General features: G+C 68.2%; 106 protein-coding genes and 1 tRNA gene (2 of these 107 running past the window's edge). 45 read left to right on the forward strand and 62 right to left on the reverse strand.

Features of this window, described 5'->3' with window-relative positions; genetic code table 11:
- Positions 1 to 2250 carry the 5' portion of a TonB-dependent receptor domain-containing protein gene (locus ACW18C_RS14700; RefSeq protein WP_492071688.1) on the reverse strand. Its footprint begins 60 nt before the window's first position, so only the first 2250 of its 2310 coding nucleotides appear in the window; its start codon is at positions 2248 to 2250; its stop codon lies beyond the left edge, outside the window.
- A 162-nt stretch (positions 2251 to 2412) separates the two neighbouring features.
- Positions 2413 to 3057: a LysE family translocator gene (locus ACW18C_RS14705; protein ID WP_492071689.1), complete on the reverse strand. Its 645-nt coding sequence runs from the start codon at positions 3055 to 3057 to the stop codon at positions 2413 to 2415.
- A gap of 138 nt (positions 3058 to 3195) precedes the next feature.
- Here ACW18C_RS14705 and ACW18C_RS14710 point away from each other — a divergent pair, with 138 nt between their 5' ends.
- Both ACW18C_RS14710 and ACW18C_RS14715 read left to right on the forward strand, forming a co-directional pair.
- Positions 3196 to 5088, forward strand: a complete 1893-nt coding sequence (locus ACW18C_RS14710) for a BCCT family transporter (protein ID WP_492071691.1) — start codon at positions 3196 to 3198, stop codon at positions 5086 to 5088.
- Between the two features lie 50 nt (positions 5089 to 5138).
- Entirely contained in the window at positions 5139 to 6785 is a 1647-nt protein-coding gene (locus ACW18C_RS14715) for a serine hydrolase (RefSeq protein ID WP_492071692.1), read from the forward strand.
- A 4-nt stretch (positions 6786 to 6789) separates the two neighbouring features.
- Here ACW18C_RS14715 and ACW18C_RS14720 read toward each other — a convergent pair whose 3' ends face one another.
- The 3 genes from ACW18C_RS14720 to ACW18C_RS14730 all read right to left on the reverse strand — a co-directional run bounded on the left by ACW18C_RS14720 (position 6790) and on the right by ACW18C_RS14730 (position 9454).
- Positions 6790 to 7533: a DUF4893 domain-containing protein gene (locus ACW18C_RS14720; protein ID WP_492071693.1), complete on the reverse strand. Its 744-nt coding sequence runs from the start codon at positions 7531 to 7533 to the stop codon at positions 6790 to 6792.
- Between the two features lie 56 nt (positions 7534 to 7589).
- Positions 7590 to 8279, reverse strand: a complete 690-nt coding sequence (locus ACW18C_RS14725; protein ID WP_492071695.1) for a DUF4893 domain-containing protein — start codon at positions 8277 to 8279, stop codon at positions 7590 to 7592.
- A 128-nt stretch (positions 8280 to 8407) separates the two neighbouring features.
- A complete protein-coding gene (locus ACW18C_RS14730; RefSeq protein ID WP_492071696.1) occupies positions 8408 to 9454 on the reverse strand; it encodes a DUF4167 domain-containing protein in 1047 nt (348 codons plus the stop codon).
- 355 nt (positions 9455 to 9809) lie between these two features.
- Between ACW18C_RS14730 and ACW18C_RS14735 the strand changes: the two genes are divergently transcribed.
- Entirely contained in the window at positions 9810 to 11033 is a 1224-nt protein-coding gene (locus ACW18C_RS14735) for an NAD-dependent epimerase/dehydratase family protein (protein ID WP_492071698.1), read from the forward strand.
- Positions 11034 to 11041: 8 nt separating this feature from the next.
- Positions 11042 to 11953: an SDR family oxidoreductase gene (locus ACW18C_RS14740; protein ID WP_492071699.1), complete on the forward strand. Its 912-nt coding sequence runs from the start codon at positions 11042 to 11044 to the stop codon at positions 11951 to 11953.
- Positions 11954 to 12046: 93 nt separating this feature from the next.
- Here the strand turns inward: ACW18C_RS14740 and ACW18C_RS14745 are convergent, their stop codons facing one another.
- The 5 genes from ACW18C_RS14745 to ACW18C_RS14765 all read right to left on the reverse strand — a co-directional run bounded on the left by ACW18C_RS14745 (position 12047) and on the right by ACW18C_RS14765 (position 18172).
- A complete protein-coding gene (locus tag ACW18C_RS14745) occupies positions 12047 to 12655 on the reverse strand; it encodes a DUF1134 domain-containing protein (protein WP_492071701.1) in 609 nt (202 codons plus the stop codon).
- Between the two features lie 558 nt (positions 12656 to 13213).
- The gene (pheT, locus tag ACW18C_RS14750) at positions 13214 to 15658 is read right to left on the reverse strand and encodes a phenylalanine--tRNA ligase subunit beta (protein WP_492071703.1); all 2445 of its coding nucleotides are present in this window, start codon (positions 15656 to 15658) and stop codon (positions 13214 to 13216) included.
- On the reverse strand, positions 15655 to 16044 hold the full coding sequence (locus ACW18C_RS14755) for a hypothetical protein (protein ID WP_154726387.1): 390 nt from the start codon (positions 16042 to 16044) through the stop codon (positions 15655 to 15657). The genes pheT and ACW18C_RS14755 overlap by 4 nt, the downstream gene beginning before the upstream one ends.
- Before the next feature lie 4 nt (positions 16045 to 16048).
- Positions 16049 to 17125, reverse strand: coding sequence for a phenylalanine--tRNA ligase subunit alpha (gene pheS / locus ACW18C_RS14760; protein ID WP_291752837.1), 1077 nt, complete (start codon positions 17123 to 17125; stop codon positions 16049 to 16051).
- 63 nt (positions 17126 to 17188) lie between these two features.
- Positions 17189 to 18172 carry a polysaccharide deacetylase family protein gene (locus ACW18C_RS14765; protein ID WP_492071705.1) on the reverse strand — a complete coding sequence of 328 codons (984 nt, stop codon included), beginning with the start codon at positions 18170 to 18172 and terminating at the stop codon, positions 17189 to 17191.
- A 163-nt stretch (positions 18173 to 18335) separates the two neighbouring features.
- Between ACW18C_RS14765 and ACW18C_RS14770 the strand changes: the two genes are divergently transcribed.
- The 3 genes from ACW18C_RS14770 to ACW18C_RS14780 all read left to right on the forward strand — a co-directional run bounded on the left by ACW18C_RS14770 (position 18336) and on the right by ACW18C_RS14780 (position 22327).
- Positions 18336 to 19085, forward strand: coding sequence for a hypothetical protein (locus ACW18C_RS14770; RefSeq protein ID WP_492071707.1), 750 nt, complete (start codon positions 18336 to 18338; stop codon positions 19083 to 19085).
- Positions 19086 to 19222: 137 nt separating this feature from the next.
- Complete coding sequence (locus ACW18C_RS14775; RefSeq protein WP_492071708.1) at positions 19223 to 20563, forward strand: M1 family aminopeptidase; 1341 nt, start codon at positions 19223 to 19225, stop codon at positions 20561 to 20563.
- Positions 20564 to 20716: 153 nt separating this feature from the next.
- Complete coding sequence (locus ACW18C_RS14780) at positions 20717 to 22327, forward strand: response regulator (protein ID WP_372705576.1); 1611 nt, start codon at positions 20717 to 20719, stop codon at positions 22325 to 22327.
- A 119-nt stretch (positions 22328 to 22446) separates the two neighbouring features.
- On the opposite strand, the gene rplT is transcribed toward ACW18C_RS14780, so the two are convergent.
- The 6 genes from rplT to ACW18C_RS14810 all read right to left on the reverse strand — a co-directional run bounded on the left by rplT (position 22447) and on the right by ACW18C_RS14810 (position 28297).
- The gene (gene rplT, locus ACW18C_RS14785; RefSeq protein WP_008258832.1) at positions 22447 to 22800 is read right to left on the reverse strand and encodes a 50S ribosomal protein L20; all 354 of its coding nucleotides are present in this window, start codon (positions 22798 to 22800) and stop codon (positions 22447 to 22449) included.
- Between the two features lie 54 nt (positions 22801 to 22854).
- Positions 22855 to 23052 (reverse strand): 50S ribosomal protein L35, encoded by a 198-nt coding sequence (gene rpmI, locus ACW18C_RS14790; protein WP_003166435.1) that lies wholly within the window; start codon positions 23050 to 23052, stop codon positions 22855 to 22857.
- A 160-nt stretch (positions 23053 to 23212) separates the two neighbouring features.
- Positions 23213 to 24514, reverse strand: coding sequence for an MFS transporter (locus ACW18C_RS14795; protein ID WP_492071710.1), 1302 nt, complete (start codon positions 24512 to 24514; stop codon positions 23213 to 23215).
- Positions 24515 to 24542: 28 nt separating this feature from the next.
- The gene (locus ACW18C_RS14800) at positions 24543 to 26438 is read right to left on the reverse strand and encodes an alpha/beta hydrolase family protein (protein WP_492071711.1); all 1896 of its coding nucleotides are present in this window, start codon (positions 26436 to 26438) and stop codon (positions 24543 to 24545) included.
- Between the two features lie 250 nt (positions 26439 to 26688).
- Positions 26689 to 27210, reverse strand: coding sequence for a translation initiation factor IF-3 (gene infC / locus ACW18C_RS14805; RefSeq protein ID WP_035309352.1), 522 nt, complete (start codon positions 27208 to 27210; stop codon positions 26689 to 26691).
- 124 nt (positions 27211 to 27334) lie between these two features.
- A complete protein-coding gene (locus ACW18C_RS14810; RefSeq protein WP_492071713.1) occupies positions 27335 to 28297 on the reverse strand; it encodes a glycosyltransferase family 9 protein in 963 nt (320 codons plus the stop codon).
- Between the two features lie 71 nt (positions 28298 to 28368).
- Between ACW18C_RS14810 and ACW18C_RS14815 the strand changes: the two genes are divergently transcribed.
- A complete protein-coding gene (locus ACW18C_RS14815; protein ID WP_492071715.1) occupies positions 28369 to 29109 on the forward strand; it encodes an alpha/beta fold hydrolase in 741 nt (246 codons plus the stop codon).
- Here the strand turns inward: ACW18C_RS14815 and aguB are convergent.
- From aguB to ACW18C_RS14845, 6 genes are all read right to left on the reverse strand, one after another.
- Complete coding sequence (gene aguB, locus ACW18C_RS14820) at positions 29106 to 30011, reverse strand: N-carbamoylputrescine amidase (protein WP_492071717.1); 906 nt, start codon at positions 30009 to 30011, stop codon at positions 29106 to 29108. The genes ACW18C_RS14815 and aguB overlap by 4 nt on opposite strands.
- Entirely contained in the window at positions 30008 to 30403 is a 396-nt protein-coding gene (locus ACW18C_RS14825) for a four helix bundle protein (protein ID WP_492071718.1), read from the reverse strand. Before ACW18C_RS14825 ends, aguB begins: the two co-directional genes overlap by 4 nt.
- Positions 30400 to 31419, reverse strand: coding sequence for an agmatine deiminase family protein (locus ACW18C_RS14830; protein ID WP_492071719.1), 1020 nt, complete (start codon positions 31417 to 31419; stop codon positions 30400 to 30402). The genes ACW18C_RS14825 and ACW18C_RS14830 overlap by 4 nt, the downstream gene beginning before the upstream one ends.
- Positions 31420 to 31581: 162 nt before the next feature.
- Complete coding sequence (locus ACW18C_RS14835; protein ID WP_492071721.1) at positions 31582 to 34866, reverse strand: TonB-dependent receptor; 3285 nt, start codon at positions 34864 to 34866, stop codon at positions 31582 to 31584.
- Positions 34867 to 35044: 178 nt separating this feature from the next.
- Positions 35045 to 36406 carry a capsular polysaccharide export protein, LipB/KpsS family gene (locus ACW18C_RS14840; RefSeq protein ID WP_492071722.1) on the reverse strand — a complete coding sequence of 454 codons (1362 nt, stop codon included), beginning with the start codon at positions 36404 to 36406 and terminating at the stop codon, positions 35045 to 35047.
- A gap of 290 nt (positions 36407 to 36696) precedes the next feature.
- On the reverse strand, positions 36697 to 37851 hold the full coding sequence (locus ACW18C_RS14845) for an outer membrane beta-barrel protein (protein WP_492071723.1): 1155 nt from the start codon (positions 37849 to 37851) through the stop codon (positions 36697 to 36699).
- A gap of 287 nt (positions 37852 to 38138) precedes the next feature.
- Here ACW18C_RS14845 and ACW18C_RS14850 point away from each other — a divergent pair, with 287 nt between their 5' ends.
- Entirely contained in the window at positions 38139 to 39341 is a 1203-nt protein-coding gene (locus ACW18C_RS14850) for an acetyl-CoA C-acyltransferase (protein ID WP_492071724.1), read from the forward strand.
- Positions 39342 to 39385: 44 nt separating this feature from the next.
- Here ACW18C_RS14850 and ACW18C_RS14855 read toward each other — a convergent pair whose 3' ends face one another.
- Genes ACW18C_RS14855 through ACW18C_RS14865 form a run of 3 tightly spaced genes read right to left on the reverse strand, consistent with a single transcriptional unit; the run spans position 39386 to position 41135 of the window.
- Positions 39386 to 39973: a demethoxyubiquinone hydroxylase family protein gene (locus ACW18C_RS14855; protein WP_492071725.1), complete on the reverse strand. Its 588-nt coding sequence runs from the start codon at positions 39971 to 39973 to the stop codon at positions 39386 to 39388.
- Between the two features lie 4 nt (positions 39974 to 39977).
- Positions 39978 to 40520 carry a disulfide bond formation protein B gene (locus ACW18C_RS14860; RefSeq protein WP_492071726.1) on the reverse strand — a complete coding sequence of 181 codons (543 nt, stop codon included), beginning with the start codon at positions 40518 to 40520 and terminating at the stop codon, positions 39978 to 39980.
- Between the two features lie 39 nt (positions 40521 to 40559).
- On the reverse strand, positions 40560 to 41135 hold the full coding sequence (locus tag ACW18C_RS14865; protein ID WP_008258849.1) for a YqaA family protein: 576 nt from the start codon (positions 41133 to 41135) through the stop codon (positions 40560 to 40562).
- A gap of 108 nt (positions 41136 to 41243) precedes the next feature.
- Here ACW18C_RS14865 and ACW18C_RS14870 point away from each other — a divergent pair, with 108 nt between their 5' ends.
- The 4 genes from ACW18C_RS14870 to ACW18C_RS14885 all read left to right on the forward strand — a co-directional run bounded on the left by ACW18C_RS14870 (position 41244) and on the right by ACW18C_RS14885 (position 45011).
- A complete protein-coding gene (locus ACW18C_RS14870) occupies positions 41244 to 41879 on the forward strand; it encodes an exopolysaccharide biosynthesis protein (RefSeq protein WP_492071728.1) in 636 nt (211 codons plus the stop codon).
- Between the two features lie 96 nt (positions 41880 to 41975).
- Entirely contained in the window at positions 41976 to 43568 is a 1593-nt protein-coding gene (locus ACW18C_RS14875; protein ID WP_492071729.1) for a hypothetical protein, read from the forward strand.
- A 147-nt stretch (positions 43569 to 43715) separates the two neighbouring features.
- Entirely contained in the window at positions 43716 to 44828 is a 1113-nt protein-coding gene (hppD, locus tag ACW18C_RS14880) for a 4-hydroxyphenylpyruvate dioxygenase (protein WP_492074037.1), read from the forward strand.
- Positions 44829 to 45011 carry a hypothetical protein gene (locus tag ACW18C_RS14885; RefSeq protein ID WP_372705587.1) on the forward strand — a complete coding sequence of 61 codons (183 nt, stop codon included), beginning with the start codon at positions 44829 to 44831 and terminating at the stop codon, positions 45009 to 45011. It abuts the gene before it with no gap.
- Between the two features lie 41 nt (positions 45012 to 45052).
- On the opposite strand, the gene ACW18C_RS14890 is transcribed toward ACW18C_RS14885, so the two are convergent.
- A complete protein-coding gene (locus tag ACW18C_RS14890; protein ID WP_492071731.1) occupies positions 45053 to 45598 on the reverse strand; it encodes a GNAT family N-acetyltransferase in 546 nt (181 codons plus the stop codon).
- Positions 45599 to 45826: 228 nt separating this feature from the next.
- On the opposite strand from ACW18C_RS14890, the gene ACW18C_RS14895 reads away from it, so the two are divergent.
- The 6 genes from ACW18C_RS14895 to ACW18C_RS14920 all read left to right on the forward strand — a co-directional run bounded on the left by ACW18C_RS14895 (position 45827) and on the right by ACW18C_RS14920 (position 49803).
- Positions 45827 to 46828: an isoaspartyl peptidase/L-asparaginase family protein gene (locus tag ACW18C_RS14895; RefSeq protein ID WP_492071732.1), complete on the forward strand. Its 1002-nt coding sequence runs from the start codon at positions 45827 to 45829 to the stop codon at positions 46826 to 46828.
- Positions 46829 to 46874: 46 nt separating this feature from the next.
- Positions 46875 to 47141, forward strand: coding sequence for a hypothetical protein (locus ACW18C_RS14900; RefSeq protein ID WP_492071733.1), 267 nt, complete (start codon positions 46875 to 46877; stop codon positions 47139 to 47141).
- A gap of 57 nt (positions 47142 to 47198) precedes the next feature.
- A complete protein-coding gene (locus ACW18C_RS14905; protein WP_492071735.1) occupies positions 47199 to 47918 on the forward strand; it encodes a hypothetical protein in 720 nt (239 codons plus the stop codon).
- A 46-nt stretch (positions 47919 to 47964) separates the two neighbouring features.
- Positions 47965 to 48984, forward strand: a complete 1020-nt coding sequence (locus ACW18C_RS14910) for a fumarylacetoacetate hydrolase family protein (protein ID WP_492071736.1) — start codon at positions 47965 to 47967, stop codon at positions 48982 to 48984.
- A gap of 49 nt (positions 48985 to 49033) precedes the next feature.
- On the forward strand, positions 49034 to 49570 hold the full coding sequence (locus ACW18C_RS14915) for a CcdC protein domain-containing protein (RefSeq protein ID WP_492071738.1): 537 nt from the start codon (positions 49034 to 49036) through the stop codon (positions 49568 to 49570).
- Between the two features lie 148 nt (positions 49571 to 49718).
- Positions 49719 to 49803: transfer RNA gene (locus ACW18C_RS14920), tRNA-Leu, on the forward strand.
- Positions 49804 to 50005: 202 nt separating this feature from the next.
- Here ACW18C_RS14920 and ACW18C_RS14925 read toward each other — a convergent pair.
- Both ACW18C_RS14925 and ACW18C_RS14930 read right to left on the reverse strand, forming a co-directional pair.
- Entirely contained in the window at positions 50006 to 50857 is an 852-nt protein-coding gene (locus ACW18C_RS14925; RefSeq protein ID WP_492071740.1) for an alpha/beta hydrolase, read from the reverse strand.
- A 63-nt stretch (positions 50858 to 50920) separates the two neighbouring features.
- Entirely contained in the window at positions 50921 to 52957 is a 2037-nt protein-coding gene (locus ACW18C_RS14930; protein ID WP_492074039.1) for an AsmA family protein, read from the reverse strand.
- A gap of 198 nt (positions 52958 to 53155) precedes the next feature.
- Here ACW18C_RS14930 and ACW18C_RS14935 point away from each other — a divergent pair, with 198 nt between their 5' ends.
- Entirely contained in the window at positions 53156 to 53464 is a 309-nt protein-coding gene (locus ACW18C_RS14935; protein WP_492071742.1) for a hypothetical protein, read from the forward strand.
- A 77-nt stretch (positions 53465 to 53541) separates the two neighbouring features.
- Here ACW18C_RS14935 and ACW18C_RS14940 read toward each other — a convergent pair whose 3' ends face one another.
- On the reverse strand, positions 53542 to 55605 hold the full coding sequence (locus ACW18C_RS14940; protein WP_492071744.1) for a S9 family peptidase: 2064 nt from the start codon (positions 55603 to 55605) through the stop codon (positions 53542 to 53544).
- A gap of 171 nt (positions 55606 to 55776) precedes the next feature.
- Between ACW18C_RS14940 and ACW18C_RS14945 the strand changes: the two genes are divergently transcribed.
- The 10 genes from ACW18C_RS14945 (at position 55777) to ACW18C_RS14990 (ending at position 66757) form a co-directional block, all read left to right on the forward strand.
- A complete protein-coding gene (locus ACW18C_RS14945; RefSeq protein WP_183198625.1) occupies positions 55777 to 56022 on the forward strand; it encodes a type II toxin-antitoxin system Phd/YefM family antitoxin in 246 nt (81 codons plus the stop codon).
- Positions 56019 to 56405 (forward strand): type II toxin-antitoxin system VapC family toxin, encoded by a 387-nt coding sequence (locus ACW18C_RS14950; protein ID WP_183198624.1) that lies wholly within the window; start codon positions 56019 to 56021, stop codon positions 56403 to 56405. Before ACW18C_RS14945 ends, ACW18C_RS14950 begins: the two co-directional genes overlap by 4 nt.
- 40 nt (positions 56406 to 56445) lie before the next feature.
- A complete protein-coding gene (locus ACW18C_RS14955; protein ID WP_492071746.1) occupies positions 56446 to 57300 on the forward strand; it encodes a GNAT family N-acetyltransferase in 855 nt (284 codons plus the stop codon).
- On the forward strand, positions 57297 to 57755 hold the full coding sequence (gene tsaE, locus ACW18C_RS14960; protein WP_492071748.1) for a tRNA (adenosine(37)-N6)-threonylcarbamoyltransferase complex ATPase subunit type 1 TsaE: 459 nt from the start codon (positions 57297 to 57299) through the stop codon (positions 57753 to 57755). The genes ACW18C_RS14955 and tsaE overlap by 4 nt, the downstream gene beginning before the upstream one ends.
- A complete protein-coding gene (amgK, locus tag ACW18C_RS14965) occupies positions 57742 to 58839 on the forward strand; it encodes an N-acetylmuramate/N-acetylglucosamine kinase AmgK (protein WP_492071750.1) in 1098 nt (365 codons plus the stop codon). The genes tsaE and amgK overlap by 14 nt, the downstream gene beginning before the upstream one ends.
- Positions 58836 to 59552: an N-acetylmuramate alpha-1-phosphate uridylyltransferase MurU gene (gene murU, locus ACW18C_RS14970; RefSeq protein WP_492071752.1), complete on the forward strand. Its 717-nt coding sequence runs from the start codon at positions 58836 to 58838 to the stop codon at positions 59550 to 59552. Before amgK ends, murU begins: the two co-directional genes overlap by 4 nt.
- Entirely contained in the window at positions 59549 to 62614 is a 3066-nt protein-coding gene (addB, locus tag ACW18C_RS14975; protein WP_492071753.1) for a double-strand break repair protein AddB, read from the forward strand. The genes murU and addB overlap by 4 nt, the downstream gene beginning before the upstream one ends.
- Positions 62611 to 66045 carry a double-strand break repair helicase AddA gene (addA, locus tag ACW18C_RS14980; RefSeq protein WP_492071755.1) on the forward strand — a complete coding sequence of 1145 codons (3435 nt, stop codon included), beginning with the start codon at positions 62611 to 62613 and terminating at the stop codon, positions 66043 to 66045. The genes addB and addA overlap by 4 nt, the downstream gene beginning before the upstream one ends.
- A gap of 117 nt (positions 66046 to 66162) precedes the next feature.
- Positions 66163 to 66498: a thioredoxin gene (gene trxA / locus ACW18C_RS14985; protein ID WP_008259544.1), complete on the forward strand. Its 336-nt coding sequence runs from the start codon at positions 66163 to 66165 to the stop codon at positions 66496 to 66498.
- Positions 66499 to 66571: 73 nt separating this feature from the next.
- Positions 66572 to 66757: a hypothetical protein gene (locus tag ACW18C_RS14990; protein ID WP_008258864.1), complete on the forward strand. Its 186-nt coding sequence runs from the start codon at positions 66572 to 66574 to the stop codon at positions 66755 to 66757.
- Positions 66758 to 66935: 178 nt separating this feature from the next.
- Here ACW18C_RS14990 and ACW18C_RS14995 read toward each other — a convergent pair whose 3' ends face one another.
- The 12 genes from ACW18C_RS14995 to ACW18C_RS15050 all read right to left on the reverse strand — a co-directional run bounded on the left by ACW18C_RS14995 (position 66936) and on the right by ACW18C_RS15050 (position 76775).
- Complete coding sequence (locus tag ACW18C_RS14995; RefSeq protein WP_492071758.1) at positions 66936 to 68222, reverse strand: bifunctional folylpolyglutamate synthase/dihydrofolate synthase; 1287 nt, start codon at positions 68220 to 68222, stop codon at positions 66936 to 66938.
- A 5-nt stretch (positions 68223 to 68227) separates the two neighbouring features.
- On the reverse strand, positions 68228 to 69118 hold the full coding sequence (locus ACW18C_RS15000) for an acetyl-CoA carboxylase carboxyltransferase subunit beta (protein WP_008263130.1): 891 nt from the start codon (positions 69116 to 69118) through the stop codon (positions 68228 to 68230).
- 10 nt (positions 69119 to 69128) lie between these two features.
- Complete coding sequence (gene trpA / locus ACW18C_RS15005) at positions 69129 to 69971, reverse strand: tryptophan synthase subunit alpha (protein WP_492071759.1); 843 nt, start codon at positions 69969 to 69971, stop codon at positions 69129 to 69131.
- Complete coding sequence (locus tag ACW18C_RS15010) at positions 69968 to 70420, reverse strand: hypothetical protein (RefSeq protein ID WP_492071760.1); 453 nt, start codon at positions 70418 to 70420, stop codon at positions 69968 to 69970. Before ACW18C_RS15010 ends, trpA begins: the two co-directional genes overlap by 4 nt.
- Complete coding sequence (gene trpB / locus ACW18C_RS15015) at positions 70417 to 71619, reverse strand: tryptophan synthase subunit beta (RefSeq protein ID WP_492074040.1); 1203 nt, start codon at positions 71617 to 71619, stop codon at positions 70417 to 70419. Before trpB ends, ACW18C_RS15010 begins: the two co-directional genes overlap by 4 nt.
- A gap of 77 nt (positions 71620 to 71696) precedes the next feature.
- Positions 71697 to 72338 (reverse strand): phosphoribosylanthranilate isomerase, encoded by a 642-nt coding sequence (locus ACW18C_RS15020; protein ID WP_492071761.1) that lies wholly within the window; start codon positions 72336 to 72338, stop codon positions 71697 to 71699.
- Positions 72335 to 72748 carry a type II toxin-antitoxin system VapC family toxin gene (locus ACW18C_RS15025; protein ID WP_040349200.1) on the reverse strand — a complete coding sequence of 138 codons (414 nt, stop codon included), beginning with the start codon at positions 72746 to 72748 and terminating at the stop codon, positions 72335 to 72337. The genes ACW18C_RS15020 and ACW18C_RS15025 overlap by 4 nt, the downstream gene beginning before the upstream one ends.
- A complete protein-coding gene (locus ACW18C_RS15030; protein ID WP_050771588.1) occupies positions 72745 to 73008 on the reverse strand; it encodes a type II toxin-antitoxin system Phd/YefM family antitoxin in 264 nt (87 codons plus the stop codon). Before ACW18C_RS15030 ends, ACW18C_RS15025 begins: the two co-directional genes overlap by 4 nt.
- A gap of 6 nt (positions 73009 to 73014) precedes the next feature.
- A complete protein-coding gene (locus ACW18C_RS15035; protein WP_492071762.1) occupies positions 73015 to 73770 on the reverse strand; it encodes a pseudouridine synthase in 756 nt (251 codons plus the stop codon).
- A gap of 34 nt (positions 73771 to 73804) precedes the next feature.
- Complete coding sequence (locus ACW18C_RS15040; RefSeq protein ID WP_492071764.1) at positions 73805 to 74716, reverse strand: class I SAM-dependent methyltransferase; 912 nt, start codon at positions 74714 to 74716, stop codon at positions 73805 to 73807.
- 47 nt (positions 74717 to 74763) lie between these two features.
- On the reverse strand, positions 74764 to 75564 hold the full coding sequence (locus ACW18C_RS15045; RefSeq protein WP_492071765.1) for an undecaprenyl-diphosphate phosphatase: 801 nt from the start codon (positions 75562 to 75564) through the stop codon (positions 74764 to 74766).
- A 38-nt stretch (positions 75565 to 75602) separates the two neighbouring features.
- On the reverse strand, positions 75603 to 76775 hold the full coding sequence (locus tag ACW18C_RS15050; RefSeq protein ID WP_040349889.1) for a citrate synthase family protein: 1173 nt from the start codon (positions 76773 to 76775) through the stop codon (positions 75603 to 75605).
- 154 nt (positions 76776 to 76929) lie between these two features.
- Between ACW18C_RS15050 and ACW18C_RS15055 the strand changes: the two genes are divergently transcribed.
- Positions 76930 to 77955: a cation diffusion facilitator family transporter gene (locus ACW18C_RS15055; RefSeq protein ID WP_492071766.1), complete on the forward strand. Its 1026-nt coding sequence runs from the start codon at positions 76930 to 76932 to the stop codon at positions 77953 to 77955.
- Positions 77956 to 78015: 60 nt separating this feature from the next.
- On the forward strand, positions 78016 to 78702 hold the full coding sequence (gene fzlA, locus ACW18C_RS15060; protein ID WP_008263197.1) for an FtsZ-binding protein FzlA: 687 nt from the start codon (positions 78016 to 78018) through the stop codon (positions 78700 to 78702).
- A 14-nt stretch (positions 78703 to 78716) separates the two neighbouring features.
- On the opposite strand, the gene ACW18C_RS15065 is transcribed toward fzlA, so the two are convergent.
- Complete coding sequence (locus ACW18C_RS15065; protein WP_492071768.1) at positions 78717 to 79052, reverse strand: GIY-YIG nuclease family protein; 336 nt, start codon at positions 79050 to 79052, stop codon at positions 78717 to 78719.
- Positions 79053 to 79110: 58 nt separating this feature from the next.
- On the opposite strand from ACW18C_RS15065, the gene ACW18C_RS15070 reads away from it, so the two are divergent.
- Positions 79111 to 79644, forward strand: coding sequence for a DUF2239 family protein (locus ACW18C_RS15070; RefSeq protein ID WP_492071769.1), 534 nt, complete (start codon positions 79111 to 79113; stop codon positions 79642 to 79644).
- Positions 79645 to 79863: 219 nt separating this feature from the next.
- Positions 79864 to 80985 (forward strand): tRNA epoxyqueuosine(34) reductase QueG, encoded by a 1122-nt coding sequence (queG, locus tag ACW18C_RS15075; protein ID WP_492071771.1) that lies wholly within the window; start codon positions 79864 to 79866, stop codon positions 80983 to 80985.
- A 421-nt stretch (positions 80986 to 81406) separates the two neighbouring features.
- On the opposite strand, the gene ACW18C_RS15080 is transcribed toward queG, so the two are convergent.
- Together ACW18C_RS15080 and ACW18C_RS15085 are read right to left on the reverse strand one after the other, a co-directional pair.
- A complete protein-coding gene (locus tag ACW18C_RS15080; protein WP_492071773.1) occupies positions 81407 to 81940 on the reverse strand; it encodes an FKBP-type peptidyl-prolyl cis-trans isomerase in 534 nt (177 codons plus the stop codon).
- The gene (locus ACW18C_RS15085; RefSeq protein ID WP_492071774.1) at positions 81921 to 83123 is read right to left on the reverse strand and encodes a threonine ammonia-lyase; all 1203 of its coding nucleotides are present in this window, start codon (positions 83121 to 83123) and stop codon (positions 81921 to 81923) included. Before ACW18C_RS15085 ends, ACW18C_RS15080 begins: the two co-directional genes overlap by 20 nt.
- Before the next feature lie 214 nt (positions 83124 to 83337).
- On the opposite strand from ACW18C_RS15085, the gene ACW18C_RS15090 reads away from it, so the two are divergent.
- The 3 genes from ACW18C_RS15090 (at position 83338) to ACW18C_RS15100 (ending at position 84797) form a co-directional block, all read left to right on the forward strand.
- The gene (locus tag ACW18C_RS15090) at positions 83338 to 83859 is read left to right on the forward strand and encodes a hypothetical protein (protein WP_492071776.1); all 522 of its coding nucleotides are present in this window, start codon (positions 83338 to 83340) and stop codon (positions 83857 to 83859) included.
- Between the two features lie 101 nt (positions 83860 to 83960).
- Complete coding sequence (locus ACW18C_RS15095; RefSeq protein ID WP_492071777.1) at positions 83961 to 84473, forward strand: BA14K family protein; 513 nt, start codon at positions 83961 to 83963, stop codon at positions 84471 to 84473.
- 129 nt (positions 84474 to 84602) lie between these two features.
- On the forward strand, positions 84603 to 84797 hold the full coding sequence (locus tag ACW18C_RS15100; protein WP_164952623.1) for a hypothetical protein: 195 nt from the start codon (positions 84603 to 84605) through the stop codon (positions 84795 to 84797).
- A 17-nt stretch (positions 84798 to 84814) separates the two neighbouring features.
- On the opposite strand, the gene ACW18C_RS15105 is transcribed toward ACW18C_RS15100, so the two are convergent.
- The 5 genes from ACW18C_RS15105 to ACW18C_RS15125 form a co-directional block, all read right to left on the reverse strand.
- Positions 84815 to 85348 carry a GNAT family N-acetyltransferase gene (locus tag ACW18C_RS15105; protein WP_492071778.1) on the reverse strand — a complete coding sequence of 178 codons (534 nt, stop codon included), beginning with the start codon at positions 85346 to 85348 and terminating at the stop codon, positions 84815 to 84817.
- A 167-nt stretch (positions 85349 to 85515) separates the two neighbouring features.
- The gene (gene rpmA / locus ACW18C_RS15110) at positions 85516 to 85803 is read right to left on the reverse strand and encodes a 50S ribosomal protein L27 (protein WP_035309791.1); all 288 of its coding nucleotides are present in this window, start codon (positions 85801 to 85803) and stop codon (positions 85516 to 85518) included.
- 98 nt (positions 85804 to 85901) lie between these two features.
- Positions 85902 to 86456: a 50S ribosomal protein L21 gene (gene rplU, locus ACW18C_RS15115; protein ID WP_292150744.1), complete on the reverse strand. Its 555-nt coding sequence runs from the start codon at positions 86454 to 86456 to the stop codon at positions 85902 to 85904.
- A gap of 121 nt (positions 86457 to 86577) precedes the next feature.
- The gene (locus ACW18C_RS15120) at positions 86578 to 87111 is read right to left on the reverse strand and encodes a phosphoribosyltransferase (protein WP_492071779.1); all 534 of its coding nucleotides are present in this window, start codon (positions 87109 to 87111) and stop codon (positions 86578 to 86580) included.
- Positions 87104 to 88126: an MJ0042-type zinc finger domain-containing protein gene (locus ACW18C_RS15125; RefSeq protein WP_008260560.1), complete on the reverse strand. Its 1023-nt coding sequence runs from the start codon at positions 88124 to 88126 to the stop codon at positions 87104 to 87106. Before ACW18C_RS15125 ends, ACW18C_RS15120 begins: the two co-directional genes overlap by 8 nt.
- Positions 88127 to 88198: 72 nt before the next feature.
- On the opposite strand from ACW18C_RS15125, the gene ACW18C_RS15130 reads away from it, so the two are divergent.
- Genes ACW18C_RS15130 through ACW18C_RS15150 form a run of 5 tightly spaced genes read left to right on the forward strand, consistent with a single transcriptional unit; the run spans position 88199 to position 91983 of the window.
- Positions 88199 to 88918 carry a cell division ATP-binding protein FtsE gene (locus tag ACW18C_RS15130; protein WP_492071781.1) on the forward strand — a complete coding sequence of 240 codons (720 nt, stop codon included), beginning with the start codon at positions 88199 to 88201 and terminating at the stop codon, positions 88916 to 88918.
- Positions 88915 to 89811 carry a cell division protein FtsX gene (locus ACW18C_RS15135; RefSeq protein ID WP_008258898.1) on the forward strand — a complete coding sequence of 299 codons (897 nt, stop codon included), beginning with the start codon at positions 88915 to 88917 and terminating at the stop codon, positions 89809 to 89811. Before ACW18C_RS15130 ends, ACW18C_RS15135 begins: the two co-directional genes overlap by 4 nt.
- 2 nt (positions 89812 to 89813) lie before the next feature.
- Positions 89814 to 90440 carry a YdcF family protein gene (locus ACW18C_RS15140; RefSeq protein WP_291753167.1) on the forward strand — a complete coding sequence of 209 codons (627 nt, stop codon included), beginning with the start codon at positions 89814 to 89816 and terminating at the stop codon, positions 90438 to 90440.
- A complete protein-coding gene (locus tag ACW18C_RS15145; protein ID WP_154726826.1) occupies positions 90441 to 91172 on the forward strand; it encodes a lysophospholipid acyltransferase family protein in 732 nt (243 codons plus the stop codon).
- A gap of 25 nt (positions 91173 to 91197) precedes the next feature.
- Positions 91198 to 91983 carry a MipA/OmpV family protein gene (locus tag ACW18C_RS15150; protein WP_492071783.1) on the forward strand — a complete coding sequence of 262 codons (786 nt, stop codon included), beginning with the start codon at positions 91198 to 91200 and terminating at the stop codon, positions 91981 to 91983.
- A 44-nt stretch (positions 91984 to 92027) separates the two neighbouring features.
- Here ACW18C_RS15150 and hisC read toward each other — a convergent pair whose 3' ends face one another.
- From hisC to ACW18C_RS15175, 5 genes are read right to left on the reverse strand one after another with little or no spacing between them, the layout of a single operon-like run.
- Positions 92028 to 93125: a histidinol-phosphate transaminase gene (hisC, locus tag ACW18C_RS15155; protein ID WP_492071784.1), complete on the reverse strand. Its 1098-nt coding sequence runs from the start codon at positions 93123 to 93125 to the stop codon at positions 92028 to 92030.
- Positions 93126 to 93157: 32 nt separating this feature from the next.
- Entirely contained in the window at positions 93158 to 93844 is a 687-nt protein-coding gene (locus tag ACW18C_RS15160) for a hypothetical protein (RefSeq protein ID WP_492071785.1), read from the reverse strand.
- Positions 93844 to 94896, reverse strand: coding sequence for a DUF2125 domain-containing protein (locus tag ACW18C_RS15165; protein ID WP_492071786.1), 1053 nt, complete (start codon positions 94894 to 94896; stop codon positions 93844 to 93846). Before ACW18C_RS15165 ends, ACW18C_RS15160 begins: the two co-directional genes overlap by 1 nt.
- Before the next feature lie 56 nt (positions 94897 to 94952).
- The gene (gene ybaK, locus ACW18C_RS15170; RefSeq protein ID WP_492071787.1) at positions 94953 to 95426 is read right to left on the reverse strand and encodes a Cys-tRNA(Pro) deacylase; all 474 of its coding nucleotides are present in this window, start codon (positions 95424 to 95426) and stop codon (positions 94953 to 94955) included.
- A gap of 1 nt (position 95427) precedes the next feature.
- Complete coding sequence (locus ACW18C_RS15175; protein ID WP_492071788.1) at positions 95428 to 98298, reverse strand: ATP-dependent DNA helicase; 2871 nt, start codon at positions 98296 to 98298, stop codon at positions 95428 to 95430.
- A gap of 151 nt (positions 98299 to 98449) precedes the next feature.
- Between ACW18C_RS15175 and ACW18C_RS15180 the strand changes: the two genes are divergently transcribed.
- The 3 genes from ACW18C_RS15180 to ACW18C_RS15190 all read left to right on the forward strand — a co-directional run bounded on the left by ACW18C_RS15180 (position 98450) and on the right by ACW18C_RS15190 (position 103491).
- Positions 98450 to 100852 carry a ligase-associated DNA damage response DEXH box helicase gene (locus ACW18C_RS15180; RefSeq protein WP_492074042.1) on the forward strand — a complete coding sequence of 801 codons (2403 nt, stop codon included), beginning with the start codon at positions 98450 to 98452 and terminating at the stop codon, positions 100850 to 100852.
- Entirely contained in the window at positions 100849 to 101601 is a 753-nt protein-coding gene (gene pdeM, locus ACW18C_RS15185; RefSeq protein WP_492071789.1) for a ligase-associated DNA damage response endonuclease PdeM, read from the forward strand. The genes ACW18C_RS15180 and pdeM overlap by 4 nt, the downstream gene beginning before the upstream one ends.
- 96 nt (positions 101602 to 101697) lie before the next feature.
- Positions 101698 to 103491, forward strand: coding sequence for a hypothetical protein (locus ACW18C_RS15190; RefSeq protein ID WP_426026361.1), 1794 nt, complete (start codon positions 101698 to 101700; stop codon positions 103489 to 103491).
- Positions 103492 to 103588: 97 nt separating this feature from the next.
- Here the strand turns inward: ACW18C_RS15190 and ACW18C_RS15195 are convergent, their stop codons facing one another.
- The 8 genes in view from ACW18C_RS15195 to ACW18C_RS15230 are tightly spaced (at most 34 nt apart) and all read right to left on the reverse strand, a layout consistent with a single transcriptional unit that may run on beyond the window.
- Positions 103589 to 104665, reverse strand: a complete 1077-nt coding sequence (locus ACW18C_RS15195; RefSeq protein WP_008262249.1) for a protein-glutamate methylesterase/protein-glutamine glutaminase — start codon at positions 104663 to 104665, stop codon at positions 103589 to 103591.
- A 4-nt stretch (positions 104666 to 104669) separates the two neighbouring features.
- Positions 104670 to 105524, reverse strand: coding sequence for a CheR family methyltransferase (locus tag ACW18C_RS15200; protein ID WP_008261775.1), 855 nt, complete (start codon positions 105522 to 105524; stop codon positions 104670 to 104672).
- A 34-nt stretch (positions 105525 to 105558) separates the two neighbouring features.
- Positions 105559 to 106068: a chemotaxis protein CheW gene (locus ACW18C_RS15205; RefSeq protein WP_154726675.1), complete on the reverse strand. Its 510-nt coding sequence runs from the start codon at positions 106066 to 106068 to the stop codon at positions 105559 to 105561.
- Positions 106068 to 108125, reverse strand: coding sequence for a methyl-accepting chemotaxis protein (locus ACW18C_RS15210; RefSeq protein WP_492071791.1), 2058 nt, complete (start codon positions 108123 to 108125; stop codon positions 106068 to 106070). Before ACW18C_RS15210 ends, ACW18C_RS15205 begins: the two co-directional genes overlap by 1 nt.
- Positions 108126 to 108158: 33 nt before the next feature.
- Positions 108159 to 108668, reverse strand: coding sequence for a chemotaxis protein CheW (locus ACW18C_RS15215; protein ID WP_154726675.1), 510 nt, complete (start codon positions 108666 to 108668; stop codon positions 108159 to 108161).
- Positions 108668 to 110491, reverse strand: a complete 1824-nt coding sequence (locus ACW18C_RS15220; RefSeq protein ID WP_492071792.1) for a methyl-accepting chemotaxis protein — start codon at positions 110489 to 110491, stop codon at positions 108668 to 108670. Before ACW18C_RS15220 ends, ACW18C_RS15215 begins: the two co-directional genes overlap by 1 nt.
- A 23-nt stretch (positions 110492 to 110514) precedes the next feature.
- A complete protein-coding gene (locus ACW18C_RS15225; protein ID WP_426025891.1) occupies positions 110515 to 111036 on the reverse strand; it encodes a chemotaxis protein CheW in 522 nt (173 codons plus the stop codon).
- Positions 111033 to 111501: the end of a chemotaxis protein CheA gene (locus ACW18C_RS15230; RefSeq protein WP_287928157.1), read on the reverse strand. The gene runs 1556 nt beyond the window's last position; 469 of the gene's 2025 nt are visible here — the last part of the coding sequence; its start codon lies off the right edge, out of view; the stop codon is at positions 111033 to 111035. Before ACW18C_RS15230 ends, ACW18C_RS15225 begins: the two co-directional genes overlap by 4 nt.

The raw sequence follows: 111501 nt of genomic DNA on the forward strand, positions 1-111501 counted from the left end.
GAAGTTCCAGGTCAGGCCGATGTAGAAGGCCCGCAGCTTGATGTCCTGGTCGGCCTGTTCGCGGAACTGCGGCGTCTCGAAGACCGTCGTGGTGTTGAAGGTGTTGAACAGGTCGCGGGCGGTGAAGTTGAAGGACAACTGCTCGCTCAGCTTGCGGCGATAGCCCAGGTTGACCATGCCGCCGGCCTCGCGACGGCCCTGGGCCAGCAGGCTGTCGCCCTGCCAGAAGCTGGACACCTGGAGAAAGTCCTTGGCCGTCGGCTGCCAGTTCAGGCTGATCCGGCCGCTGGCCAGGGTGTCCTCCCGGTCGTCGCCGCCGACCACGGCGCCGGCCTCGATCTGCTGACGGAAGACATTGACCCCGGCGCTGTAGCGCAGGGTCGACAGCAGGCGGCCGTTGGCCGTGGCCTCGACCCCCAGGTCCTGACGCGAGCCCAGGTTCTCGGGCCGGGTCAGGAAGACCCCGCCGCCGATGTCGGTCGTCACATCGGTGAAGGCCTTGTCCGTGTTCCGCAGATAGGCCGTCGCCTGATAGAAGCTCTGGCCCTTGCGCAGCTGCCACATGGCCTCGAACGAGTCCGTCTCCTGCGGCTCGAGATCCGGATTGCCCGACCGCACGTTCAACGGATCCTGATAGGTCGCCAGGGGGTTCAGCTGGGCGGGCTGGGGCCGCTGGATGCGGCGCGAATAGCTGGCGCGCAGGGTCTGGGTGTCCGACAGCTGATATTGCAGGTGAGCGGTCGGATAGGCGCGGAAATAATCCTGAGAGGCCGAGGCGCCGCCGGTCAGATCCTTGATCTCGACCTCGGCCTGCTCCAGCCTCAGACCCAGCTGGGCCGACAGCTTCTCGCCCAGGGGCCGTTCGTAGGTGGTGTAGAGGGCGTGCACCGTCTGCTCGGCTTCGAACCGGTTGTTCAGCCCCGGCGCGGGAGTGAGGGCGGAGGCCGACGGGCCGCGCAGGAACTCGGCCTCCTGCTCGGGCCGCTGGATGTTCAGCTCATAGCCCAGGCGCAGCTTGCCGCCGTCGGACATCGGGCGGGTGTAGGCGCTGGTGAAGCCCCAGGTGACCAGATCGACCGCATTCCGGGTGCGCTCATACAGATCAGCCCCGGCCGGCGTCAGGAAGGTGGAGCGCGCCTGGCCGTCGCTTTCATTGCCGTTGGAATCGTAGCGCAGTTCGTTCGACCATTCGTGGCCGTCGCCGGTGAAGCGGCGCAGCACTCGCGCCGTGGCGCCCCAGTTGGTGAAGTCGAAATCCGACGCCCCCTCGCGGCGATAGGCGCTGGTCACGGCGCCGGCCGCATTGCGCGTCTCGTACAGGCTGGAGGTCGATCCGGTCCCGTCGAAGGCGACGCCGCGCAGTTCGCCCGTCACCTGGGTCTTGTCGTCCAGCTTGTATTCGGCGGTGAAGCGGCCGACGAGCCCGTTCTGCTCGGACTCGATCGGCTGATCGATGGTGGTGGTCGCGACCAAAGCGCCCGTCGTCGGATCGAACCGCTGGCGCACCCGGTTGAAGCTCAGCTCGGTCGGATCGGACCGATAGCTGGCGTCGCCCGACAGGGTCAGGCGGTCCTTCTGCCACGACCCGCTGAGGCCGGCGTTCCAGCGTCCGTTATCGCCGATGTTCGCCCGCACGGAGCCGGTGGACTGGGTTCCCGGCTTGGGCGCCGTCGGCTTGGTGATCAGGTTGATGACCCCGCCCGATCCCTCGGGGCTATAGGCGGCGGAGGGGTTGGTCATGACCTCGATCCGCGCATACTGGCTGGCGGGGAGTTGGATGAGCGCCTGAGCGCGACCGGCGCCGGTCAGGATTCCGGACGGCCGCCCGTCGACCAGGATGGTGACGTTCGAATCGCCGCGCAGCGAGACATTGCCTTCCGGGTCCACATCGACCGAGGGCACATTGCGAAGGGCGTCGGCCAGGCTGCCGGTCGTCGCCTGCAGATCATTGGCCAGGCTGTAGCTGACGGAATCGATCGAGGTGCGGACGTCATTGGCGCGCGCCGTCACCGTCACATCGCCGACCGAGGCGGGCGCTTCCTGAGCCGGGGCGGGCTGGGCTGCGGGCTGCTGGGTTGCGGACGGCTGGGTCGCCGGCTGGCCGGAAGACGCCTGGGCGCCGGTCTGGGCCGGACTCGAAGGCCCAGTCGTGGCCGGCGCCGGCGGAGCGCCCGCAGACTGGGCCAATGCTCCACCCGCAACCCCCGAAACGGCGACGCTGAGCATCAGCGCGAACTTGAAGGATTTCATAGCCTTGCGACCCCAATACGACACCGGCGCCAAGCCGTCCCCGTCGTGACTCCCCTGGAAATACCGAGGGCGCTTTGAAATGCAAAGTTACTTCTTGTCCATATGATTACGGCTTCGTCATGATGATGGCTGCACAGCCTGGGCTTGTCGGACGCCGGCGCGCTATAGCCGCGTCTCCCAAGCGGTCCAGGCGGCGATCAGAACCATGGCCCCCGCCATCAAGGCCCGAACGCCGGAGCCTTGACTACGCGCGATCAGGCCGCCGACGCGGGCGGCCAGAACGACGATGAAACTGTGTACGGCCAGGCTGATCACCACATGGATTCCGCCCAAGGCGAGCGCCTGGGGCAGGGTCGGGCCGTGGTCGGGGCGGATGAAGCCGGGCAGCAGGGCGATGTAGAACAAGGCCGCCTTGGGGTTCAGCAGATTGGCCGTCAGTCCACGCAGGAACAGGGCGCGGCGCCGATGTTCGGTCTCTTGCGTCGGCTGGGCCGGATCGCCCTCGCCTCGCCAAGCCTCCCAGGCGAGCCAGAGCAGGAAACCGACCCCGGCCCAGCGCACGGCCTGATACAGGGCCGGCCATTTCAGCACGATCTCGGTCAGGCCGAAGGCGGCGGCCAGCATCCACAGCGTCAACCCGAGGGTGATCCCCGCCACCGCCGACAGCCCCGCCGTCCGCCCCTGAGACACGGACAACAGCGCCAGCCAGCCCATATTCGGGCCGGGCGTGAATTCGATCAGAAGGACCGCGGCCAGGAACGGCAGGATCACGCCTGGATCGACCGGCCCGTTCGTCAGAAATTCCATCCACGCCTCCGGCCCGAGGTCTAGGCCGTGTCGGGGGGCGGGTCCAATCGCGGGGCGTTCGCCGCCGGTCGCCTTCCGCGCGGCGGGGCTGGAACCTCCAGCTTCGCCATACGCTTTCAGCCGATGCTGAGATCGAAGATGAACCCGCGCGTCTTCTGGGGCGCGAGCGCCATAGCCGGGGCCCTGCTGCTGGTGGCCCTGGTCGCGCCCGGCGCCTCGGACCTGTTCTTCGGCCGCGCCCAGGCCTGGGTGATCGACACCTTCGGCTGGTTCTATGTCGCCTCGGTCGCCGGCTTCCTGGCGGTGGCGGCCTATCTGGCCCTGGGGCCGACGGGCCGGCTGAAGCTGGGGCCCGACGACGCCGAGCCCGACTTCCCCTATGTCTCCTGGCTGGCCATGCTGTTCGCCGCCGGCATGGGCATCGGCCTGATGTATTTCGCCGTCGCCGAGCCGATCCAGCATTACGCCGCCCCGCCCGAGGCCGCGCCCGGCACCCTGGACGCCGCGCGCGAGGCCATGGTGATCACCTTCACCCACTGGGGCGTCCACGCCTGGGCCGTCTATGCCATGGTCGGGCTCAGCCTGGCCTATTTCGCGCACCGCAAGGGGCTGCCGCTGACGCTGCGGTCCGGGCTTTCGCCCCTGCTGGGCAAGCGGATCAACGGGCCGATCGGCGACGCCGTCGACATCTTCGCCATCTGCGGCACCCTGTTCGGCATCGCCACCTCGCTGGGCCTGGGCGTGTCCCAGATCAACAGCGGCCTGAACTATCTGACCGGCCTGCCCAATACGCCCTGGATGCAGGTGGGGCTGATCGCCCTGGTCATGGCGGCGGCGACCGCCTCGGTCCTGACCGGGCTGGACAAGGGGGTGCGGCGCCTGTCGGAGCTGAACCTGGTCCTGGCCGTGCTGCTGATGCTGTTCGTGCTGGTGGTCGGGCCGACGGGCTTTCTGCTGAAGGCCCTGGTGCAGAATTTCGGCCTGTACCTGGACCATTTCTTCGTCCGCACCTTCAACCTCTACGCCTATGAGCCGCGCGGCTGGATGGCCAACTGGACCCTGTTCTACTGGGCCTGGTGGATCGCCTGGTCGCCGTTCGTCGGCATGTTCATCGCCCGAATCTCGCGCGGCCGGACGGTGCGGCAGTTCATCATCGGCGTGCTGCTGGTCCCGACCGGCTTCACCTTCCTGTGGATGACGGTGTTCGGAAACACGGCCATCAGCCTGGACATGGGCCAGGCGGCGGGCGCGATTTCGCAGGCGGTGCAGACCGATCTGTCGACCGCCATCTTCCACTTCCTGGAGAACCTGCCGGGGGCGGCGATCACCTCGACCCTGGCGGTGCTGCTGGTGGCGGTCTTCTTCGTCACCTCGGCCGACAGCGGGTCGCTGGTGATCGACACCATCGCCTCGGGCGGGGCGGACGACACGCCGCGCTGGCAGCGGGTCTACTGGTGCACGCTGGAGGGGCTGACGGCGGCGGCCCTGCTGCTGGCGGGCGGGCTGAGCGCGCTCCAGGCCGCCACCCTGATGGCCGCCCTGCCCTTCACCGTCATCATCATCCTGCTGTGTCTGGCCCTGATCCGGCAGATGAACGCCGACCTGAAGGGCGAGACGGTGGAGACCGAGACCCCGCCGCTGGGCGAGCGGTTGAAGCGGATCTTCGCCCCGGCCAGCCGCCGCGACATCGCCCGCCAGATGCAGCGTCACGGCGTCCCCGCCCTGACCGAGGTGCGCGAGGCCCTGGTCGCCGAAGGCCTGGACCAGAGCCGGGTCGAGGCGGACGAACAGGCGGTCTGGCTGGTCGTGCCCCACGCCGAGGGCCGCGACTTCCTTTACCGACTGGGCGCCCGGTCGCGCCCCCTGCCCGCCATCACCCCGTTGGACGCGCCGGAGGGGCGCCGCGCCATCGAATGGCGCATGACGGCCCAGACCGGAGAGGGGACCCGGCCGCGCGACGTGACCGGCTTCACCCGCCAGCAGATCGTCGCCGACGTGCTGGACCATCTGCAGGCCTGGCGGCTGGTCTAGAGGGGAAAGGCGCGTTAGCGTCACGGCAGTCTTCGCCGGAGCCTTTCCTGATGTCCCTTCGCCTGTCGCGCCGTTCCCTGTTCGCTTCCGGAGGCGCGGCGGCGCTGGCGGCCCAAGCCGCCGGCGGTCCCGTCTGGGCGCAGGCGGCCAATGACGATGCGGGTCTGGCCGAGGCGGTGGACACCTATGTGACCCAGGCCATGGCGGCCTGGCCCGACCAGCCGGCGTTGGGGATCGCCGTGGTCAAGGACGGAACGCCCGTCCTGACGCGCGGTTACGGCGTGAAGCTTCAGGGCAAGCCCGCCCGGGCGGACGAACACACCCTGTTCGCCATCGCGTCGAACACCAAGAACGTCACCGCCGCCGCCCTGGCCATCCTGGTCGACGAGGGCAAGGTGGCGTGGGACGCGCCCATTCGCACCTATCTGCCCGGCTTCACCCTGTCGGACCCCTATATCGGCGAACACATCACGGTGCGCGACACCCTGAGCCACCGCGCCGGGTTCGGCCTGGGCGCCGGCGACCTGCTGTTCTGGCCCAACAGCGACCGGACCCGCGCCGAGGTCCTGGCCCAGGCCGCCTTCGTGCCCATCGAGGACGGGTTCCGGGCGCGCTATCACTATTGCAACCTGATGTTCGTGGTCGCCGGGGCGGTGATCGAGGCGGTGTCGGGCCTGACCTGGGAAGACTTCATCCAGACCCGCATCCTGGACCGCGTCGGCATGAGCGAGACCGTGCCCCTGGCGCGGCTGGCCGATCCGGCCAGGTCCGCCCTGCCCCATGGCCGGGTCGGACCGCCGTTGCGCTATCAGGGGGCGATGACGCCGATCGCGGCCTCCATCGTCGAGGTGTGGAACTGGGATTCGGCGGCGGCGGCGGGCGGAATCTGCACCACGCCCACGGACTGGGCCAAGTGGATCGCGGTGCGGCTGAACGACGGCCTGCTGCCCGACGGAACCCGGCTGTTCTCGGAAGCGGCGGCGCGCGAGATGTTCAAGCCGAACATCATCGTCGGCAGCTCGCCCGGACCGACGGCGGAACTGCCGAACCGGGCCATCGCCTCGACCTACGCGATGGGGCTGCAGGTTCAGGACTATCGCGGCGAGCGGTTGATCAGCCACGGCGGCGGCTCGCCCGGCGGGATTTCGGCGACCGTGCTGATCCCCGGCCGCAAGACCGGTTTCAGCATCTTCTCGAACGCCGAGGAAAGCTTCCTGCTGCGCGCCCTGCGCGCGGGCATCGCCGACCTGTGCATGGGCAAGATCGATGTGGACTGGATCGCGGACTCCAAACGGCTGGAGGCCGAGGGCAATGCGAAATCCATCGCCGCCGCCGCCGAGATCGACGCCAAACAGGCGGCGGGCGCGGCGCCGTCCATGCCGCTGGACGCCTATGTCGGAACCTGGCGCGACCCCTGGTACGGCGACATCACCATTGAACGGAAGACCGAGGGGCGGGGCCGAAATCGCAAGACCGGCCTGTGGCTGAGCTTCACCCACACCCCGGCGCTGAAGGGCTGGCTTGAACCCTATGACGGCGAGACCTTCCGCACCCGGTTCCCGGACAAGCGCGAGGAGGACGCCTTCGTCACCTTCAGCATCCAGACCGCCAAGCCGGCCACGGCGACGATGAAGGGCGTGTCGCCCGACATCGACTTCTCATACGATTATCAGGATCTGAAGCTGACGCGGATCTAGCCGATCAGCGCGTGATCTCGACCAGCTCCAGCTTGGCGTCCTGCCTGGGCCAGGGCAGGACCAGTCGCCAGCGGTTCTGGCCGATCCGTTCCAGCACCCCGACCTGGTCGCGTGCGGTGTCCTGCCCATAGGCGGGGACGGTCTTCTGCGCCTCGCCCACGGCCTGGGCTCCGACATAGACCAGGCGACGATCCGTATCCGGATAAAGCAGGCCGCGCATCCGCTGCGGCCCGGCGGTCTTGGCCAGGATCAGGTCCCCGCCGGGGGTCATCTCCACCGAACAGGCGGCCCAGGGCTGTTCGACAAAGGCGGCGCCCTGGCCCTCGGCGTGGCGTCCCAGCCTGATCGTGCGACAGCGGTAGTCGCCGGGCGCGGGCTGAAGCTGGCCGGCCTGGGCGGAGTTGGGATCGACCAGAGGCCCCAGGGCCTCGACCTGACGGGCGAAGCCGGCCGTTTCCGCCTCGGCGCGGCTCATGCGCCAGGCCTGATCGAGCCGCCCCAGCAGGCTGGCGTCCCCGGGCGTGGCGACGCTGCGCCAGTTGTCGGTCCCGCCCTGGACCCCGCCGGTCGGGGTCGCTGCCTGCTGTTCGGGCGTCGCCCGGGCGGGCGGCGCGGCGCGGGCCGGCACGCCTGCGGCGGGTTCGGACACGGCGGGGGAAATCTCAGCCGCGCTGTTCGGGCTGTTTTCACCACAGGCTGCAAGGGCGGCGGTGGCGGCGAGGGCGAAGACGAGCGGAGTGCGGCGCATGATCGAGCTTCCGTGGGATACGCCCCCCCTAACGGCCGAGCCGCCGCAAGGTTCAGTCAGCCGCCGCTGGCCGGGACCAGTTCGATCAGATCCAGATTGGACTCATACTGCGGCCAGGGCAGGACCAGCCGCCAGCGCGCCTCGCCGATCCGTTCCAGCACGGCGACCATGTCGCGGTCGGGATTGCGGCCGTAGGAGTTGGCGGCCGGTTCCTGGGCCAGGGCCATGGAGCCGAGCAGCAGCATGTGGCGGTCGTTCTCGGGGAACAACAGGCCCGACGGACGCTGCGACCCTGTCAATTTGGTGAACTTCAGGCCGCGCGAGGTCTGTTCGATCCGGCAGGCGAACCAGCCGTAGATCACATAGCCCAGACCATCCTCGCCGCCCTGGGAGCCCAGTTTGACGGTGCGGCAGCGGTAGTTTCCGGGCGGCGGCGCCACGTCGGCGCGGCCGGCCCTGGGGTCGATCAGATCGCCCAGACTGTAGAGATCGCCGGATCCACGCTGGCGACCCGCCTGTTGCAGGGCCAGGGTCCAGGCGGCGTCGCGACGCTGATACCGGTCGCGGTCCGCCGCGGTGATGACGCCGCGCCAGTCCATCAGCACCGCGCCGGAGCCGCCGGGCGGCGGCGGGGGCGGTGGAGGCGGCGGGGTCGAGGCGCAGGCCGCGACGGCGACCACGGCGGTCAGGGCGAGACCCCGGACGAGGGTGCGGACGGTCGGGCGAGACTGAACGAACTGACGCATCAAAGCTTCCCTTAACGCTGGTCGGGCCCGACGCTCTGGAGGGCCGAGCCTTATGGCGAAGTCGTCCCTTTAGGCGCCGTATGGGCGGCCGCCGTCAAGGCCGCACGCCCATCGGATCAGGGCGCGCCTCAGTCTTCGCCGTCGGCGACAGCCTCGACCTTGCGGCGCGGGGCGCGGCGACGCGGCGCGGCTTCGGCGTCCGCAGCCGCCTCGGCGGCGGGCGCCGGGGCGGACGAACGGGTCAGGAAGCCCGGCAGGGCGGTCGGGGCGTCGTCATCCGAGGCTGCGGCGGCGACGGCCGGACGACGAGTGCGGCGAGCGGGCCGCTCCTCTGCGGCCGGATCCTCGACGGCAGGCGATTCGACCACCGGCTCGGCGCGCTCGGCCACGGGCGCGGCGTCCTGCTGGACGCCGTCGGCGGCTTCGTCCGAACCTGCATTCTCCTGGCCTTCGAAGCGACGGTTGCGTTCCTCACGGCGACGCTCCCAGCGTTCGCGACGGCTCTCGCGGCGACCGCCCTCGCCCTCGGCGCGGGCCTCGCCGTCTTCGCGCGGCTCGCGGGGTTCACGCGGCGGCTGAGCGTCGCGGGTCTGGTCGCGGTCGCGATCACGGTTCTGATCACGGCTTTGGGTCTGATCCCGGTCACGATCACGATCCCGGTCGCGATTCTGGGATGGGTCGCGGTCGCGGTTGAAATCGCGATCCCGGTTTTGGTCCCGGTCGTTGCGGTCGCGGTTCTGGGTCTGGTCGCGCTCGGCGCCGTCCTGGTTCTGACGGTCGGCGGCCTGCCGGTCGGCGGCCTGCTGGGCGGCGACGAAGGCGGCGGCCTGGGCGCCGGATTCGTCCTCGAAATCGATGTCGAAGCCCTGGTTCGACTGTTCGCGCGCGGCGATGTCGGAGAAGGACCGCTGCGGCTGAAGCGCGCGCAGGACGCGGTAATAGTGTTCGGCGTGCTGCTGATAGTTTTCGGCCAGCACCCGGTCGCCGCCGGACGAGGCGTCGCGGGCGAGCTGCTGATAGCGCTCATACACGGTCTGGGCGTTGCCCCGGACCTTGATGTTTTCGGGGCCTTGCGAGTCCCACGAACGATTCGGATTGGCGCTGTTGGCGTTTGAGGCGCCCGCCTTGTTCCGATTGCGTCCGCGCTGACGCTTCATGCCCTTGAAATCTCTCATTCGCGCTACCGTGTGCAGGGATGGAGCCCAGGCCAGCGGCCGGGTCCGTCCGTTTCGTGGTTCCGTCTCGCTCGGGGCCGATCCCCGATTGTCGAACTGTCGGAATGCCTTGTCGCCCGCATGGTGCGCCGGTCCTTTCGGGACCGACCGTCATGATCGGCTCAAGCCGCGAACAGACGGGTGTAGGCCCGGAAAGCTGCGTTTGAGTGGGAGACGAAGGAGACTTAGCCTGTGCGCCGTCCCTTTCCAAGGGGTTTTCGTCAAAGCGTCGCACCCCACGCCTAACAGCCCCGCTTTGCCGATGGCCCTCCGCTGGGCTAGGCATGACCTTTGCGACGACGACGAGGCTTTTTCCATGCGCGTTCTGGTTCTGGGCGGCGACGGTTTCTGCGGCTGGCCGACGGCCCTGCACCTGTCGGCCAAAGGTTGGGACGTGACCGTCGTCGACAACCTGAGCCGGCGCAACATCGACAACGAGCTGGAGGTCCAGTCCCTGACGCCGATCCGCACCATGGGCGAGCGGATCAAGGCCTGGAAAGCGGTGTCGGGCCGCGACATCGGCTTCGTCAACATGACGGTCGGCAAGGAGTTCGACCGGCTGGTCGCCCTGATCCGCGACCTGGCGCCCGACAGCGTGGTGCATTTCGCCGAACAGCGGGCGGCCCCCTATTCGATGAAGTCGGCGCGGCACAAGCTCTACACCGTCGACAACAACATCAACGCCACCAACCATCTGCTGGCCGCCATCGTCGAAAGCGGGCTGGACGTGCATCTGGCCCATCTGGGCACCATGGGGGTCTATGGCTACGGCACCGCCGGCCTGCGCATCCCCGAGGGCTATCTGAAGGTGACGGTGGACACCGACCACGGCCCGGCCGAGCAGGAGATCCTGTTCCCGCCCAATCCCGGCAGCATCTATCACATGACCAAGACGCAGGACGCCCTGCTGTTCCAGTTCTACGCCCGCAACGACGCCTTGCGGATCACCGACCTGCACCAGGGCATCGTCTGGGGGACGCAGACGGTCGAGACCAAGCTGGACGAGCGGCTGATCAACCGGTTCGACTATGACGGCGACTATGGCACGGTGCTGAACCGGTTCCTGATGCAGGCGGCGGTCGGCTATCCGCTGACGGTCCACGGATCGGGCGGCCAGACGCGGGCCTTCATCCATATTCAGGACACGGTGCGCTGCGTCGAACTGGCCCTGAAGAACCCGCCCAAGCGTGGCGACCGGGTCAAGATCCTGAACCAGATGACCGAAAGCCGCCGGGTCCGCGACCTGGCCGCCCTGATCGCCGACAAGACCGGCGCCGTGGTCCAGAACGTCGCCAATCCGCGCCAGGAGGCCGACGAGAACGACCTGGTCGTCGCCAACGACCAGTTTCGCGACCTGGGGCTGAAGCCCATCACCCTGGCCCAGGGCCTGATGGACGAAGTGACCGAGATCGCCCGCCACTACGCCGACCGGGCCGACCTGACGCGGGTGCCCTGTGTCTCCGCCTGGAACCAACGCCGGGCCGAGGCGCTGGAAAATGAAGCGCGGCCGTATGCGCCGCCCCAAGTCCTGACCGCCTGAGTAGATCGATGCCCGACGCCGCCCCCGCTCCTTCGTCCGGCCGCGAGCCGTGCCTGCTGGTCTTCGGCGGCGGCTATCTGGGCCGGGCGGCGGCGCTGGAGGCGATCCGGCGCGGCGGGCGGGCCGTCGCCACCTCGCGCGACGCCGAACGCCGCCGGGCCTTGTCGGCCGAGGGGATCACGACGATCGACCCCGCCGATCCCGAGGCCCTGAAGACCGCGCTCGAGGCCTCCACGGCGGTTCTGGTCACGGCCGCGCCCGACGCCCACGGCTGCCCCGGTCTGCGCGCCCTGGGGCCGGTGGCGTCCCAGGCCTGGCCCGACTGGATCGGATACGTCTCCTCGACCAGCGTCTATGGCGACCGGGCCGGGGGCTGGGTGTTCGAGGACGGACCGCTGAACGCCGCCAGCCTGGAGGGCGCGCGGCGGGTGCGGGTCGAGCGCGACTGGCTGGACGGCGGTCAGGGCATGGGGCTGACGGTGCAGATCTTCCGCCTGCCGGGCTTCTATGGCCCCGGCCGCAGCGTGGTCGAACGGCTACGCGACGGGACGGCCAGACTGGTGCGCAAACCGGGCCAGGTCTTCAACCGCATCCATGTGGACGACGTGGTCTCGGCCCTGTTCGCCTCGATGGACCGGCCCAGGCCCGGCGCCGCCTACAATCTGACCGACGACGAACCCGCCGCAGCCGATGTGGTGGTGGAATGGGCCGCCGCGAAAATGGGCCTACCCCGCCCGCCCGAGGTCGACTGGACCGACGACAGCGTCAGCGAGGCCATGCGGCGCTTCTATCTGGATTCCAAACGGGTCTCGAACGCCCTGGCCAAGGCGGAACTGGGCTGGCGTCCGAAATATCCGACCTGGCGCGAGGGGCTGGCGACGATGCTGGAGACGCCGCCGCCGTTGCGATTGGTGGGCTGATCACGCCGTCATCCTCGGGTCGAGCCCGAGGATGACGGGTGAATGCGGTCGCGCGCTCAAGCCGCGAGCGACCGCGTCGCGAGCATAGCGCGCTTAAAAGGGCAGCAGGTTGCGCTGACGGCTGTAGCTCATGGTGCCGATATTGGCGCCCAGGCGCAGCCCGACGCCGGTGCGGATAGGGGCCAGGACGATGCCGTCCGCCTGCTGATAGTTCACGCCCAGGCCGGCGATCAGATAGGCCGAACCTTCGACGCCCGGATAGCGACGATAGATCATGTCGGGGTGATACAGGCCGTACACCAGGGTGAAGACCCGGCTGGCGTTGCCGCCCCAGTCCCAGCCGATCGAAGCCCCCTGCCAGAACACCTCCTGCGAGGCCGACAGGTCCTTCATGTGCAAAGCGCCGCGCCCGTAGCGCGCGCCCACGACCACGGCGCCGGACCCTTCTTCGCCGGCGATATAGGCCGTGGGGCGGTCGCCCTGGTCGGCGAAGACCCGCTCGATGGCGCCGCCCACGACCTCGGCCGCGATGCCCAGCTCCTTGGACCCGGCCGCGACCAGTTCGTCGAAGCTGTAAGCCGGCGCCGTATTGTCCGAACGGATCGGATAATTCGGGTTCGACGGCGCCGTGGCGCAGGCCCCGACGGACGAGGCGCCGGCGGCGGTGGCCAGGCCGGAAAGGATCAGTTGGCGGCGATGCATGGGGGCGCTCCTAAAGGCGGCGAGGGACAGCCAGCGAGGACGCCGGGCTTTGTGACACCGTCCCCGACCTTTACGGCAGCCTTGCGGCTTCAAGGTTAACGGGGGCTTACGGGGAGGGCCGCCTGCGGGAAGGCTAGGCCGGGAGACGAACAGCTGGCCGGACAGCGTCCGCTTGGCTATCGTCGGTCTTATGACCCCCAAGACGCCACGCCGAGCAGTTTCCCCGTGGATCACGGTTCCAGTCGGGATCGCCGTCATAATCCCCCTCGCCTACTTTCTGAACCAGCCCGCAAGAACGAGGCTGGACGCCGCCCGGCGCGACCTCGCCGAGGCCGGCTACCCTGACGCCCGTGTCAATCGGGCTCAGACACCGAGCAACATGCGTCGCTGCGGCGTCGGTCAGATTCGAAACAAGGGCTATGCCTATGATTGGAAGACAGACGCCCACAGCGGTGTTTTTTGCCAGCCTGAAGACGGCCGCCCGGTAAGCGTGCTTCTCGATCAATAGGCGGGAAACAGCCTACGGCGGTTATCCGCAGGCCGCCTCAATCCGCGAAACTACGCCCGCAGCTTGCCGCCCTGTTTCTCCACCGCCGCCACGATCTTGGCGGTCAGGGCTTCGATCTCGGCCTCGGCCAGGGTCGCCTCGCGCGGCTGGATCACGACTTCCAAGGCGACGGACTTGAAGCCGTCGTCCACGCCCTTGCCGCGATAGACGTCGAACACCCGGACCTCGGCGATCAGGGCCTTGTCGGCGCCGGCCGCAGCCCGGACCAGATCGCCGACCGGCTTGGCGTCCTCGACCACGAAGGCGAAGTCGCGGGTCAGGGGCATGAAGGCCGACAGGTCGGCCGATCCACGCGCCTTGCCCGACTTGCCGCGCGGCTCGGGCACAGCGTCCAGCACGATCTCGAAGCCCAGCATCGGGCCGTCGGCGTCCAGCGCCTTCAGCACGCGCGGATGCAGTTCGCCGAACTCGACCATCACATTCTTCGGCCCCAGCTGCAGCCGGGCCGAACGGCCGGGGTGCCACCAGTCGCGGTTCTGACCCTGGGCCAGTTGCAGCGAGGCGACCGGCGCGCCGATCTCTTCCAGCAGGGTGGTCAGATCGGCCTTGAGGGCGAACAGGGCGTCCTCTCCGGCGCCGGCCCAGTGGCGGGCGGCGTGGGGGGCGACCAGGGCGGCGATGACCGTGCGCTGATCCTTGGGACCGTCGCCCAGATAGATGGGGCCGATCTCGAACAGGGCGGCGTCGGCGAAGCCGCGCGCGGCGTTGCGCGCCGCCGCCTGGATCAGGTTGGGCAGGGCCGAGGGGCGCATACAGTCCAGATCGGCCGCGATCGGGTTCTCCAGCACCAGCCGGTCGTCCCCACCGCCGAACAGGGCGGCCGTGGACTGTTTGGTGAAGGACCAGGTGACGGCCTCGGCGTAGCCCAGGGCGGCCAGGGCGCGGCGCGCCGTGCGGACGCGGGCCTGACGGGGGCTCAGCACCCCGCCGGCGGGACGGGCGACGTCGGGCAGGGGCGTGTCGGGCAGGCTGTCGAAGCCCTCGATCCGCGCCACCTCTTCCACCAGATCCGCCCGGCCCTCGACGTCGCGCCGCCACGACGGTGGGGTGACGATCCAGGGTTCGGCCTGACCGGCCGGGGCGGCTGTCACGAGGAAGCCCAGCTGGCCCAGGATGGTGCCGATCCGGTCGTCGTCCAGGTCCATGCCCGTCAGACGCTTCACATAGGCGGGGTCGAAGGCGAAGGGCGCCGGCCCAGCCGGGGGCTCGCCGACGAAGACGATCTCGGACGGCCCGCCGCCGCACAGGTCCAGGATCAGGCGGGTGGCCAGTTCCAGCCCCGGCGTGACCGAGACCGGATCGACGCCGCGCGCGAACCGGTACTGGGCGTCGGAATGGATGCCCAGCGCACGGCCCGTCTGGGCGATCACCAGCGGGTCGAACCAGGCGCTTTCGATGAAGACGTCGGTCGTGGTCTCGTCGCAGCCGGTCGATTCCCCGCCCATGACGCCGCCCAGGCCGATGGGGCGCTCGCCCCCGGCGTCGGCGATGACGCAGTCGGTGAGAGCAGGAAGATACATGGAACCGTTGAGCGCCATGAACCGCTCAGGCCGCAAAACCGGGTCGGTCCCATCAAGGAAGCCTTCCTGACGTCCACCGCCCCGCACCACGATCTCGGTCCCGGCCAGCTTGGCCACGTCATAGACGTGCAGCGGCCGAGCGCGGTCGTAGGCGATCAAATTGGTCACATCGACCAGCCGGTTGATCGAACGCAGGCCGATGGCATCCAGACGATTCCGCAGCCAGGCCGGCGACGGACCGTTGCGCACGCCGCGAATGACGCGGCCGGCGAAGACCGGACACATCTCGGGCGCATCCAGCCGCACGGTGATCGGCGAGGGGAAGGCCCCGCGCACCACCGCGATGTCGAAATGCTTCAGCCTGCCGACGCTGGCGGCGGCCAGATCGCGGGCGATGCCGGCGACGCCCAGCCAGTCGGGCCGGTTCGGCGTGACTTCGAAATCGATGACGGGCTCGGCGCCGAACAGGCCGGCGACAGGCGTCCCCACCGGGATCTCGGGCGGCAGTTCCTGAATGCCGTCGCTCTCGTCCGCCAGCTCCAGCTCCGAGGCCGAGCACAGCATGCCGTTCGACACCACGCCGCGCACGGGCTTCTCGACCAGGGTCACGCCCAGACCGGGGACATAGGCGCCGATGGGGGCGTAGATGGTGGTCAGGCCCGCCCGCGCATTGGGCGCGCCGCAGACGATCTCCTTCAGCCCGTCCACCGTCTCGACCTGACAGACCTGAAGCCGGTCGGCGTTGGGGTGACGTTCGGCCGACAGGATCCTGGCCACGGTGAAGGGCGCCAGCTTGGCGGCGGGGTCGAGAACCTCCTCGACCTCCAGCCCGGCCATGGTCATGGCCTCGGCGATCTGATGGACGTCAGCCTCGGTCTCGAGGTGATCCTTGAGCCAGGAAAGGGTGAACTTCATGCTGCGGCCCCGCCCAGACCGGCGATCATCTCGTCAAGGAAGCTCTGCGGCCCGGTAAAACCGACGCCCAGGAAGCGGCAGCGAATGAATTTGCAGTCCCTGATCGCGACCGTGCCGGTCACCCGCTCGGAGCCTACGGGCTTGAGCATCAGGCTGCGAGGGTCGCCCTGAGCGTCGCCCATATTGCAGCCGTCGAAGTTGCACCCTGACAGGGGAAGCAGGACGGCGGGGCCTTCAATCAGGCATTCGATGAAGGTCCGGCCCTCGATATTCGCATGGCCGGCGCGGCGGGTTTCCAGAAACAGCTGCGGCAGCCAGATCGAACCGTTGCGATATTCCGGCCCGGGGCCGATGGCGTCGAGGGTGATGGCGTGTGTATCGGTCATTATATCAGCTCAGGCCCGAGGCCGGATTGGGGGCCGCGAAGGCCGAGAAGCCGTAGTGGGCCAGCCAGCGCGTGTCGGCGTCGAACATGGGGCGCAGGTCCGGCACGCCGTATTTCAGCATGGCCAGCCGATCCACCCCCATGCCGAAGGCGAAGCCCTGATATTCGTCCGGGTCGATGCCGCAGTTCTTCAGCACATTGGGATGCACCATGCCGCAGCCCAGGATCTCCAGCCAGTCGTCGCCGGTGTTGAACACCAGTTTCCCGCCGGACCGGTCGCAGCGGATGTCCATCTCGGCCGAGGGTTCGGTGAAAGGGAAGTGGTGCGGACGGAACCGCGCCTGAACCTCGTCCAGCTCGAAGAAGCGGGCGATGAAGGTCTGAAGCGTCGTCTTCAGGTGGCCCATATGGATGTCGCGGTCGATCACCAGGCCTTCGATCTGGTGGAACATCGGCGTGTGGGTGGCGTCCGAGTCCTTACGGAAGGTGCGACCCGGCGCGATGATGCGGATCGGCGGCTTCTGGGACATCATGGTGCGGACCTGCACCGGCGAGGTGTGGGTGCGCAGCACCTTGCGCTCGCCCGTCTCGGGGTCGGGCTTCAGGAAGAAGGTGTCGTGCATTTCCCGCGCCGGATGTTTGGGCGGGAAGTTCAGGGCGGTGAAGTTGTGGAAGTCGTCCTCGATGTCCGGGCCTTCCGCGACCGCAAAGCCCATTTCGGCGAACAGGGCGATCATCTCGTCCATCACCTGCATGGTGGGGTGGACCCCGCCCTTGCGACGCGGCCGGGCCGGCAGGGTCAGATCGACGCGCTCGGCCTGAAGCCGGGCGTCCAGTTCGGCGGCCTCCAGCTCGGCCTTCTTGGCGGCGATGGCGGCGGACACGCGGTCGCGCAGGCCGTTGATCATCGGCCCCTGTTCGCGGCGTTCGTCGGGGCTCATGGCCCCCATCCCCTTCAGCAGGCCGGAGACGGAGCCGGACTTGCCCAGGGCGGCGACGCGCACCTCTTCGAGGGCGGCGACGCTCTCTGCGCCGCCGATGGCGTTGATCAGTTCGAGTTCGAGTGTGGCGAGATCGGTCATTTGGCCCGTGCATTAGCGGGCCGGGGCGCGTTCGTCACCCTTGAAGGCGCGCGGCGGGACTGATCAGGGCGCGGAGGCGATGGCGGCAAGCTGGTCGGCCGGCGCCTTGTTCGCCGCGACGATCCAGGCGAGCGGTTCCGGCTCCCAGCGGATGGGCCTTCCCTCGGTGCTGGTCCAGCGGTGCAGCCAGGAGATCCCGTTGGCACGGACATAGCGATCTTCATGAGCATAGATCGGGTCCGACAGGGCCTGTTCCAGCGTCACGAACCGATAGCCGCGCGCCAGATACAGGGCGTGGATCTGCGGGTACCAGTCCTGGTTCAGGCTGTTGGCGTGCAGCAGCAGGACCTGGGCCGGCTCGCGCCCGCCGGTCAGTTCCGCGCTATAGGGTTCGAAGAAGTCCAGCACCGTCGTCATGTGGGCCACATAGGCCTCGCCGATCCGCCGTTTCAGCGCCTCGTCGCCCAGTTGCTCGGCCTTGCGATAGACGTCGCCGAACATCCAGTCGTTGTTGTCCAGGGTGACGGGGGCGACCGTATAGCCGCGCTGGGCCAGGCCGGCGGCGATGGCGTCATGCTTCTCCTGGGTCTCTCCGGTGAACAGATAGGGATGACGGAACCAGCGCAGGGTCCGCCCACGCGTCTCCAGCGCGGCGCGCGTGGTCGGGGCGCCGGCGTCCACATCGGCCAGATAGGCCTCGGCCGTCGTGCGGTGGATATTGATGTGGCTGAAGCTGTGGTTGCCCAGATCCAGCCCGCCGTCCAGCCAGACGCCCAAGGCTGTCGGCAGGGTCGAGACGCGGGTCGGTTCGCACACCCTGCCCTCGTTGACGAAGGCCGTCCCCTGCGTGTCCAGCGGCTTCAACATGGCCACGAAATCCGTGGTCAGCCGCATCAGTTCGGCGGGATCGCACAGCGCCGTCTCCGACGCCTGATAGGGCAGGTCGTCGAAGGTCACGGCGATGCGGCGGCCGGGCGCATGGGCCTGAGCTGCGGATGACAGGGTGAGAGCGGCCAGCAGGCTGACGATCAGGACGTGCATCTTCATGGCCTGATCTAATCGCGACATGAGATAATTCCTAGTTCCGCTGACGGCCCGCCCCCTCGGGCGACGGCTAGGCAGATGCGAGCATGTCAGGATTTTGACCTTAGATTTTTGTTAAGGGAGGCAGCGCAACCTGCAGTTTATCGCCCTCTGTTGGAATCTAGGAATGTCCGTCACGATTGATTCGGCCGCCTCAGGAAGCAACGCTCCGCCCGTCGCTTCCCGCCCCAAGATCGCAGAAAATTTGGCTGAGAACATGGTGAAGCTGAGAAGCTTAGCGGCGACCGTGGCTGATGATAGCGGAAAGATCAGCACCAGCGACAAGCATGAAGCCTATTTTCAGATTCATCGCATGGGCGTTAATGGGAAATTCTACGGTTCTGGCGATGAGGGACAGGCCTTACTCAACAAAGTTTATAATAGTCAGATCGGCAGAAAAATTAATGACCTTTATAATGGATATATAAGTGCGGTAGCTGCTCAGAATGACTCAGATGATCGAGACCCTGGAGTCGTGATGGTAGAAATTTTCGACAGCTATTCTGCTGAAGAACAGAAAATTCTTTTCGACAGCGTCATAAGTCCTGACTTGAAAGGGAATATTAGACGATACGATGGTGTCGCAAGCTGGAAAACAAATATTGCAGCGCAGTCTAAACTTAACGAATATATGAATGAGGCCAAAGTCGGCGCTTCAGCCAAGTCCGATGCGAAATTCGCCGAAGCCGAGCGCCTTTGGAAGGTAGAGAACAACACCACAGCATCGTGGACGTCGCTTGTTCTCCAGTTGTTCGGAAACACGCCTAGTACGAAGCTGGAGCTCTCTGACACGGCTCAGAAGATTGTCGGAGATTTGTCGCCTACGGTTCGAGCAACGCCCTACGAAGCCGGCTCTGTTGCGTCGATGCGGATCTAGATCGCAAAATCGCCACCCGATTTTATCGGCCTGTTTTTGCGGCCGGGTTCATCTGCGAGCCTCGCAGCGAACCTTTTGAGATGTTGAAGGCGTCGCCCCAGCTCGATAGAGCTGTCCCTCCAGGGCGGGAGGTCCAGATGTCGCGATCAGCCTATGTGCTCGGCTGTGTCTTGGGCTTAGCGGCGTGCGCTCCGAACATGCCGGCGCTCGACCACATCGGCGCAACCGGCCCCATTGGCGTCGACATTTTACATCAGAACGTCGAGATCGCCCCCTTCTTCGGAAGGCCCGGCTTGAGGGGCGCGCAAAGCTTCACGTTCCGCACGACGACGGGTGGAGATCGTCTCGGTTTCAGGGGCGGCCCCCTCGAGATCACCGCCCTCAGGATCGATGGACGGCCGGTCGAGGACTGGCGAATGTCGGACGGCGTCCTTGATATCGCCTTGGGACGCACCCTCAGGCCCGGCTCCGACCACTCCATGCACGTTGAGTATGAAGCACCGCCGGGCAGGGGCGTACATGTCTCAGACGGACTGGCTTACACGGCCTATTTCTCGTGCGACTGGATGGTTTGCAGCCAGGAAGATTTCGCAGATCGCTTTACGTTCGACCTGTCGATCCGCGCGCCGCGCGGCATGACCAGCCTCGGACCCGGCGCACTGGTGGACGTGACGGGGGTCGATGATGACCACGAACTCCACCATTGGCGAACGCAAGACAGTTACCCGGCCTATGTCCACGCCTTCGCCGTCGGCAGACTGGAACGGAGTGAACCATCGACGGGGTGCGACACCCGCCTTGAGGTGCTTTCCACGGCGCCGAAGGAGAAGGTGAACGCGATCTTCCAGCCGACCTGCGCGATGCTGAAGTATTTCGAGGCACGTTCCGGCGTCCCCTACCCCGCCGTTCGCTACAGTCAGCTCTACGACCCCGCGCGCTGGGAGGCGCAGGAGGCGATTTCGCACAGCGTGCTGGGCGGCGGCGCCGTCGAGGCGATGATCGCCGACCCGCAGGAAGACTGGGCGGTAGCCCATGAGCTCGCCCATCAATGGTGGGGCAACCGCGTGACGGCCGTGAACCTGTCGGAGTTCTGGCTGAACGAGGGCGTCACGACCTTTATGGTCGCCAGCTGGAAAGAGTATCGCTGGGGGCCCGACACCTACACACACGAGATCGAACTCGCGCGCCGACGGTGGCGGCGGTGCAGCCAGGAATGGCGAGACGTTCCTTTGGCCTTCCAAGGGGATTATCCGTCCTTGTCGGCCCGCCGGTGTATTCAATATTCCAAGGCCGCCGTCTTCCTCCACGAACTGCGCCTCGTCATGGGCGACACCGCGTTCTGGGGCGGAATGAAGGCTTACACGACCGCCAACATCGGCAGGTCAGTGACATCCCGAGATTTCGAAACGGCCATGCAGCAGGCGACTGCCGTGAATCTTCGGCCATTGTTCACCCAGTGGGTACATCCGTCGCCCTAGGCGTCATCGTCGAGGACGGCGGATGCTGAATGAGGCAGGTTCATCCGTCGTCGGATCAACCGTCCGAAACGCGCCTTGAAAGGTTCATGATCGGCAAAGCGGTTGTTAAATATCACTGGTTAAGCCCGCCCTCGTGGACATAAGGGGGGCCGAATGCCGCTGATCGGTGATTTCGTTGACTTGATCGCGCCGGTGGCTCCGTCCACGCCGGGCGCCGAGGTGTTCGAACGTTTCCAGACCGAGCCGAACACCCTGGCCCTGGCCGTCGTGAACGATGACGGGCGCCCGGTCGGCATCATCGAGCGCAACGCCTTCACCCTGCGCATGGCGGCCGAGTTCGGGCGCGCCCTGTACGCCAAGAAGCCGGCCGAGAGCCTGATGGATCGCAACGCCCCCATTGCGGAGGCCAGGACCAGCGCCGAGGCCTTCTTCCAGGCCTATGGCGCGGCGGAACTGGGCGCCCTGCTGGGCGGCTTCATCGTCGTGGCCGAGGGACGTTATGTCGGCGTCGGCACAGCTCTGCAGGTCGTCCAGGCCGGCGCCGCCCTGCACCGCCAGCGCGCCGAGGAAATGGGGGCCCTGGCGCGGGACCTGGCCATAGCCGAGGCCGAAGCCGTCGCCTCCAGCCGCGCCAAGTCCGAATTCCTGGCCGTCATGAGCCATGAGATCCGCACGCCGTTGAACGGGGTTCTGGGCGTCGCCGCCCTGATGGAGCGGAAGCTCGAACAGGAAGAGCTTCGCCCCTACGTCCGCACCGTCATCGATTCCGGCCAGAGCCTGCTGCGTCTGCTGACCGACGCCCTGGACATGTCGCGCGCCTCGGCCGGGATGCTGACCCTGGAGGAAGAACCGCTGGATCTGAGCGCCGTCGCCTTCGACATCGACGCCCTGTGGCGGCCGCGCGCCGAGGAGAAGGGCCTGAACCTGACCGTCCGCACCGACCTCGAGGCCGGTCCCTGGGTCCTGGCGGACGGGATGCGGGTGAAACAGCTGCTGAACAACCTGGTCGGAAACGCCCTGAAATTCACCCAGACCGGCGGCGTGGCCGCCACCCTGGTCAGCCGCAGTTCCGACACGGGCCTGAGCGTCGAACTGACCGTGGACGACAGCGGCCCCGGCGTGCCGGAGGCGGCGGCCGCGACCATCTTCGACCCCTTCAATATCGGCAAGGCCGGACGCGAGGGCGCCGGCGCCGGACTGGGGCTGGCCATCTGCCGTCAGATCGCCGAACGGATGGGCGGCGGCATCAGCCTGGGCGTCTCGCCGATGGGCGGGGCGCGGTTCCAGGTCCGGCTGCCGCTGAGCGCCTGCGCCGCCGACGCGGGGGCCGTCGGTCCGGTCATGGCCGAGCCGACGCCGCACGAAACCCTGCATGTGCTGGTGGTCGACGACAACGCCACCAACCGCTTCGTCGCCGCCAAGCTGCTGGAGATGTTCGGCTGCACCGCCGAAATGGCCGAGAACGGCCAGGAGGCGCTGGACGCCGTCCAGGTCCGCCGGTTCGACCTCGCCCTGATGGACATCAAGATGCCGGTGATGGACGGGGTCGCCGCCACCCGCGCCATCCGCGCCCTGTCCGGCCCGGCCTCGCGCCTGCCGATCCTGGCCCTGACCGCCAACGCCGAGGAAGGGGACGAGCTGGACTATATCGCCGCCGGTATGAACGGCGTGGCCCAGAAGCCGATCCAGCCCGACGCCCTGCTGAACGCCATCCGCCTGGTGCTGGCGGCGGCTCAGACCGCCCCCGTGCCGCAAGCCGCCTGAGTCCGCCCCGAACCGGGCTTGGGGCCTGACTGGGCCCCTGAAACGAAGAACGCCCGCCCCGGAAGACCGGAGCGGGCGTTGATCTTTATCGAACGCGGACGGGCCTTGGCCCGGCGCCCTTAGGCCAGGGCGGCGCGAACCTTGTCGGCCACGGCCTTGAAGCCCGCACCGTCGGCGGCGATCGAGGCCAGGACCTTGCGGTCCAGTTCGATGCCGGCCTTGTTCAGGCCGTTGATGAACTGGCTGTAGGTGAAGCCTTCGATACGCGCGGCGGCGTTGATGCGCTGGATCCACAGGGCGCGGAAGTTGCGCTTCTTGGCGCGACGGTCGCGATAGGCGTATTGCCCGGCGCGGTCGACGGCGGCCTTGGCCGTGCGGATCGTATTCTTGCGGCGGCCGGAGAAGCCCTTGGCCTGCTCCAGAACCTTCTTGTGCTTGGCGTGCGAAGTTACGCCACGTTTAACGCGAGCCATGTCGCTATTCCTTCAAATTCTTTGGGTTGAGATCCGTCGTACAGCGCGCGCCGATCAGGCGTACGGCATGTAGGACTTGATCTTCTTGGCGTCGGCGTCGGCCATGACCGAGGTGCCGCGGTTCTGGCGGATGTATTTCGAGTTGTGGCTGATCAAGCGGTGACGCTTGCCCGCAACCCCGGCCTTAACCTTGCCAGTGGCCGTGAATTTGAAGCGCTTCTTGGCGCCCGACTTCGTCTTCAGTTTCGGCATTTCAGTCTCCTTTTTGAGGGGCTACCGCCCTTCGGGCTGCTTGAGCCGTGGGGTGGTGTTCCTCAGAGTTTAAGAACCGCCTAGGCATGCCTGTTCGCCCGGCGGTTCGGTACGCGAAGGCGCGGCTTGTAAGCGAAGACGCCGGCCGACGCAAGATGAGTCAGGACAAGGACGTAACGGGCGCATTCGCCGCGCCCTGACCTCGCCGGATCGCCCGCCCGGCGTTGACCGCCATCACCGCCGCCGGGATGGTCAGCAGCGCCCCGACCAGGAAGGGCCAGTCGTGCCCCAGGCCCGAGAACAGCGCCCCGGCCACCATGGGTCCGAAGATCCGCGCCACCGAGCTGGAGGCCATGTTCAGACCCAGCATGGCGCCCTGCCGGTCGGGCGGAGAGGCGCGGCTGATCATGGCCGAGATATTGGGCATGGCCAGGGACATGCCGCAGGCGCCGACGGCCATGACCAGGGGAATGACCCAGCCCTGGACCAGGGGGATCGACAGGGCGCCCAGCTCCAGCCGGGTCGCGGGGAACCAGGCGACCGGCGCCAGGACCTGAAGCACCAGCGAGGCGCCGAACAGCAGCATCCCCGTCGCCAGCACCCGCGCCTCGCCGAACCGCCGCGCCAGACGCCCGGCGAAGAAGCCCTGGTTCAGCGTGGATATCACGCCCACGATCATGAAGCTGAGCCCCACCTCGCGCGCGCCCCAGGCGTAGCGGCTCTCGGACCACAGGCCGAACACGCTCTCCATCGCCGAGAAGCCGGCCATATAGACCAGGGTCACGACCAGGACCCGCGACACCACCGGATTGGTCCGCGCGTCCTTCAGCCCCGCCAGGAAGGGCGGACGCGCCGCCGCAGGATCGGCCTTGGCCCGACTCTCGCGCAGGAAGACGATCACCCCGACCGCCGCCAGGGCCGCCAGGGCCGCAGCGAGGAAGATCGGCAGTTGATAGCCCAGCCGTCCCAGCTGCGGCTGGGTCAGCAGGCCGCCCAGCCCCGGCCCGACGATGAAGCCCAGGCCGAAGGCCGCGCCGATCAGCCCCATCCGCCCCGCCCTCTGCTCCGGCGGCGTGACGTCGGCGACATAGCCCTGGACGGTCGAGATATTGCCCGCCCCCAGTCCCGTGAACAGGCGCACCGCGATGGCCAGCCAGATATTGGGCACGAAGGCCAGCATCAGATAGCCGACGGCATTGGCCGCCAGCGTCGCCAGCAGGACGGGCTTGCGCCCGATCCGGTCCGACAGCCGCCCCCAGAAGGGTTCGGCGAAGAACTGGCCCAGCGAATAGGCCGAGAACATCAGGGTGATCTGCCACGCCTCGGCCTTCAGGCTCTGGGCGAAGAAGGGCAACAGCGGCACCACCAGGCCGAACCCGACCAGATTGATGAAGACTACCGAGAACAGCACGGCCAGGGCGGGCGCGCGAACCTTGGGGGGCGTAACGGGCGAAACGATCATGCCCCAGCCTTAGCGCGGCGTATCAGGCCTAGCGAGGCGGATTGTTCGCCTCCAGGAACCGCACCGTCTCGACCAGCATCTGCCGGCGCGTCACGGAACGCGACAGCCAGTGATCCTCGCCCTGCAGCTCGATCAGCTCCACCGGCTTGTCGGCGCGGCGCAAGGCCTCGGCCATGACCCGGCTCTGTTCGATGGGCACCACCGTATCGTCCTTGCCATGGATGAGCAGCAGGGGACTGTCGGCCGCGGCCGCGAGATGCGCCGGCGACAGGGCGTCCAGCGCCCGGTCGTTCAGGCGCGCAGCGCCCATGAACCGGTTCCAGTAGCGGACCGTCTGGCTGTCGTTGCGATTTTCCTGCCGCGCTTCCCAATTGACCATGCGGCGCAGGTCGGACACGCCCGCGACGGACACGCCGCAGCGATAGACGTCGCCGTCCAGCGTCAGCCCCGCCATGGCCGCATAGCCGCCGTAGCTGGCGCCGACGATACAGACACGAGCCGGGTCGATGATCCCCTCGCCCGCCAGCCAGCGCACGCCGTCGGACAGGTCCGTCTGCATCTTGCGCCCCCATTCGCCATAGCCGGCCTCCAGGAAGTCGCGGCCATAGCCGGTCGATCCCCGGAAATTGGCCTGCAAGACTGCATAGCCCCGCGACGCCAGGGCCTGGGCCCACCAGTCGAAGCCCGCCACGTCCTGCGACGCCGGCCCGCCATGGGCCAGAACCACCAGCGGCAGGCCCGAGGGTTCGGACACGCCCGGCGGCAGGGTCAGATAGCCGGGAATATCCAGCCCGTCCTGGGCCGCGTAGTGGATGGGGCGCACGGCGCCGACCTGTTCGGGGGCGATGGTCGGATAGGACTCGGCCAGGCTGTCGGCCACGCCGCGATCAAAATCGACCAACTGATACTGACCCGCCTCGCCCGTGTCGGTGAAGACGACGATCAGGCTCAGATCATCGTTCCAGGACATCAGTCGCGGGGCCTTGTCCTTGAAGGCCCGCTCAATGGACCGCCACCGCCGCGACGCCTGGGGTTCCAGAAACTCGTACCGGACGCCGTCTTCCTCGGTGCGGGCGCCGCCGATCAGCAGACGGGTCTGCGGATGATGCACCAGCAAGTCGGGATGGTGTTCGAACGGAAGGCGGGTCCATTCGCCGGTGTCCACATTGACCTCGAACAGGACGTCCGAAGTCTCGGAATCCGTTTCCTGCTGGGCCAGGTCCGGCCGGTCGGCGCCGATGACAATCGTGCGGGGCGTGCGGCCCATGCCGTAGAAGGAGGGGGTGTCCACCGGGGCGTCGGTCGCCCAGGCCTCGTGGAAGCCGCGCCCCTTGTTGGGCAGTCGCAACGACCAGCGGCCGGTGCGTTCGACATAGCGGGCCATGGCGATCACCTCGCCGTCGCCGTCCAGCACATAGTCGTCGGTCTCGCGATCCATCGCGGCCACGGAGCGGCCGCGCCCTGTTCTCAGGTCGATGCGGTGCAGATCGATCTGGTCGGTCGTGACATTGACCCCGCGCACGAACAGGGCCTCGCCGTCCTGCGTGGTGCGGATCGAAGCCGAACCGTAAAGCACGGCCAGCACGTCCGGCGTGCGATCCAGCACCTGGACCAGCTTCTTCTTCTCCAGATCCAGCACCTGGCCGAAGAACAGTTCCGACCGCGGCACGCCCAGCATGGCGATGCCCCGCGTCTGCGAGGTGACGACCAGAACCCGGTTCTCGCCGATCCAGCGCAGGTCGCGCACCTTGACGTCGCCGACGTCGGCGGCGAACAGATGCTCGCCGGTCGTCATCCGGGTGACGGCGATGGCCCGCGTCTCGCCCACGACGGTGATGCGGGCGATCAGGTCGCCGCTGGGCGACAGTTCGATATATTCGATGGCCGGCGTCGCGCCATAGGCCTCAAGCGGCGGGGGAGCCACGCTCCGGGCCGCGCCCTGCCCCTCGCTTTGGGCCCAGGCCCCCGCATTCCCTGCGCAAACCAAAGCCGCGACCGCAAATGCGACCGCCTTCGCCCCTGACCTGAACACCACGCACGTCCTCCCCCGAGTCGAACCTCCTTTTCGGACGCCCCGCCCGCAAGTTGCAAGAGGTCCGCGCCCCACGCGCGAAAAAAGAAAGCCCCGACCGGGTCCGGTCGGGGCTTTCCAGATCAGCGATGGATCGTGCCGATCAGCGCGGCGCCAGGATCATGATCATCTGGCGGCCTTCCATCTTGGGCGCGAACTCGACCTTGGCGATTTCATCGAAATCGGCCTGGACCTTGTTCAGCAGCTTCATGCCCAGTTCGGGGTGGGCCATTTCACGGCCGCGGAAGCGCAGCGTGACCTTGACCTTGTCGCCCTCGTCGAAGAAGCGGTGCATGGCCTTGGCCTTCACCTCATAGTCGTGGGTGTCGATGTTCGGACGGAGCTTGATTTCCTTGAGCTCGACGACCTTCTGGCGCTTGCGCTGCTCGGCCTTCTTCTTCTGTTCCTGGAAACGGTGCTTGCCGTAATCGAGGATCTTGGCCACCGGCGGTTCGGAGGTGGAGACGATCTCGACCAGGTCCATCCCGGCTTCTTCGGCGGCTTCGAGCGCGGAAGAGGTGGGCATGACGCCCTGTTTCTCACCGTTCTGATCAATGAGCAGAACGCGAGGGGCGCGGATATCCTGGTTCATACGCGGCCCGTCTTTCACGGGTGGCGCTTGCATGGGACGGCGAATGGGCGTCGTTTCCTTATGTGGTCAAAGAAGGCGTGTGTCGTGATGAGCGAATGCACGCGGCTGTCGCCACGTTCCCCTCATGACGGCAATATGCGCCCAGAAGCCCGGTTTTTCAAGGCTTGGCGGGCGTTTCGGCGATATAGGCGTCGTGCAGCGCCAGCACCGCTTCGAAGACATGATCGACGCTCAGAGCCTCGATGGGGGCGAACTCCCCGCGCGTCTCGTTCGAGGCCGCCGTGCGCGTCTTCGGCCCCCAGGGACCATACAGCCACCATTCCGTCGGCCCGAACAGGCCCAGCGTCGGTCGCCCCAGCGCCGCCGACACGTGCATCAGGCCGGAGTCATTGCCGACGAACAGATCGGCCCGGTCGATGGCGGCGGCCGAAGCCAGGATGTCGCCCTTGCCCACGAAGTCGATCCCGCGCGCGCCTGCGGCCACCAGCGCGGGCGTCGCCGGCGGCCGGTCGCCCGGCCCGCCCACGGGCATGAAGCGCCAGCCGTCGAAACGCGGCTCGGCCTTCAGCTTCTCGACCAGGGCGCCCCAGCGGTCTGCGGGCCAGCTCTTGCCCGGCTGGTGGGCGATGGGGGCCAGGGCGATGATGCGACCGGGCCCGGCGCCGCCGGCCAGCTGCGGATCGATGACGGCGGCGGCTTCGGCCCGCGCCTGATCGTCCAGGAAGATTTCAGGGTCCAGCGGCGTCGGCGCCCCCATCAGCCGCGACACCATCTCGACCTTGCGCAGCCCCGTCTCCCACGAGCGATTATAGACGACGCGTCGCTTGGCCGGGATCAGATAGGCCAGGGCCGAGCCCCGGATGTCGACGACCAGATCCCAGCGGGTCGAACGCACCTGTTTCCACAGATCGACCCAGTGTCCGGCCATCTTCTTCTTGTCGAGCACGATGGTGCGCACGACGCCGGGCGCATTGCGGAAGAAGGGCGCGGGCGGCCGGCCGCAGGCGACGGTGATCTGCGCTCCCGGAACCTGACGTGAAATCTCGCGGATCACGCCCGAGGAGATGACGCAGTCGCCGATGCGATTGGAGGTGACGAACAGGACCTGGGGTGCGGACATGGGCCTGTGTTCCGCCATCGCGCGGCGCGGTCAAGGGTGACGGCGAAGGAAAGTCCGGGCAGAACGCCCCCATGACCGACATCCAGCACCTGTCCCGCCCCGACGGCGAAATCCTGGCCTTCAAACGCATCGAGGGCGGCGGCCCGACGGTCGTCTGGGTCGGCGGCTTCCGCTCCGACATGGAGGGGACCAAGGCCCTGTCCCTGGACGCGGCGGCGCGCGAACGCGGCTGGAACTATATCCGCTACGACCATTTCGCCCACGGCCAGTCTTCGGGCGACTGGCGCCAGGCCACCATCGGCCGCTGGCGCGAGGATGCGGTCGCCCTGATCGACAGCCTGTCCGGTCCGATCATCCCGGTCGGATCGTCGATGGGCGGCTGGGTCGCCCTGCTGGCGGCCCTGGCGCGGCCCGAGCGGATCAACGGGCTGGTCCTGGTCAATCCGGCCCAGGACTTCACCGAACGGCTGATGTGGCCCGGCCTGGCCGATCATGAGCGGCAGGCCATCCTGCGCGAGGGCGAGACCCTGATCGTCGAGGCGGGCCTGGGCGAATACGTCCTGACCCGACGCATGTTCGAAGAGGCGCGCGACTGGCTGCTGCTGGACGGCGTCATCGAGATCGTCGCGCCAGTCCACATCCTCCAGGGCCGCGCCGACGACGTGGTCCCCTGGCGCCATCAGGTCGAACTGGTCGAGCGACTGACGGGCGGCGACGTCCGCCTGGACCTGATCGAAGGCGGCGACCACCGGCTGTCCACGCCCGCCGACCTTGACCGGCTGGTGGCGGCGGTGGAGGGGATGCGGGGCTAAGCCCCCCGCGCCCCCGTCAACACCCCATATAGATCCGTCCGCCGATCGCGGAAGAAGCCCCAGGCGGCGCGATACTTGTCCAGTTCATCCAGGTCGAAGCGGTGCACCAGCACCCCCTCCTCCTCGGCGCCCAGGCTCTCGACAAGATCGCCCTGCTGATCGGCAATGAAGGAATGGCCGTAGAAGGTCTGGCCGACCTCGGTCACCATCTCATGCCCGATCCGGTTGGCCCCGACGACGGGAACCGCGTTGGACACGGCGTGGCCCTGCATGGCGCGCCGCCACGGCTGGGCCGTGTGCAGGGTCGCGTCATGCGGCTCGGTGCCGATGGCGGTCGGATACATCAGCACGTCGGCGCCCATCAGCATCATCGCCCGCGCGGCTTCCGGGAACCACTGGTCCCAGCAGATGCCGACCCCGACCTTGCCGAAGCGCGTCTTCCAGACCTTGAAGCCCGTATCTCCCGGCCGGAAATAATACTTCTCCTGATAGCCAGGGCCGTCGGGGATATGGCTCTTGCGATAGACGCCCAGCGCCTCGCCGTCCGCGTCCAGCATGACCAGCGAATTGTAATACTGCGGCCCGTCCTTCTCGAAGATCGAGACCGGTATGGCCACGCCCAGTTCCCTGGCCACCGGCGCCATGGCCGTGACGCAGGGGTGTTCGCGCCATTCATAGGCCTGGCTGAACCAGTGCTCCTCCTGCGACACGCAGAAATACGGCCCCTGGAACAGTTCCGACGGCAGGATCACCTGCGCGCCCTTGCCCGCCGCCTCGCGCACGAAGTCGATCGTCTTGACGATGTTCGCCTGCATGTCCTCGCCATAAGAGGTCTGGATGCCGGCGACGGAGATGGTTCTGGAAGTGGCGAGTGACGAGTGGCGAGTGGCGAGGGAAGTCATTTCGTGCGCTCCTCGAGCTTGGAGATGAGGCCGGAAAGCATCCGGCTGATTTCGTCGGCGGAGTCGAGCAGCCGCGTCAGTGCGGCGTCCTCCAGATAGGTCAGCCGTTGGGCGATAATCAGTTGGGTCTCCACCTCCGCCAGCGATCCCCTGGCGATAGAGAGGAAACGCAGAAATTCAGGCGTGGAACGCCGGGCACAACCTTCGGCGATGTTGGAAGGCACAGACACGCAAGCCCGCCGGACTTGGCTGATCAGTCCAAAACGCTCATCGGACGGCCATTCGCGGGTCGCCGTATAGACAAGTTCGACCCAGGTCAGCGCCTTCTGCCAGACCAGCAGGTCGCGGTAGTGACGAACCTCGCCACTCGCCACTCGCCACTCACCACTCATTCGGGCTCCTGCTGGGAGATGCAGTGGAACGAGCCGCCGCCGGTCAGGATGGCCTTGGACGGCAGCGGAATGATCTCGCGATCAGGGAAGGCGGTCGCCAGGGCCTCGCAGGCGAACCGCGCGGCCTCGTCGTCGCCGTAGGTGGGCACCACCACGGCGCCGTTGGCGATCAGGAAGTTCATATGGCTGGCCGGAATCGGGCGTTCGTCCTCGTCCAGCACCAGGCCCGGAGACGGAATTCTCAGTACACGGAGCTTACGCCCCGCCGCGTAGGTCATGCCCGACAGATCGCGCGCAGTGGCGTCATAGACCTCGGCGTTGGGGTCGTTCCGCCCCCAGGCGATGGGACAGGCCACGACGCCCGGCGCGACGAAGCGGGCCAGGTTGTCCACGTGTCCGTCTGTGTGGTCGTTCAACAGGCCGTCGCCCAGCCAAAGCACCGCCTTGGCGCCAATGGCGGCCTCCAGCGCGGCGGTCGCGACCGCCTCATCCTGGTTCCAGGCCGGGTTGCGGTTCGGGTTCAGCAGGCACTGGCGGGTGGTCAGCACCGTCCCCTCCCCGTCGTGATCCAGCGACCCGCCCTCCATGACGAAATCGTTCCACGTCAGGGCCACGCCCGCATGTTCGCCGATCTGACCGGCGACCAGCTCGTCGCCCGGCATGTCGTATTTCCCGCCCCAGCCGTTGAACTTGAACGCCGCCGCCGTCTTCGACCCCTCGCCGAAGATCGGCCCTGTGTCGCGCAGCCAGATGTCGCCGAACTCACCGGCCACCACCTCGACATTCTCGACGCCCTCAAAGCGCGCCCGGGCGTCCGCCAGCACCTCGGCCTTGCCGACCATCAGCTTGACCTGTTCAAGCCCCGGCCCGGCCAGAGCCCGCACCAGCCCCTCGACCTCGTCCTGCGCCTGTTCCAGCGCCTCGAACCAGTATTCGGCATGGCTGGGCCAGCCCACCCACATGGCGCGGTGCGGAGCCCACTCGGCAGGAATGGCGGCGGAGATGGGAGCGGTCATCGGCGGGCAGGTCCTGTCTGGGGTCCAACGGAGCGGGCGGGCGACCCGCGAGCCGCGCCATATGGCCCCAACCGCCCCCGACTTCAACGGCGGGCTATACGCAAAGAAAAAGGGCGGCCCGCGAACGGACCGCCCTTCGTCAGTCTTGCAGTCTAAGTTCGCTTAGAACGAGTAGCGGACGCCCAGCTTGATCTGCCACACCGAGTTGGTGCCAAACGTGGCGGGGTTACGCTGGGTGAAGGTGTTGTAGGTGTAATATTGGCTTCCGGTGCGCGTGGCGCCGACGTTGTTCGACGTATAGGGGAAGGCGATCTGCTGGATCGAACCCCATTCATCGTTGATCAGGTTGCCCAGATTCTCGATGTCCATATAGCCGACCAGCTTCGAACCGCCGGGGAAGAACGCCGGCAGTTCCTGCTCGAGGTGCAGATCGACCGTCGTCACGTAGGGCGACTTGAAGCCGTTGCGTGGCGAGATTTCGCCAGCGTAGTCGATCAGGCCCGTGCGGTGCAGGAAGTCGTTGAACGCCGCAACGTTGAAGTTTGCGCCGTAACGGACCAGCGGGTCGCTGGAGGCCGTCACATTGCCCGACGAGTCAGCCTGCGGCACATACAGCAACTGACGTTGAGTCGAGTAGGCCTCGCCGAACAAGGTCGTCGAGCTGGTGCCGAACGTATAGCTGAACGGCAGGCCCGAACGGCGCTGAGCGAACAGGCTGATGCGAGTCCGATAGTCGCCGAAGAAGGCGCGCGAGTAGCTGAGGTTCAGCTTAAGCGCATGTTCGATCTCGTAGTTCGAAGTCGCCAGAGTCGGATTATTCGGATCAGACAGGGCGATATTGCCGTAGTTCGAGCTGGCCGTCGACGAGGTCGCCGGCGATCGATCCGTGCTGTCGAGATAGGTGTAGGACAGGTCAAAGCCGAAGCCGTTCAGCCAGCCGTCATACCAGTCCTTAGCCAGCGCAACCGCGAACTGGTCGGTTTCCCCGCCATCGAAATTGGTCAGCATCAGAACCTGTTGGCCGTTACGAGTTGGGTTCGGACCATAAACGGGACGACCATCCGGCGCGGTGCCGGTGACCGTCTTGTTCATGCTCAGATCCACCCAGCCCACGGCATTATCCAGCTCCGAGTGAACATACTCGGCAGTCACGGCCCAACCTTCGCCCAGTCGGAAGTTGGTCAGATCGAACACCTTGGTGGCGCCGATGGAGGTCTTCCAGATCGAAGGAGTCTCGAAGGTGGGATCCACCAGATTGATGTTGCCGGTGCCGGCTTTGGCGCTGTCCGTGACCGCGTCCTGAGCGACCTTACTCGGTTTAAGGCCGTCGATGTTCTGCAGAGCGGTTGGGTCGGCGCAGACCGCGCTCGGCGAGAACTGTGACGTATAGGCCGAGCTGATCTTGCACTGGTAGGCGCCGATCAGATTGCCCGAGTTCGAATAGGCGTTCGAAATCCAGACGTTCGGCGAACCACCCTGGAAGCGGCCGATTCCACCGTAAACGGTCAGATCGGCCGACGGGCGCCAGTTGAAGCCAAGGCGGGGTTGCAGCACAGAGATGCCGTCAACAGTGGCGTTGTTGGCGAAACCGTAACGATCAACGAAGCCCTTGTTCAGCTGCGGCGCGTCATCAGTCTCGTACCAGTCGTAACGCAGGCCGGCTGTCACGGTCAGTTCCGGCGTAGCCCGCCATTCGTCCTGAACATAGAGGCTGTTCATGGCGTAGCCGAAGCTGGCTGCCGCGTCGTTCTTGTTGTTCGACGCGGCGCTCTGATAACCGATGGCCGAAGCCTGGCGGTTTTCGAAGTCCTCAATTGAGGCGAATTCATATTCGCCATTCGCGAACTGGACGAACAGATTGAAAATGTCCTGTTCTTCTCGTTCGAAACCGCCGGTGATGCGGTGGCCGTAACCGGCTTCCCAGTTGCCGACGAAGCGATACGAAGTGGTGTCTACGGTTAGGGCGTTGGCATGACGCGAACGTTCCGGACCGAAGCGGATCGAACGCTCCGGACCCGCCGGCGTGCTGCCGGTCGGATCGTCCAAGTAGACTTGGAAGGCGGCGAAATCGTTGCCCGCCAGGCTCTGAGAGACGTTTTCAACTTCCTTGCGGGCAACCGAAAATTCGGTCGAGAAGGTGTCGGTCCAGTCCGAGAAGATCTGGCCGCGATAGACCTTCATAGTGGTCTCGAGATTATAGGCCATCGAGAGCAGGCCGACGCTCGGATAGGTTCCGCTTGTGCTGGTGCCGTTCAGCCGAAGATCGCTGCCTTGAGTCTGCTGGTAGGAGAAGACCGCGCGGTGACGGTCGCTGATGTTCCAGTCCAGCTTGCCGAAATACTTCTCGTCTTCGACAGTCAGTTCGTCGGCTTTCCAATCAAGCGGATCGTACCCGTAGACCCGCTCAGAGATCGCGCGCACTTGATCGATCTCGGCCTGGGTAATGCCTTCGACCTCGTTGACAGCGCCCGAACCTTCCGGACCCGATAGGACCGGCTGAGTCGATTCCGCCTTTTCATAGTTGAGCGTGAAGAACAGGCGGTCCTTGATGATCGGACCCGTCAGTGTGGCGCCCCATGTCTTGTCCTCGAATTCGCCGGTGACCGTGCGGTCTTGGCGGCTGCCGGTGACGAAGTCTTTGTAGCTGAAGCTGTCGCCGCGCAGGTCCTGGTTGGTCTTCTCGTAGAAGACTTCACCATGGAAATCGTTGCCGCCCGACTTGGTCACCATATTGATCACGCCGCCGGTGAAGGTGCCGTATTGCACGCCGTAGGGGGCAACATCGACGCTGACCGCTTGGATCACCGAACGCGAAATTGGCGTGCCGAGAGTGGGATAGCCGTTGCCATTCAAGCCGAAGTCATCGCTCTGACGGATGCCGTCCACCAGAATGGCGTTGTAGCGAGTGTTCTGACCACCAATAGATAGGGCGTCGTTGTTGGTCGGATCGACAGTAGCGAAAGGCGTTGTCCGGACAACGTCCTTGATGTCGCGGCCGATCGACGGCAGCGTCTCCAGGGCCTCAAGACCAATGGTGCTGCGCGGCGAAGTGCGAAGAGCGCCGGCCCGAGCGGCCGTAACGACGACGTCGGACACGACTGTGGAGCTGTCGGCGATGATCAGTTCGACGGCGGCGGGGGAACCAATGCCGATCGACGACACTTCTTTGGTGGCATCGCCCTTAACCGACCTGCTCTGAACCAGGTAGGGACCACCGACGCGCAGATTGCGCACAGAGAAGGCGCCGTTTTCGTCCGTGACGGTCGTAGACGAAGTGCCGGACGGAACGTGCGTCACAGTCACGGAAGCGCCGACCACCGGAGAACCCGAGGCGTCATAGGCTGCACCGGTAATGCCGCCGGTGGTTTCTTGAGCGAAGGCGGCCGTTCCGGCCGACATCAGGAGAGCGACGGCCGAAGCGCCGTACGCCAGGTTGCGGAATGTCATCTAGCTATCCCCAGCTGGTGGACCGAAAATGGTCAGGACGTGTTTCAAGCACGTCACAATCCAGCCCCCTCTACGTCTGCTCTTGAAACGCTGGGCGACATTTATATGTCAGACTCGTGACAAGGCCCAGGGGTGGCTCAAGGGCCACACATGGTTCTCCGATAGGCGCAATTTTTGGCTACGCGACCCGCTCGAACATGTCCGCGACGCCGGACGCCGTGCGTTGTATGGCGCGCGGCTCGTGGAAATTGCCGTTCACCTGGCTCTGGGCGATCACATGGGCGCGGAATCGGGTGAACAGGGCCGTATCCGGCGCCTGTGGCGCGGACCAGAAGTCGTCCAGCGCCTGCTGGTCGGTCAGTCCGTCGAAGTCGAAGAAGGCGTCGCCCAGAACCTTGACCGGCGTATGGAAGCCCAGGGCGGACAGGGCCGCGCTGGAATTGTTCACCACCATGCCCTGAGAGGCGCGACACAACTGGGCCAAATTTCCGCCGTCGATGAAATCGACCCGGCCTTGCAGGCCGCGCTCTATGACCAGACGCCGCGTCACCGCCGCAAGATCAATCAGACCCGGATCCAGCGGATGGTTCTTCACCACCAGCCGCGCGTTCCGGGGCGCATGGGCGGCAAAACTGGTCATGACCTTGGCGAGGAAGGCGGTGTTGTCGGCGTACTGCGAATAGCGAAGCAGTTGCGCGTCGCCTTCGCGCTGGAGACAGACGATGAAGAATTCGCCGCGCGCGGCGATGACATCGACGTCATTCTCCGACGCTCGCCGCGCAGCCAGACCCAGATAGCGCCGCACATGGCCCAGGCACTGGCTCAGGGGCGAGGCCGTGTAATGGTTGGCGTGCCGGGGAAACAGGAAGGCGCCCAACGTCTGGACCAGATGGTAGGCGGTTATGTTCACCACATGGTGAGGCAGGATCCGGCCCACGGGGATGGGGTCGGGAAGGACGGGTTCCGGCGCGGGATAGCCGTCGCGAAAACGGGGAAGGCCGCTGGACGCATTGACGCCGTTCAGCTCGACCGTGATCCAGTCAGGGCGGAAATATCCATTCTCCAGCACCCAGACGCGGGCGTCGAGCCCTTCGGTCGCCGACAGGACCGCGCGATTATAGGGACCGCCTTCGCCAAACAGGAGGAGATCGGTGAAGTCGGCCGTCACCTCCGCCAACCGTTCAGCCCAGACTTCGGCTGCGGCCTTGAACACCACGCCGCCGGCGCGGCGCCAATTCATGGCGTCGCCGGCGTTGAAGATCATCCGCTGAACCGTCGCGCCCCGCGCCTCCAACGTCCGCGCCAGAGCGACGCCGAATCCGCCGAACGGCGCCGTCACGATCAGGAACCGCCGGCCGGCCAGGCCTTGACTGCGGTGACGGGAGCCGACAGGCAGGATCGTCACCTCGCCGCCGCGCGCAGGCGACGGGGGCTGCGCGCGAAGCCGCGATTGGACGGCCGGGGCGCTGTCCGCCCGAAGCCGGTACCGCCGCCGCCGACGCCCCGTGACCTGTCGATGCGACTGGCGAAGATCAACCATTTACAGATCCCCAGTGCGCTTCAAGCGGCGCGGCGGGTCAAGGAAGGACTCTTCGCCGCAATCGAGGCGTTTGGCGGAGACTGTGACCATTGGGCTTTATCTCGCTCGCTACAAAGGTCGGATCAACCCAAATTCCATAATGCGGCGCGATTTCGACCAACCGTTACCGTCTCTCCACATGGAAAAACCGCCATCCTCGAACAAAGACGGCGGTTTTGATCCGTCCGACAGACGTCACTCAAGATCCCGCGCCCCCCGATCCGACTTTCGTCGGGCCGGGGGGCCAGGTCTTAGAAGTTGATGTCGATCGTCGCGCGACGGTTGAGCGGCTCACGCACGCCGTCAGCGGTCGGCTTGGCCAGGGCGGTTTCACCCTTGGCGTCCAGGGCGATGACGCCGCCGTTGACGCCTTGGGCGACCAGGGCGTCCGCGACGGTGCGCGAACGACGGTTCGACAGGCCGAGGTTATAGGCGGCCGAGCCCGAGGTGTCGGTGTAGCCGACGATCAGGACCCGCGTCGGGCGGCCCGACTTGGCGTAGGTCGCGGCCTGGCTGACCACCGAACGGGCCTCCGTCGTCAGGTCCGAGCGATCCCAGTCGAAGTAGACGACGAACTGGCGGGCGACCGGAGCCTGGGCCACCGGAGCCGGGGGCGGCGGCGGGGGCGGAGGAGGCGGGGGGGGCGGGGGCGGAGGAGGCGGGGGCGGGGGGGCGTCTTCAGCGCCGAAGCTGTAACGCAGACCCAGGGTCACGGTGTGCGACTGATCGTAGTCGCCGTCCCATTCGCCGAACGAGGTCGCGCCCGGACCCGTGCCCACCGTGGTCGAGGCGAACGAGGCGTCGCCCGTCAGATAGCGGTAGGTCAGGTCGATATTGGTGCGGTCGCCCACAGCCCAGGCCAGACCGGCGATCGCCTGAGCGGCGAACTCAGTCGAGTCGTCATCGGCGGTGAAGGTGGCGCCGCGGTTGGCGCGCAGGTTGCCGTTGGTGTCGGTGGTGACGCGGTTCACGCCGGCGCCGAGGCCGACGAAGGGACGGATGCCCCAGGCTTCATAGCCGAAATCATAGATGACATTGGCCATCAGGGTGGCCGACTTGATGTCGCCTTCCGGAGAGAAGCAGCCGCCGGTCGCCGGGGTCAGGTTGCACAGGCCCTGGGTGCCGGAGACGGCGCGCACGGTGCCGATGTCGCCCGAGCGATAGCCGCCTTCGAGTTCAACGCGCCAGTTGGGGTTGAAGCGATAGCCGAGACGGGCGAAAGCCGCCCAGCCGTCGTTCACTTCATAGTTCCAGTTGGCGCCCGTCGTCGACGATTCGGCGTTGATGTCGTCGATCATGTGGTAACCGGCGTCGATCGCGCCGTACCAGCCGTTCGGTTCCGCCGAGGCCGCGCCAGCTGCGAACAGCCCTGCGACGGCGACGGAGGCGAGAAGTTTGAGCTTCATAGCTTCCTCAATCTGTAAAATGCCTGAAGCCGAGCTGCTGCCCGACGTTCCCGAGCCAAACGGCATCGCTGGCCGGTTGTTCCGCCCGCCTGGGATGAATGTGGCGACTGTGGCGCCGTTTCAACACAATGGGCGAACGAGGGTCGGGAAACCGCGCCGTTCGTGACGTGTCGCGGCTTGCGTTGACGCCGCGTGAGGGGCCTAAGTTCGTCGCAGAGGAAACCGTTCTGGTCTCAAGTCGCGCGCAAGGCGCGACAGGCCCGCCCAACAAAGTAAGGATCTCCGTCATGCGCGAAGCCGTCATCGTCTCCACCGCCCGCACTCCCATCGGCCGGGCCTATCGCGGGGCCTTCAACGATACCCAGGCCCAGCAGCTGGGCGCCCATGCGGTGAAACACGCAGTCCAGCGCGCCGGCGTAGATCCGGCCGAGATCGAGGACGTGATCATGGGCGCGGCCCTGCAGCAGGGTTCGACCGGCACCAACGTCGCCCGCCAGATCGCCCTGGCCGCCGGCCTGCCCTCTTCGGTTCCGGGCATGAGTCTGGACCGCCAGTGCGCCTCGGGCCTGATGGGCATCGCCACGGCGGCCAAACAGGTGATGTTCGACCAGCAGAAGATGGCGGTCGGCGGCGGGCTGGAGAGCATCTCCCTGGTCCAGAACCAGTACATGAACCTGTACCGGGCCAAGGACGAGGCCCTGCTGAAGCTGGCGCCCCACATGTATATGTCGATGCTGGAGACGGCCGAGGTCGTGGCCCGCCGCTACAACATCAGCCGCGACCGCCAGGACGAATACGCGCTTCAGTCCCAGCAGCGCACGGCCCAGGCCCAGGCGGAAGGCCGGCTGGACGCCGAGATCGTGCCCATGACCACCTCCATGCTGGTCACGGACAAGGCGACCGGTGAGACCAGCTCCAGGGAGGTCACCCTGTCGAAGGACGAGGGCAACCGGCCCGAAACCACCCTGGAGGGACTGAAGACGCTGAAGCCGGTCTTCGGCGGCGGCGAGGAGGTCCAGCAGGGCGAATATATCACCGCCGGCAACGCCTCCCAGCTGTCGGACGGCGCCGCGGCCTGCGTCATCATGGAGGCCGGCGAGGCGGTGAAGCGCAATCTCCAGCCGCTCGGCGCCTATCGCGGCATGGCGGTGGCGGGGGTGGAGCCCGACGAGATGGGCATCGGCCCGGTCTACGCCGTGCCCAAACTGCTGAAGCGCCACGGCCTGACGGTCGACGACATCGGCATCTGGGAGCTGAACGAGGCCTTCGCCGTCCAGGTCCTCTACTGCCGCGACACCCTGGGAATCCCGGACGAACTGCTGAACGTCTCGGGCGGCGCCATCTCCATCGGCCACCCCTACGGCATGTCCGGCGCCCGCATGACCGGCCACGTCCTGATCGAGGGCAAGCGGCGCGGCGCCAAATACGGCGTCGTCACCATGTGCATCGGCGGCGGCATGGGCGCGGCGGGCCTATTCGAGATCTTCTGAGGTTCCCGTCTCCTCCCTGTCGCGTAGCGATGGGGAGGAGACGTCTAAACCTTCTCGCTGACCTTGATCGCCACCCGGCAGCCGGCCTTAATCACCCCGCTCAGCAGCCGATAGGCCGGGCCTTCGCGGCTGCCGTGTTCGATGGCGTGATCGTGGTGGGCCAGTTCCTCGTCGCGGAACTGTTTCAGTTCGGCGGCCAGCGCGGGATCGCGCTCGCCGATCTCGGCGATCTGTTCGGCGTAGTGTTTCTCGATCACGCTCTCGACCGCCTCGGTGCAGGCGTGGGCCGCCTTCTCGCCCATCAGGGCCGTGCCCGCCCCCAGGGCCGAGGCCGCGATCCGCCACAGCGGCGTCATCGCCGTGGGCCGCACCCGGCGTTCGGTCAACAGCCGTTCGAACCGGGCCAGATGCACGGCCTCCTGATCCTGCATCTCGTCCAGGTCGCGCACCATGCCGCCGTGCGCCTTGCGGCCCTCGAACACGGCCTTCTGGGCGCGATAGATCAGGACCGCCGCATATTCGCCGGCGTGATCGACCCGCAGGATCTCATCCATCCGCGCCTTGTCGGCGCCGCGGCCTGGCCGGGGCAGAGGGGGACGAGGCCGGGAGTCGGGGGTCGCCGCGTCGGTCATGGCGTCAGGCCTTTTCGATCCGGGGGGCGCGGGCGTCCTTGGGGCGTTTGGCCGCCAGCAGGCTGAACCCCGCCAACGCGAGGGAGAGGAGGGCGTTCCAGCCGGCCATGGACAGGCCCAGCCAGCTCCAAGCCACGGCGTCGCACATGGCCACCCTCTGGGCCGGCCCCGTGCCGAGCGCCAGGGCGGTCAGGCTTTCCAGATCGACGCCGCCCCCGCCCACACAGGTCGCGGGCAGGCTCCACCACTTGTACTCGCCGCCCATGTGGAAGACGGCGGTGACGGCGCCGGTGGCGAAGACGGCGGCCAGCAGGAAGGCGGCGATCCGGGGCGTGCCGCGCCGGCTGCCGCTCAGCAAGGTCCAGGCGGTGGCCACCGCCGCCACGGCGACCGCGCCCCAATAGACCTCGCGCTGTTTGAGGCAGAGGTTGCAGGGCGCTAGGCCCGCGAACCGCTCGAAGGCGTGGGCCGCGCCCAGCATGGCCAACGACGCGGCCAGGGCGAAGGCGGTCCACCAACGGGTCATCAGGCGATAGATGTCTCTCATCGTGCAGCGGTCTTAACCCGCCAAGGCGTCGCCGTCGACTTACAGAAGCTTCAGCATCACGATCAGGGCGATCAACACCACCAGGCCGATCCCGGACCACAGCGCCAGGCGTTTCTCCACCTGGGCCAGCATGGCCGCGCCCCAGCGCTTCAGGATCCAGGCCTCGAGGAAGAACCGGCCGCCCCGGGTCACGACCGACGCCCCCATGAAGACCGGGAAACTGAAGGCCGCCAGGCCGGAGGCGATGGTCACCAGCTTGTAGGGGATGGGGGTCAACCCCTTGATCAGTATGACCCACAGCCCCCACTGGGCGAACCATTGGCGGAAATGATCCAGCCCGTCCGAATGGCCGAGAACCCGGAGGATCGCCAGGCCGAGATCGGTCAGGAAATAGCCGATGGCGTAGCCGAGAATCCCGCCCAGGACCGAGGCCAGGGTGCAGACCCCGGCGTAAAAATAAGCCTTCTCCGGCCGGGCCAGGATCATCGGCGCCAGCATCACGTCGGGCGGGATGGGGAAGAAGGAACTCTCGGCGAAGGCGACCATGGCCAGGGCGGGCGTCGCGTGGCGCCCTCGCGCCAGATTGAAGACGCCGTCATAGAGCTTGCGAAGCATGGAAATCCCCTGGCAGGGGCGACGCCCTAGCAAGACCTGCGTCCGACGTCACGCGCCGCGACATCGAAGCCCTCGCCGTCCGTTCCCGACGCCTCTAAAGGAGGCGGCATGACCGTCCCCTCTCCGTCCGGCCACGCCGACGACGTCAGCCAAGACATCGCTCGCCTGTTGCGTCGGCTGTCCGACGACGGGGGCGAGGCCGGCCTGACCCTGGAAGAAATTCGCGACCGTCTGGACGAGCGCGCCTATGGGCTGCTGATCCTGCTGTTGTCGATTCCCTGCCTGGTCCCTGGCCTTTACGGCGTGCCCCAGGTGGTCGGGGTGGCCGTCATCCTGCTGGCCGGCCAGATGCTGGTGGGCCGGGAAGAGCCCTGGCTGCCCCGCTGGCTGCTGAAGCTGCGCGCCAGGGGTTCGTGGCTCAAGGCCATGGCCGATTTCGCCGAGTCGAAACTGGGCTGGATCGACCGGTTCTCCCGCCCCCGCCTGCGTCGCTTCGCCGATGGACCGGGCGAGAAGCTGGCGGCGGTCTTCATGATCCTGGCCACCCTGACCATCGTCCTGCCGATGACCAACACCATCCCCTCCGTGGCCCTGGCGCTTCTGTCGGTCGGCCTGATCCAGCGCGACGGCCTGTTCGTGATCGCCGGGGCGGCGGTGACGACGGCCTGGCTGACGCTCCTGGGCGTGGTGGCGACCGGGCTGCTGCTGGGCGCCGAATGGGCGACGCGGCTTCTGCCGGGCTGAACATCTGCAAAAAAGAACGCCGCACGCAGGCATCAGTTGAATCGCCTCGCGTCATCGCATCAGTATGCTCTCGCCTAGTCGCCGGAGCCTGAATCCATGAAGTCGAACCTCACCGGCGTTCTGGCCGCATTTGTCCTCGCTTTCGGTGCGGCTCCAACCCAAGCCCAGCAGGCGGCCACGATAGAGGCGCGTACGGCTCCAGGCGGCGTCGCAGTCACCTGGAAGCTGGCCCAACCGACCAACCAGGTCGCCTTCCTGGACCCCGACATCATCCGCAATCTTTGGACCGTCACGACGCCCGACCTGACCCTGGCGGACGACGTCCTGCAATCCGAACGGCCCTTCGACACCTTCGAAATCCTGATCGCGCCCGACGCCGCCGAAGTCGATCGGGTCTATATGGGCCTGACCCGCGTCGGCGCAGGTCATGTGCTCTACGGGCCCGGCCTGGCGCTGAAGGGCATGGACGCCGAACTGACCTTCAGGCCTGTCGAGGGCGAGACGACCTTGCCCGCGGCAGAGGCGATCAAAGGCTACGCCTACGTCGGCCCCGAGGCGGCCGTGACACGCAGGGCTGGCGGCGCGGCCGTGATCGGCGCCTCGGTTCCCGCATCGCTTTCCACGCTGATGGGCGACGGCTTTCTGGCCGCACAAGGTTTCTACGGCGCCAGATTGGGCCGCGACCTGCCTTACAAACCCGTCCTGGTGGTCACGACAGACAGCCCCGGTCCGACGACGTTTCGCGGAGACGTGACAAACACCGGCGTCATCGCCTTGCGCTTTTTCGGCGCCGACTGGGACGCCCCGCCAGAGGAGGTGACCGGCCCGCTTTCCACCTTCGTCTGGCACGAGACCTTCCACCTGTGGAATGGACATGGCGTCATCACCAAGGACGGCGACACCGCGCCTTGGCTTCATGAAGGCGGGGCGGAATACGGCGCTCTGGTCGCCGCTGCATCGTCCGGCGTCATTGATGACGCCCAGGTGAAATCCTCCCTGGCCCAGCGCCTGAACGGTTGCCGATCGGCTTTGGAGGATCGCGCCTATGATCCTCGGCGTCTGCGATCCGGCTCTGCGGTCTACGATTGCGGCGTCGTGATCCAGTGGATCGCGGATCTGGAAACGCGGCAGGCCTCCGATGGCGGGCGCGACATCTTCGACCTGTGGAAGACGGTGCTGGACGCCGGCCGCAACGGCGACGGCTATGGCGCGGCGGACTTCCGCGCCCTTCTCCCGCGCGACAGCGGCGTCAGCATTCTGCTTGATGGGCCTGGGGCGGACCGTTGGTCGGCCCTCGAAACCCGGCTGGCGGCCCTGGGCGTCACGCTGGAGGAGCAGCCCGGCCGGGACGACTATCGCCAGGCCGCCCTCTTCCATCTGAACGACCAGAACTGCACCGGCGGCGGTACGGGCTTTTACCGGAATCCCGAAGGCATAAGGCTGGACACCGGCGACAGGTGCGGCGTGCTGTCGGGCGACCCCCTTCTCGCCAGCATAGAGGACCACGACCCCAATGCGGACGCCGAAGCCATGTTCTTCGCGGTCCAGGCCCGTTGCACCCAAAGCCTTTCGGTGCGCTATCGGTTCGCGGACGGTCGGACGGTCGAGGCCGTGTGCAAGGCGCCGTTGGCCACACCCAAGGCTTGGGCCGTCACCACGGCGCCGATGCTGGCGACGCGCTCGACCTGAAAACCTGGCTCCGCTCCCCTCCCCCATCACGACCCCGTGGGACCGCCTTGGCTCTGTCGTCATCCGCGACTAGGTTCCGCGCCAATCGGCGGCCCCTTTCGGTTAAGCCCGCCACAGAAGCTACGCGGGAGACGCGCCATGAACGACATGACCCCCACCTCTGATCAGGCCCCTGCCCAGACGACGGCGGAACAGATCAACCTGGAAAACCCCCTCGGCGTCGACGGATTCGAATTCGTCGAATTCACCGGCCCGGAACCCAAGGCGATGATTACGCGCCTTGAACTGATGGGCTTCACCCAGACCCACGTGAACCCGAAGACCGACGTCGTACGCCTGAAACAGGGCGACATCTCCTTCCTGGTCCACCGCACGCCCAACGGTCAGGCCCAAGCCTTCGCCGCCGACCACGGCCCCTCGGCCAACGGCATGGCCTTCCGCACCAGCGACGCCAAGGCCGCCTACGAGGGCGCGCTGGAACGCGGCGCCGTGGCCGCAACCGATGCGAACGGCGGGGCGCTGGGCGACTATCCCTATATCCTCCAGGGCATCGGCGGTTCGCTGCTGTACGTCATCGACCAGTATGGCGACGCCGGCTCGCTGTATGACGCCTGGGACGAGATCGAGGGTTGGGAAGAGGCCGAGCGCAAGAACTCCATGGGTCTCGAGATCCTCGACCACCTGACCCACAATGTCCGTCGCGGCCAGATGCGGACCTGGTCGGGCTTCTATGGCTCGGTGTTCAATTTCGAAGAGCAGAAGTATTTCGACATCAAGGGCAAGGCGACCGGCCTGTTCTCGCAGGCCATGATCGCGCCCGACCGCGCCATCCGCATCCCCCTGAACGAAAGCCAGGACGACAATTCCCAGATCGAGGAATTCCTGCGTCGCTACAACGGCGAGGGCATCCAGCACATCGCCCTGACCACCGAGAACATCTTCGAGACGGTCGAGGCCATGCGCGCGCGCGGCGTCGATTTCCAGGACACGATCGAGACCTATTTCGAGCTGATCGACAAACGCCTGCCCAACCATGGCGAGGACGTGGAGCGGATGCGCAAGAACCGCATCCTGATCGACGGGTCGGACGAGGAGGGCCTGCTGCTGCAGATCTTCACCCAGGACACCTTCGGCCCGATCTTCTTCGAGATCATCCAGCGCAAGGGCAACGAGGGTTTCGGCAACGGCAATTTCCAGGCCCTGTTCGACTCCATCGAACTGGACCAGATCCGTCGCGGCGTCATCAAGGTCGACGCCTGAATGCGGATGCGGCCGCCGACCTGGCTGCCCTGGCTCGGCCCGGTCCTCGCGGCCGGCGCCGGGGGCGGGGTCGGCTACTGGCTGGAAATCGGCTTCTGGCCGACCCTCGCCGTCGCCCTGGTCTGCGGCTTCGCCCCGATCATCGCCTACCGCCTGTGGAAGCGACTGCATCACAGGCGGTAGGCCTGTGCGGAGACGGGCGGAAAGCGCTCCCCCCGATCGGCTCAGGGTTCCGACCCTGCCGTCCGCATGATCTTCTCGAACTGGAACGCATCCCCGTCTCCGGGAAGGTCGTCCTGCGCCCCGGGATGATTGGGATCGGGGTGATATCTGTTAAAAAACTCGATGATCCGGAAGCCGCACTTGTTGACGTAGAAGTGGATGTTTCGCTTCTCGAAATACGGGGTGTGCGTCTGCCAGACGATCGTCTCGGGAAAGCGCTCCTCGATGGCGCGCCAGGCCTTGAGGCCCAGCCCCCGCCCCTCCTCGCCAATCTTCAGAAAAAACAGGTCGAGAGAGTTGCGGTGTGTCACGGGGTCGATTGTGACGACGGCGCCGCCGACTTTACGGCCATCGCACACGATGCGCAGAACCACGGAGCCAGGCGCCGTGACGGCGGCGTCCAACACCTCGTCCGAGGGAATCGGCTCATCCGGCTGGTTGCCGAACTCATCGACGACCGCGACGGCGAACGCGTCCTGCAACTCGGCCTTGAAGATCGCGAACTCCGCGGGATCGGAGTCGGCAAGAGTGACTGTTTCGCTGGTCATCGGGGAGCCATACACGGCAATGGCCTGCAATTGGAGCCCGCCGGGGGTCGAGGCGGACGCGCGACGAGAGCCTGATTTCGACGGTTTTCCAACACCCCTTCCAAACCGGGCTATACTCCCGTCTGCGTTTCCCGAGGCGAAAGAGGTATGTCCATGTCATCCAGACGATACGCACACTTCCGCCACGCGCTCTTCGTCGTTTTCGCGGTTTTCGGACTCTCAAACCCTGTGCTGGCCCAGACCCCCGCGGCCCCCCGCTGGTCTCTCGCCATCCACGGCGGCGCCGGGACCATCGAGCGCGACCACATGACCCCGGCTCAGGACGCCGCCTATCGCGCCGCCCTGCAACGGGCGCTGGACGTCGGGTCGGCCGTCCTGGCGCGCGACGGCTCGGCGCTGGACGCGGTCCAGGCCGCCGTCCAGGTCATGGAGGATGATCCCCTGTTCAACGCCGGGCGGGGCGCCGTCTTCACCGCGGCCGGACGTAACGAGCTGGACGCCGCCGTCATGAACGGCGCGGACCTGACCGCCGGCGCGGTCGCCGGGCTGACCACCACCCGCCACCCGGTCGCCGCCGCCCGCGCTGTGATGGAGCAGTCGCCGCACGTCATGCTGATCGGCCCCGGCGCCGACGCCTTCGCCGCCCAGGCCGGGCTGGAACAGGTCGATCCGGCCTTCTTCTTCACCGAACGCCGCTGGCAGGGCCTGACCAAGGCCCTGACCGAGGCCGGCCTGCCCCTGCCCGCCCGTCCCGCCGACGTATCGACGCCGGGAGCCCAGGCCGCCGTCGCCCCGCCGCTGAACGAGAGGAAGTTCGGCACCGTCGGCGCCGTGGCCCTGGACAGTCGGGGCCGCCTCGCCGCCGCCACCTCGACCGGCGGCATGACCGCCAAACGCTGGGGCCGGGTCGGCGACGTGCCGGTCATCGGCGCCGGCACCTACGCCTCCAACGCCGACGGCTGCGCCGTCTCGGCCACCGGCTCGGGCGAGTATTTCATCCGCTCCACCGTGGCCCGCGACATCTGCCGCCGCACCGCCGACGGCGCGACCGTCCAGGCGGCGGCCGAGGCCGAGATCGCCGACGTCGGCTCCATCGGCGGCGACGGCGGGGTCATCGTCATGGATCTGACCGGAACCCCGGCCTTCGCCATGAACACCTCGGGCATGTATCGGGGGGCGGCGTCTTCGACGGCCGCCGCGCGCGTCGCGATCTACGCCGACGAACCCTGAGCCCCGATTTCAGACGAATTAGACTCTTTTTTTCCAGACCGAGCCCATGCCTGCACCCGACGACGAACTGACCAAGATGGCCGAGGAAGAGCTGGACGCCGCCTGCGCCATGCCCTTCGTCGAGCTGAAGAAGATCACCCCCTGGGGCGACTCCTATGTCGGCTTCGCCCCGTCCGGCCGCGAGGTCGAGGTGGAGCGCCGCTATCTGTGGGCGGTCGAACCCGCAGGCGGGGTGGTCGTCGAGGTCGAGGTGCGCGACCCCGCCGCCCGCGCCGGCGCTGATGCCAAGGCCCTGCTCACCGAACATCGTTAACCTTTCACTTGGCCCAGCTTCGCCGCTGCGGCATGATGTGGCGAGTGGGGGATGACAATGCTGCCGACACAAACCGACTTTCCCGCCGAGGTTGTTGCGGCGCCCGTGATCTGGGACGGCGCGACCGCGTTCATCCTCTCGATCCTGAGCGCCGTGGCCGCCGCCGTCATTGCGAACTGGCTGGGCGTAAACGGCGAGCGTCGGCGACAGGAAGTCGTCCTGGTCACGATCATCAAGCGCAAGTACGAGATCATTCTGCAAGCGTCAGAACGCGCCATTCGCGCGGTCGGCGACGGAGAGCCGGCGGCGCGAGAGCTTGTGGCGACCGTCCGTCGCGAACTGGGATTTGTTCTGACCATCTGTTCTGGTCTTCCGCTCAAGAAGCTGGATGACGCGCTGGACGGCAAGGCGGCCGACAAGCCCAAGCCGAAGCCCCCGGAACCGAGCCCGCCCCCTGTGCGACCGGTCCCGATCAGCTACAAGCTGGAAGAGGCGAAGGTTCTCACGTCCGGCCTCTGCGGAACGGGCGTCGAGGACGGCTATGTCGTGACGGAGGCCGCGCCGCCCCCTCCGCCTGCGCCCCCGCCCTGCCCGTCCCCCCAGGAGCTTGTGGCGGCCCATCGCATCCAGATCCGACAAGCGGTCGAGGCGTTCCACATCTACTGGAGCGATCGCGCCAGCCGGATTTCAGAACTCTCGGCCCTCCAGCGCGCCTTCGCGACGACCCTGCCGCCCAAGGTGGAAAAGGACGACGCCCCGCCCCTCCCCCGTCACTGACCGCCCCTCTGTTCCCCCCGGCGCGAAATCGGTCTAGGCCTTGGGCATGAAACTCGCCTCGCTCAAGCACGGCCGCGACGGCCGCCTCGTGGTCGTCTCGCAGGACCTGCACTGGTTCACCGACGCCTTCCTGATCGCCCCCACCCTCCAGGCCGCCCTGGACGATTGGGACCGCTGCGGTCCCCGGCTTCTGGCCCTGGCCGAGAGCCTGGAGCATGAGGCCGTGCCGCGCGGCCGTTTCCACGAACGCGACGCCGCCTCCCCCCTGCCCCGCGCCTATCAGTGGGCTGACGGCTCGGCCTATGTGAATCATGTCGAGCTGGTGCGCCGCGCCCGGGGCGCCGAGATGCCCGCCAGCTTCTGGACCGATCCCCTGATGTACCAGGGCGGCTCCGACGGCTTCCTGGCGCCGCGCGACCCCATCCCGCTCGCCGACCCCGCCTGGGGCTGCGACCTGGAGGCCGAGATCGTGGTGGTCGTCGGCGACGTGCCCCAGGGCGTGACGCGCGACGAAGCCCTGGCCGCCATCCGCCTGGTCGGCCTGGTCAACGACGTGTCGCTTCGCAACCTGATCCCGGCCGAACTGGCAAAGGGGTTCGGCTTCGTCCAGTCCAAGCCCGCCAGCGCCCTCTCGCCCGTCTTCGTGACGCCGGATGCGCTGGGCGACCGCTTCAGGGACGGCAAGCTGCACGGCGAACTGACCGTTCAGTTGAACGGCCAGCCCTTCGGCCGCGCCGACGCGGGCGTGGACATGACCTTCGACTTCGGGACCCTGATCGCCCATCTGGCCAAGACCCGCTCGCTGTCGGCCGGGACGATCATCGGTTCAGGCACGGTCTCCAACCGCGACGCCGACGGGGGCCCCGGCAAGCCGGTCTCGGAAGGCGGCCTGGGCTATTCCTGCATCGCCGAGGTCCGCACGGTCGAGACGATCCTGCGCGGCGCCGCCGAGACCCCCTTCCTGGCCCATGGCGACACGGTCCGGATCGAGATGATGGACGACCAGCATCGTTCGATCTTCGGGGCCATCGAGCAGACGGTGGAGCCGCTTCCGCGCGACGCCTGACCACGCCAGATTGACCGATGTCGGCCTCGGGGGAGGCCTGGAGGACGACATGCCGCCCGAGAAACTCATACCGCTGCTGGTCTTCCCGGCCGTGCTGGTCCTGGTGCTGCTGAAGAACCGGCGCAAGCGGCCGTTGAAGCCGCAGTTCCTGTGGATCATGCCCGCCATCGTCGTGCCCCTGATCGGGCTCGGCATCTGGGGCTCGACCTACAGTCCTCGCGCCGTCCACGCGCCGTTCGGCCCTGGCGCCTGGGCCGTGCTGGCCATCGGCGCCGTCCTGGGCGGCCTGGCCGGCTGGTATCGCGGCAAGACCGTCACCATAGAGAAGGAGCCGGACGGTTCGCTGATGGCCCAGGCTTCGCCGCTGGGCCTGATCCTGCTGGTCGTGCTGTTCGCGGGCCGCGCCGGCCTGCGCGACCTGATCGCAACCCACGCCGCCGACTGGCGCCTGAACGCCATGGCCGTCACCGACGCCTTCCTGGTCTTCGCCATGGGACTGATCGTCCTGCAGCGGGTCGAGATGTACATCCGCGCCCGACGGGTGCTGGCCGGCGGGACCGACAGCCATGTGGAGGTGGCGGCCTGATCGGGCCCCATCATTGCAACGATCCCGAAATCCGCCTGCGGCGCTCAGGCTGCGCCCCACGCAGGACGGCCGTCCGCGTAAACTTCATGATGCGGTGAAGACCCTCTGGACCCGGCTCATGCCCTTGTGGCATGAGACCGGCTCCGCTGCGGGCGTGGTGGAATTGGTAGACGCGCTGGACTCAAAATCCAGTTCCGAAAGGAGTGCCGGTTCGACCCCGGCCGCCCGCACCACCCTTCCTGTCGGTGTGTCTTCCCGCCGCCATATGGCGCGGAAACGAAGACGGCCCGCCCCGGAGCCAGCAGGTTCGGCACGCGTGGGCGCCGGAGCCAGACAGGTTCGGAACGGGCCGTGAATGATCGGTACGAATACTAAAATCCGACCAGCCGACATATTGGCATTAAGTCGCATTCTTGAAAAGTCCCCGCTCGGCGATCAGCCCAGTTCGCGGTGGAAGAAGCCGGTTACATCGGCCAGAATCGTCGCCTTCTTGCGGAACAGAGGCGAGAAGGTCGCGATCAGGTCGGCGTGGTCCAGACCCGGATAGAGCTTCGCCTCGGACCGACCGCCGACCGCTTTCATTCTCTGGTCCAAAATGGTCGTGTCCTCGGCGTGAACCACGACGTCGGCCGTGCCGTGACCCAGCCAGATCGGCGGGGCGTCGGCGCGCACGAAGGTGACGGGCTGGGTCAGGGTCGGATCGGGGGCGCGGCCGAAGGCGTTGCGGGACGCCCCGACGTCGAACGGCAGGAAATCATAGGGGCCCGCCAGACCGGCCGCCGCCCTGATCAATCCAGGGCGGTCGACCGCCTGCATATAGCGGCGGTCCAGACTGATCATCAGGGCCAGATGGGCGCCGGCCGAATGGCCCAACACCCCCACCCGTTCCGGATCGCCGCCATAGGCTGCCGCGACATCCGCCGCCTTGGCCGTGGCGACGGCGGCGTCTTCGATGAAGGCCGGAAAGACCACCTGGGGCACGACGCGGAAATCGGGCAGGGCCACGACGAACCCCTGGGCGGCCAGGGCCTGGGCCGCCCAGCCATAGAGGTCGCGCGACCCTGAATCCCAGCCGCCGCCATAGAAGAAGACGAGGACCGGATAGGTCCCCGGCGCGGTCGGGGCGTACAGGTCCAGCCTCTGGCGGGGATCGTCGCCATAGGCGATGTCGCGCGCCACGCGTCGCACGCCCCCGTCCCTCGGCCCCAGACTGTTGAGCAGGCCCAGGGGTGAACAGGCGGCGGCCATCAGGCCCGCAATGGGCGCCAACAGGCCCCGCCGGGTCATGCGATACAGTCCATGGCATCCATTACGTCATCGCCCCTCGTTCGGCCCTGACCCTTCGCAGATTTATCGCGCCCCGGCGATCAGCCGGCCGCAGTTCGCATCCTCGGCCAGGCCCGGATCGACGAAGGCGAACAGGGCCGTGACCGGCGCCACCACCGCGCTCAGAAGACCGGCGACCCCGCCCTGGCCGACCAGGGCGCGGACATCGACGCCGACCTGGGGCGCCGTCAAGGCCCCCTTGACCGTGATGGGCGCCCAGACCCGCAGCAGGCGCGGCTTCTTGGATTCGCCATCCACACGCAGGTCGAGGGTTTCGACCCCCAGGTCGATCGTGCCTGTGCCCTGGGCGAGAACCACGTCCGTATCGATGACCAAGGTCTTGGCCGTCGCCGCGCCGCCCCGCACGTCGAAATCGGCGACGGCGCACCGGATCTGGGCCGTCGACTGGTCGCCGCGCAACAGTTTCAGCAGGCCGGCGCTGGCGTTGATGCCCAACAGTTCGGCGAAGGCCGACCGCATCTGACCGTCGGGCACCACCAGGCTGAGCGAGCCCTTGGACGCCGCTGCGAAATCATGGATCGAGGCGCCGGGTCCTTCCAGCCGCGCCCGGCCCAGAGCGCGCCCGGTCAGGGGCGCAGTTCCGTCGCGGGCGGGAATGATGGATTCCAGCGGATAGCCGGCCAGACGGAAATCGACGACGCTGTAGGGGACGTCGCGCGTCGCATTGATCCGGGCCGTGCCGTTCAGTTCGCCCCGATTGAAGTTGAAACTGACGGGGTCGAGATCGAGGACGCCGTCCTTCAATTTCGCCCCCAGGTTCACCGCCCGCACATCCAGGTCATTGGCCTTCACCGCGACCGCCCGATAGCTCAGGCTTCCGTCCATCGCCCGCAGGCGCTCGGTCTGCAGCGGCGCGTCGGGCAGCAGCTTGCCGCCGACGGCCACGGGCGCCTCGGTATTGGATCCCGCCGCATTCGTCACGGTCCGGGCGCCCAGGACGGCGGCCAGGTCGTCGATGTCGAGGCGGCGCGACGTCAGTTCCGCATCGACCCGCAACCGTTTCGCCGCATCGACCCGCACATCGCCGGACAGGTCCGAGGCCCCGACCCGGCCGTCGAAATCACTGAAGGTCCAGATATTTTCGTTCCGCTTCAACGCGCCCTTCAGTCGATAGGGCGGGGTGTTGGGCAGGGCGACCCCCGTCAGCAGATACAGGTCCGACAGGTCGCGCCCCTGCAAGCTCAGGGTGGCGTCGAACCGGCCCAGATCGAACGGCCGGGTCACGGCCCCCTTGGCGGTCAGGCTGGAGCCCGCGCCGCTGACGCTCGCCTCGAAGTCATAGGGTCGGTCACGACGGATATTGATGAAAGGACCGCCCCGAACGCGCAGCGTCAGCGGCGAACCATTGACCTCGCCCTCGCCGTTCAGCACGAAACCGGCGTCGTCACCCTGCCCCTCGCGCGCATCGACCGTCGCCTCCAATTTCAGACCGCGTCTCCGCTCGTCGAAGACCAGGCGGCCGTCGGTGATGACCAACTGCTGGATGACCGGCAGTTTCATCCCCTCGCCCGTGTCGGGCTTTTCGGGGTTCAGGTCCCAGCTGTTGCGGCCGTCCTTGTCGGTGATCAGCACCAGCCGGGGGCGGGTGAAGCTGAGCAACGGCATCTCGATCTGGCCGGCGAACAGTTTGCGCAGCCGCACCGAGGCGCGGATTTCGTCCACATCGGCCGTATCGCGATCCCGCGCCCACTCCGGGCCGCCGATCTTGAGACCCCGCACCACCGCCGAAGGCGTCCAGCTGAACAGATGGACGTCCAGGTCGCCCTGAAGCGCAATGTCGCGATCATACGCCGCCGAGGCCCAGCGTCCGATGGGTCCGCGCACCATGTTCCAGTCGAACAGGATCAGAGCCAGAACCACCAGGCCGATCAGAAAAAGGCCGACGCCCCCTGCCCAGGCCTCGGCGCGACCGGGCCGTCGGACGGCGGCGTAGACCGGGTCATTCCGACGCATCCAGTCGTGAAAACCGCGCGCGCGAACCACGGCCGGATCTACGCCCTTGCGACGCAGATCAGACCACAATTCGTTCCACTTCAGCATCTTGGCCAAACAATCGGCTCCGTGAGCCAGACAGAACGCGCAAGTCGCGGTTTGGAGCCGCCCGGTCCCCTCCGACCTCTCCTGGCCTAAAATTTCGTCAGTTATGCGCTCAGTTGTCGCAAAAACTTTACAACGCGAAAATTCGGCGCATATTTCATCAGAGCCCTGATCTTAATTCAGGCCACAGGAGGATGCCCGATGACCCGTTTCGTATCACCCGCCCTGATCGCCGCCGTCGTGGCCGCGGTCGCCACGCCCAGCCTGGCCCAGGCTTCGCGTTCCGAGGCCCCGCGCGCCGCCACGCTTCAGTCGGTGATGGTCTGCGCCAGCGACACAGCGACGCGCCGCGCCTACCAGCGTGAATTCGGCGCTGCGCCGGTGTTCGTCACCGCCCAGGAGGCCATAGCGGCCCGCCAGGCCGGGCAACGCTGGACCGCCCCGCGCTGCATGACCGCGCATCAGTACAACCGCCTGGTCTCCTCGACCCAGACGCGCGCCTCGTTGTAACCCCAGCCGATTTCCGGATAAAAAAAGGGCGCGGCCTTGCGGCTGCGCCCCTCTTTCGTTCTGAAAACGACCCGGCCCTATTGGGCTGGGGTCAGATACTTGTTCAGCCAGCCGAACACCTCATCGTGCCATTGCAGGCTGTTGGCCGGCTTCAGCACCCAGTGGTTCTCGTTCGGGAAGACGATCAACCGGCTGTCGATTCCTCGGCGCTGCAGCGCCGTATAGGTGGACAGGCCCTGGGCCGTCGGGATGCGGAAGTCCAGGTCGCCCTGCACCACCAGCATCGGCGTCTTCCAGTTCTCGACATGGTTGGCCGGGTTGAACTTCTGATAGCCGTCCGGCTTGTCCCACGGCGTGCCGCCGTATTCCCATTCGGTGAACCACAGTTCCTCGGTCGAGTAACCCATGCCGAAGGTGTCGAAGACCCCGTCATGGTTGACTAGGCATTTGAACGCGTTCGACCAGTTCCCGGCGATCCAGTTGATCATATAGCCGCCGTACGAGGCGCCCAGGGCGCAGGCGTTGGAGCCGTCCAGGAAGGCGTACTTCTGCTGGGCCGCGGCCCAGCCCTTCTGCAGATCCTCCAGCGGCCGGTCGCCCCAGTGCTGGCTGATCGCGTCGGTGAAGGCCTGGCCGTAGCCGGTCGAGCCGTGGAAATCGATCATCACCACCGCATAGCCGGCGCCCGCATAGGTCTCGGGGTTCCAGCGATAGGACCAGCCGTCGCCGAACGAGCCCTGCGGCCCGCCGTGGATCAGGAAGGCGACGGGGTATTTCTTGCCTTCCTCATAGCCCACCGGCTTGATGACATAGCCGTGCACCGTCTCGTTGTTCCAGCCGGGGAAGCTGAACTGCTCGTATTCGCCGAAGGCCTTGGCGTCGAAGGCCGGATTGGCCTGGGTCAGGCGACGCGGCATTTCACGACCCAGATAGGTCTTGAAATACAGATCGCTGGGCGACTTCAGACTGTCCTGGGCGAAGACGAAGCCCGACGGCGTCTGCTGGAAGGCCGAGACATGGCCGGGGCCGGTGACCGGCGTCACGACGCCGTTGCGCGTATCCACGGCGAACAGCCTGGTCGAACCCACGTCGCCGGCGGTCGTGTACAGGGTCTGGCCGTCGCGCGACCATTGCAGGGTGTCGGCCGAACGGTCCCAGTTCGACGCGATCTCGCGCTTCTGGCCGCTCTGAACATCCATCAGCACGATCTGATAACGGTCGGCCTCAAAGCCCGGGCGCGCCATCGCGCGATAGGCCAGGGTGCGGCCGTCCGGCGAAAACACCGGCCCCGCGTCCCAGGCCGGATTGTCCTGGGTCAGGTTGGTGAAGGTCCCGTCGCCGGTCAGGCCGTTGGTCTTCCACAGGTCGAAATTGGTGCTCCACGACTCGGTCTTTCCGGCCAGACGCGCCGAGAAGACGATGGAGTCGCCGGCGGGTGTGAAGACGAAGTCGCTCTCGTCGCCGAACGGCTTGGACGGGGTGTCCCCGTCGAAGCCCTTGGTCACCCAGACGGGGGAACCGGTCGCCTGGCCGTTGCGGCCGATGGACTGGACGAACAGATGGTTCTGGGTGTGGTCATTCCACGTATCCCAGTGGCGCACGAACATCCGGTCATAGACCTGGCCGGTCGTTTTCCGCTCGGCCACGGCCTTGCCCAGCTCGACCGAGGCGTTCAGGTCGGCCGCGTCCGGATAGACGGCCAACGACACCGCCACCTTGTCGCCCGACGGACTGATCCGATACGCGTTCACGTCCAGCGGCAGATTGGTCACCTGCACCGGCGTCGCCGTGGGAGACGCCACGCGCCAGACCTGGCTCGCGCCCGACTTGCCCGACAGGAAATACAGATTGCCGTCCCCGCCCCAGCGGGCGGTATTGGCGCCCTGGTCCGAGATGGCCAGTCGGCGCGGCGCGACATCCGGCGTGTTCAGGTCCAGCATCCACAGGCTGCCGGCGCGGCGGTTGGCCTCTACATCCGTCGTCGTCACCGAATAGACGACGTAGCGGCCGTCCGGCGACACCTGCGGATCGCCCAGCCGGTTGGCGGTGATCATGTCGCGGTAGGTGAAGGCGTCGGGCGTCGCAGGCGCAGCCGGAACCGGCGCGGGCGGAACCTGGGCCAGGGCCGGGGCGGCGCTCATCAGAGCGCCCGACAAGGCAATCCCCGCGCAGGCGGCGGACAAGAGAGAACGGTGGCGCATGGGGCATTCCTCGCAAAACTCGCAGCGGCGAGGCGTAGCACCACCGTTCGCCAGGCGAAAGTTGCTGACAGCTCAGAAGTTAGCTAAGCTGCTTGGACCAAGGAGCGCGACATGACCACTGTCACCGTCCACCACGCCAAGACCCATCTCTCCAAACTGATCGCCGCCGCCGAACGCGGCGAAGAGGTCGTCATTGCGCGCGGCGACAAGCCCGCAGTACGGATTGTGCCCTTCGAGCCGGCGACCAAGCCCGAGCGCAAGCCGGGTCGGCTGAAGGGTCTCGTCGCCATGGATGATCGTTTCTTCGCCCCCCTGCCGGAAGACGAACTGCGTCTGTGGGAGGGCCGAGGCGAATGAGGCTGCTGCTCGACACCCACGCCCTCATCTGGTGGATGTCGGGGGAAGCCGGGCTCAGCCGCGCCGCAGAGGCCGCGATAAGGGACGGCGGCGCCCATGTCTTCGTCAGCGCCGTCTCGGCCTATGAGATCGCCCTGAAACACGGCATGGGCCGACTGCCCAGGGCTGGGCTGCTGGCCGAACGGTTCGAGGCCGAGGTCGATCTCGAAGGTTTTGACATCCTGCCGATCACCGCCCGCGAGGCGTCCCACGCCGGCCGGCTGGACCATACGCACCGCGACCCGTTCGACCGGCTGCTGATCGCCCAGGGCCTGATCAACAACCTGACGCTCGTCTCCAATGAACAGGTGTTCGACAGCTTCGGCGTGGCGCGCCTCTGGTAGGCTTGCTCCCTTTCGCCGAACCGGCGACAAGCGGTCGTCCATGAATTCCGCCGCCCTTCCCCTCCGCCGCTCGCCCCATATCGTCGATGTCCTCATCGCCGAGCGCGCCCCGCGTCTGACCGCCTCTCCCTTCTGGCCGGTCGTGCGGCCGGCCCTGTATTCCGTGCTGAACTACAGGGCGGCGGTGCGGATGGCCGACGCCATCCAGAACCTGTCAGGCGCCGAGACCCTGAGCCACGTCTCGGACCTGCTGGACCTGAAGGTGTCCACCGCCCATCTGGACCGTTTGCCCGCGACCGGCCGGTGCGTCGTGGTCGCCAATCATCCCACCGGCATCGCCGACGGGGTGGCGGTCTATGACGCCGTCCGACAGCGCCGCCCCGACGCCATCTTCTTCGCCAACGCCGACGCCCTGCGCGTCTCGCCGCGTCTGACCGAGACAGTGATTCCCGTCGAATGGGTTCGCGACAAGCGCACCCGCGAAAAGACCCGCGCCACCCTGAACGCCGCCAAGGAGGCCTTCGAGGCCGAACGCTGCGTCGTCATGTTCCCCGCCGGCCGCCTGGCCCGCGAGAAGAACGGCGTCCTGACCGACCCCGAACGGGCACCGACCGCCGCCTCCTTGGCGCGCAAATACGGCGCTCCGGTCATTCCCATGCATGTCACCGGCCCCTACAGCCGGCTGTTCCACCTGTTCGACAAGGTCTCGCAGGAACTACGCGACGTGACCCTGTTCCACGAACTACTGAACAAGGCGGGCAAGCCGTTCGACATCGTGGTGGGCCGGCCGATCCCGCCCGAACATCTGGACGTGGACTCCGTAAAGGCCACTGTGGCCCTGAAACAGTTCACCGAACGCACCCTGGCCGCCGATCCCGACGCGGTGTTCCCATGAAGATCGAACTCCCCGACGCCGAGGCCACCACCCGTCTGGGCCACGCCATCGCCCCCCTGCTGGCGCCGGGCGACAGCCTGCTGCTGTACGGCCCGCTGGGCATGGGCAAGTCCACCCTGGCGCGCGGCCTGATCCGCGCCCTGACCACGCCGGACGAGGACGTGCCCAGCCCGACCTTCACCCTGGTCCAGTTCTATGAGAGCGACCCGCCCGTCGCCCATTTCGACCTCTATCGCCTGACCCGACCGGAAGAAGCGTTCGAGATCGGCCTGGACGACGCCCTGGACGAGGGCTGCGCAATCATCGAATGGCCCGAGCGTCTGGGCGAGGCGCCCGAGCGCTTCCTGGGGCCAGACCGGCTGGTCATCGAGATTTCCGAACACGGCGATGGCCGTGTTGCGACCGTTTCCGGCGCAGGCCGGTGGGAAGACCTGATCGACCATGTCCGTTTCTGACCGCGAACAGCTTCGCCTCGACTTCCTGGCCTCCGCCGGCCTGGCTGCGGCCGCGCGCGCCCCCTTGCCCGGCGACGCCTCGACGCGGCGCTACGAGCGGCTGACCACGCCGGGGGGCCCCACCCTGATGCTGATGGACCAGGCCCCGGCGGCCGAAAGCCCCCCCGCCGACCCGGCCTGGACGCCGCAGCAGCGTCAGGCCGCCGGCTGGAACGCCGTCGCCCGTCTGTCGGCCGGACGGATCGAGGCCTTCGCCGCCGTCGCCGCCCATCTGAAGGCGCTGGGCCTGTCCGCCCCTGAAATCCCGGCCCTCGACGCCCCCAACGGTCTGGCCGTGCTGGAGGATTTCGGCGACGCCCTGTTCGCCCGCGTCATCGAAGACGGCGCGGATGAGACGCCGCTGTATCTGACGGCCATCGAGGCCCTGGCCGCCCTACACGACGCCGGAAACCCGCCGCAGACCCTGCACGGCCCCGGCGGCGACTGGCCGCTCCTGACCTATGACGAGACGGCGCTCCAGGGCGGGGCGGATCTGTTCGTCGAATGGCTGCCCCGTCTGGACGACCGCGTCGCCTTCGACGCCGCCGCCGTGACGGCGTGGCGCGAGGCCTGGGCGCCCCTGGTCGCCTCGGGCGCGGGCGGCGCCTCGGTCATGGGCCACCGCGACTATCACGCCGAAAACCTGATCTGGCTGCCCGAGCGCGAGGGCCCTGCCCGCGTCGGCATGATCGACTTCCAGGACGCGGTCCGCGCCCACCCCTCCTGGGACCTGCACTCCCTGCTCCAGGACGCCCGCCGCGACGTGTCGCCGGCGCTGGAAGCCGAGGCCCTGGACCGCTATTTCGCCCTGCGGCCCCAGGTGGACCGCGCCGCCTTCATGGCCGACTACGCCGGGCTCGCCGCCCTGAACGAGGCGCGGATCATCGGCATCTTCGCCCGGCTGATCGCCCGCGACGGCAAGCCCCGTTACCGCCAGTTCCTGCCGCGCATGTGGCGGCATCTGAACGCCAATCTGGAACAGCCGGCCCTGGCCTCCGTCGCCCGCTGGTTCGACCGCCACGTCCCGGCCGAGGTGCGCGCATGACCGCTCCCAAGACCGCAATGGTGCTGGCCGCCGGCCTGGGCACCCGCATGCGTCCCCTGACCGACGACCGGCCCAAGGCCCTGGTCGAGGTCGGCGGCCGCGCCCTGATCGATCATGTTCTGGACCGGCTGGCCGAAGCCGGGGTCGAGACCGCCGTGGTCAATGTCCACTGGTTCGCCGACCGGCTGGAAGGTCATCTGACAGCGCGCGGACGCGGCCCGAAGATCATCATCTCCGACGAACGCGCCGAACTGCTGGAGACCGGCGGCGGACTGAAGAAGGCCCATCCATTGCTGGGCGAGGATCCCGTCTTCGTCGCCAATATCGACAGCGTCTGGATCGACAGAAGCGACGCCCTGACCGATCTGATCCGCCTGTGGAACCCGGACACGATGGACGCCGCCCTGCTGCTGGCCCGCCGCGAGGGCTCCATCGGCTTCGAGGGCGACGGCGACTTCTTCCTGGCCGACGATGGGAGACTGACCTTCCGCGGCGACGCCCCCTCCGCCCCCTTCGCCTATATGGGCGTGCACATCACCCGCCCCGGCTATGCCGACCACGGCCCTGACGGCCCCTTCTCCCTCAGCCCCCTGTGGCGCAAATCCGCCGCCGAAGGCCGTCTCTACGGCTGCGTCCTGGACGGCGACTGGATGCACGTCGGCGATCCCCAGGCGCGGGATCAGGCCGAGGCGAAACTGGCGGGAGACGCGTGAGCGCCTTCGATCCCTTCACGGCGGCCGGCCCCCGCTGGTACGCGATCCCCGCCCACCGGCCCTTCCTCGAAGATCTGGCCGCCGGCGTCCTGGCCTGGCTGGGCGATCTGCCGCCCGAAACCCTGTCCGACGCCACCATCCTGCTGCCCAACCGACGCGCCGCCCGCGCCTTCACCGGCGCCCTTTCGAAACTGTCGCAGGGACGCCCCATCCTGCTGCCCCAGGTCCGCCCGCTGGGCGATCTGGAGGAGGACGAGCCCCCCTTCACCCCCGGCGCCCTGGGCCTCGATCTGCCGCCCGCCATCCCCGCCCTGACCCGCCGGTTCGAGATGGCGCGGATGATCGTCGAGCAGTTCGACGATAGCCTGACGCCGATGCGCGCCCTGGATCTGGCGGATGCGCTCGGCGGTTTCCTCGATTCCTGCCAGCTGGAAGAGGTTCCGAACCCCGAACGGATCGCGACCCTGGTCGACGGCGAAATGGCCGAACACTGGGAACGGTCGGCAGAGTTCCTGGGCCTGGCGGTCGAGGCCTGGCCCAAACGCCTCGCCGAGCTGGGCCTGGTCGATCCCGCGTGGCGTCGCGCGACCCTGCTGCGCCGCCTGGCCGAACTGTGGGACCACACGCCCCCGACCCAGGCCGTGATCGCCGCCGGTTCGACCGGCACCGTCCCCGCCGCCGCCGACGTCCTGGGCGCCGTGGCCCGCGCGCCCCTGGGCTGTGTCGTTCTGCCCGGCCTCGATCTCGATCTGGATGCGGCGGTCTGGGACCGGCTGGACGAACAGCATCCGCAGAGCGCGATGAAACGACTGCTGGACCGGGTCGAGGTCGCCCGCGCCGATGTCCGCCCCTGGTTCGCCCCGTCCCAGCCCCCTGCCGCCCTCGCCCGTGGCCAGGCCCGCCAGCGCCTGGTCAACGAGGCCCTGCGCCCCGCCGAGGCCACCGACGACTGGCGCCGCGCCATCCGCGACCTTCGCTCGACCGCCGCCGCGCGCGGCGAGGCCCGCGACCCCATAGCCGAAGGCCTGCAAGGCCTGTCCCTGCTGACCGTCCGCGCCGAGGAAGAGGCCGCTGCCGCCATCGCCCTGATGATGCGCGAGACCCTCGAAACGCCCGGCAAGACCTGCGCCCTCGTCACGCCCGATCAGGCCCTGGGCCGCCGCGTCGCCGTCCGACTGGAACGCTGGGGCGTCATCCCGGATTCGTCGGCCGGCGCCCCCCTGTCCCGCCTGCCCGCCGGCGCCCTGGTCGATCTGTGCGCCCGCTGGATCGCCGATCCGGTCCAGCCCCATCTGCTGCTGGCGATCGTCAAACATCCGTTGGTCCGGTTCGACCTGGGCGACGCCCCTCAAGCCGCCGCCGTCGCCGCGCTGGAGGAACACGCCCTGCGCGGTCCTCGCCCGCGCGACTTCGCCGCCATCCGCCGTCGCCTGCTGGAGGCGGTCGAGCCGGACCGACGCGGCAAGGCTCCGCCCGAGTGGAAACGCGAACGCCTGTCGGCCGCCACCCGCCTGGTCGACCATCTGCAAACCACCGTCGAGGCGGCGACCGCCGCCTTCGCCCCCGACGCCGATCTGAACACGGCCGCCTCGGCCCTGACGCGCCTGATCGAGACCCTGGCCGGCCAGGACGCCTGGGCCGGCCCCGACGGCGAGGCCGCCGCCGCCCTCCTGTCCGGCCTGATCGAGGGCGGCGCCGCCCTGGGCCGCATCGACCGGGCCGACCTGGCCGAGCTGACCTCGTCCCTGGTGCGCGAGACCGTGGTCCGCACCGGGGGCGCCACCCATCCGTCGCTGCGGATACTGGGGGCCATCGAGGCCCGGCTGGTGCGCGCCGACCGGATGATCCTGGCCGGGCTGGAGGAAGGCGTCTGGCCCCAGGCCGCCCCGACCGACCCCTTCCTGTCGCGCCCGATGCGCAAGGCCCTGGGCCTGCCCCCGCCCGAACGCCGTCTGGGCCAGACCGCCCAGGACTTCGTCCAGGCCGCCTGCGCCGACGAAGTCATCCTGGTCCACAGCGAACGGCGCGGCGGCCAGCCCGCCGTGCGTTCGCGCTGGCTGTGGCGGCTGGAGATGCTGACGCGCGGCGCCGATGCGGCCGAGACGCCCGTCTCCATCGCCCGCCCGACCACCGTCCTCGACTGGGCCCGCGCCCTGGACGCACCCCCGCGCGGACCGCCGCGCTTCGCCAAACGACCCGAGCCGCGCCCGCCGGTGCACCGCCGTCCGCGCAGCCTCTATGTCACCCGCATCGAGCGCTGGGTGCGCGATCCCTACGCCATCTACGCCCTGTGGGTGCTGGGGCTGGAGGCGATGGACCGTCCCGGCGCCTCGGCTGAGGCCCTGGCGCGCGGCAACGCCGTCCACGCCGCCATCGAACGGCTGACGCTGGACTGGCCCGACGACCTGCCCGACGACTGCGAAACCATCCTGCACGACCATCTGTTACGCGAACTGGGCGCGCGCGGGTTCGAGGATGCGGCCATGGCCCGCGAGGCGCCCCTGGCCCGTAACTGCGCCCGCTGGCTGACGGACTTCGAACGCCGCCGCCGTGCGCGGGGCATCGACATCCTGGTCGAGCAACAGGGAACCATGACCTTCGACGCCCCCGCCGGCCCCTTCACCGTCAAGGCCTTCGCCGACCGGATCGAGCTGGCCTCGGACGGGGCGGCGGTGATGGACTTCAAGACCGGCGCAGCCCCCAGCGCCAAACAGGTCAAGTCCGGCTTCGCCCCACAACTGACCCTGACCGCCGCCATCCTGTCCGACGGCGGGTTTGAGCGCACCAACGGCCCGGTCACGCCCGACGAACTGACCTATGTCCGGGTGGTCGGGCGCAAGACGGCGGGCGAGGTCATCACCCGCGCCTCGGGCGCCGAGGCGGCCGACCTGGCCCAGGCGGCGCTCGAGGGACTGAAGCGCCGCGTCGCCCGCTTCGACGACGAGAACACCCCTTACGTCTCCTGGGCCGCGCCCCAGTTCATGGGCAACCAGGGCGGCAACTACGACCATCTGGCCCGCGTCTGGGAATGGTCGGTGATCGGCGACGGGGACGAAGAATGAGCGTGTCCCCCCAGATCGTCGCGGCCGATCCGCGCCTGACCGTCTTCGTCACCGCCAACGCCGGCTCGGGCAAGACCACCACCCTGGTCAACCGGGTGGCGCGGCTGCTGCTGGACCAGGTCGATCCCGGCGCCATCCTGTGCGTCACCTATACCAAGGCCGCGGCCGCCGAGATGCAGGCCCGGCTGTTCGACCAGTTGGGCGGCTGGGCCGTGCTGGACGACGCCGCCCTGTCGCGCGAACTGGCTAGGCTGGACGAGGGGGATCCGCAGACGATGGATCACGCGGCGCTTTCCCGCGCCCGCAAACTGTTCGCCCGCGCGCTGGAGACGCCGGGCGGGTTGAAGATCCAGACCATCCACGCCTTCTGCGAAAAACTGCTGCGCCGCTTCCCGCTCGAGGCCGGGGTCTCGCCCCGCTTCACCGTGCTGGAAGACCAGGCCGCCACCGCCCTCAGCCATGCCGCGCGCGAAGACCTGGCCCGCGCCGCCGTCGTCGCCCCGGACGGCCCCATCGGCCTGGCCTACAGCCATTTCGCCGTCGAACTGGACTGGCAGAGGTTCCAGGCCCTGCTGTCGATGATCGAGGCCAAGCGCGCCGACCTGCTGGACTATATCGACCGGGCTGAGGCCGGAACCGCGCCCGACCCTTACGCCCTCACCGGCGCCGAGCCCGACCGCAGTCCCGAAGAGCTGGAACAGGACTTCGTCGCCTGGATCGATCCCGCCGAATGGAACCGCATGGCCGAGGCCATGGAGACAGGCTCAACCAACGACCGCAAGATCGCCGACGCCATGAGCGTGGCCGCGCCCCCCTACGCCGGGTTCGCGGCCCTGGCCGGGGTCTTCTGCACCCAGGCAGGCGAGCCCCGAAAGAGCATGGGCACCAAGTCGGCGCCGCAAGGGGCGGTCGGCTGGCTGGTCGATCTGCAAACCCAATTCCTCGCCACCCGCGAGGCCCTGCGCAAGGCGCGGATCGCCGACGACACGATCAAGGTCCTGACCCTGGCCCGCGCCCACGCCGCCTTCTACGAGGCCGCAAAGGCCCAGCGCGGCGCCCTGGACTTCCCCGACCTGGTCGCCCGCGCCGCCGCCCTTCTGACCCGCAGCGGGGCCGCCGCCTGGGTGCTGTACAAGCTGGACGGCGGGGTCGATCACGTCCTGATCGACGAGGCCCAGGACACCGCCCCCGAACAATGGGCCATCGTCCGCGCCCTGACCGGAGAATTCTATTCCGGCCAAGGTTCACCCAATCGGGCCTCGGGCCGCACCGTCTTCGCCGTCGGCGACGAGAAACAGTCGATCTACTCCTTCCAGGGCGCCCGGCCGGAGCGTCTGCGCCAGGAACGGGCCGACTTCCTGGCCCTGGCCGAGGGCGCCGGCGAACCCTTCGCCGGGCCCGAGCTGAACACCTCCTACCGTTCGACCGAAGAAGTGCTGACCTTCGTCGACGCCGTCTTCGCCGATCCCGACCGCACCCGCGCCCTGACCGGCCCCCAGGGCGACATCGCCCGTCACATCCCCGCGCGGGTCGGCCAGCATGGCTCCATCGACCTGTGGCCCCTGTTCCTCGACGAGCCTGCGCCCGAGACCGACGCCTGGGACGATCCGGTCGATCAGGAAAGCGCCGGCAGCGCCCGCAAACGCCTGGCCCGCGACCTGGCCCGCGAGATCCGCCGCCAGGTCGAAAGCGGCCTCGCCGTCTTCGACAGCCGCACCCGCGATCTCCGCCCCGCCGGCTACGGCGACTACATCGTCCTGGTCCGCCGTCGCGACGCCACCTTCGAAGAGATCATTCGCGCCCTGAAGACCGAGGGCGTCCCCGTCGCCGGGGCCGACCGGCTGAAACTGTCCAGCCATATCGTCTTCGACGACCTGATCGCCCTGGCCCGGTTTGCGCTCTTCCCCGACGACGACCTGTCCCTGGCCGAGGTGCTGCGCAGCCCCCTGTGCGACGTGGACGAGGACGGCCTCTACGCCCTGGCCGGCCGCGAGAACCGCAAGTCCGGCCAGCTGTGGCGCGACCTGCGCGACCGGGCGCACGAACGCCCCGAATGGACCCGCGCCCGCGACGCGCTTCAGGCCGCCGTCGATGCACGCGGCGGCGATCCATTCACCTTCTTCTCCCAGGCCCTGAACCGCGTGGACGACACGGGCCGTTCGGGCCGCGCCCGAATCCTGGCCCGGCTGGGCCGCGAGGCGGAAGAGGCCGTCGACGAAACCCTGAACCAGGTCCTGGCGGCCGAGAACCGCGGCGCGATCGACCTGGAAACCTGCCTGGCCCAGCTGGAGGCCGCCGACGTCGAGGTGAAGCGCGAACTGGAGGGGGCGCGCGGCGAGGTCCGCGTCATGACCGTCCACGGCGCCAAGGGGCTGGAGGCGCCCATCGTCATCCTGCCCGACACCACGATGAAGGCGAAGGCGCAGGGGCCGTCCCTGATGCCCGCCGTCACGCCCGAGGGCGAAGGCGAATCCTGGCTGATGGCCCCGGGTTCGGCCAAGGACGACTGCCCCGCCTCGGCCGACGCCCGCGCGGCGCGCCAGGCCCGCACCGACGACGAGACCCTGCGCCTGCTCTATGTCGCCCTGACCCGCGCCCGCGACCGGGTCATCGTCATGGGCCGCGCCTCCAGCCGGGGCGCCGAACCCGGCAGCTGGTGGTCGGTGATCGAGGAGACCTTCGACCGGCTGGGGGATCAGGTTCGCGAGCTCGACAACGGCGTCCGCCGCTTCGGCGTCGATCCCGAACGCCGCCCCGTCGCCACAGCCGTCGCTCAATCGGCCGACGCCCTTCCCGCCTGGGCCGCCGTCCCGCCCCCGCCCGACGCCGCCGCCCGCTTCGCCGCGCCGTCGCGGATGGAGGGCTCGATCCGCATCCCCGCCCCCTCGCCCCTGGCGCGCAGCGCGGCCGGCGGCGCATCGCTGGGCCGGTTCCGCCGCGGCGACCTGATCCACCGGCTGCTGGAGCGCCTGCCCGAGATCGCGCCCGCCGACCGCCCCGACGCCGCCCGACGCCTTCTGGCGCGCGAGACCGACCTCGACGACGCCCAGCGCGCTGAGATGATCGCCGCCGCCTTCTCGGTGCTGGACGACGCCCGTTTCGCCCCCGTCTTCGGCCCCGGCTCGCGCGCCGAGGTCGCCTTGACCGGCGCCCTGCCGGGCCCGTCGAGCGTGGCGATCAACGGCCGCATCGACCGGCTGGTGGTCACGCCCGACCGGGTGCTCGTGATCGACTACAAGACCAACCGCCCCGCCCCCGACGCCCTGGACCGGGTCGATCCCGCCTATGTGCTTCAGGCCGCCGTCTATGTCGCCGTCCTGAAACGCCTCTACCCCGACCGCCCGGTCGAAGCCGCCCTGGTCTGGACCGATGGCCCTAAACTGATGCCGATCCCGCAGGCCATGCTGGACGCGGCGTTGGCGAACAGTTGAATTGCCCGCGATTCGCTCCCACATCTGCCTCCGAACCCGGACGCTCCGGCCAACATCAACATGCGCTCAAGCAGCGAGGCCCCGCGGGCCGAGCGACAGCGCCCCAAGGAGCCATTCATGGCGACTGTAAAAGTCACGGACGAAAGCTTTGACGCCGACGTTCTGAAATCCTCCACCCCCGTCCTGGTCGACTTCTGGGCCGAATGGTGCGGCCCCTGCAAACAGATCGGCCCGGCGCTGGAACAGATCGCCGACGAACTGGGCGGTCAGGTCACCGTGGCCAAGATCAATATCGACGACAGTCCCATGACCCCGTCCAAGCTCGGCGTGAAGGGCATCCCCACCCTGATGCTGTTCAAGGACGGCCAGATGACCTCGATGAAGGTCGGCGCCATGCCCAAGGGCAAGATCGTGGAATGGCTGGCCGAGGCCGGCGTCAAGGCCGACGCCTGATCGTCTCGCTCCATTGAAGATCAAGCGCCCGCTGGTTCCGACCGGCGGGCGTTTTTCATGCTAGGAGAGTCTCATGAGCGACGAAGACACACCGATCCCGGCTGACGACATCCCCGGCGAAACCCCCGTCCAGCGCGCCCTGCGCCTGAAGAAGGCGGCGCTCGACGCCCGTCCCCAGGCCCCGCGCGGCGGCCGGTTCCAGCGCGAACAGAACGCCCGCATCGCCGCCGGCAAGTCCCGCCCCTGGATGAGCAAGTAAGGCCAGCACACCAGACTCTCCCTCCCCCTGCGGGGGAGGGGGGCGGAGGCGTAGCCGGAGCCGGGTGGGAACGGCAGGGCGACACATCACAAGTCAGATCAGTGCGCTTTTGCCTTGCCGCCCCCACCCCGTCGCTGCGCGACGCCCCTCCCCCGCAGGGGGAGGGAGAAATCGGCGCTTACTCCGGCCAGGTCTCGCGGCTGGCCCCCAGCACCTCGCCGGCCAGATATAGCGACCCGCAGATCGCCACCCGCCCCGCGCCGAACCGCAGCGCCAGATCCAGCGCCTCGCCGACCGATCCCGCCGGCGTCGCCGCCAGCCCGTGCCCGCGCGCCACCGCCGCCAGGGCCGCCGGCTCGGCCGCCGCCCCGTCGAAGTCGACCGTGAAAACCGTTGCGCCCGTGTCCTTCAAGGCGGCGAAAAAACCACCCGCGTCCTTGTTCGCCAGCATGCCGCAGATCAGGGCCAGCGGACGCGGCGCCCGCGTCTGACGCTCGGCCAGAAACGCCGCCAGCGCCCGCCCGGCGTGGGGATTATGCCCCCCGTCCAGCCACAGTTCGGCGTCGGCCGCCTTGGCCGCCTCGCCATACGGGCCGGCCGAAATCCTCTGCAGCCGCGCGGGCCAGCGCACGGCCTTCAGCCCCTGCGCGATCGCCGCCTCGGGCAGGTCCAGCTCCAGGGCCGCCGCCACGGCCACGCCCGCATTGTCGATCTGGTGCGCGCCCGCCAGGCCCGGCGCCGGCAGGTCCAGGAACCGTTCCTGGTTCTGGAACACCATCCCGCCCCGCTCGGCCCAGGCGTCGAAATCCACGCCCATGACCGTCAGCGGCGCATGGACCGCCTGGGCGGCGCGTTCGATGGCGGCCATGGCCGCCTCCTGCTGGCGTGCGATCACGCCCGGCGCCCCCGCCTTCAGCACCCCGGCCTTCTCCGCCGCAATCCCGGCCAGGTCCGTGCCCAGGAACTCCGCATGGTCGTAGTCGACCGGGGCGATCACGCTCAGCAGCGGCCGTTCGATCACATTGGTGGCGTCCAGCACCCCGCCCAGCCCGACCTCGACGATGGCCAGGTCGGCCGGCGTCTCGGCCATGGCCAGGAAGGCGGCGGCTGTGGTGCTCTCGAACACCGTCGCCTCGCTGCCCGTCTCGGCCATCGCGGCCTCGATCCGGTCCAGCACGGCGTTCAGCGCCTCGTCCTCAATCAGCCGACCGGCCAGCCGGATCCGCTCGTTGAACCGCACCAGATGGGGCGAGGTGTAGGCGTGCACCCTCAGCCCCGCCGCCTCGGCGATGGCCCGGATCATCGCGACCGTGGAGCCCTTGCCGTTCGTCCCCGCCACATGGACCACCGGCGGCAGTCTATGCTGTGGATCGCCCAGCGCCGCGCACAGGGCCTTCATCCGATCCAGCGACAGATCGATCCTCTGCGGATGTCGCGCGCGCAGCCGCGCGGAAATCGGATCCAAGGCCGTCAGGCCGCCTGGCGGTTTCCGCCCATCAGCATGGACAGGATCTGGCCCAGGACGCGCGGCAGGTCGGCGCGCACGACCACCCGGTCGACCATGCCCTTTTCCTGCAGATATTCGGCGCGCTGGAAGCCCGGCGGCAGTTTCTCGCGGATGGTGGCCTCGATCACGCGCGGACCGGCGAAGCCGATCAGGGCGCCCGGCTCAGCCAGATGCACGTCGCCCAGCATGGCGTAGGAGGCGGTGACGCCCCCCGTCGTCGGATCGGTCAGGACCACGGCGTAGGGCAGGGTCGCGGCCTTCAGCTCCTGGATGGCCAGGGTGGTGCGCGCCATCTGCATCAGCGACAGGGCGCCTTCCTGCATCCGCGCTCCGCCGGCGGCGGTGAAACAGACCATCGGAACCTTGCGGGCCACGGCCTCGCGCGCCGCCTTGATGAAGGCCTCGCCGGCCGCCATGCCCAGGGACCCGCCCATGAAGGTGAAGTCCTGGACGATCACCACGGCTTCCTGGCCGCCGACGACGCCATAGCCGATGGCCATGGTGTCCTTGCGCCCCGCCGCCTTGCGCGCGGCGCTCAGGCGGTCCTTGTACGGCTTGCCGTCCGAGAATTTCAGCGGGTCTTCCGGCACGTCCGGCGTGTCGATGGATTCATACTGGCCGCCGTCGAAGGTGGCTTTCAGCCGCGTCGGTGCGTCGATCCGCATGTGGCGGCCGGACGGCGTCACCCACAGCGAGGCCTCCAGGTCCGAGCGATACAGCATCTCGCCCGTATCGGGGTCCTTGACCCACAGATTGTCGGGGGTGTCGCGGCGCGAAACGATCTTGCGGACGCCGGGCGCGAAACGGCTCAGCCAGCCGCCGCGCTTTTCCTGGGGTTTGTTCTTGTCGACCATGGGCGGGCTCTTAGACGGTTTCCGTCAGGGATGCACCAGTCCGCACCGACCGAACCGCGTCGCCCAGCGCCTTGACCCGACCCAGTACGCGCGGCGCGACAACTTCGCCAGCCTCCAGCGCGGCGGCGACCTCGTCCACCAGGGCCGATCCCACCACAACGGCGTCAGCCACGCGGGCGATTTCGGCCGCCCGTTCCGGCGTCTTGACCCCGAAGCCGACCGCGACCGGCAGGCCGGACGCCTTGCGCACCCGCTCCACCGCCGGGGCCACCACCTCGGCGTTCGCCTCCTTGACGCCCGTCACGCCCGCGACGGCGACATAATAGACGAAGCCCGAGGTGCCCTGGACCACGATCTTCAGCCGTTCGTCGTCCGAGGTCGGCGTCGCCAGACGGATCAGCGAGATCGAGACCTTGTCCAGCGCTTCGATCAGCGGCCCGGCCTCTTCCGGCGGGCAGTCCACCACGATCAGCCCGTCGATGCCGCAGTCGGCCGCGTAGGCGGCGAAGGTGTCATAGCCCAGGCTCTCGATCGGGTTCAGATAGCCCATCAGGATGATCGGCGTGACGTCGTCGCCCTTACGGAACTCCCGCGCCAGATCCATGGTCGAACGCAGGCCGAAACCCGCCTTCATCCCCCGGATCGCCGCCCGCTGGATCGGCGGTCCCTCGGCCATCGGATCGCTGAACGGGAAGCCCAGTTCGATGATGTCAGCCCCGGCGGCGGGCAGGCCGCGCAGGATTTCCAGAGCCTCGTCCCGCGAGGGATCGCCCCCCATCACATAGGGAATAAAGGCCGCACGGCCCTCGGCCTTCAGCGCAGCGAAACAGGCGTCGATACGGGCGGTGGTCATTGCGGCGTGGTTTCCGAAGCGGGCTTCTCGGCGGCTGGCTGGGCGCAGACGTCGCCGGGCACGACGGCGAAGCCCAGATAGGCGGGCAGTTCGGCGACGGCGGTCTTGGTGGTGTCGTAGAAGGCGACCATCTGCATGCCGTCGCAGCCGCCGGCCTCGCGGCGCTTGACGAAGACCACGCGGTTCTCGTCGCCGCCCGCCGCCAGCCAGCCCTTGGTCGCGAGATCGGCGATATAGGCGTCGGCCAGGGCGCCGACCTGCCCCAGGGGCGCGGTGACGCACCAGGCCCGGCCGGTCAGGTTGTTCAGGCCGCCGCAATCCGGCGACAGTTGCGCGCCCGGAAGCAGGGCGACCTCGGCGGGCTGGACCTGTGCGGGCGCGGCCGTCTGGGCCTGAACGGCGGTCGAAAGGCTCAGCGCGGCGGTCGCCGCCAGAAAGCTGCGGATCACAGTTCCACTCCCAGATGTTTGGCGACCTGGAAGATGTCCTTGTCGCCCCGACCCGACATCAGCAGGACGACATCGCCGCCCTTGCCGACTTCGCGCGCCACTTCGCCCGTGCGCGCAAGCGCATGGGCCGGCTCCAGGGCCGGAATGATGCCTTCCAGCTTGGAGCACAGCTGGAAGGCCTCCAGCGCCTCATTGTCCGTCGCCGAGCGATACTCGGCCCGGCCGATGTCGTGCAGCCAGGCGTGTTCCGGCCCGATGCCCGGATAGTCCAGACCGGCCGAGATCGAATGGCCCTCGACGATGTTTCCGTCCTCGTCCTGCAAGAGATAGGTCCGGTTGCCGTGCAACACGCCCGACCGGCCGCCCTTCAGCGAGGCCGCGTGGTCCGGCGTATCCAGCCCATGGCCCGCCGCCTCGACCCCGATCAGCCGCACGGCCGCGTCGTCGATGAAGGGATGGAAGGCGCCGATGGCGTTCGATCCGCCGCCGATACAGGCCACGACGGCCTCGGGCAGCTTGCCCATCCGGGCCATCGACTGGGTCTTGATCTCCTTGCCAATCACCGACTGGAAATCGCGCACCATGGCTGGATAGGGGTGCGGACCCGCCGCCGTGCCGATGATGTAATAGGTGTCCGAGACATTGGTCACCCAGTCGCGCATCGCCTCGTTCATCGCGTCCTTCAGGGTCGCGGCGCCGGCCGTGACCGAGAAGACTTCCGAACCCAGCAGACGCATGCGGAACACGTTCGGCTGCTGCCGCTCGACGTCCACCGCGCCCATATAGACGGTGCAGGGCAGGCCGAACCGCGCCGACACCGTCGCGCTGGCCACCCCATGCTGACCGGCGCCGGTCTCGGCGATGATCCGCGTCTTGCCCATGCGGCGGGCCAGCAGGATCTGGCCCATGCAATTATTGATCTTGTGCGCGCCCGTATGGTTCAGGTCCTCGCGCTTCAGCCAGATCCGCGCGCCGCCGAAATGTTCGGTCAGCCGCTCCGCGTAATAAAGCGGGCTCTCGCGTCCGACATAATGGGTCAGGAAGCTGTCCAGCTCGGCCTGGAAGCTGGGGTCCGCCTTGGCCGCCTTATAGGCCGCGTCCAGCTCGTGGATCAGCGGCATCAGGGTCTCGGCCACGAACTGCCCGCCATAGGGCCCGAACCGGCCCTGCGCGTCCGGCCAGGCGTAGGCGTTGGACAACGGCTGGGCGGGATCAGGGGTCTGGATGGGGGTTTGAGCGTTCACGAGTCCAACTTTCACGCAGGGAGGCGTCGTAATTACGTCCGGCGCACGTTTTGGATGAAGGCCGCGATCCGGTCGGCGTCCTTAACACCCGGCGCGCTTTCGACGCCAGAGGACACATCCACCATCGGCGCCCCGGTAATCCGCAGCGCCTCGGCCACATTGTCGGGATTCAGCCCGCCCGCCAGGAACCAGGGATGGCGAAACGCCCGGTCCGCCAGCAGGGTCCAGTCGAAGCTGTGCCCCACCCCGCCCGGCAGCACCGAACCCTCCGGCGGCTTGGCGTCGAACATCAGGTGATCGGCGTGATAGTCCCAATCGTCGGCCGCGAAGAAGTCGTCGCCATGCCGGATCGGCAGGGCCTTGATCACCCCCGCCCCGGTCAGGGCCCGAACGCCTTCCGCCCTCGCCGGCGTCTCGGATCCGTGCAGTTGCACGAAATCCGGCCTCAGCGTCCGCGCGATCTCTTCCAGCAGGGCGTCGTCCGGATCGACCGTCACCGCCACGATCTTCGCCCGCCCCCGCGCCCGCTCGAACAGACGCGCCGCGGCTTCAGGCGCCAGATGGCGTGGGCTTTTGGGAAACACCACCGCCCCCACGAAATCCGCCCCGCCGTCCAGGGCGGCGTCCAGGGTGTCGGCGGTCGTCAGGCCGCAGATTTTGATAGCCGTCGTCATGGGATCACGACCTCTAGGCCGAGGTCGCAGGCCACTGCCGCCATATCCGCATCCAAGGTGGCGACGACGCAATCATTCCGCGCCGCGATCGCCAGATGCAAGGCGTCCGGCGCGCGCAGCCTTGCATCACTCCGAACCATCACACGCGCCTCCACGATGTCGCCGTCGATCACCGACAGAACTGTGCGCGTCTTCAACCACTGATCCAACTGCCGTTCCAAGGCGCGACGGTCCTTGTCGAGCAGATGTCGCATACGGCTCTTCACCGCGAGGGCTGAAGAAAACTCACTCAACGCCCAGCTGCTAAGCACGAAATCATCGACACCGGCGATCCAATCCAAAGCACGTGGCGTGTGCTTATCGGCGTGGAAAAGGGACACCAGGACGCTGGTGTCGAGATAGAGAGTCAAATCTCTTCATCCCGCATACGCCGGACCAGGGTGACGGAGTCCATGGGCGCTTCCGATTTGATGCGCACCTTTTCCAACCAGGCCATGTCGATGGGGCCGGATGTCGGGACGGCCGCCTTAGCAGGCTCAAGCCGCGCGACGGGGACGCCGCGCCGCGTGATGGTCACGGCCTCGCCCGCCAGCATGCGATCCAGCAGCTTGGGCAGGTTGTTTTTGGCTTCGGCGACGGAATAGCTGGACATGGCCATCAAGATAGCCATCAGGCGTCAAATGTCCATGACTTCGGTGCGGACGAAGATCGACGCAATCTCCTCCGGCGTCAGCAGCCGCCACTCCCCCGGCGCCAGATCGGCCGGCAAGGCCAACCCGCCCAGCCGTTCGCGGTGCAGGGTCTCGACGTGGTTGCCGGCGGCGGCGAACATGCGGCGCACCTGGTGATAGCGGCCCTCCGTCACCGTCAGCAGGGCCTCGGTCGGGGACACGACCTCCAGCACGGCCGGCGCCAGCGGCTTGTCCTCGCCCTCCAGCACCAGTTCGCCCGAGGCGAACAAGGCGCCTTCCGTCCCCGTCAACGGCCGCGCCAGCCCGGCGCGATACACCTTTGCCACATGGCGTTTGGGACTGATCACCCGGTGCAGCAGATCCCCGTCGTCGGTCAGCAGCAACAGGCCCGTGGTCTGCTTGTCCAGCCGTCCGATGGTCGAGATGGCCGGATCGCGCGACCGCCAGCGCCCCGGCAGGATGTCATAGACCAGCGCCCCCTCTTCCTTGTGCGAACAGGTCATGCCCAGCGGCTTGTTCAGCAGGATCACCAGACCCTGCACCGGATCCAGCGGCTCGCCGTCGATCTCCATCCGCGTCGGCAGGTCGCGCGTCACCGGGATCCGCCTGGACACATCCGTCAGATCCGCCCCGTCCAGCACGATCCCTCCGGCCTTGGCCATCCGCGCCATCTCGGCCCGCGACCCATAGCCCATCGACCCCAGCAGACGGTCGACGCGAGAGGTGGGGACTTTTTTCATGCGCTATCGCCCTTCGGGCTGCGTGAGCGCGGACTCACTTCACCGCCTCGAACAGCTTGTACCCGCCCGCATCCGCGACCAGCCGCACCCGGTTGAACGCCGTATTCAGCTCCGCCTCGTACGGCAGGTGCCGGTTCGCCACGATCCAGGCGACCCCGCCCTTCTTAAGCAGCTCCGCCGCCTTGCGGATAAAGGCCTGACCCAGCCGGCGATCCTCGGTCCCGCCGTCGTGGAAGGGCGGATTGCTGACGACGAAGTTCAGTTCGCCGTCCGCGGCCATCGTCCGCACATCGGCCCATTCGACGCTCGCGCGCGGATCTTCGACATTCTTCCGCGCCGCCTCGACCGCCCGGCGATCCAGGTCGATCAGCCGCAGCGACGTCACCGCCGCCGACCTCAGTGCCACCGTCGCCAGCGCCCCATAGCCGCAGCCCAGATCGACGCCCGCCCCCTTCAGCCCCGGCATATGCTGCGCCAGCAGGGCAGAGCCCGCATCGATCCGGTCCCAGGCGAAGATTCCTGGCTGCGACCAGGCCTCCAGCCCCGGCACGATCCGCGCCGCCCCCTCGGCTATGGCTTCATCGATCCCGGTCAGGGTCTCGGGCTTGATCACAATACAGCGGCGGTGGTGCGCCTTGGCCGTCTCGCCCACCTCGACGCCGAAGCCAGTCAGTTCTTTCTTCAGCCGCGACCCGCCCTTGTCCTTGAGCGCCATCACATCCAGCCGCCCTCCGACCTTCAGCGCCCTCAGCGCCAGGGCCAGCGCATAGCGCCGCTCCAACACGCCGGGCGGGGCGTAGATCATGATGTCGTCGACCGAGCCCTCGGGCACGCTCTCCAGCGCGGTCGAGCCGGGGATTAGAGGCGAGGTCTGGATCGCGGCGCCCGCTCCAGTGCTGGGAGGATCGAAGACGACCGGCGGTCGGCCGTAAAGAAGCGTGCTCATGCCCGCCCCTTAGAGGCAGACGCTGCAATTCGCCAGCGTCGCGGGACTCAGAACCCCGCCTGCAACAGCGCCAGCCCTACCACTCCAACCACGATCCGCCACCAGGCGAAGGGGCCGAAGCCGTGTTTGGACACGAAGTCCAGCAGGAACCGCACCACCACCAGCGCCGTCAGGAAGGCGGTCACGAAGCCCACCACGATCAGGCCGACGTCGCTGAAATCCAGCGTCTTGTGGTTCTTCAGCAGGTCATAGGCCACCGCCGCCCCCATGGTGGGCAGGGCCAGGAAGAAGCTGAACTCGGCCGCCGACCGCTTGTCGGTCTTCAGCAGCAGGCCGCCGGCGATGGTGGCGCCGGATCGCGACACGCCGGGGATCATGGCCAGGCACTGGAACAGGCCGATCAGGAAATAGACCCGCATCGGATAGGCGTTCGCGTCCAGCCACTGCGGCCGCTTGTCCATCCGGTCCAGCAGCAGCAGGAGGATCCCGCCGACGATCAGGGCGACGCACACCACCTGCGGCGTCTCGAACAGCACGGTCTTGATGAAGTCATAGGCCAGGAAGCCGATCACCACCGCCGGCGCGAACGCGACCAGCAGGCCGATCAGGAACCGCCGCGCCTCGGGATCAAAGGGCCAGCGGGTCGCCAGGGTCCACAGCCGCCGGAAATAGACACTGACGATGGCCAGCAGGGCGCCGAGCTGGATGACGATCTCGAACGTCTTGCCCGAGCTCTGAAAGCCCATGAAATGGCCGAGCAGAAGCATGTGGCCGGTGGAGGACACCGGTATGAACTCGGTCAGTCCTTCGACCAGACCGAGAATGATCGCTGCAAGCCAGTCAGACATGATATCCCCGTGGGGCCGGCCCGCCTGACCGAAAAACGTCAGTGGGAGCCCGGCTCGGGCCCCACATAGCGCAATCTCGCCCGGATAGGCGAGCCGTCCGCCGCCTGATCCACAGCATGGGCCAGAAGGCCGATCAGACGCCCCAGCATCAACAGGTCCCCCGCCCCCGTCGGACCCAGGTCCAGTCGGCGCGCCGTCAGGGCCAGGGCCAGACCGAAGCCCGGCGGCAGTCCGCCCGCCGCCTCGCCCTCGGTCCAGACCGCCTTCAGGTCCGCCGTCAGGTCCGCCGCATCCAACAGGGCGGGGGCGCGCGGATCGACCCGGCCGAATTCCGTATCCGCCGCGAAGCCCGGTGCGCACCCCTTCAGCCCGATCCAGCGCCGCGCCGCGCCGGTCGGATCGCGCCGCGCCTCGCCGACATAGGCCACGACATCGTCGATTTCCGTCAGCGGCGTCCCCCCCAGGGTGGTCGCGCCCGCCAGAACGGCGCCGGCCAGGGGCGCGCCCCCGCCCGCCGCCGCCCGCGTCGCCAGGACCGCGTCGTCCAGGCCGGCGTCGGCGCCCAGCACCAGGGCGCGACGGATCAGATGACTGTCGCGTTCGGCCGCCTTGAAGCCGCGCGCCAGCCGCTGGTGAAGATACAGGCGGGGTCCCGGCCCGGAGACGCTGTCCACCACCTCGCTCAGCAGAGAGGCGGCCTCGCGCTTGAGGCTGACGGGGTCATGGGTCCGAAGCGCCCGGTCCTCGATGGCGCGGCGCCCCAGCACGGCCAGGACCCGCCTCTGGGTCGATCCGCCGACGATGGGGTCGATGCGAGGCTTCAGATCGGCGAAGGGATTGGTCTCGCGGGCGTCCCACAGGGCGCGCGCCGCCGTCTCTATGGTCGCGGTCTCCGCCAGTTGCACCGCGTCCAGACCGCGATAGAACAGCCGACCGTCGGCGATCAGCGACACCGAGGACTGGATGTCCGCCTCGCCCCGCGCCGCCGCCCCCATGACCGGCGCCCGCACTTCGGGGCCGTCCGCCTCGGCGCCGCCCTCGCCGCACAGCCGCGCCACGTCGGAGACGGCGTACAGACTGCGTCGGGGATCGGTGGGATCGGGTCGGGCGGCGATCCGGCCGCGACTGACATAGGCGTACAGGGTCTGGGCCTTGACCCCAAGCCGGGTCAGGGCCTCGCTCCGCGCGATCCAGCGTTCGTCAGCGCTCATGTCGTCCCCACGACTGATGCCCATCAACTATGTACGGCGTTCGACATAGCGCCGTTGTGTGTCCTTAACGCTAACGCAGCCGCAATCCAAAGGAGGCGCTCGAATTAGGGCCTGCGGTTGGCATTCCGCCACGATTGCGCGACAAGAGGCGGGAATGACGTCGCCCGCTCCTCCTCCCGCACCCGCGCCCCTTGAAGACGCTCATCTGGCCACCCGCCGCATCACGCGACTGTCGGTCGGGGTCGCTCTGGTGCTGATCGTGCTGAAGGCCTTTGCGTTGGGCGCCTCCGGTTCGGTCTCCATCCTGGCGACGCTGACGGATTCGGTGCTGGATCTGGTCGCCTCGCTGGCGACCTTCTTCGCCGTGCGCTGGGCCGCCACACCGGCGGACGAAGATCATCGCTACGGCCACGGCAAGGGCGAGGCCCTGGCCGCCATGGTCCAGGCCGGTCTGGTCTTCGCCTCCGCCATCTTCATCGGGTGGGAGGGAATTCAGCGCATCTTCGATCCGCGTCCCGTCACCTCCGGCGGCTGGGCGACCGGGGTGGTGATCGTCTCCATCGCCATCACCGCCTGGCTGGTCTGGATGCAGACCCGGGCCCTTAAGAAGACCGGCTCCATGGCCGTCGCCGGCGATCGCGCCCACTACGCCGCCGACCTGGCCGCCAATCTGGTGGTGCTGATCGGGGTGATCTCGGGCGCCTTCCTGGGGGCGCCCGGCCTGGACGCCGCCGCCGGCCTGGTGGTCGCCGTCTGGCTGTTCTGGGGGGCGACCGGCATGTTGAAGGCCGCCGCCGACCATCTGCTGGACCGCGCCGTGCCCGAGACGGACCGCGCCGCCGTCATCCACGCCGTCCTCGCCGACCCGCGCATCTCAGGCGTCCACCAGTTGCGCACCCGCATGGCGGGCCAGGTGATGATGGTTCAGATGCACGTCGATCTGGACCCCGACCTGACGCTGGACGCCGCCCACGCCATCGTGGTGGAAGCCGAGACCCGGGTGCTCAGCCACTTTCCCGCCGCCGACATCCTGATTCACGCCGATCCGCGCGGCCGGGTCTGCCCGCCCTCTGCCGACACGCCGCCGCTCGCCGCACCCGGTGCGTCGGAATCGACAGCTGACGCCGAACCACGCACCGTCGCCCCCACGACCACCCCGCCCAAAGGCCCCTGGTCCTGATCCTGTCCTGATCGCGATCCGGTAAATGGACATTAACGGGTGTCGGCGCATCAAGCGGCGATGTCCGAGTCCACCGTCCTGTTCCATTTCGCCTTCCAGCCCGCCTCGCGCGCCGCGCGTCTGGCTCTGGGCGAGGCGCGTATCGAATGGACCGACACCCCGGTCCGTCCGTGGGAGGACGACTGTCCGGTCAACGACTTCAACCCCTCGGGCCTGCCGCCTGTCGTCCAGACCACGGATCGCGGCCGCCCCCTGACCCTGTGCGAACTCCCCGCCGTCCTGGGCTGGATTGAGGATCAGCAGAAGGCCCCCCTGCTTCTGTCCGCCGACCCCGCCGAACGGGCCGAGGCGCGCCGCCTGACCGGCTGGTTCGAGCGCCGCTTCACCGATGAAGTCGACGCCGTCCTGCTGCATGAGCGGATGGAGAAACCCCTGCTCAAACTGGGCCCGCCCGAGGCCCGCGCCCTGCGCCACGGCCGCGACGCCCTGAAATCCCACCTCGCCATGCTGGAAGACCTGGTCGCCGCCCGCGACTGGCTGGCCGGCCGCCGCCTCAGCCAGGCCGACCTGATCGCCGCCGCACACCTGTCGGTGCTCGACTATTTCGGCGAGATTCAGTGGGCCAACTGGCCGTCGCTGAAGACCTGGTACTCCAAACTCAAATCCCGTCCCTGCTTCCGCCCCCTGCTGGCGGACCGCTTCGTCGGCGTGCCGCCCTCGGCCTGGTACGCGGACCTGGATTTCTAAAAAGCTCGCCCCCTCTACAACGCCTCCGCACCCAACCGCGCGATCCACAGCTTCGCCCGGCTGACCAGTTCGTCCTTGCGACGAAGGTCCGAGATATCCTCCGGCAAGCGATCCAGCTGCTCGAAGCGGAAATCCTCGGGCGCGTGCGCCTTCCACGCCGCCTGAAGCGACCGGTACGGACTGCCGCCGTGGCGCAGCGCGAACCACAGCCCGTTCTGTTCGGTGTCGATGTGGCGGCTCTTGCCGACCCAGACCTGGCCCGTCGCGCTGCAGATGACGGCATAGACCCCGGCGATGGTCGGCCGCTCCTTGTATGCGGCGATCAGGCTCTTGCGATTTGTTTGGGTCATGGCGCTCTCTTATTTATCCGGGTATAAACATGACAGCTAATTTTATCCGGGTAAATACATGAGCGACGAAGATCGCGATCTGGTGCTGTTCGACGGCCCCAACCGCATCGCCAGAGGCTCGGACGCCGCTGTCGTGGCCGCTTTCCGCAAGGCCCTGGCGGCCTCGCCTCAAGCCGCGCTGCGCGTGTTCGATCTGGCGACCGGCCGCCCGGTCGACCTGGACCTCCGCGAACAAGAACCTGCTCCGGCTCCCAAGCGCGGCCGTCCGCGCCTGGGCGTCGCCGCACGCGAAGTCACGCTTCTACCTCGCCATTGGGACTGGCTGGCGGCCCAGCCCGGCGGAGCCTCGGCCGTCCTGCGTCGTCTGGTGGACCAGGCCCGCAAGACCGGCGCCGACGGCGACGCGCGACGCCGCCGCACCGAAGCCGCCTATGGCTTCATGGTCGAGATGGCCGGCGACGCCCCCGATTTCGAAGAGGCCAGCCGCGCCCTGTTCGCCGGCGACCGCGCCAGGCTCGCCGCCCTGATCGCGCCGTGGCCCACGGACATCCAGGGCCAGATTCTGGAGTTGCTAGACGGCGAGGCCGCATAGACTCGCCTCTCCCTCCCCCTGCGGGGGAGGGGGGGGCGCGCAGCGACCGGGTGGGGCCGGCCAGGCGCCAGCGCACCGCCCTCCCTAAAACCCGTCACCCTGGGGATTGCGCCCAGAATGACAACGAGAGAGACGCCGCCTTGCCCTTCCCACCCGGCTTCGCTCCGCTTCGCCCCCCTCCCCGAACGGGGAGGGAGAAAACTATGCTATCCCCGCCCCGTGTCCGACCGCCTGAAAACCTTCATCCGCCAGCGCGCGGCCGAGCTCGGCTTTGATGTCTGCCGCTTCGCCTCGGCGGCCGACGCCTGGCCGGCGGGCGAGCGGCTGCGGCATTTCGTGGACGAGGGCCGGCACGGCGACATGGCGTGGATGGAAACGACCCTGGACCGCCGCCAGCACCCCACCGCCATGTGGGACGAGGCGAAGACCGCCATCGTCCTGGGCATGAACTACGGCCCCGACGACAATCCGCTGGACCAGTTGGCCGACCGTTCGGCCGCCTATATCTCGGTCTATGCGCGGGGCGACGACTATCACGAGGTCATCAAGGGCCGGCTGAAACAGCTGGCGGGTCAGATCGCGGCGCGCAACGGCGCCGACATCAAGGTCTTCGTCGACACCGCCCCCCTGATGGAGAAACCCCTGGCCCAGCGCGCCGGCCTGGGCTGGCAAGGCAAACACACCAATCTGCTCAGCCGCACCCACGGCAACTGGCTGTTCCTGGGGACCATCCTGACCGCCGCCGAGATCGAACCGGACGCGGCCGAGACCGAACACTGCGGCCGTTGCACCGCCTGTCTCGACGCCTGTCCGACGAACGCCTTCCCCGCCCCGTTCCAGCTCGACGCCCGGCGCTGCCTCTCCTACCTGACCATCGAGTTCGCCGGGCCATGGCCGGTGGAGTTCCGCACCCTGACCGGCTCGCGCATCTATGGCTGCGACGACTGTTTAGCCGTCTGTCCGTGGAACAAGTTCGCCCAGGAAGCCCGCGAGATCCGGCTGGCGCCCCGCCCCGCCTTCAACAGCCCGCGCCTTCACGACCTGCTGACGCTTGACGACGCCGCCTTCCGCGCCGTGTTCACCAAGAGCCCCGTCAAGCGCATCGGCCGCGACCGGTTCCTGAGAAACGTCCTCTATGCGGTCGGCAATTCAGACGACCCGAGCCTGATCGCCCCGACCCAGGCCCTGCTGGCCGACCCCGTCCCTCTGGTGCGCGGCGCGGCCGTCTGGGCCCTGTCGCAACTCCTGCCTGGCGATGCGTTCACAGCCCTTCGCGACGCAACGACGGAACAAGACCCCATGGTTATCGAAGAGTGGAGCCGTCTCCTCCCCGCATCGTGAGGAGGAGACGGCTCCCAATGGGCGTGGTGGAGAGGCTGCCCGACGCCGCACAGACGCCGAGCGCCTACCTCCAGACAGGCGACGGAGGTTTTGGCCGGACGGCCGATTGCCAACTCGCAGTCATAGCTTGTGAGCGTGTGAGCAAGCCCTGCTCATAAGCTGCGGCGCTCTGTGAGCTTGAAAAATCGCCGTGCGGTTGGCTCGGCACGTAGTCAACGTAAACCGCTTCCAGATCGATGATCGTCACCGATGTAAACATTTGTCTCTCCTATCGTCTCACGACGTATTTCACTCGATTAGCGACACACTATGACAGCCGATTCCCCCGATTTTTCAAGACGACGTTGGAAGAAGCTTGCGGGTCCGCGCGAACCTTCGGAGAAGCGCAGCGTGGACACAGCTCCGCGACAGGGACGAGAACTCAGCCCATCGCCGTCGGCGAAGCCGAACCACCACCCGGCACAGGCGCCACGTCCAGCAGCTTCAGCCGGAAGATCAGCACGGCGTTGGCCGGAATATCCCCGCCCGCACCCGTCTCGCCGTAGCCCAGGGCCGGCGGCACGAACAGGATCCACTCGTCGCCGACGCGCATCTTCTGCAGTGCCTCGGTCCAGCCGGGCACCACGGACTCCGGCGTGAACACGGCCGGCGCCCCGCGCGCGAACGAGCTGTCGAACACCGTATTGTCGACCAGCTTGCCCTCGTAGTCGACCTTGACCAGATCGTTGCGATCCGGGCTGACGCCGCCCGCCGGTCCCGACTGAACCACCTGGTACTGCAGCCCGCTCGGCAGGGTCACGACGTCCTCCGCCTTGGCGTTCTTCTCCATGAAGGCTGCCGCCTCGGCCTTGCCCGCGTTCGGATCGACCGGTTCCGACCGGCCGCAGCCCGCCAGCATCAGAACGGCCCCCAAGAGATTGGCGACGACCGCCGCCTTACCCCATCCGAAGTTCATAGCCGCGTTCCTTCAAGGCCTCGCCGATCTCGTCGGCGTGGGCGCTATCGCGCGTTTCGACCATGATGTCGAACTCGGCGCCCTTGGCCGGCACGTCCAGCGCCAGCCGGTTGTGGACCACGTCGATGATATTGCCGCCCAGACCCCCGATCACCGCCGCCATGGCCGACAACATGCCCGGCCGGTCGTCGCCCAGGATCCGGTAAACCAGCAACCTCCGTTCACGGACCATCTCGCGGTTCAGCACCACCGCCAGCATCCGCGCATCGATATTGCCGCCGCACAGCTCCAGCCCGACCTTCATCCCCTTGAACCGCTCGGGATAGGCCAGCAGGGCCGCCAGACCGCCGGCGCCCGCCCCCTCCGACACCGTCTTCTCATAGGTGACGTAATGGGCCACCGCCCGTTCGAAGTCCGCCTCTTCGCAGACGAAGACCTCGTCCACCAACGGGTTGGCCAGAGCGAAGGGGATGTCGCCCACCGCCTTGATGGCGATCCCCTCGGCGATGGTCTGGCCGGTGCAGACCGGCGGCTTGCCCGCCCGCTTGGCGGTGAAGGACGGGTATCGCGCCGCCTCGACCCCGAACACCTGGATGTCCGGCTTCATCGCCTTGGCGGCGATGGCGCAGCCGGCGATCAGACCGCCCCCGCCGATGGGGATCAGCAGGGCCTCCAGATCCGGCGCGTCCTCCAGGAACTCGATGGCGCAGACCCCCTGGCCCGCCACGATCCCCTCGTCGTCGAAGGCCGAGACGAAGACATAGCCCTTCTCCGCCTCCAGCCGTTTGGCGGCCTCGGTCGAGCCGGTGAAGTCCAGCCCCTCGATCACCACCGTGGCCCCGTGGGACCGGGTGCCGTTGATCTTGGCGAAGGGGGTCCCCTCCGGCATCACGATGGTGACCGGCACCCCCAGCCGTCCGCCATGATAGGCCAGGGCCTGGGCGTGGTTCCCGGCGCTGGCCGCCACCACCCCGCGCTTGCGCTCTTCCGGCGTCAGCATCAGCAGCCGGTTCAACGCCCCGCGCTCCTTGAAGCTGCCGGTGAAGTGCAGATTGTCGAACTTCACCCAGACCTCGGCCCCGGTCAGCTGCGACAGCTTGCGGGAATGGCGGGTGGGGGTGCGGTCCACCTGACCGGCGATTCGGCCCTGAGCAGCCTGGATATCGGCGAAGGTGACGGTCATGATCGGATTCCACTCTGCCGCCGGGCGATCGCCCGACGAATTTTCTCGCGCTTCTTTCGCGCTTTGTCGGTTCCCGGTCCAGAGGGCGCAACCTTGACCGTGGCAGTCGCGTTGTCGCTCGTGCGATAGAGGATCGTCGCACCCCGCGACCGGTCCACGATCATTTCCGGCCCCGCCTCCCCCCAGGGCGGTCCGGATTTCCGGAGGAAGCCCCATGTCGATCCGTTCCCTGAAGCCCGCCGCCCTGGTCCTGGGTCTGGCTGCCGCCGCCCTGTCGGCCTGCGCCCCCACCACCTTCCCGACCGGCGCCCCCGTCGGCGGCCCCGCCGCCTTCAACACCGCGGACTTCGCCTGGTCGGAACGTCCGGGCCAGGCCGCTATCGAAGGCCGCGTCACCTATGCTCAGGACGGCAAGGCCTACGCCTGCGTCGCCTCGGCCGGCCTGACGCCCGACACCCCCTACACCCGCGCCCGCTTCCGCACCCTGTACGGCTCGACCGAGCGGGCCGCCGTGCCGGCCGCCGTGGTCCGCGCCCGCACCGTGCCGGACGCCAACGCCAACTACAGCGGCTTCGTCCGGGACACGCGCTGCGAAAACGGCCGTTTCCGGTTCAGCGGCCTGCCCGACGGCGGCTGGTTCCTGATCGTCCCGGTCCGGACAGGCGACGAAGCCCCCCTGGTGCTGATGCGCCGCGTTGACACCCGGGGCGGCCGCGTCGTCAATGTCGCCCTGTAACACCGGCCTGTAGCACCGGCCTGTAAGTCGTCGTTCGATACAGTAGGCGTCATCCAAGCGTTCCCATCCGCCCGGCCCCGACGGCCGTACTGGGATTGACCATGAAACTCGCTCTGATCGCCGCCGTCGCCGCGGCCCTGTCCACCGCCCCGGCTGTGGCCCAGACTTGGTACGACGCCCCGCCCCGCTATGATCATCCCCGTGACGGGGCGTATCAGGGGCGGGACGCCTATCGTCCCTATGGACGCAACCAGACCTATGGTTCCGGCGCTCGCTACGACTTCAACGGCCAGGCGGACCGGCCCGGCGACTATCGCTGCGACGCCTATTGGGACGCCTCCCGCACCGACTGCAGCGCCGCCTGGCGCGACCAGCGGCCGACCTATGCGCGGCGCTATCGCTCCGCCGACTATGGCTACAGCTATTCCAGCGGCCCCGGCGTCTATCCCGGCGCCTATGGCCGGCCGGACCTGGTCTATCCCGGCGGGGGCTCGGCCTATGGCCATGATCGAGACGCCCGCCGGGTGGATTGGTGCCGCAGCGTCTATCGCTCCTACGACCCGGCCAGCGGCTATTATCGCACCTATGACGGCCGGCTCGTCTTCTGCGGCTGACAGAGGTCGCGACGCCTCTAAAGCGTCCGCGCCTCACGAAGATGCGACCCCGGTAACGCGGATCGCCATCTTCTGACCACTCCGACCCCGGACAGATCCCTGCTCAAGAGACAGTCGGGGAGCGCCTTCTTGTCCCAGCACAACATCATCGGGTCCGAGGCCTTTACCCGAGGCCCCATGATCCTGATCCGCAAATACCGCGCGGGCGGCGCACGGCGCCGTCGTGCGCGCACGGCCACGGCCTTCGTCGCCGGGGCCGTAGCCATGCTGGTCGCGGGCCTGGTCGGCGCCGCCGCCGTCTTCGGCCCCAGCATGGCCGGCTGATTGGGGCTAGGGCTGGCTCAGGCCAGCCACACCATCATTCGCGTCTCGATCTCGGCGCGCCGCGCCTGGCTCCAGGCCCGGCGGATCTCGCCCGTGTAGAGAAAGCCGGACTTCTCCAGCACCCGGCCCGAGGCGGGATTGTCGGCGAAATGCCCGGCCACCAGGGCGCGCCGCCGCCACTTGCGGCTGGCCCAGACCAGGGCGGCGTCCAGGGCCTCGGTGGCGAACCCCCGCCCCCAGTATTCGCGTCCGATCCAGTAACCCGCCTCCGGAACCCGATCTTCGCTCTCGAACAGGCCGATGACCCCGACCGGGCCGGCCCCTTCATGTTCGATGACGAAGGTGTTGGCCCGCGCCGGATCCTGCGACGCGACCTGAAGCACGAAGTCGTCAGCGTCCTCGACCCGGAACGGATGCGGCATCCGCTTGGTCATGCGCGCGATGTCCAGATCATTGGCCAGAGCGGCGATGCGCGGCGCGTCCTGGGGCGCGGGCGCGCGCAGCACCAGACGCCGCGTCTCGACGATGGGGGAGGTTTCGATGACGCACATGACAGTCGCCTCTTCGTAAGGACCACCACCTTGGAGGGCTCGGGCGGGCTACGAGGCGGGGAAACGCAAACGGGGAGCCTGGTGATCCAGACTCCCCGCGGAATATCTTCCCTGGTCCGGATCGGCTGCTTTCAGGAGCAACGCGATCCGGAGTATTCCAGACTGCGTTACTCGGCCGCCATAGCCTGGGCGGCGTCGTCATTGGCCGCGAGGACCGACACATAGCATCGGCCGCCGGCTTTCTTGGTGAATTTCACCGCGCCGTGGGTCAGGGCGAACAGGGTGTGGTCACGGCCCATGCCGATGTTCTCACCCGGGTGGAAGGTGGTGCCGCGCTGACGCACGATGATGTTGCCGGCCAGCACGCGCTCGCCGCCGAACTTCTTCACGCCCAGGCGCTTCGACTCGGAGTCGCGACCGTTACGCGACGAACCACCGGATTTCTTGTGAGCCATCTTGCCGCTCCGTCTCTTCTTGGTGCGCTACCGGCCTTTCGGCCTACTTGAGCGCGTCCGTGATACCGTTTGGCGCGGTGAAGCGCCGGTGAAATGTCTTAGGCTTCGTCGCCGGCGGCTTCAGCCTTGGGCGCGGCCTTCTTCTTGGCCGGGGCCTTCTTGGCGGGAGCCGAGCTCTCGACCACGACGCCCTTGACCTCGGCGCCGTCCACGTCGGTCACGACCGTCTCGATCGAACCCAGCGCGGAGGTCGCGCCGCGGGTGGCCAGGTTGCGGGCCCGCAGGTTGATCTCGGCCTTGGTCGTGAGATCGACCTTGCCGTCCCACTTGGCGGTCTCGCCGGCGCCTTCGATGCCGGTGATGCGCAGGACCGATTCCATCTGGCGGTGGCCGTTGGTGCGGCGATAGCCCTGACGACGGGTCTTCTTGAAGATCTTGATCTTCTCACCCTTGCGGGTTTCGACCAGGGTCGCGCCGACGAAGGCGCCGTCGATCAGGGGAGCGCCCAGGGTCACGCCCTTGTCGCCGCCCAGCATCAGGACGCTGTCGAACTTCAGCTCCGAGCCGGCGTCGCCATCGAGCTTTTCGACGACAATCGTATCGCCCGGTTGGACCCGGTACTGCTTGCCGCCGGTCTTGATCACCGCGTACATGTTGAAGCCTCAGCGCAAACGCAAAAATGAATACGCCCTCCGGAGAGACCCCCGGGGGCGAAGAGCGGCGACATATACGGAAGGGCGTCTCAGAGTCAACGCCGAACCGGCCGCTTTATCGTCAGTCCAGCGCGCAGATGTCCGGAAGGCCACGCAATCCGCCAGCGTTGTCCAGTCCGTAGCCCACCAGGAAACGGTCCGGGGCCTCCCAGCCGACGAAGTCCGGCTCGGGGGCGCGCGGCGCGGGCCAGGGCTTGCGGGCGAAGACGCAGGTCAGGACCTCTGAGGCCCCGGCCTCGCGCGCGATCCGTCCCGCCTCGGCCAGGGACAGGCCGGTGTCGAACACATCGTCCAGGATCAGCACGCGCCGCCCGGCGATGGGCCGCTGGAACGGGGCATAGACGTCGATCTTGCCCCGGCTGGTCTTGTCGTCGCCGTAGGAGGCCAGCCACAGGGCGTCGAACCGGACATTACGGCCCAGTCGCGACAGGGCGCGGGTCAGGTCGGCGGCGAACCACAGACCGCCGGTCAGCAGGACGGCGGCGACGGTGTCGTCGTCGATGACGGGGGCGATGCGCGCGGCCAGGTCCGCCACGACGCGGGCGATGTCGGCCTCGGCCAGGAGAATGGTCGGCTTGGGGGAGGGATCAGCCATGCGAGGCGGATACCGCCTCGCCGTGCCCGTTGTCCACCACGCGAATCGGGCGGGCCTCGATCGGCGCCTGGGCGTTGCGCGCGGCGACGCCCGGCGCGACCGCCGATCTCAGGCCGTTGGAGGCGGGCGCAAGCTCAGCATGAGCGTTCGCCGGCGCATGACCGCCGCCCGTTTCGGCGGGCGCGTGATCGGGCTCGTGAGCAGGGGCAGCATGAGGAGCCGCCTGAGGCGCAGCATGATCTTCGCCGTGATCCGCCGCCGGCGCCGCTTCGGCGGGCGCGGCGTGAGCAGCGGCCGGCTTGGCGTGAGGCGCGTCGGGCGTCACGAAATTGACCCCGATGTCGGCCGCATGACCGCCAGGATCGGGGATCAGGACGGCGAAGCCCTGGACCTTGCCGGGCAGGACGGGGGCGGCGTCGATGGCGACGATCCTGAACCCGACCTCTGCGCCATGCTCGTCCAGCAGCGCGACCCGGACGGGCGGGGCCACGATCTCGGCGTCGCGCACATTGCGCAGCGCGCCGGACACCAGAACCATGCCGGGATGGTTGGGAACCTCCTTGGCCGTCATCGCCTCGAAGTCCAGGCCGACCGGGTTCACCGGCGTCCCGACTGCGGCATAGGCGGCGGCGGCGCGCGGGAAGGCCTCGACCACCTCGATCCGGAACAGGAAGGCCGAGACGATCAGGCCGACAAAGGCGCTGGCCAGGCCCGCCCAGACCACGCCATGGGTGGCGGCGCGGCGCAGGCGGCGCTGCTGTTCGGCGCGGGCGCGAAAGGCCTTGGGCAGTTCCGGCGCCGGGGTCTCGGCCAGGCTGGCGGGCTCGGGCGCAGGTTCCGGCTCGGGCGTGGAGATGACGCGCGGTTCGGGCGCGACGCTCAGTTCCAGCGGTTCGTCGCTGGTCGCGCGCCAGACTTCGCCGCACGATTTGCAGCGCACCTTGCGCCCGTTCGCGCCCACGGCGTCGTCGGGAATGAAATAGCTGGTGGCGCAGGCGGGGCAGGTCAGTATCATGTGGCTGACTGCGAGGCTGTCGCCCCCTCCTGTAAGGCGCGATTTCGCGCCCTGTCCCTGAAACAAAACTCAATGCCGTCCTCGCCACCCAGCGCCGTCGATTCCGCCCCTGTGACCGAGACCGTCCGCCTGTCGGGCGTGGGTTTCGGCTATGCGGACGCGCCCGACGTGCTGCGAGACGTTAACCTCATTCTGACGCGAGGCTCTTTCCACTTCCTTACCGGACCGTCCGGCGCCGGAAAGTCTTCGCTGCTGCGGCTTCTGACCCTGGCCGACCGACCGACCAGCGGGACCATCCGCCTGTTCGGCGCCGATGTGTCCGACATCGACCGGCGCGACATCCCGGCCTTTCGCCGCCGCATGGGGGTGGTGTTCCAGGATTTCCGCCTGCTGGACCATCTGTCCGCCTTCGACAACGCCGCCCTGCCCCTGCGGCTGGCGGGCGGGCACGAAGCCGACTACGCCGCCGATGTGGAGGAAATGCTGAAATGGGTCGGCCTGGGCCGTCGGATGGACGCCCGTCCCCCCGCCCTGTCCGGCGGCGAGAAACAGCGGCTGGCCATCGCCCGCGCCGTCATCACCCGCCCCGGCCTGATCGTCGCCGACGAACCGACCGGCAGCGTGGACGCCGTCATGGCCGAGAAACTGCTGCGCCTGTTCCAGTCGCTGAACCGGCTGGGCGCCACCGTCCTGATCGCCAGCCATGACCAGGCCCTGGCCGAGCGCTCGGGCGCCCAGGTCCTGCGGCTCGACCAGGGCCGGCTGACCGAAGCCGCCCGAGCCGCCGCATGATCCGCCTTTCCGACTTCCGGCTTTCACGGGGACGTCCAGGCCTGCTGCCCCCGGCGGCCGCCGGCGAGCCCTGGCTGATGACCGTCATCGCCGTCCTGTGCTTCCTGGCCTGTCTGGCCGCCGTCGCCGCCTCGGCCGCCGACCGCGCCGCCCACGGCTGGGCGCGTCAGCTCGGGTCCGAGGCGACGGTGCAGGTCCGCCCCCGCGTCGGCGAGACCGGCGACACCGCCGCCGCCCGCGCCGCCGAGACCCTGTCCGGCGTCGCCGGGGTCGAGGAGGCGGCGGCCCTGGATCGCAAGGCGGCCGAGGATCTGCTGCGGCCCTGGCTGGGCGACGCGGTCCTGCCCGACCTGCCCCTGCCCCATCTGGTCACGGTGCGGCTGAACCCGAACGCCCCCGCCAGCGCGGTCAGCCTCAGCCGCGCCCTGGCCGAGGCCGGGCTGGACGCCACGGTCGATGACCACAGCCTTTGGCGCGGCGAGGTCGAACGTTCGGCCGCCCTGATCACCGCCCTGGCCGGCGCCGCCTTCCTGGCCACGGCCTTCGCCGCCGCCGCCGCCATCGCCTACGCCACCCGCGCCGGCCTGGCCGCCGGGCGCGGGGTGATCGAGACCCTGAGCCTGAACGGCGCGACCGACGGCCGCATCGCCTGGCTGTTTCAGCGCCGCTTCGCCCTGATCGCAGCCGGGGCCGGGGCCATTGGGGCGGGACTGGCGGGGCTGCTCCTGGCCTTCCTGCGGTTCCTGGGCGGATCGGACGGTCTGACCCAGGCCCTGCCCGTGACCTGGGGCGACCTGCTGCTGCTCTCGCCATGTCCGCTGCTGGCGGCTACGGTGGCGCTTGTTGCGGCCAGATTCGCCGCCATGCAGGTTCTGGGTTCAGGTCGGGGGTAGGGATGAGGCTGCTCGTCGTCATCGGCATTGTCGCCCTGATCTGGCTGGTCGGCCTGTTCGCCTTCGCCCATCGGGTGCGCGAACTGACGCCCGCCGAGGATCCCGCCCCGGCCGACGCCATCGTGGCCTTGACCGGCCCCTCGGCCGAACGGGTCAACGCCGCCATCCGCCTGCTGGAGCAGGGCAAGGGTCAGCGCGTGCTGATTTCGGGCGTCAACCGCGAGGTCCGCCGCCGTGAACTGCGTGAGCTGACGCCGGGCTCTAGCCGTCTGTTCAACTGCTGCGTCGATCTGGGCTTCGAGGCCGAGGACACCGTCGGCAACGCCCAGGAAATCGCGGCCTGGGCCCGGTCCAAGGGCTATGACGACCTGATCGTCGTCACCTCCGACTATCATATGCCGCGCTCGCTGGTGGAGATCCGGGGCCAGCTGCCGGGCGTGAAACTGACCCCCTACGCTGTCTCGACCCCCTCGCTGGACAACCGCCACTGGTGGCGCGCGACGGTGACGGCGCGGCGCATGACGCTGGAATATATGAAATATCTCGCCGCCCTGGGCCGCGAGGGGATTCGCCGCCTCAGCCGCGTCGCCCCCGCGTCCGAACCCTCCGCCGAAAAGGCCCCTGCCTAAGTGAACACCCTGCGTTCCCTGCTCTTCACCGCCTGGCTCTATCTGTCGATGCCGATCGTCGCCGTCGGCCTGTCGCCCATCCTGCTTGCGCCGCACCGTTATGTGCAGGGCGTCTGCAAATTGTGGGCGAAGATCGTGCTGTTCGGCCTGCGCTGGATCGCGGGGGTCAAGGTCGAGGTGCGCGGGCTTGAGCATGCCCCGTCTGGCGCGGCCCTGATCGCGTCGAAACACCAGGGGATGCTGGACATCGTCGCCCTGCTGGCGGTCCTGCCCGACGCCTGTTTCGTTATGAAGAAGGAGCTGATGCCCCTGCCCTTCTTCGGCTGGTTCGCCTGGAAGGCCAAGATGATCGCCGTCGACCGCGCCGGCCACGCCAAGGCGCTGAAGGACATGACGCGCCAGGCGCGCGAACGCCTGTCCGAAGGCCGCCAGATCGTCATCTTCCCCGAGGGCACGCGCAATGATCCCGGCGTGCCCGGCGACTACAAGCCCGGCGTCGCGGCCATCTATCGCGATCTGGAAGGCCCCTGCTGGCCGGTCGCCACCAACTCCGGCGTCCACTGGCCGGCCCATGGATTCCGCCGCTATCCGGGCAAGGTGGTGTTCGAATTCCTGGAGCCGATCCCCGCCGGCCTGAAGCGCGGGGCGATGATGGCGTTGCTGGAAAGTCGCATAGAGACGGCATCTGCGGCCCTGCTGGAGCCAAAGGCCCAGCTCGAACGTATGGACTGACCTATTCCGTACGAGAAAGCTCCAAATGTCCTTGCGCACCCTGGCCCTGACAGCCGCCGCCGCAACCGCCTTCGCCGGCTCAGCCCTTGCCCAGTCCCAGCCCTATGAGCAGATGCGCCCCGCGCCCGACGGCTGGACCGTCGATCTCGGCGTCGGCGCCCTCTACAGCAAGGACAGCGGCGGCGACACGGGCTCCGAGACCCGGGTCGTGCCCTGGGTCTCCGCCAATTACCGCGACGTCGTCTATCTGAGCGCCATCGACGGTCTGGGCTGGAACGCGATCAAGACCGACGACTTCCGCGCCGGCCTGCAACTGCGTCCGCGCTTCTCGCCCGAAGACATCGAGGGTCTGGACCTGGATCGTCCCGACTTCGGCGCCGACGTGGCCGCCTACGCCTTCAAACGCCTGCCCGGCAATATCGTGGTCGGCGGCCGGGTCAGCCGCGACGTGTCGGACGTCAGCGAGGGTACGGAATACTACGCCTCGGTCGGCCACCAGCGCGTGACGCCGATCGGCCTGATGAATGTCTCGGTCTATGCGCGCGGCGGCGACGCCAAGCTGGCCGACGCCTATTACGGCGTCAGCGCCGCCGAGGCCGCCCGCAACGGCATCGACGCCTATTCGCCGGGCAGCGGCCTGCAAGGCGCCGGCGCCAGCCTGTTCCTGCTGGTCCCGATCAACGACAAATGGGGCGCCGGCGCCCTGGTCAACTATGAACGACGCCTGGGCGACGTGGCCGACAGCCCCCTGTCCCAGGAAGACGACACCCTCCGCACGGGCGTCTTCTTCGCCCGCCGCTTCGGCGGCTGAGGAACAGACGGCGACCGCCCCGGCGGTCGCCGCGCTCTCGCGGATCAGGTCGCCGCGAACTCGCTCAAGGCATCGATCACGGCGCGGTTCTGGTCTTCCGTGCCGATGGTGATGCGCAGGGCCTGGGGCAGACCATAGCCGCCGACCGGCCGCACGATGATGCCCCGTGTGTTCAGATACTCATTGGCGGCGGCGGCCCGTTCAGCCCCGTCGAACACGACCAGCACGAAGTTTCCGGCGCTGGGCAGGACCTCGAGGCCGAAGCCGCGCAGGGCCTGGGTCAGGCGCGGCTTCCAGTTCGACACCAGCTCACGCGAGGCCGTCTGGTGCGCCTCGTCGAACAGGGCGGCGGTCGCCGCCTCCAGCCCCGGCACGGAGACGTTGAACGGAAGGCGGATGCGGTCGATGGCTTCGGCCACCTTCAGCGGCGCATAGCCGAAGCCGATGCGCAAACCGCCGAGGCCGTGGATCTTGGAGAAGGTGCGGGTCACGACGATGTTTTCGGCCGCCTTGGCCAGCGGGAAGGCGGTTTCCCAATCGGCCTCGGTCACATATTCCGCATAGGCTTCGTCGACCACCAGGATGACATGGGCCGGAAGCGCGGCGTGCAGACGGCGGATCTCCTCGCCGGTGTTGTAGCTGCCGGTCGGGTTCGACGGGTTGGAGACATAGACGATCTTGGTCCGATCATCGACCTGGGCCAGCAGGGCGTCGACCTCGGCCTTGAAGTTCGGCTCGGGAGCCAGCTTGACCTGGGCCTCGCAGCCCAGGGCGCTGATCCGATAGGCCAAAAAGCCGTACTGGCCGCAGACGATATTGTCGCCCGCCGTCAGATAGGTCTGGTTCAGCAAGGCGAAGACCTCGTCCGAGCCGTTGCCGAAGATCAGCCGCTCGGGCTCCAGCCCGTGCTTCTCCGCCACGGCGTCGCGCAGCTTGGTCGCCCGACCGTCCGGGTAGATGTGGATCGACTTGATCGCGGCCTCATAGGCGGCGCGCGCCTTTTCCCCGGCCCCCAGCATGTTCTCATTGGAAGACAGCTTCATCGGCTCGGCGACGCCGGCGATGGACGACTTGCCGCCGACATAGGGGGCGATGTCGAGGATGCCTGGCTTTGCCTGGGGTCCTTGGGGCGCGTCGGTCATGGGAAGCCTTGAACTCGGAAGATGAGGGGAAGTCAGAAGACGGGCGCGGCGCCGATGACGCCGGTCAGGCGGCCGGGGGCCGCGCTCAGCCGTCCGTCCTCGGCCTGCACATAGCCTGCCAATAGGAACAGCTTCAAGCCGCCCGCCGCCGCCAGGGGTTCGGCGGCCAGTCCGGCCTCGCCCAGGGCCTCGACGATCCTGGCGTCGGACAAGCCGCTGTCAGTGACCCAGAAGCTGCGGTCGTCGCCCGTCGGGCCCGAGACGGCCTTTGACACAAGGACCGCCTGGGGCCGGGCGCCACGGTCGTCCGGCAGGGCGGCGACGATCCTCAGGTCCGGCCGGGCCAGCAAGCGCCCCCACCATGGCCGATCGGACGACAGGTCGATCAGGGCGCGCCCGCCGCCCTCGACCGCCTTCAGCGCCGCGTCGGCCGACAGGGGCCGGACGCCCAGGCCGTAGCGGTCAGCCGCCAGGATCTGGGCCATGCCGCCGCTCGCCGTCAGCGCCGGCCCGGCCGCCGCCTCGATCCGTCCCCAGACCGCCTTGAGCGCGGCGGCTTCGGCCGGACCGGCGTCCGCCAGCAGGCCGCGCAGGACGATGACCGAGGCGTCGAACCGGTCCGCCATCCCGGCGGCGACACGGGCGCGCACCGCCGCCGCCACCGCCTGGTCCAACCCCAGCAGGTCCTCGTCCGGCGAAGCCGCTTCCAGCAGCCCCATCAGAACAGCTTGGGCGCCGGGGCCAGGGGGAAGGGTCCCAGCCAGGTCCGACCGTCGCGGAACACCAGGGTCAGGGCCACATCCTCACGCCCCGCCGCATCCGCCGCCCCCGCAGCAGCGGCGGCTCCAGCCGCCCCGACCCGGTTCACCGCCCCCTGGCGCGACTCCAACAGGCCCGACAGGGCCGGCAAGGGCTTTTGCGATTGCAGGGCCACCTGGCCGACCAGGCGCCCGTCCGCATCGGCCCGCAGCACATCGCTGCTTAGAGTGGCGCGACTGTCGCCGGCCTGCAGATCGCCGCGCAGATTGCGGAAGGTCCCGCCGCCCTGGGTCCATTGGGAAAACACCCCGGCCGCATCCCCGACCTTCAGCAGGTCGGCCCGGCCGACGGTGGCCTCCAGCTGGGTGGTCAGTTGGCCGTCCTGGGCGAAGCCCTCGACCGGTCCGTCGCGGCGTCCCTGGCCGTCTACCAGCCGGAACATCACGTCGATGGCGTCGCTCGGGGCGGTCGCGCCTTCCAGATGGGGCCGCGAATAGAATTCGATCCGTGCGGCCCGGGCGATGGGGAAGGGCTCGCCGTCGGGATGGACGGTGAAGATCGGATTGACCAGTTCCAGAGCCAGATTGGGCCAGCGCTGGTCGATGCCGCTGGCGCTCATGCGGATGGCGTCGCCGTTGATGGCGACCTTGCCCTTGCCGGCCCGGGTCAGGATCAGCCCCTCGGGTGCGACCACGACCCATTTGGTCGGCTGATAGGCGTTGGCCTCGGCGTTCAGCTCCGGCGCGGATATGGCGTGACCGGACGGGGCGGCGATGGTCACATGGGTCAGTTTCACATTGGCGCGGAAGGGCCAGCCGACGATCCGCTTGTCGGCGTAGCGCACGTCCCAGCCCTGTTGGCGCAGGGCGGCCGACTGAGCCTCCAGGCCGGCGTCGATCTGGCGCGTCAGATAGAACCACCAGCCGGTCCAGGCGGCCAGGGCGATCAGCACGATGATGAAGGGGGCGTAGAGGCCCGCACGGCTGGGTCGCTGGGTCGGTGCGTCGGTCATTCAAACTCCGGGGTCGAGACGGCTATAGCCCAAGGAAGGACGACCGCCCAAGGCGTTCAGGCCGTGATGTCGACCAGCCTGGCCCCCGCCGCCCGGGCCGCCGCTTCGGGCGCGACCCCCAGCAACAGCCCGCGCCGCCCCCCGTTGATCAGGATCTGATCAAACAGAACGGCCGTCTCGTCCATCACCGTCGGTACGGTCTTGCGCTGCCTAAAGGGGCTGACGCCGCCGACCTTGTAGCCGGTCAACCGTTCCGCATCGGCGGGCTTCATCATCTGCGCCGACTTGCCGCCGATGGCCGCCGCCAGCTTCTTCATGCTGACCTCGCAGTCGGACGGCGCGATGACGCAGGCCGGCGCGCCGTCGACCAGGGTCATCAGGGTCTTGAACACCTGTTCCGGGGCTTTTCCCACAGCCTGGGCCGCCTGCAGCCCCACGCGCGGCGCCTCGGGATCATAGTCATAGGCGAACAGTTCGAAGGCGACCCCGGCCTTGGTCAGGGCGACGGTCGCAGGCGTGGTCTTCGACATTTCAGGTCATCTCGGAGTTCAGGAAACCGCGGGTCAGCGCCACGGCGTCAGCCAGCCCCATGCGCTGGACCTCCGTGCCCGGCGGCAGGCTGGCGAACAGGCGGGTGGGGGTGGCCGCGTCCAGCATCACGAAGACCCCCTTGTCGTCGCCGCGCCGGATCAGCCGCCCGAAGGCCTGGGCGATCCGGGCGCGGGCCAGGGCGTCGTCATAGCCTCTCCCTTGCGAGAACTGGCCGCCCAGCCGTTCGCGCCGCGCCTTGTGCAGCAGATCCGGGCGGGGCCAGGGCACGCGGTCGAAGGCCAGAACCCGCAGCGACCGACCTGGCACATCCACCCCGTCGCGCACGGCGTCCGTGCCCAGCAGGCACGAGTTCTCCTCGACCCGGAACATGTCGACCAGGGCCCCGACCTCCAGCGGATCGACGTGCTGGGCGTACAGGGGCACGCCGGCCTTCGCCAGGTCCGGGCCGAGCCGTTCATAGACCGCCTTCAACCGGCGGATGGCGGTGAACAGGCCCAGCCCTCCGCCCCCGGCGGCCAGGAAAAGTTCGCGCATCGCCGCCGCCGTCTGGCGCGGATCGTCCTTGATCAGGTCGTTGACGACGATGACCCGGCTGTTGGACGCATAGTCGAAGGGGCTCTCGACCTTCAGGGTGCGCGGCGGCTCGATCAGCCGGGCCGAGCCGGTGCGCAGACGCGCGAGGTCGAACGGGTCTTCCTGCAAGGGATCGGACAGGGTGGCCGAGGTCACCAGCACCCCGTGCGCCGGCACGATCACGGCGGCTTCCAGCGGCACGGTCGGGTCGATCCAGTGACGGCGCAGGGCCACGTCATGGATGCGCCCGAAGGCGGTCTCGGCCGACAGCCAGTCGACGAAGTCCGGATCAGGCTGATCCCCGCCGTCCTCCAGCGCCGCCAGCATCGAACGCCAGCCGGGCAAGGTCATCCGCGCGCGCCGGTCCAGCCCCCGCAACGCCCCCTCGATCCTCGACCGCTGCGACCCGTCCAGCTCGGCCGCCTCATCGTCGAGAATGTCCTCCAGATGACGCGACAGGGCCAGCAGGGGCGCCTCTATGGCCGCCAGAGCCTGAGCCGCCGCGCGGGCGGTCTCGGCCACGGGGTCGGTCACCGGCTTCAACGCGCACTCCATGCCGAACTCGGGACCGCCATAAGTGTTGGTCTCGGCTGTGCGGGCGCGCAGTTGATCCAGGGCCGCCGCCAGGAAGGCCTCGATAGGACCGATAGGGTTCACCTCGCCCGAAGCCGGAGCGACCCGACCCGACACACCCTCGCCCGGCAGCGCCGCCGAAGCTCGGATGGCGTCCTGCAAGGCTTTCAGCGCCGCATCATTGTCCCCGACCATGTCGCCCAGCCGCTGCTCCAGACCGCGACCGCGCCGGCCTCGCCCTTCCGGACCGCGGATCCAGCGACGCAGCTCGGCCGCTTCCTGTCCCGACAGACAGGCGGAAAAGGCGCTGTCGGCGGCGTCGAACAGATGGTGGCCTTCGTCGAAGACGATGCGTTTCAGGGCGGCCGTCTCGCCGTCCTGCTTCTGGCCCCGGGCCGAGCGCGCGCCGTCGAACGCCGCCTGGGTCAGGACCAGGGCGTGGTTGGCGATGACGAGGTCCGCGCGGCGGCTGGCGCGAATGGTCTTTTCGACGAAACAGCTGCGATAGTGGGGGCAGGCGGCGTGGACGCATTCGCCGCGCCGGTCCACCAGATTGGCCGCCCCCGCCGCATGGGCGGCGGGCATGGCGAACAGGCCCGGCAGCCAGCCGGGAAAGTCGCCGCCCGTCATGTCCCCGTCGCGCGTATGCACGGCCCAGCGTCCCGCCAGCGCCAGGCCGACCAGGTCGCCGTTCCCCAGCTGGGCCGCCTGGACCATGTCCTGCAGGTTCAGGACGCACAGATAGTTCTCGCGCCCCTTGCGGATCACCGCCTTCTTCTTGCGCTCTTCCGGGTCGGGCCACAGGGCATGGCTCTCGCGGTCGATCTGGCGTTGCAGGGCGCGGGTGTAGGTCGAGATCCAAGCCGCTCCCTGGTTCCGTTCGGCCCACAGGGAGGCGGGCGCCAGATAGCCCAGGGTCTTGCCCGTGCCCGTGCCCGCCTCGGCCAGCAGCATGCGGGGGCGGCCCTCCTCGTTGCGCGGCGAAAAGGCGAAGGCGGCCTCGGCGGCGTAGTCCGACTGGGTCGGCCGCGTCTCGTCCAGACCCGAGGCCTGAAGCAGTTTCGCCAGCCGAATCCGCGCGCTCTCGCTATCGACCGGGGCCGACCCCGCCTCGCCGCGCGCGGCCTCGTCCTCCCACTCCGTCAGACGGGTCCAGACGTCCAGGCCGGACCCGCGATGCTGGCGCGCGCGCACCCCGCCCGCCTCCAGCGCCTGAACCACGCGCTCGCCCCAGGCCCAGCCCGCGCGCTGCAGGGTCAGGGCCAGGACATAGGCGGCTTCGCGTTCCGGATAGGCGGGGGCCGCCAGTTCACGCAACAGCACGGCCGCCGCCTCGCGCAACACCGCCGCCTGCGCCTCGGGCGACTTCGGCTCCGCCAGACCCAGCGACAGGGCCAGCCCCGTCGGCGAAGGGGCGCAGAATCGCGCCGGCCGGACGAAGGCGTAAAGCTCCAGCACATCCATCAACTCGCTCGACCGCGGCGGCGGCGTCAGCCCCAGCCGTCGCGCGGTCAGCGACGCATGGGCCACCAGCACGGCCCCGCCGGTGAACAACCCTTCGGCCGCCCCCCGCCCGATCTTGCGCGCCCCCGCCTCGTCGCAGACCGCCCCCGCCCCCGGCGGGGTGGCGAGCGCCGGCGGCAGGTCGAGCCAGGGTTCGGCGCCGGTCAGGCGGGATTCAGCGATGACGGATTCGTCGGACACAGCCGATAGATAGCGACGTCGGGGCTGAAACGGAACGGGAACATGCTATATACCGTTCGTGACGACCGCCGCCGTTCCCGCAACGCTTCCGCCGCTGTTCGCCGACTGGTTCGCCGGGCGCGGCTGGTCGCCCCGGCGTCATCAGCTGGAAATGGTCGCAGCAGGTCAGTCCGGCCGACACGCCCTGCTGGTCGCGCCGACCGGCGGGGGCAAGACCTTGGCCGGCTTCCTGCCCAGCCTGATCGAGCTCGCCGAACGGGGGCCAAGGCCGCAGCACGGGCCGGGGTCCAGCGTCCACACCCTTTATCTGTCGCCGCTGAAGGCCCTGACCACCGACGTCGAGCGCAATCTGACGACCCCGATCCGCGAGATCGGACTGAACATCCACGTCGAGACCCGCACCGGCGACACCAAACAGTCCAAACGCCAGCGTCAACGCGACTTCCCGCCCGACATCCTGCTGACCACGCCCGAGCAGCTGGCCCTGTTCTGCGCCTGGGAGGGCGCCCGGTCCTATTTCGCCGACCTGAAATGCGTCGTTCTGGACGAGGTCCACGCCATCTGGAGCGGCAAGCGCGGCGATCTGCTGTCGCTGGGACTGGGGCGGTTACAGCAGTTCTCGCCGGGCATGCGGCGGGTCGGCCTGAGCGCGACGATCGAAGATCCGGATCTGATCCGGGGGTGGCTCAGCCCCTCCCCCGCCGTGCAGGATGTGGCCCTGGTTCGTGGCGACCCCGGCGCACCCGCCTTCATCGACGTGCTGATCTCCGAGGGCAAGGTCCCCTGGGCCGGCCATACCGGCCAGCACGCCATCCCTGAGGTCTACGCCGCCATCCAGCGTGCGGGCCTGGCCCTGATCTTCGTCAACACCCGCTGGCAGTCCGAATTCGTCTTTCAGCAGCTGTGGGCGATCAACGACGACAATCTGCCCATCGGCCTGCACCACGGCTCGCTCGCGGCGGAGCAAAGGCGCAAGGTCGAAGCCGCAATGGCGCGCGGCGATCTCAGGGCCGTCGTCTGCACCTCGACCCTGGACCTCGGCATCGACTGGGGCGATGTAGACCTGGTCATCCAGATGGCGGCGCCCAAGGGCTCCAGCCGGCTGGTCCAGCGGATCGGTCGCGCCAACCACCGGCTGGACGAGCCCTCGCGCGCCCTTCTGGTGCCGGCCAGCCGGTTCGAGATGCTGGAATGTCAGGCGGCGCGCGAGGCGGTGGCCGACAACGCCTTCGACTGGGAGCCGATCCATATCGGCACCCTGGATGCGCTGGCCCAGCACGTCATGGGCGTCGCCTGTTCCGAGGCCTTCGACATCCAGGCCCTGTATGACGAGATCACCGGCTGCGGCCCCTATCGCGACCTGGCGTGGGAGCAGTTCGAGGAGGTGGTCGATTTCGTCGCCACCGGCGGATACGCGCTGCGCACCTATGATCGGTTCGCCCGTATCGTCCGCACCCCGGACGGCCGCTGGAAGGCCCGCACCAAGGATATCGCCCAGCGCCACCGGATGAATGTCGGCGCCATCGTCTCGGCGGGAACCCTGAACGTGCGGGTGGCCGGCCGTCGCGGCGGCGCCTCGCGCCAGTTGGTCGCGGGCCGCAAGGTGGGCGAGGCCGAGGAATGGTATTTCGAACAGCTGACGCCCGGCGACACCTTCCTGTTCGCGGGCCAGGTCTGGGCCTTCCAGGGCATCGTCGGAACCGACGCCCTGGTCAGCCACGCCAATGACAAGGAGCCCAAGATCCCCTCCTGGGGCGGATCCAAGTTTCCCCTGTCCACCTCCCTGGCCGACCGGGTGCGGACCATGGTGCAGGACCCGGATCACTGGCGTGTCCTGCCGCCCGACGTGCAGGAATGGCTGGCGCTTCAAGCCGAACGCTCGGCCATTCCCGACGCCGAATCCATGCTGGTCGAGACCTTCCCACGCGGCAGCCGCCATTTCCTGGTCGCCTATCCGTTCGAGGGCAATCTGGCCCACACCACCCTGTGCATGTTGCTGACCCGGCGGCTGGACCGGCTGGGCGTCGGGCCGCTGGGCTTCGTCGTCACCGACTATTCGCTGGCCATCTGGTCGATCAAGCCGATGGACCGGATCGACCTGGACGCCCTGTTCCAGTCCGACATGCTGGGCGACGACCTGGAGGCCTGGCTGGAGGAAAGCTTCATGATGAAGCGGTCCTTCCGCAATTGCGCCCTGATCTCGGGCCTGATCGAGCGCCGCCAGCCGGGCGCCGAGAAGACCGGGCGTCAGGTCACCTTCTCCACCGACCTGATCTACGACGTGCTGCGCCGCCACCAGCCCGACCATCTGCTGCTCAAGACCGCCCGCGCCGACGCCGCCTCCGGCCTGCTGGACGTGGCGCGGCTGGGCCAGATGTTGGTGCGGATCGAGGGCCGGATCCGGCATCAGGCCCTGACCCGTCCCTCGCCCTTCTGCGTGCCGGTTCTGGTCCAGATCGGGCGCGAGCGGGTGGGCGGCGACGCGGCCGAAATGATCCTGGATGAGAGCGCCGAACATCTGATCGCCGAAGTCATGGACGAGGACGCGCCATGAACGCCGCCCTGCGCCAGACCCTGTCCCCCGCGCGCAAGCCCTGCGGTTCGTTGCGCGTTCAGATCGCGGGCGAGACCTGCGTGCTGCGCTGTTCGGGCGCTCTGTGGCTCCCGGCTCATCGCGCCCTGATCGCCGCTGACCTGCATCTGGAGAAGGGTTCGGCCTTCGCCGCGCGCGGCCAGATGCTGCCGCCCTACGACAGCCGCGCCACCCTGGACCGGCTGGAGACCGAGATCGCCGACCTCGACCCCGGCCTTGTCGTGTTGTTGGGCGACAGCTTCCATGACGCCCGGGCCATCGGACGGATGGCGGATGAGGACCGGGCGCGGCTGGACCGGTTGGCGGGCGGCCGAAACTGGCTGTGGCTGGAAGGCAATCACGACCACAAGGCCCTGGCCGACGACGCCCGGACCGAGGCGTCCCTGCCCGGCCGGGTCGTGGGCGGCATGGCCCTGGGCGCCCTGCGCCTGACCCACGAGCCCGAGCCCCGAACGCCGGGGGACGACCGCCAGGGCGAGGTCGCCGGCCACCTGCACCCCGCCGCCCGCGTCGTCGCCTACGGCCGCGGCGTGCGTCGTCCCTGTTTCGTCACCGACGGATCGCGCCTGATCCTGCCCGCTTTCGGCGCCTTCACCGGCGGGCTGAACGTGCGCGACCCCGTCATCGCCGGCCTGTTTGCCACAGAGCCCCTGACGGCCGTCCTGGGCCGCGACAAGGTTCACGCCATCGCCTGGGATCGCCTGCCCTGATCTCTTCCGCCCAGCGCAGAAATTCGAGTCGGCGTTTACGGTCGGTTTTCCTGTGCCGCGTAACCTGGGTTCATGACTCTCAGAATGAGACCCAGCATGCAGGCGCAAGCGCAGCCTTTCGATCCCGCCGCGACCGCCGACGCCGTCGTCGATTCAGGCGTTGATTCCGCCCCCCCCTTCTTCGCGCCCGTCGTCGCTTCTGACGTCACGGATCAGCTCGAGGCGGCGCGCGCCCTGGTCGAGAGCCGTTTTTCCGACGCGGGCGAACGCCTGGCCGGATCACTCGAAATGGTCGGCCGGCTGATCGAGGCCCTCGACCGGCTGGGTCTGACGCTGAACGTCGAATCGGTCTCGCACACCAGCAACGAGTTGCTGTCGACGGCGGAAAGCCTGAACGCCCTGCCCCTTACGCAGAAACGGCGGGTGGCGGATCTGGATCAGTTGAAGACCGCTGGCGCCCTGCTGGAGGCCGATATAGACGTGATGCGCACCACGCTGCGCTATCTGCGCGCCTTCGCCCTGAACGTGAAGATCACGGCCGGCGCGACCATCCGGGCCGCAGACGAGTTCGCCGGCTTCGCCGAGCGGATGTGTGAACAGTTGGACTTCGGCGTGTCCCAACTGGACCAGCTGGCCGAGGAGCTTACGCGGCTCGCACGCCAACTGGACGGCGCCCTGACCTTCGAAGAGGGGCTGGGCGGCAAGTACAAGGAGCTGATTCCGGCGGTGCCGGACAAGCTGGCGCTCGACGCCGAGACGCTCCGCGTGAACCACGCCCGCATCGCCGAGGTCGCCGCCTCGGTCGCCGCCATCGCGCGCGACATCCAGATGAAGGTCGGCAAGGCCCTGATGGCCCTGCAGATCGGGGACATCACCCGCCAGCGGATCGAACACGTCCAGCTGGGCATCCAGGTCGCGGCCCGCACGGTTCGCGAGGCGGACCTGTCGCCCGAGGCGCGTGACCGGGCCGAGCGCCGCCTGCTGCACATGGTCGCCGACCAGATGGCGGACATCGCCACCGATTTCGAGGCCGAAGCGGCCAAGGTCGTCCACAGCCTGTCCGGCATGGCCCAGGACACCAAACAGATCATGGTCATCCACGGCCTGTCCGACGGCGGGGGCGACCTGCGCGACCTCGAGATCAGTCTGGGTCGGGCCGGTCTGTTGATCGATGACGTCACAGCGGCCATGACCAACGCCCAGCGCATCAGCGGCGAGACCGTCTCGGCGGTCGAGGCCCTGGCCCGACGGGTGGACGCCATCCAGAAGGTCAAGCGCGACATCCAGCAGATGGCGATCAACAGCAGCCTGCGCTGCAATCGTCTGGGGGAAATCGGCAAGCCCCTGAGCGTCATCGCCATCGAGCTGAGCAGCCACGCCAGCCATCTGGAAGACGCCGCCGACCAGACCCTGGGTTCCCTGACCGCCCTGGCCGGCCTGGCCAACGGGATGGAGACCACCCAACCCGGCGACGCGCACGTGGACGCCGGACGGCTGAACGGTGTGCAGAGCCAGTTGCGCCGCGCCGCCGACGTGGTCGAGAACGATCTGGTCGGTCTGGGCGCCCATGGCGAGGCCACGGCCCGGTCGCTGGCCCTGGCCGCCGACCAGCTGGGCCTCAAGGAAGACCTGGGCGACGCCCTGCACACCGCCGCCATCGCCCTGGCCGAGGCCGCCGGACCGGTGGTCGAGGACCTGACCGATATCGCCGGAGTGGTGGACGCCGCCATGACCGAGATCGGGCGCTGCTACACCATGGCGCGCGAGCGGACGGTCCACGCGGCCCATGCGGTCTTTACCGAGACCGACAAGACCGACGAGGCGACGACGACGGAAACAGCCGGTGAAACGGCCGCCGCCGAGGACGAATTCGACGACCTTCTGTTCTGATCCGGGCGGCGGTCGGGCGCGATAGGCGCAGGCCTGGCCCCGTCCGTCTGCCTGTCTGTCTGTATGTCTGTCTGTCCGCGGGGCCGCGGGGCCGCCGTCAGCGAGACCGATCGACGTTCATGATCTCGCGGGCGATATGCTCCAGCGCCGTGACCTTCTGGGCGGCGCCGCGCGCAATGGCTTCCTTGGGCATGCCGAAGACGATCGAGGTCGCCTCGTCCTGCGCCACGGTGACGGCCCCGGCCTCCTTGAGCTCCAGCAGGCCGCGTGCGCCGTCATCGCCCATGCCGGTCATGATCACGCCCATGGCGTTGCGTCCGGCCGCCCGAGCGGCGGAGCGGAACAGGACGTCGACGGAGGGGCGGTGGCGCGACACGGGCGGCCCGTCCTTGATCGCCACCTGATAGCGGGCGCCGTGGCGTTCAAGCAGCATGTGCTTGTCGCCCGGCGCGATCAGGACGTGGCCGCGCAGGACCGGATCGCCGTTCTGAGCCTCCTTGACCTCGACCTCGCACAGGCTGTTGAGCCGTTTGGCGAAGGCGGCGGTGAAGCCCGCCGGCATGTGCTGGACGATGACGATGCCGGGCGCATTGGCCGGCAGCGCCTGCAACACCTCGCGCAGCGCCTCGGTCCCGCCTGTCGAGGCGCCCAGACAGGCCACCATCTCCGTCGTGCGCGCCATGGCGGCCCCTGTCGGGGGCGGCAGCATGGCGTCAGCCGTCAGCTTGGTTCCCGGATCCAGCGTTCGCGTCGTCGTTCGCCTTGCGCCCAGCCGGGCGCGCGCCGCAGCCTTGACCACATCGCGGATGCGATCCGCGCTCTCGGCCAGATGGTCCGCCGCCCCGATGCGCGGCTTCAGTATGATGTCGACCGCGCCGGCCTCCAGCGCCTGCATCAAGGTCTCGGATCCAGCCTCGGTCAGGGACGAGCACATGACGACCGGGATCGGCCGCTGGGCCATCAACTTGCGCAGGAAGGTGATGCCGTCCATGCGCGGCATCTCGACGTCCAGGGTGATGACGTCGGGCACGTCCTCGGCGATGCGACGCGCGGCGACGAAGGGGTCGGAGGCCACGCCCATGACCTCGATGCCGGGGTCGGCGGACAGGACGTCGACCAGAGTCTGGCGCACACTGGCCGAGTCGTCGATGACCAGAACGCGGACCTTGGGCATGGGATCAGGTCTTTCGGAAAATGGTGTTGGCGACAGTCACCAGAGGCAGTTCGATGCCGGTGATGCTCTCGGAATGGCCGATAAACAGATAGCCGCCGCGCTTCAGCCGGTCGCACAGCCGTTTCAGAACCTTGGCCTGAGTCTGTTTATCGAAATAGATCATAACGTTACGACACATGATCATATCGAACGGATCGCCGACCGAATAGGTCTCATCCATCAGATTGACCCGCGCCAGCGACAGTTTCGCCCGCAGCGACGGATGGATGCGGCCCTCGCGCCGTCCGCTGTCGCGTGCGGTCATGACCCAGCGCCGCATTTCGGCGGGGACCGGGGTCAGCATCTCGTTCGGATAGACGCCGCGCAGCGCGGTTTCCAGCACATCGGTGGACAGGTCCGTGCCCAGGATCTGATAGTCGGGGCCGCCCTGTTCATCGGCGAATTTCTGCATGACCATGGCCATGGTGTAGGGCTCGGCGCCCATCGAGCAGGCGGCGCTCCAGGCCCGGATCCGCCGCATCCCGGCCGCCTTGAACTCGGGCAGCACGTGGGACGTCATATAGTCGAAATGGCGGGGTTCGCGGAAGAAGTCGGTCTTGTTGGTCGTCACCGCGTCGATCAGGAAGACGGACTCGGCCTCGAGCCCGTCCTCCTTGAACAGATAGTCGCAATAGTCGTCGAAGGTCGCATAGCCCGTGCTGCGCAGACGGCGGCGCAGCCGCCCCTCCAGCATGGTCCGCTTGGACGACGGCATCTTGATGCCGCTGTAGTCGTAGATATAGGCCGCCATCCGCTCGAAATTGCGGGCGCTGATCTGATCGACGGGAGGCGAGGACTGTTCCAGCGCGGCGTGGGACAAGGCGATACTCTTTCTGAGAAACCGGCTGCGACCGTCAGGCCGCTCGATCGATGTTGGGGAAGGACGCCAGAGAGACGGTGTCGGTGCTGGACAGCAGTCGAGGCAGGTCGATCAGGACGACGAAGCCGTCCTCGCGCCGCACCACGCCCGAGATATAGTCCGAGCGCCACTTGATCCCGATGTCGGGCGACGGCTCGATCTGGTCGGCGCTGAAGACCGCCACCTCGAACACCCGGTCCGCCACCAGGCCCAGGCTGAGCACCCGGTCCTCCAGCGGAATGTCCAGCACCAGGATGCGGGTGTTCAGCGTCGGCTCGGTCGGCGCCATGCCCAGGCGGATCCGAAGATCCGCCGTGGGAACCCCCTGCCCCCGCACGTCCGTCAGGCCCAGAAGATAGTCCGGACTGTTGGGAATGCGCGAGGGCGCCTGATAGGTCAGGATCTCCCGCACCAGGCCGACCGGGGCGGCGAAGAGTTCGTCGCCCAGGCCGAAGGTCACATATTGCCCCTCAGAGGCGCCTGGCCCCTTGGCGGTTTCGGACATCAGGCGCTCTCCCGGAAGTCCATGTCCTCGTCGTCCGCGCCGCCGGTCGCCAGGTCCAGGGCGAAGCCCTTGGCGCGGGCCTGCTGGGCGTGGACGGCGGGCTTGGCCGGCGCAGCCTTGGGCGTCGGGCGGGCCGCCGGCTTGGCCGGGGCCTTGAAGCTCGAGGCGCGGGCCGGAGCCCGGGCCGGAGCGCGGGCGCCGCTGCGGCCGCCGGTCGTGTCGGTGCGGAAGAAGGCGATCGAGGTCTGCAGTTCCTCGGCCTGGGCCGCCAGTTCCTCGGAGGTGGCCGACATCTGCTCGGACGCGCCGGCGTTCTGCTGGGTCACCTTGTCCAGCTGCTGGATGGCCTCGTTGATCTGGCTGGCGCCGACGTCCTGCTCGCGGCAGGCGGCGCTGATCTCCGACACCAGTTCGGCGGTCTTGCGGATGTCCGGCACCAGGCGTTGCAGCATCTCGCCGGCTTCCTGGGCCGCCTTGACCGTGTCGCCCGACACCGCGCCGATCTCGGCGGCGGCCGTCTGGCTGCGTTCGGCCAGTTTGCGCACTTCCGAGGCGACGACGGCGAAGCCCTTGCCGTGCTCCCCGGCGCGGGCGGCCTCGACCGCTGCGTTCAGGGCCAGCAGATCGGTCTGGCGCGCGATCTCCTGCACGATGCCGATCTTGTCGGCGATGGTGCGCATGGCGTCCACCGCCCGGTTGACCGCCTCGCCGCTGGCCTCGGCGTCCTTGGACGACTGACGCGAGATCTTCTCGGTCTGGGCCGCGTTGTCGGCGTTCTGCTTGATGTTGGCGGCCATCTCTTCCATCGAGGCCGAGGCCTGTTCGGCGGCGGCGGCCTGTTCGGTCGCACCCTGGCTCATCTGTTCCGACGTCGCCGAAAGCTCCTGGCTGCCCGAGGAGACGTTGTCGGCGGCCGACAGGGCGTCGCCGACCACGCCGCGCAGGCGTTCCACCATGGACTGCAGCGAAAGACCCAGCGTGTCCTTGTCCGACAGCGGCTTGGGCTGGACCGTCAGGTCCCCGTTGGCGATCTCGTCCGCCATCGAAGCCGTGACCCTCAGATTATCGACCATCCGCTCCAGCGAGATGCCCAGGGTGTCCTTGTCCGACATGGGCTTGGGCTGGACGCTCAGGTCGCCGTTGGCGATCTCGTCCGCCATCGCGGCGGTGCCGCGCAGATTGCCGACCATCCGTTGCAGGGAGATACCCAGGATGTCCTTGTCCGACAGCGGCTTGGGCTGAACGCTCAGGTCGCCCTGGGCGATCTCGTCGGCCATGGCGGCCGTGGCCTTCAGGTTGGCGGTCATCCGGTTGACCGTATCGACCAGATCCTTGATCTCGTCATTGGTCGTCACGGCGACGTCCTGGTTCAGGTCGCCGATGGCGACCGCGTCGATCGCCGTCGCGATCTTGCGCAGACCCATGGTGACGGTCCGCGAAATCCACAGCGCCGCGACCACGCCGATGATCAGACCGGCGGCGACCAGGGCGATGAACAGGCTGCGCGCCTCGGAAAACACCTTGTCCCCTTCGGCGCTGGCGGCGGCGCCGCCTTCGACATTGAGGTTCACCAGCTTGACCAGGTCCGCCGACATGTCGTCGTAGAGGGGCTTGCTGGCCAGCATGGCCTGGGCGGCCGCTTCGTTCTGATTGGCGCGGGAGAAGGCGAGCATCCGCTCCCCATCCCGCAGGTAGTTTTCATACTTGTCCGAAAACTGGTTGTAGAGATTCCGCTCGGAGTCCGACGAAATCAGGGCTTCGTATTTCGCCTGGTCCCTTTTGATCGTCTCCAGCGTGGCGGCGATATCCTTTTCGACAGCCGCCATGCGCGCCGGATCGGTCGAGGTGATGTGCGCATACTGCTGCGCGCGAAGATCCGAAGTCGCCGTATTGATAAGGTGGATCGCGTCGATGCTGGGCAACCAGTTTTCGGTGATGATCGTGGACTGGTGATTGACGCTGCTCATCTTCATGACGCCGACGACGCCGAGAATCATAGCGATGGCCAGCACAGCGGCGAAGGCCCCGGCCAGTTTCATCTTAATCGTAGCGCGCATTGTAATGTTCTTTCCAGGAAACGTCGGCGGCCGTCAGGCCGCTCGATCGATGTTGGGGAAGGACGCCAGAGAGACGGTGTCGGTGCTGGACAGCAGTCGAGGCAGGTCGATCAGGACGACGAAGCCGTCCTCGCGCCGCACCACGCCCGAGATATAGTCCGAGCGCCACTTGATCCCGATGTCGGGCGACGGCTCGATCTGGTCGGCGCTGAAGACCGCCACCTCGAACACCCGGTCCGCCACAAGGCCCAGGCTGAGCACCCGGTCCTCCAGCGGAATGTCCAGCACCAGGATGCGGGTGTTCAACGTCGGCTCGGTCGGCGCCATGCCCAGGCGGATCCGAAGATCCGCCGTGGGAACCCCCTGCCCCCGCACGTCCGTCAGGCCCAGAAGATAGTCCGGACTGTTGGGAATGCGCGAGGGCGCCTGATAGGTCAGGATCTCCCGCACCAGGCCGACCGGGGCGGCGAAGAGTTCGTCGCCCAGGCCGAAGGTCACATATTGCCCCTCAGAGGCGCCTGGCCCCTTGGCGGTTTCGGACATCAGGCGCTCTCCCGGAAGTCCATGTCCTCGTCGTCCGCGCCGCCGGTCGCCAGGTCCAGGGCGAAGCCCTTGGCGCGGGCCTGCTGGGCGTGGACGGCGGGCTTGGCCGGCGCAGCCTTGGGCGTCGGGCGGGCCGCCGGCTTGGCCGGGGCCTTGAAGCTCGAGGCGCGGGCCGGAGCCCGGGCCGGAGCGCGGGCGCCGCTGCGGCCGCCGGTCGTGTCGGTGCGGAAGAAGGCGATCGAGGTCTGCAGCTCCTCGGCCTGGGCCGCCAGTTCCTCGGAGGTGGCCGACATCTGCTCGGACGCGCCGGCGTTCTGCTGGGTCACCTTGTCCAGCTGCTGGATGGCCTCGTTGATCTGGCTGGCGCCGACATCCTGTTCGCGGCAGGCGGCGCTGATCTCGGACACCAGTTCGGCGGTCTTGCGGATGTCCGGCACCAGACGTTGCAGCATTTCGCCGGCTTCCTGGGCCGCCTTGACCGTATCGCCCGACACCGCGCCGATTTCGGCGGCGGCCGTCTGGCTGCGTTCGGCCAGTTTGCGCACTTCCGAGGCGACGACGGCGAAGCCCTTGCCGTGCTCCCCGGCGCGAGCGGCCTCGACCGCTGCGTTCAGGGCCAGCAGATCGGTCTGACGGGCGATCTCCTGCACGATGCCGATCTTGTCGGCGATGGTGCGCATGGCGTCTACCGCCCGGTTGACCGCCTCGCCGCTGGCCTCGGCGTCCTTGGACGACTGACGCGAGATCTTCTCGGTCTGGGCCGCGTTGTCGGCGTTCTGCTTGATGTTGGCGGCCATCTCTTCCATCGAGGCCGAGGCCTGTTCGGCGGCGGCGGCCTGTTCGGTCGCCCCCTGGCTCATCTGTTCCGACGTCGCCGAAAGCTCCTGGCTGCCCGAGGAAACGTTGTCGGCGGCCGACAGGGCGTCGCCGACCACGCCGCGCAGGCGTTCCACCATGGACTGCAGCGAAAGACCCAGCGTGTCCTTGTCCGACAGCGGCTTGGGCTGGACCGTCAGGTCGCCGTTGGCGATCTCATCCGCCATGGTCGCGGTGGCCTTCAGATTGTCCGTCAGTCTGTTGAAGGCGTTGACCAGGTCCTTGATCTCGTCGTTCGACTTGATCTCGACCCGCTCGTCCAGGTCGCCGACGGCGACGGCGTCGGCTACGGTCATCAGGCGGCTGAGGCCCGAGCTGATGCCCAGGGCGATCCACAGGGCGAAGGCCACGGCGATGGCCAGGGCCGCGAGGGTCAGGACGACCACGAGGTTGCGGGTGTCAGCGTATTGTTTGCCCGTATCGTCGTCCGCCTGGACCATGGCGGCCTGGTTTCGCGCGACGATCTTCTGGAAGATTTCCGTCATCTCGGTCGCGACTTCACGACCCTCCCCATTGGAAAGAGCGATGGCTTCCGCATTCTGCCCAGCGCGAACCAACTCTGCCATCCGGCTTTCCAGCGTCGTCATCCGCCCCAAGAGGGCTTCCAGTCTCTCCCAATCCGGCTTGCCGCTAGCGGCTGCCTTGTCCACACCGACCGCGAGCAATTCCGCCATGGCCTCGCGGGCCTGTTCGCCCGTCGCCACGTGACGGCTCATTTCTTCAGGGGTCGAGGAGAGGATCAGGTTCTTTTCGGCTCGGATCGATTCCAGCAGGCGAATATTCGCCGTCTGGGAATTCTCCAGCCGCTGGGCGGGTCCTGCAATCACATCGGTGATGGCCTGGTTCAGATTGCCCAGGCTGTAGATGCCCAGACCGGCTATACCGACGAGCAGGATGATCATCATCCCGAAGCCCGCGGCCAGTTTAGCCTTGATGGTGAAACGCATACTCTATCCCCTCGAAGAGCCGGTTAATGGCGGGTGGCGGACGCGGCCGGCTGGCGGGCGTCCTGCTGCTGATTGAAGATGGCCTGGAGGTCGGGAACGACGATGAATTCGCCGCCGCGCTTGACCAGACACTGGATGAACTCGGGCCGCCAGCGCATGCCGACGCTGGGCGGCGCCTCAGAGTCGGCGCGGGCCAGGGTGGTGACTTCGTGGACCTTGTCGGTGCGAAGGCCGACCAGGGTCGGTTCGCCGGCCAGTTCGATCTCGATGACCACGATCCGGCTGTCGATGGTGGCGGCCCCCCGCTCCAGCCCGAAGGCCACGCGCAGGTCGGACAAGGGAATGACCTTGCCGCGGAAGTTGATGACCGCCCCGGCGAAGGCGCCGGCGCCGGGCACCACGGTCTCGGGCGCCAGGTCCATGATCTCCTGCACGCCGACGGCGTGAAGGGCGAACAGCTCGCCATTCAGTTCGAAGGTCAGGACCTCGACCTGTTCGGCGCCGGTCCAACCGGGCGCAGTGGTGATTTCGGCCTGGGTGCTCATATGGCTTCGCGCATCTGCGCCTCCTGCTGCTGGCCCTTGGCGACCAGGTGGCCGACGTCCAGGATCAGGGCCACGCCGCCGTCGCCCAGGATGGTGGCGCCCGAGAAGGTCGGCAGGCCGGAATGGAGTTTGGACATCGACTTGATCACCGTCTGGTGGTCGCCGATGATCTGATCGACCACCAGGCCGATCCGCTCGGTCCCGGTCGAAACGACCACGACCTTCTGGTGCAGTTCGGGCGGGGTGCCGGTCTCGAACATCTCGCGCAGGCGCAGATAGGGCACCAGGCTGTTGCGCAGCGAGATGAAGCTGCGACCGCGCGAGCGCAGATCCTCGTCCAGCGACAGTTCCAGGCATTCCTCGACGGCGCCCAGCGGGATCACGTAGCGGCCCTGACCGACGCGGACCAGCAGGCCGTCGATGATGGCCAGGGTCAGCGGGATCCGCAGCGACACCTCCGAGCCC

The organism is Brevundimonas sp. FV1ye7S, from assembly GCF_058680995.1.

What these genes read in the sequence shown, in the direction of transcription:
- ACW18C_RS14705 (WP_492071689.1), bottom strand. Translation starts at nt 3,057, where the DNA reads ATGGAATTTCTGACGAACGGGCCGGTCGATCCAGGCGTGATCCTGCCG.
- ACW18C_RS14710 (WP_492071691.1), top strand. Translation starts at nt 3,196, where the DNA reads ATGAACCCGCGCGTCTTCTGGGGCGCGAGCGCCATAGCCGGGGCCCTG.
- ACW18C_RS14715 (WP_492071692.1), top strand. Translation starts at nt 5,139, where the DNA reads ATGTCCCTTCGCCTGTCGCGCCGTTCCCTGTTCGCTTCCGGAGGCGCG.
- ACW18C_RS14720 (WP_492071693.1), bottom strand. Translation starts at nt 7,533, where the DNA reads ATGCGCCGCACTCCGCTCGTCTTCGCCCTCGCCGCCACCGCCGCCCTT.
- ACW18C_RS14725 (WP_492071695.1), bottom strand. Translation starts at nt 8,279, where the DNA reads ATGCGTCAGTTCGTTCAGTCTCGCCCGACCGTCCGCACCCTCGTCCGG.
- ACW18C_RS14730 (WP_492071696.1), bottom strand. Translation starts at nt 9,454, where the DNA reads ATGAGAGATTTCAAGGGCATGAAGCGTCAGCGCGGACGCAATCGGAAC.
- ACW18C_RS14735 (WP_492071698.1), top strand. Translation starts at nt 9,810, where the DNA reads ATGCGCGTTCTGGTTCTGGGCGGCGACGGTTTCTGCGGCTGGCCGACG.
- ACW18C_RS14740 (WP_492071699.1), top strand. Translation starts at nt 11,042, where the DNA reads ATGCCCGACGCCGCCCCCGCTCCTTCGTCCGGCCGCGAGCCGTGCCTG.
- ACW18C_RS14745 (WP_492071701.1), bottom strand. Translation starts at nt 12,655, where the DNA reads ATGCATCGCCGCCAACTGATCCTTTCCGGCCTGGCCACCGCCGCCGGC.
- pheT (WP_492071703.1), bottom strand. Translation starts at nt 15,658, where the DNA reads ATGAAGTTCACCCTTTCCTGGCTCAAGGATCACCTCGAGACCGAGGCT.
- ACW18C_RS14755 (WP_154726387.1), bottom strand. Translation starts at nt 16,044, where the DNA reads ATGACCGATACACACGCCATCACCCTCGACGCCATCGGCCCCGGGCCG.
- pheS (WP_291752837.1), bottom strand. Translation starts at nt 17,125, where the DNA reads ATGACCGATCTCGCCACACTCGAACTCGAACTGATCAACGCCATCGGC.
- ACW18C_RS14765 (WP_492071705.1), bottom strand. Translation starts at nt 18,172, where the DNA reads ATGAAGATGCACGTCCTGATCGTCAGCCTGCTGGCCGCTCTCACCCTG.
- ACW18C_RS14770 (WP_492071707.1), top strand. Translation starts at nt 18,336, where the DNA reads ATGTCCGTCACGATTGATTCGGCCGCCTCAGGAAGCAACGCTCCGCCC.
- ACW18C_RS14775 (WP_492071708.1), top strand. Translation starts at nt 19,223, where the DNA reads ATGTCGCGATCAGCCTATGTGCTCGGCTGTGTCTTGGGCTTAGCGGCG.
- ACW18C_RS14780 (WP_372705576.1), top strand. Translation starts at nt 20,717, where the DNA reads ATGCCGCTGATCGGTGATTTCGTTGACTTGATCGCGCCGGTGGCTCCG.
- rplT (WP_008258832.1), bottom strand. Translation starts at nt 22,800, where the DNA reads ATGGCTCGCGTTAAACGTGGCGTAACTTCGCACGCCAAGCACAAGAAG.
- rpmI (WP_003166435.1), bottom strand. Translation starts at nt 23,052, where the DNA reads ATGCCGAAACTGAAGACGAAGTCGGGCGCCAAGAAGCGCTTCAAATTC.
- ACW18C_RS14795 (WP_492071710.1), bottom strand. Translation starts at nt 24,514, where the DNA reads ATGATCGTTTCGCCCGTTACGCCCCCCAAGGTTCGCGCGCCCGCCCTG.
- infC (WP_035309352.1), bottom strand. Translation starts at nt 27,210, where the DNA reads ATGCAAGCGCCACCCGTGAAAGACGGGCCGCGTATGAACCAGGATATC.
- ACW18C_RS14810 (WP_492071713.1), bottom strand. Translation starts at nt 28,297, where the DNA reads ATGTCCGCACCCCAGGTCCTGTTCGTCACCTCCAATCGCATCGGCGAC.
- ACW18C_RS14815 (WP_492071715.1), top strand. Translation starts at nt 28,369, where the DNA reads ATGACCGACATCCAGCACCTGTCCCGCCCCGACGGCGAAATCCTGGCC.
- aguB (WP_492071717.1), bottom strand. Translation starts at nt 30,011, where the DNA reads ATGACTTCCCTCGCCACTCGCCACTCGTCACTCGCCACTTCCAGAACC.
- ACW18C_RS14825 (WP_492071718.1), bottom strand. Translation starts at nt 30,403, where the DNA reads ATGAGTGGTGAGTGGCGAGTGGCGAGTGGCGAGGTTCGTCACTACCGC.
- ACW18C_RS14830 (WP_492071719.1), bottom strand. Translation starts at nt 31,419, where the DNA reads ATGACCGCTCCCATCTCCGCCGCCATTCCTGCCGAGTGGGCTCCGCAC.
- ACW18C_RS14835 (WP_492071721.1), bottom strand. Translation starts at nt 34,866, where the DNA reads ATGACATTCCGCAACCTGGCGTACGGCGCTTCGGCCGTCGCTCTCCTG.
- ACW18C_RS14840 (WP_492071722.1), bottom strand. Translation starts at nt 36,406, where the DNA reads ATGGTTGATCTTCGCCAGTCGCATCGACAGGTCACGGGGCGTCGGCGG.
- ACW18C_RS14845 (WP_492071723.1), bottom strand. Translation starts at nt 37,851, where the DNA reads ATGAAGCTCAAACTTCTCGCCTCCGTCGCCGTCGCAGGGCTGTTCGCA.
- ACW18C_RS14850 (WP_492071724.1), top strand. Translation starts at nt 38,139, where the DNA reads ATGCGCGAAGCCGTCATCGTCTCCACCGCCCGCACTCCCATCGGCCGG.
- ACW18C_RS14855 (WP_492071725.1), bottom strand. Translation starts at nt 39,973, where the DNA reads ATGACCGACGCGGCGACCCCCGACTCCCGGCCTCGTCCCCCTCTGCCC.
- ACW18C_RS14860 (WP_492071726.1), bottom strand. Translation starts at nt 40,520, where the DNA reads ATGAGAGACATCTATCGCCTGATGACCCGTTGGTGGACCGCCTTCGCC.
- ACW18C_RS14865 (WP_008258849.1), bottom strand. Translation starts at nt 41,135, where the DNA reads ATGCTTCGCAAGCTCTATGACGGCGTCTTCAATCTGGCGCGAGGGCGC.
- ACW18C_RS14870 (WP_492071728.1), top strand. Translation starts at nt 41,244, where the DNA reads ATGACCGTCCCCTCTCCGTCCGGCCACGCCGACGACGTCAGCCAAGAC.
- ACW18C_RS14875 (WP_492071729.1), top strand. Translation starts at nt 41,976, where the DNA reads ATGAAGTCGAACCTCACCGGCGTTCTGGCCGCATTTGTCCTCGCTTTC.
- hppD (WP_492074037.1), top strand. Translation starts at nt 43,716, where the DNA reads ATGACCCCCACCTCTGATCAGGCCCCTGCCCAGACGACGGCGGAACAG.
- ACW18C_RS14885 (WP_372705587.1), top strand. Translation starts at nt 44,829, where the DNA reads ATGCGGATGCGGCCGCCGACCTGGCTGCCCTGGCTCGGCCCGGTCCTC.
- ACW18C_RS14890 (WP_492071731.1), bottom strand. Translation starts at nt 45,598, where the DNA reads ATGACCAGCGAAACAGTCACTCTTGCCGACTCCGATCCCGCGGAGTTC.
- ACW18C_RS14900 (WP_492071733.1), top strand. Translation starts at nt 46,875, where the DNA reads ATGCCTGCACCCGACGACGAACTGACCAAGATGGCCGAGGAAGAGCTG.
- ACW18C_RS14905 (WP_492071735.1), top strand. Translation starts at nt 47,199, where the DNA reads ATGCTGCCGACACAAACCGACTTTCCCGCCGAGGTTGTTGCGGCGCCC.
- ACW18C_RS14910 (WP_492071736.1), top strand. Translation starts at nt 47,965, where the DNA reads ATGAAACTCGCCTCGCTCAAGCACGGCCGCGACGGCCGCCTCGTGGTC.
- ACW18C_RS14915 (WP_492071738.1), top strand. Translation starts at nt 49,034, where the DNA reads ATGCCGCCCGAGAAACTCATACCGCTGCTGGTCTTCCCGGCCGTGCTG.
- ACW18C_RS14925 (WP_492071740.1), bottom strand. Translation starts at nt 50,857, where the DNA reads ATGACCCGGCGGGGCCTGTTGGCGCCCATTGCGGGCCTGATGGCCGCC.
- ACW18C_RS14930 (WP_492074039.1), bottom strand. Translation starts at nt 52,957, where the DNA reads ATGCTGAAGTGGAACGAATTGTGGTCTGATCTGCGTCGCAAGGGCGTA.
- ACW18C_RS14935 (WP_492071742.1), top strand. Translation starts at nt 53,156, where the DNA reads ATGACCCGTTTCGTATCACCCGCCCTGATCGCCGCCGTCGTGGCCGCG.
- ACW18C_RS14940 (WP_492071744.1), bottom strand. Translation starts at nt 55,605, where the DNA reads ATGAGCGCCGCCCCGGCCCTGGCCCAGGTTCCGCCCGCGCCGGTTCCG.
- ACW18C_RS14945 (WP_183198625.1), top strand. Translation starts at nt 55,777, where the DNA reads ATGACCACTGTCACCGTCCACCACGCCAAGACCCATCTCTCCAAACTG.
- ACW18C_RS14950 (WP_183198624.1), top strand. Translation starts at nt 56,019, where the DNA reads ATGAGGCTGCTGCTCGACACCCACGCCCTCATCTGGTGGATGTCGGGG.
- ACW18C_RS14955 (WP_492071746.1), top strand. Translation starts at nt 56,446, where the DNA reads ATGAATTCCGCCGCCCTTCCCCTCCGCCGCTCGCCCCATATCGTCGAT.
- tsaE (WP_492071748.1), top strand. Translation starts at nt 57,297, where the DNA reads ATGAAGATCGAACTCCCCGACGCCGAGGCCACCACCCGTCTGGGCCAC.
- amgK (WP_492071750.1), top strand. Translation starts at nt 57,742, where the DNA reads ATGTCCGTTTCTGACCGCGAACAGCTTCGCCTCGACTTCCTGGCCTCC.
- murU (WP_492071752.1), top strand. Translation starts at nt 58,836, where the DNA reads ATGACCGCTCCCAAGACCGCAATGGTGCTGGCCGCCGGCCTGGGCACC.
- addA (WP_492071755.1), top strand. Translation starts at nt 62,611, where the DNA reads ATGAGCGTGTCCCCCCAGATCGTCGCGGCCGATCCGCGCCTGACCGTC.
- trxA (WP_008259544.1), top strand. Translation starts at nt 66,163, where the DNA reads ATGGCGACTGTAAAAGTCACGGACGAAAGCTTTGACGCCGACGTTCTG.
- ACW18C_RS14990 (WP_008258864.1), top strand. Translation starts at nt 66,572, where the DNA reads ATGAGCGACGAAGACACACCGATCCCGGCTGACGACATCCCCGGCGAA.
- ACW18C_RS15000 (WP_008263130.1), bottom strand. Translation starts at nt 69,118, where the DNA reads ATGGTCGACAAGAACAAACCCCAGGAAAAGCGCGGCGGCTGGCTGAGC.
- trpA (WP_492071759.1), bottom strand. Translation starts at nt 69,971, where the DNA reads ATGACCACCGCCCGTATCGACGCCTGTTTCGCTGCGCTGAAGGCCGAG.
- ACW18C_RS15020 (WP_492071761.1), bottom strand. Translation starts at nt 72,338, where the DNA reads ATGACGACGGCTATCAAAATCTGCGGCCTGACGACCGCCGACACCCTG.
- ACW18C_RS15030 (WP_050771588.1), bottom strand. Translation starts at nt 73,008, where the DNA reads ATGGCTATCTTGATGGCCATGTCCAGCTATTCCGTCGCCGAAGCCAAA.
- ACW18C_RS15035 (WP_492071762.1), bottom strand. Translation starts at nt 73,770, where the DNA reads ATGAAAAAAGTCCCCACCTCTCGCGTCGACCGTCTGCTGGGGTCGATG.
- ACW18C_RS15040 (WP_492071764.1), bottom strand. Translation starts at nt 74,716, where the DNA reads ATGAGCACGCTTCTTTACGGCCGACCGCCGGTCGTCTTCGATCCTCCC.
- ACW18C_RS15045 (WP_492071765.1), bottom strand. Translation starts at nt 75,564, where the DNA reads ATGTCTGACTGGCTTGCAGCGATCATTCTCGGTCTGGTCGAAGGACTG.
- ACW18C_RS15050 (WP_040349889.1), bottom strand. Translation starts at nt 76,775, where the DNA reads ATGAGCGCTGACGAACGCTGGATCGCGCGGAGCGAGGCCCTGACCCGG.
- ACW18C_RS15055 (WP_492071766.1), top strand. Translation starts at nt 76,930, where the DNA reads ATGACGTCGCCCGCTCCTCCTCCCGCACCCGCGCCCCTTGAAGACGCT.
- fzlA (WP_008263197.1), top strand. Translation starts at nt 78,016, where the DNA reads ATGTCCGAGTCCACCGTCCTGTTCCATTTCGCCTTCCAGCCCGCCTCG.
- ACW18C_RS15065 (WP_492071768.1), bottom strand. Translation starts at nt 79,052, where the DNA reads ATGACCCAAACAAATCGCAAGAGCCTGATCGCCGCATACAAGGAGCGG.
- ACW18C_RS15070 (WP_492071769.1), top strand. Translation starts at nt 79,111, where the DNA reads ATGAGCGACGAAGATCGCGATCTGGTGCTGTTCGACGGCCCCAACCGC.
- ACW18C_RS15080 (WP_492071773.1), bottom strand. Translation starts at nt 81,940, where the DNA reads ATGAACTTCGGATGGGGTAAGGCGGCGGTCGTCGCCAATCTCTTGGGG.
- ACW18C_RS15085 (WP_492071774.1), bottom strand. Translation starts at nt 83,123, where the DNA reads ATGACCGTCACCTTCGCCGATATCCAGGCTGCTCAGGGCCGAATCGCC.
- ACW18C_RS15090 (WP_492071776.1), top strand. Translation starts at nt 83,338, where the DNA reads ATGTCGATCCGTTCCCTGAAGCCCGCCGCCCTGGTCCTGGGTCTGGCT.
- ACW18C_RS15095 (WP_492071777.1), top strand. Translation starts at nt 83,961, where the DNA reads ATGAAACTCGCTCTGATCGCCGCCGTCGCCGCGGCCCTGTCCACCGCC.
- ACW18C_RS15105 (WP_492071778.1), bottom strand. Translation starts at nt 85,348, where the DNA reads ATGTGCGTCATCGAAACCTCCCCCATCGTCGAGACGCGGCGTCTGGTG.
- rpmA (WP_035309791.1), bottom strand. Translation starts at nt 85,803, where the DNA reads ATGGCTCACAAGAAATCCGGTGGTTCGTCGCGTAACGGTCGCGACTCC.
- rplU (WP_292150744.1), bottom strand. Translation starts at nt 86,456, where the DNA reads ATGTACGCGGTGATCAAGACCGGCGGCAAGCAGTACCGGGTCCAACCG.
- ACW18C_RS15120 (WP_492071779.1), bottom strand. Translation starts at nt 87,111, where the DNA reads ATGGCTGATCCCTCCCCCAAGCCGACCATTCTCCTGGCCGAGGCCGAC.
- ACW18C_RS15125 (WP_008260560.1), bottom strand. Translation starts at nt 88,126, where the DNA reads ATGATACTGACCTGCCCCGCCTGCGCCACCAGCTATTTCATTCCCGAC.
- ACW18C_RS15130 (WP_492071781.1), top strand. Translation starts at nt 88,199, where the DNA reads ATGCCGTCCTCGCCACCCAGCGCCGTCGATTCCGCCCCTGTGACCGAG.
- ACW18C_RS15135 (WP_008258898.1), top strand. Translation starts at nt 88,915, where the DNA reads ATGATCCGCCTTTCCGACTTCCGGCTTTCACGGGGACGTCCAGGCCTG.
- ACW18C_RS15140 (WP_291753167.1), top strand. Translation starts at nt 89,814, where the DNA reads ATGAGGCTGCTCGTCGTCATCGGCATTGTCGCCCTGATCTGGCTGGTC.
- ACW18C_RS15150 (WP_492071783.1), top strand. Translation starts at nt 91,198, where the DNA reads ATGTCCTTGCGCACCCTGGCCCTGACAGCCGCCGCCGCAACCGCCTTC.
- hisC (WP_492071784.1), bottom strand. Translation starts at nt 93,125, where the DNA reads ATGACCGACGCGCCCCAAGGACCCCAGGCAAAGCCAGGCATCCTCGAC.
- ACW18C_RS15160 (WP_492071785.1), bottom strand. Translation starts at nt 93,844, where the DNA reads ATGGGGCTGCTGGAAGCGGCTTCGCCGGACGAGGACCTGCTGGGGTTG.
- ACW18C_RS15165 (WP_492071786.1), bottom strand. Translation starts at nt 94,896, where the DNA reads ATGACCGACGCACCGACCCAGCGACCCAGCCGTGCGGGCCTCTACGCC.
- ybaK (WP_492071787.1), bottom strand. Translation starts at nt 95,426, where the DNA reads ATGTCGAAGACCACGCCTGCGACCGTCGCCCTGACCAAGGCCGGGGTC.
- ACW18C_RS15180 (WP_492074042.1), top strand. Translation starts at nt 98,450, where the DNA reads ATGGTCGCAGCAGGTCAGTCCGGCCGACACGCCCTGCTGGTCGCGCCG.
- pdeM (WP_492071789.1), top strand. Translation starts at nt 100,849, where the DNA reads ATGAACGCCGCCCTGCGCCAGACCCTGTCCCCCGCGCGCAAGCCCTGC.
- ACW18C_RS15190 (WP_426026361.1), top strand. Translation starts at nt 101,698, where the DNA reads ATGCAGGCGCAAGCGCAGCCTTTCGATCCCGCCGCGACCGCCGACGCC.
- ACW18C_RS15195 (WP_008262249.1), bottom strand. Translation starts at nt 104,665, where the DNA reads ATGCCCAAGGTCCGCGTTCTGGTCATCGACGACTCGGCCAGTGTGCGC.
- ACW18C_RS15205 (WP_154726675.1), bottom strand. Translation starts at nt 106,068, where the DNA reads ATGTCCGAAACCGCCAAGGGGCCAGGCGCCTCTGAGGGGCAATATGTG.
- ACW18C_RS15210 (WP_492071791.1), bottom strand. Translation starts at nt 108,125, where the DNA reads ATGCGCGCTACGATTAAGATGAAACTGGCCGGGGCCTTCGCCGCTGTG.
- ACW18C_RS15215 (WP_154726675.1), bottom strand. Translation starts at nt 108,668, where the DNA reads ATGTCCGAAACCGCCAAGGGGCCAGGCGCCTCTGAGGGGCAATATGTG.
- ACW18C_RS15220 (WP_492071792.1), bottom strand. Translation starts at nt 110,491, where the DNA reads ATGCGTTTCACCATCAAGGCTAAACTGGCCGCGGGCTTCGGGATGATG.
- ACW18C_RS15225 (WP_426025891.1), bottom strand. Translation starts at nt 111,036, where the DNA reads ATGAGCACCCAGGCCGAAATCACCACTGCGCCCGGTTGGACCGGCGCC.